Origin of the sequence: Paenibacillus nanchangensis, from assembly GCF_046543445.1 — a bacterium.
In the GTDB taxonomy this organism is placed as follows: domain Bacteria; phylum Bacillota; class Bacilli; order Paenibacillales; family Paenibacillaceae; genus Paenibacillus_AQ; species Paenibacillus_AQ nanchangensis.
In genome coordinates this window covers 1-115,343 of record NZ_JBHOFD010000019.1, presented here as the reverse complement: position 1 = coordinate 115,343, position 115,343 = coordinate 1, and the positions used below count along the sequence as shown (strand labels likewise).

79 protein-coding genes and 2 pseudogenes (1 of these 81 running past the window's edge) are annotated in these 115,343 nt (G+C 50.8%); 62 read left to right on the top strand and 19 right to left on the bottom strand.

All coding sequences use genetic code 11. The features are described 5' to 3' along the window. Window positions 1-880, top strand: partial view of an extracellular solute-binding protein gene (locus ACE6ED_RS16485; protein ID WP_410828289.1) — the 3' portion only. The gene continues 767 nt to the left of window position 1, outside the view; 880 of the gene's 1,647 nt are visible here — the last part of the coding sequence; its start codon lies beyond the left edge, outside the window; it ends in the stop codon at window positions 878-880. Window positions 881-987: 107 nt separating this feature from the next. Here ACE6ED_RS16485 and ACE6ED_RS16480 read toward each other — a convergent pair whose 3' ends face one another. Then, window positions 988-1,818 carry a hypothetical protein gene (locus tag ACE6ED_RS16480; protein WP_410828288.1) on the bottom strand — a complete coding sequence of 277 codons (831 nt, stop codon included), beginning with the start codon at window positions 1,816-1,818 and terminating at the stop codon, window positions 988-990. 182 nt (window positions 1,819-2,000) lie between these two features. On the opposite strand from ACE6ED_RS16480, the gene ACE6ED_RS16475 reads away from it, so the two are divergent. Beyond that, window positions 2,001-2,234 (top strand): hypothetical protein, encoded by a 234-nt coding sequence (locus ACE6ED_RS16475; RefSeq protein ID WP_410828287.1) that lies wholly within the window; start codon window positions 2,001-2,003, stop codon window positions 2,232-2,234. A gap of 204 nt (window positions 2,235-2,438) precedes the next feature. Here the strand turns inward: ACE6ED_RS16475 and ACE6ED_RS16470 are convergent, their stop codons facing one another. Then, complete coding sequence (locus tag ACE6ED_RS16470; protein ID WP_410828286.1) at window positions 2,439-3,659, bottom strand: YqhG family protein; 1,221 nt, start codon at window positions 3,657-3,659, stop codon at window positions 2,439-2,441. Further along, window positions 3,656-5,395, bottom strand: coding sequence for a DEAD/DEAH box helicase (locus ACE6ED_RS16465; RefSeq protein WP_410828285.1), 1,740 nt, complete (start codon window positions 5,393-5,395; stop codon window positions 3,656-3,658). The genes ACE6ED_RS16470 and ACE6ED_RS16465 overlap by 4 nt, the downstream gene beginning before the upstream one ends. Window positions 5,396-6,009: 614 nt before the next feature. On the opposite strand from ACE6ED_RS16465, the gene ACE6ED_RS16460 reads away from it, so the two are divergent. The 3 genes and pseudogenes from ACE6ED_RS16460 to tnpA all read left to right on the top strand — a co-directional run bounded on the left by ACE6ED_RS16460 (window position 6,010) and on the right by tnpA (window position 10,586). Then, window positions 6,010-8,631 (top strand): adenosylcobalamin-dependent ribonucleoside-diphosphate reductase, encoded by a 2,622-nt coding sequence (locus ACE6ED_RS16460; protein WP_410828313.1) that lies wholly within the window; start codon window positions 6,010-6,012, stop codon window positions 8,629-8,631. A gap of 798 nt (window positions 8,632-9,429) precedes the next feature. After that, window positions 9,430-9,846 (top strand): NAD(+)--rifampin ADP-ribosyltransferase, encoded by a 417-nt coding sequence (gene arr, locus ACE6ED_RS16455; RefSeq protein WP_410828284.1) that lies wholly within the window; start codon window positions 9,430-9,432, stop codon window positions 9,844-9,846. A 264-nt stretch (window positions 9,847-10,110) separates the two neighbouring features. Next, window positions 10,111-10,586: pseudogene (gene tnpA / locus ACE6ED_RS16450) on the top strand (IS200/IS605 family transposase). A 213-nt stretch (window positions 10,587-10,799) separates the two neighbouring features. On the opposite strand, the gene ACE6ED_RS16445 reads toward tnpA, so the two are convergent. Genes ACE6ED_RS16445 through ACE6ED_RS16435 form a run of 3 tightly spaced genes read right to left on the bottom strand, consistent with a single transcriptional unit; the run spans window position 10,800 to window position 12,712 of the window. Then, on the bottom strand, window positions 10,800-12,296 hold the full coding sequence (locus ACE6ED_RS16445) for a monooxygenase (RefSeq protein ID WP_410828283.1): 1,497 nt from the start codon (window positions 12,294-12,296) through the stop codon (window positions 10,800-10,802). A gap of 24 nt (window positions 12,297-12,320) precedes the next feature. Beyond that, the gene (locus ACE6ED_RS16440) at window positions 12,321-12,557 is read right to left on the bottom strand and encodes a RidA family protein (protein WP_410828282.1); all 237 of its coding nucleotides are present in this window, start codon (window positions 12,555-12,557) and stop codon (window positions 12,321-12,323) included. Next, a complete protein-coding gene (locus ACE6ED_RS16435) occupies window positions 12,542-12,712 on the bottom strand; it encodes a hypothetical protein (protein ID WP_410828281.1) in 171 nt (56 codons plus the stop codon). Before ACE6ED_RS16435 ends, ACE6ED_RS16440 begins: the two co-directional genes overlap by 16 nt. Window positions 12,713-12,947: 235 nt before the next feature. Here ACE6ED_RS16435 and ACE6ED_RS16430 point away from each other — a divergent pair, with 235 nt between their 5' ends. After that, entirely contained in the window at window positions 12,948-13,424 is a 477-nt protein-coding gene (locus ACE6ED_RS16430; RefSeq protein ID WP_410828280.1) for a MarR family transcriptional regulator, read from the top strand. 174 nt (window positions 13,425-13,598) lie between these two features. On the opposite strand, the gene ACE6ED_RS16425 is transcribed toward ACE6ED_RS16430, so the two are convergent. Next, window positions 13,599-15,863: an FAD-dependent oxidoreductase gene (locus ACE6ED_RS16425; protein WP_410828279.1), complete on the bottom strand. Its 2,265-nt coding sequence runs from the start codon at window positions 15,861-15,863 to the stop codon at window positions 13,599-13,601. Between the two features lie 199 nt (window positions 15,864-16,062). Then, complete coding sequence (locus ACE6ED_RS16420; RefSeq protein WP_410828278.1) at window positions 16,063-16,227, bottom strand: hypothetical protein; 165 nt, start codon at window positions 16,225-16,227, stop codon at window positions 16,063-16,065. A gap of 90 nt (window positions 16,228-16,317) precedes the next feature. Here ACE6ED_RS16420 and ACE6ED_RS16415 point away from each other — a divergent pair, with 90 nt between their 5' ends. Further along, window positions 16,318-17,211 (top strand): AraC family transcriptional regulator, encoded by an 894-nt coding sequence (locus ACE6ED_RS16415; RefSeq protein ID WP_410828277.1) that lies wholly within the window; start codon window positions 16,318-16,320, stop codon window positions 17,209-17,211. Window positions 17,212-17,421: 210 nt separating this feature from the next. Here the strand turns inward: ACE6ED_RS16415 and ACE6ED_RS16410 are convergent, their stop codons facing one another. Beyond that, window positions 17,422-18,318 (bottom strand): sugar phosphate isomerase/epimerase family protein, encoded by an 897-nt coding sequence (locus ACE6ED_RS16410; RefSeq protein ID WP_410828276.1) that lies wholly within the window; start codon window positions 18,316-18,318, stop codon window positions 17,422-17,424. A 318-nt stretch (window positions 18,319-18,636) separates the two neighbouring features. On the opposite strand from ACE6ED_RS16410, the gene ACE6ED_RS16405 reads away from it, so the two are divergent. The 12 genes from ACE6ED_RS16405 to ACE6ED_RS16350 all read left to right on the top strand — a co-directional run bounded on the left by ACE6ED_RS16405 (window position 18,637) and on the right by ACE6ED_RS16350 (window position 42,885). After that, window positions 18,637-20,331 (top strand): CehA/McbA family metallohydrolase, encoded by a 1,695-nt coding sequence (locus tag ACE6ED_RS16405; RefSeq protein ID WP_410828275.1) that lies wholly within the window; start codon window positions 18,637-18,639, stop codon window positions 20,329-20,331. Between the two features lie 118 nt (window positions 20,332-20,449). Continuing rightward, complete coding sequence (locus ACE6ED_RS16400) at window positions 20,450-22,060, top strand: response regulator (RefSeq protein WP_410828274.1); 1,611 nt, start codon at window positions 20,450-20,452, stop codon at window positions 22,058-22,060. A gap of 35 nt (window positions 22,061-22,095) precedes the next feature. After that, entirely contained in the window at window positions 22,096-23,868 is a 1,773-nt protein-coding gene (locus ACE6ED_RS16395; protein WP_410828273.1) for a sensor histidine kinase, read from the top strand. 305 nt (window positions 23,869-24,173) lie between these two features. Beyond that, window positions 24,174-25,103, top strand: a complete 930-nt coding sequence (locus tag ACE6ED_RS16390) for an ABC transporter permease (RefSeq protein WP_410828272.1) — start codon at window positions 24,174-24,176, stop codon at window positions 25,101-25,103. A gap of 33 nt (window positions 25,104-25,136) precedes the next feature. After that, a complete protein-coding gene (locus ACE6ED_RS16385) occupies window positions 25,137-26,024 on the top strand; it encodes a carbohydrate ABC transporter permease (protein WP_410828271.1) in 888 nt (295 codons plus the stop codon). Window positions 26,025-26,055: 31 nt separating this feature from the next. Then, entirely contained in the window at window positions 26,056-27,753 is a 1,698-nt protein-coding gene (locus tag ACE6ED_RS16380; protein ID WP_410828270.1) for a type 2 periplasmic-binding domain-containing protein, read from the top strand. A gap of 112 nt (window positions 27,754-27,865) precedes the next feature. Then, window positions 27,866-28,525, top strand: a complete 660-nt coding sequence (locus ACE6ED_RS16375) for a histidine phosphatase family protein (RefSeq protein WP_410828269.1) — start codon at window positions 27,866-27,868, stop codon at window positions 28,523-28,525. A gap of 29 nt (window positions 28,526-28,554) precedes the next feature. Beyond that, window positions 28,555-29,790 carry an amylo-alpha-1,6-glucosidase gene (locus tag ACE6ED_RS16370; protein ID WP_410828268.1) on the top strand — a complete coding sequence of 412 codons (1,236 nt, stop codon included), beginning with the start codon at window positions 28,555-28,557 and terminating at the stop codon, window positions 29,788-29,790. After that, a complete protein-coding gene (locus ACE6ED_RS16365) occupies window positions 29,787-32,411 on the top strand; it encodes a family 78 glycoside hydrolase catalytic domain (protein WP_410828267.1) in 2,625 nt (874 codons plus the stop codon). Before ACE6ED_RS16370 ends, ACE6ED_RS16365 begins: the two co-directional genes overlap by 4 nt. A 138-nt stretch (window positions 32,412-32,549) precedes the next feature. Then, on the top strand, window positions 32,550-38,537 hold the full coding sequence (locus ACE6ED_RS16360; RefSeq protein ID WP_410828266.1) for an InlB B-repeat-containing protein: 5,988 nt from the start codon (window positions 32,550-32,552) through the stop codon (window positions 38,535-38,537). Between the two features lie 951 nt (window positions 38,538-39,488). Beyond that, window positions 39,489-41,120 carry a response regulator gene (locus ACE6ED_RS16355; RefSeq protein WP_410828265.1) on the top strand — a complete coding sequence of 544 codons (1,632 nt, stop codon included), beginning with the start codon at window positions 39,489-39,491 and terminating at the stop codon, window positions 41,118-41,120. 10 nt (window positions 41,121-41,130) lie between these two features. Then, window positions 41,131-42,885 (top strand): sensor histidine kinase, encoded by a 1,755-nt coding sequence (locus ACE6ED_RS16350; RefSeq protein ID WP_410828264.1) that lies wholly within the window; start codon window positions 41,131-41,133, stop codon window positions 42,883-42,885. Between the two features lie 55 nt (window positions 42,886-42,940). Here the strand turns inward: ACE6ED_RS16350 and ACE6ED_RS16345 are convergent, their stop codons facing one another. The 4 genes from ACE6ED_RS16345 to ACE6ED_RS16330 form a co-directional block, all read right to left on the bottom strand. Further along, window positions 42,941-43,831 carry a carbohydrate ABC transporter permease gene (locus ACE6ED_RS16345; protein WP_410828263.1) on the bottom strand — a complete coding sequence of 297 codons (891 nt, stop codon included), beginning with the start codon at window positions 43,829-43,831 and terminating at the stop codon, window positions 42,941-42,943. A 12-nt stretch (window positions 43,832-43,843) separates the two neighbouring features. Then, the gene (locus tag ACE6ED_RS16340; protein WP_410828262.1) at window positions 43,844-44,734 is read right to left on the bottom strand and encodes an ABC transporter permease; all 891 of its coding nucleotides are present in this window, start codon (window positions 44,732-44,734) and stop codon (window positions 43,844-43,846) included. Window positions 44,735-44,815: 81 nt separating this feature from the next. Further along, the gene (locus tag ACE6ED_RS16335) at window positions 44,816-46,471 is read right to left on the bottom strand and encodes a type 2 periplasmic-binding domain-containing protein (protein WP_410828261.1); all 1,656 of its coding nucleotides are present in this window, start codon (window positions 46,469-46,471) and stop codon (window positions 44,816-44,818) included. Between the two features lie 784 nt (window positions 46,472-47,255). Beyond that, on the bottom strand, window positions 47,256-48,353 hold the full coding sequence (locus ACE6ED_RS16330) for an AI-2E family transporter (RefSeq protein ID WP_410828260.1): 1,098 nt from the start codon (window positions 48,351-48,353) through the stop codon (window positions 47,256-47,258). A gap of 1,220 nt (window positions 48,354-49,573) precedes the next feature. Here ACE6ED_RS16330 and ACE6ED_RS16325 point away from each other — a divergent pair. Continuing rightward, window positions 49,574-51,067 carry an alpha/beta hydrolase gene (locus tag ACE6ED_RS16325; RefSeq protein ID WP_410828259.1) on the top strand — a complete coding sequence of 498 codons (1,494 nt, stop codon included), beginning with the start codon at window positions 49,574-49,576 and terminating at the stop codon, window positions 51,065-51,067. Window positions 51,068-51,097: 30 nt separating this feature from the next. Here ACE6ED_RS16325 and ACE6ED_RS16320 read toward each other — a convergent pair whose 3' ends face one another. Then, window positions 51,098-51,808: a helix-turn-helix domain-containing protein gene (locus ACE6ED_RS16320; RefSeq protein WP_410828258.1), complete on the bottom strand. Its 711-nt coding sequence runs from the start codon at window positions 51,806-51,808 to the stop codon at window positions 51,098-51,100. A 233-nt stretch (window positions 51,809-52,041) separates the two neighbouring features. Here ACE6ED_RS16320 and ACE6ED_RS16315 point away from each other — a divergent pair, with 233 nt between their 5' ends. Beyond that, window positions 52,042-53,406, top strand: a complete 1,365-nt coding sequence (locus tag ACE6ED_RS16315; RefSeq protein ID WP_410828257.1) for a MalY/PatB family protein — start codon at window positions 52,042-52,044, stop codon at window positions 53,404-53,406. A 1,084-nt stretch (window positions 53,407-54,490) separates the two neighbouring features. Here ACE6ED_RS16315 and ACE6ED_RS16310 read toward each other — a convergent pair. Continuing rightward, a complete protein-coding gene (locus ACE6ED_RS16310; RefSeq protein WP_410828256.1) occupies window positions 54,491-54,670 on the bottom strand; it encodes a hypothetical protein in 180 nt (59 codons plus the stop codon). A 433-nt stretch (window positions 54,671-55,103) separates the two neighbouring features. Between ACE6ED_RS16310 and ACE6ED_RS16305 the strand changes: the two genes are divergently transcribed. From ACE6ED_RS16305 to ACE6ED_RS16220, 18 genes and pseudogenes are all read left to right on the top strand, one after another. Then, window positions 55,104-57,536: a glycoside hydrolase family 31 protein gene (locus ACE6ED_RS16305; RefSeq protein WP_410828255.1), complete on the top strand. Its 2,433-nt coding sequence runs from the start codon at window positions 55,104-55,106 to the stop codon at window positions 57,534-57,536. 22 nt (window positions 57,537-57,558) lie between these two features. Beyond that, a complete protein-coding gene (locus ACE6ED_RS16300) occupies window positions 57,559-58,983 on the top strand; it encodes a family 43 glycosylhydrolase (protein ID WP_410828254.1) in 1,425 nt (474 codons plus the stop codon). A gap of 190 nt (window positions 58,984-59,173) precedes the next feature. Continuing rightward, on the top strand, window positions 59,174-60,157 hold the full coding sequence (locus tag ACE6ED_RS16295; protein WP_410828253.1) for an ABC transporter permease: 984 nt from the start codon (window positions 59,174-59,176) through the stop codon (window positions 60,155-60,157). A 17-nt stretch (window positions 60,158-60,174) separates the two neighbouring features. After that, window positions 60,175-61,056 carry a carbohydrate ABC transporter permease gene (locus tag ACE6ED_RS16290; protein WP_410828252.1) on the top strand — a complete coding sequence of 294 codons (882 nt, stop codon included), beginning with the start codon at window positions 60,175-60,177 and terminating at the stop codon, window positions 61,054-61,056. Window positions 61,057-61,195: 139 nt separating this feature from the next. After that, window positions 61,196-62,947, top strand: a complete 1,752-nt coding sequence (locus ACE6ED_RS16285; protein WP_410828251.1) for a sensor histidine kinase — start codon at window positions 61,196-61,198, stop codon at window positions 62,945-62,947. A gap of 217 nt (window positions 62,948-63,164) precedes the next feature. Then, window positions 63,165-64,730 carry an extracellular solute-binding protein gene (locus tag ACE6ED_RS16280; protein WP_410828250.1) on the top strand — a complete coding sequence of 522 codons (1,566 nt, stop codon included), beginning with the start codon at window positions 63,165-63,167 and terminating at the stop codon, window positions 64,728-64,730. Window positions 64,731-64,811: 81 nt separating this feature from the next. Continuing rightward, the gene (locus ACE6ED_RS16275) at window positions 64,812-65,522 is read left to right on the top strand and encodes a response regulator transcription factor (RefSeq protein ID WP_410828249.1); all 711 of its coding nucleotides are present in this window, start codon (window positions 64,812-64,814) and stop codon (window positions 65,520-65,522) included. Between the two features lie 21 nt (window positions 65,523-65,543). Beyond that, window positions 65,544-67,646: a glycoside hydrolase family 36 protein gene (locus tag ACE6ED_RS16270; protein WP_410828248.1), complete on the top strand. Its 2,103-nt coding sequence runs from the start codon at window positions 65,544-65,546 to the stop codon at window positions 67,644-67,646. A gap of 52 nt (window positions 67,647-67,698) precedes the next feature. Beyond that, entirely contained in the window at window positions 67,699-69,945 is a 2,247-nt protein-coding gene (locus ACE6ED_RS16265; RefSeq protein WP_410828247.1) for a glycoside hydrolase family 95 protein, read from the top strand. 226 nt (window positions 69,946-70,171) lie between these two features. Continuing rightward, window positions 70,172-71,833: a type 2 periplasmic-binding domain-containing protein gene (locus tag ACE6ED_RS16260; protein WP_410828246.1), complete on the top strand. Its 1,662-nt coding sequence runs from the start codon at window positions 70,172-70,174 to the stop codon at window positions 71,831-71,833. Between the two features lie 82 nt (window positions 71,834-71,915). Next, on the top strand, window positions 71,916-72,902 hold the full coding sequence (locus tag ACE6ED_RS16255) for an ABC transporter permease (protein ID WP_410828245.1): 987 nt from the start codon (window positions 71,916-71,918) through the stop codon (window positions 72,900-72,902). A 14-nt stretch (window positions 72,903-72,916) separates the two neighbouring features. Further along, entirely contained in the window at window positions 72,917-73,828 is a 912-nt protein-coding gene (locus ACE6ED_RS16250; protein WP_410828244.1) for a carbohydrate ABC transporter permease, read from the top strand. A gap of 111 nt (window positions 73,829-73,939) precedes the next feature. Beyond that, on the top strand, window positions 73,940-75,463 hold the full coding sequence (locus tag ACE6ED_RS16245; RefSeq protein ID WP_410828243.1) for a response regulator: 1,524 nt from the start codon (window positions 73,940-73,942) through the stop codon (window positions 75,461-75,463). Between the two features lie 23 nt (window positions 75,464-75,486). Then, window positions 75,487-77,295, top strand: coding sequence for a sensor histidine kinase (locus tag ACE6ED_RS16240; RefSeq protein ID WP_410828242.1), 1,809 nt, complete (start codon window positions 75,487-75,489; stop codon window positions 77,293-77,295). Next, a complete protein-coding gene (locus tag ACE6ED_RS16235; protein ID WP_410828241.1) occupies window positions 77,288-78,820 on the top strand; it encodes a response regulator transcription factor in 1,533 nt (510 codons plus the stop codon). Before ACE6ED_RS16240 ends, ACE6ED_RS16235 begins: the two co-directional genes overlap by 8 nt. A 98-nt stretch (window positions 78,821-78,918) precedes the next feature. Further along, the gene (locus ACE6ED_RS16230; protein ID WP_410828240.1) at window positions 78,919-79,953 is read left to right on the top strand and encodes an endo-1,4-beta-xylanase; all 1,035 of its coding nucleotides are present in this window, start codon (window positions 78,919-78,921) and stop codon (window positions 79,951-79,953) included. Between the two features lie 160 nt (window positions 79,954-80,113). Beyond that, window positions 80,114-81,553, top strand: a complete 1,440-nt coding sequence (locus tag ACE6ED_RS16225; RefSeq protein ID WP_410828239.1) for a glycoside hydrolase family 43 protein — start codon at window positions 80,114-80,116, stop codon at window positions 81,551-81,553. Continuing rightward, a pseudogene (locus ACE6ED_RS16220) lies at window positions 81,554-81,838 on the top strand (family 43 glycosylhydrolase); the annotation flags it as partial. 180 nt (window positions 81,839-82,018) lie between these two features. Here the strand turns inward: ACE6ED_RS16220 and ACE6ED_RS16215 are convergent. Next, window positions 82,019-82,804, bottom strand: coding sequence for a helix-turn-helix transcriptional regulator (locus ACE6ED_RS16215; RefSeq protein WP_410828238.1), 786 nt, complete (start codon window positions 82,802-82,804; stop codon window positions 82,019-82,021). A gap of 240 nt (window positions 82,805-83,044) precedes the next feature. Here ACE6ED_RS16215 and ACE6ED_RS16210 point away from each other — a divergent pair, with 240 nt between their 5' ends. From ACE6ED_RS16210 to ACE6ED_RS16155, 12 genes are all read left to right on the top strand, one after another. Beyond that, a complete protein-coding gene (locus tag ACE6ED_RS16210; protein WP_410828237.1) occupies window positions 83,045-84,436 on the top strand; it encodes an ABC transporter substrate-binding protein in 1,392 nt (463 codons plus the stop codon). Between the two features lie 161 nt (window positions 84,437-84,597). Next, window positions 84,598-87,429 carry an extracellular solute-binding protein gene (locus ACE6ED_RS16205; RefSeq protein WP_410828312.1) on the top strand — a complete coding sequence of 944 codons (2,832 nt, stop codon included), beginning with the start codon at window positions 84,598-84,600 and terminating at the stop codon, window positions 87,427-87,429. 18 nt (window positions 87,430-87,447) lie between these two features. After that, window positions 87,448-88,410, top strand: a complete 963-nt coding sequence (locus ACE6ED_RS16200; protein WP_410828236.1) for a carbohydrate ABC transporter permease — start codon at window positions 87,448-87,450, stop codon at window positions 88,408-88,410. Then, a complete protein-coding gene (locus ACE6ED_RS16195; protein WP_410828235.1) occupies window positions 88,407-89,288 on the top strand; it encodes a carbohydrate ABC transporter permease in 882 nt (293 codons plus the stop codon). The genes ACE6ED_RS16200 and ACE6ED_RS16195 overlap by 4 nt, the downstream gene beginning before the upstream one ends. A 22-nt stretch (window positions 89,289-89,310) precedes the next feature. After that, window positions 89,311-90,765, top strand: coding sequence for a hypothetical protein (locus ACE6ED_RS16190; protein ID WP_410828234.1), 1,455 nt, complete (start codon window positions 89,311-89,313; stop codon window positions 90,763-90,765). Then, window positions 90,758-91,384: a YIP1 family protein gene (locus tag ACE6ED_RS16185; protein ID WP_410828233.1), complete on the top strand. Its 627-nt coding sequence runs from the start codon at window positions 90,758-90,760 to the stop codon at window positions 91,382-91,384. Before ACE6ED_RS16190 ends, ACE6ED_RS16185 begins: the two co-directional genes overlap by 8 nt. Before the next feature lie 14 nt (window positions 91,385-91,398). Continuing rightward, window positions 91,399-93,954, top strand: coding sequence for a DUF5696 domain-containing protein (locus ACE6ED_RS16180; protein WP_410828232.1), 2,556 nt, complete (start codon window positions 91,399-91,401; stop codon window positions 93,952-93,954). A gap of 5 nt (window positions 93,955-93,959) precedes the next feature. Further along, complete coding sequence (locus tag ACE6ED_RS16175) at window positions 93,960-94,856, top strand: carbohydrate ABC transporter permease (RefSeq protein WP_410828311.1); 897 nt, start codon at window positions 93,960-93,962, stop codon at window positions 94,854-94,856. Window positions 94,857-94,872: 16 nt separating this feature from the next. After that, a complete protein-coding gene (locus tag ACE6ED_RS16170) occupies window positions 94,873-95,820 on the top strand; it encodes a carbohydrate ABC transporter permease (protein WP_410828310.1) in 948 nt (315 codons plus the stop codon). Window positions 95,821-96,011: 191 nt separating this feature from the next. After that, the gene (locus ACE6ED_RS16165; protein WP_410828231.1) at window positions 96,012-97,709 is read left to right on the top strand and encodes an extracellular solute-binding protein; all 1,698 of its coding nucleotides are present in this window, start codon (window positions 96,012-96,014) and stop codon (window positions 97,707-97,709) included. Between the two features lie 39 nt (window positions 97,710-97,748). Next, window positions 97,749-99,509: a sensor histidine kinase gene (locus ACE6ED_RS16160; RefSeq protein ID WP_410828230.1), complete on the top strand. Its 1,761-nt coding sequence runs from the start codon at window positions 97,749-97,751 to the stop codon at window positions 99,507-99,509. Next, window positions 99,487-101,124, top strand: a complete 1,638-nt coding sequence (locus tag ACE6ED_RS16155; RefSeq protein WP_410828229.1) for a response regulator — start codon at window positions 99,487-99,489, stop codon at window positions 101,122-101,124. Before ACE6ED_RS16160 ends, ACE6ED_RS16155 begins: the two co-directional genes overlap by 23 nt. A gap of 45 nt (window positions 101,125-101,169) precedes the next feature. On the opposite strand, the gene ACE6ED_RS16150 is transcribed toward ACE6ED_RS16155, so the two are convergent. From ACE6ED_RS16150 to ACE6ED_RS16140, 3 genes are read right to left on the bottom strand one after another with little or no spacing between them, the layout of a single operon-like run. Then, window positions 101,170-101,967, bottom strand: coding sequence for a helix-turn-helix transcriptional regulator (locus tag ACE6ED_RS16150; protein ID WP_410828228.1), 798 nt, complete (start codon window positions 101,965-101,967; stop codon window positions 101,170-101,172). Window positions 101,968-102,027: 60 nt separating this feature from the next. Then, window positions 102,028-103,170 (bottom strand): glycosyl hydrolase family 8, encoded by a 1,143-nt coding sequence (locus ACE6ED_RS16145; protein WP_410828227.1) that lies wholly within the window; start codon window positions 103,168-103,170, stop codon window positions 102,028-102,030. 26 nt (window positions 103,171-103,196) lie between these two features. Next, complete coding sequence (locus ACE6ED_RS16140) at window positions 103,197-104,381, bottom strand: SGNH/GDSL hydrolase family protein (RefSeq protein WP_410828226.1); 1,185 nt, start codon at window positions 104,379-104,381, stop codon at window positions 103,197-103,199. 199 nt (window positions 104,382-104,580) lie between these two features. Between ACE6ED_RS16140 and ACE6ED_RS16135 the strand changes: the two genes are divergently transcribed. From ACE6ED_RS16135 to ACE6ED_RS16085, 11 genes are all read left to right on the top strand, one after another. After that, window positions 104,581-105,387, top strand: coding sequence for an alpha/beta hydrolase (locus ACE6ED_RS16135; protein WP_410828225.1), 807 nt, complete (start codon window positions 104,581-104,583; stop codon window positions 105,385-105,387). A 208-nt stretch (window positions 105,388-105,595) separates the two neighbouring features. After that, window positions 105,596-107,302 carry an RICIN domain-containing protein gene (locus ACE6ED_RS16130; RefSeq protein ID WP_410828224.1) on the top strand — a complete coding sequence of 569 codons (1,707 nt, stop codon included), beginning with the start codon at window positions 105,596-105,598 and terminating at the stop codon, window positions 107,300-107,302. A 58-nt stretch (window positions 107,303-107,360) separates the two neighbouring features. Beyond that, window positions 107,361-108,623 (top strand): glycoside hydrolase, encoded by a 1,263-nt coding sequence (locus ACE6ED_RS16125; protein WP_410828223.1) that lies wholly within the window; start codon window positions 107,361-107,363, stop codon window positions 108,621-108,623. Window positions 108,624-108,832: 209 nt separating this feature from the next. After that, window positions 108,833-109,258, top strand: a complete 426-nt coding sequence (locus tag ACE6ED_RS16120; protein ID WP_410828222.1) for a DUF3237 family protein — start codon at window positions 108,833-108,835, stop codon at window positions 109,256-109,258. A 222-nt stretch (window positions 109,259-109,480) separates the two neighbouring features. After that, complete coding sequence (locus ACE6ED_RS16115; protein ID WP_410828309.1) at window positions 109,481-110,029, top strand: cupin domain-containing protein; 549 nt, start codon at window positions 109,481-109,483, stop codon at window positions 110,027-110,029. Window positions 110,030-110,215: 186 nt separating this feature from the next. Beyond that, entirely contained in the window at window positions 110,216-110,893 is a 678-nt protein-coding gene (locus ACE6ED_RS16110) for a DUF421 domain-containing protein (RefSeq protein WP_410828221.1), read from the top strand. A gap of 157 nt (window positions 110,894-111,050) precedes the next feature. Then, window positions 111,051-112,247: a cell wall-binding repeat-containing protein gene (locus ACE6ED_RS16105; RefSeq protein ID WP_410828220.1), complete on the top strand. Its 1,197-nt coding sequence runs from the start codon at window positions 111,051-111,053 to the stop codon at window positions 112,245-112,247. Between the two features lie 15 nt (window positions 112,248-112,262). After that, window positions 112,263-112,478 (top strand): DUF2933 domain-containing protein, encoded by a 216-nt coding sequence (locus ACE6ED_RS16100; protein ID WP_410828219.1) that lies wholly within the window; start codon window positions 112,263-112,265, stop codon window positions 112,476-112,478. Window positions 112,479-112,547: 69 nt separating this feature from the next. Then, window positions 112,548-113,264, top strand: coding sequence for a response regulator transcription factor (locus tag ACE6ED_RS16095; RefSeq protein WP_410828218.1), 717 nt, complete (start codon window positions 112,548-112,550; stop codon window positions 113,262-113,264). Continuing rightward, window positions 113,254-114,663 carry a sensor histidine kinase gene (locus ACE6ED_RS16090; protein ID WP_410828217.1) on the top strand — a complete coding sequence of 470 codons (1,410 nt, stop codon included), beginning with the start codon at window positions 113,254-113,256 and terminating at the stop codon, window positions 114,661-114,663. Before ACE6ED_RS16095 ends, ACE6ED_RS16090 begins: the two co-directional genes overlap by 11 nt. Further along, complete coding sequence (locus tag ACE6ED_RS16085; RefSeq protein ID WP_410828216.1) at window positions 114,660-114,857, top strand: hypothetical protein; 198 nt, start codon at window positions 114,660-114,662, stop codon at window positions 114,855-114,857. Before ACE6ED_RS16090 ends, ACE6ED_RS16085 begins: the two co-directional genes overlap by 4 nt. Window positions 114,858-115,343 lie beyond the last annotated feature (486 nt).

Genomic DNA, 115,343 nt, shown 5'->3' with positions numbered 1-115,343 from the left:
ATCGGGCCGGGTGGTTTACGGGTCCATACAACCCGAAAACAAAGCTGCTTTAGCCAGGCTGGCGGACTGGTACAGCCGCGGCTTCATCGACCCGGAATTCGTTCTGAACGAAAACGTGGAAACCGCGATTGCTGAAAACCGGACGGGTTCATTTTTTGGTCCGTGGTGGGCGGCTTATTGGCCGCTTGGCGGCTTCCTGTCCCTTGACGCCGATGCCGACTGGCAGGCGTACGCGGCGCCGCTGCAGTCCGACGGTTCCTTCCGTGTGCATAGGGAAGCCGTTTCGGACCGTTTTTTTGTAGTACGCAAAGGGTATGAACATCCGGAAGCTGCGGTCAAGCTGGTTAATGTGCTGACCCGGCTGGAGCGCAAAGAAGATTCCCATACGGCGGATGTGGACAAGCTGGAGGAGGAGGCCGAACGCGCTAACGTTATGCTGCACAACTATTATCCCATCGATCTGATTCTCGACGACTCGGATGGCGTGACACGGCGGTACAAGGAAATGGAGGCCGTACGGGCCGGTAAAACGAAGCTGGAGGACCTCCCGAGAGAGACGGGGCTGCTGTACAAAAGAATTTATCAGGAGGATAAGATTCTTCGGCAGCAGCCCGCCGCCTGGTCGGATGCGCTCGCATACGGATCAGGCGTCAACACCCTGCTGAATCAGCAGTTGGTCAACACCGCCAGCGCTTTTGTAGGAACAACCCCTGCGATGGAAGACAGCTGGGAGATGCTTACGGAGCTGGAGAACGAGACTTTTTTAAAAATCATTACCGGACAGCTGCCGGTGGACGCCTTTGACGAGTTTGTCAGGGAGTGGAAACGTCTGGGCGGCGAGAAAATTACTAACGAAGTGAATGAGGCCGTCTCTCCCTGAAGGATTGAACATCCTAAAGGAGTAAGTCCCTGAAAAGGTGAAGATGCGCCTGCAGTTCAAGGAAGTGATGTCCCGCTTCTTCTGAAGCGTTTGGTTTTTGGCCGCAACTAGCTTTGAGGAAGCGGAGCCGGTTCGCCGGAAGGCAGCGGATGGAAGCTGCCTTTTTCCTGGAGCAGTGCGCCGAGCGGAACAAAACGTACACCGGCGCCATTTGGCAGCGCAGCGTATTCGGTCTGCCTTTCTTCGTCGGGCTGGTCCGGCAGGGCCGTCCAGCGTTGGACGCCGGAGAGAATAAACGGGGCCGCGAGCAGTCCGCCGCCTGTCCGGCTGCGGAAGACGATTCGGCTCCGGTCAAGCACACCCGACAGGCTGCCAGAAGCGGCGGCCCCGATTGTAACCGGCGGCTCTGCAAGCCAGCTTAAGTCTGCCGCCGGATCATCTTCTTCGGCTCCGGCGGTTACTTCGGCTGAAGCTGGAGTCCAGTCCCGATTGATCCCGCCGATCGGGGCGCTATGCTGGTTTAGCGCCTGTTCGGCTGCGCTCCGGGGCAGAAGCTCCGGTTTCCATGCGTGGAGATAGTAGACGGAGCCGGTGTCATCGCTAAGCTTCCACAGCGGGCGAAGCGGCAGATAGACCGCTTCCAGCTTTACCCGCGGAATCGAAGAAATCGGAATAAGGGCATCCTGCGCCAAAACCCGGCGCAGTTCGGTCAGACTATAGGGCAGGCCTTCAGTGCCTGCTCCGTATTCACTCAGCATGTAGCCGCCGTCCGTTTTGGCTGCGATGATCAGATAACCGATCCGTTCCTCGCCGCGCATCACATTCACCAGCCAGCCGTGGGTGCCTGGGCCAAGCGGGTGAATTTTGAGTTCGGCACCGGACCATCCGGTAAAAGGAGGAGCGGCGGCCAGTTTGGCGACAGCTTCTTTCACGAACAACCGCAGCTCTGCCGGTCCGGAGGTTTCGGGCAGAACCAGCCCGGTTTTCTGAGGTGTTGGCGTGGCGGCTGCTTGGGATGCTGGCGCAGCAGTCGCTTGAGTAGGAGCGGTTGGTTGAGTGGCATTTTGGGCTGTTGGGGGAGCGGTTGCTAGATCGGCTGTCTGAGCTGCTGATGTAGACGTTGCGTGAGCTTCTGGTGAAGCGGCTGTATGAACCCCTGATGGAGCGGCTGCTTGAGCTGCTGATGAAGCGTTTAGTTGCGCTGCCGGAGCAGAGGCCTTTTGGGCGGCTGTTTCCGTACCTGACGGCCCCGCGGCAGCCGCAGACGCCGGTGCAGGTTGAACCGGGAACAGCTGGACGGCTGCGGCGATGCAAAAAGAGATCAACAGTGTACAACGTATCGCGGTACGTTTAGGGCGTAACCAGTTATATAACGGTTTCATTTAACGCTCCTTTCAGTAAAACGGGCGGTCCGGTCAGGGCTTGACCGGACAAGGACAAGTCTATAGTTATCGTACAGGACAACCGCTGAAAAGACTGTTGCTTGCTGTCACGCTGCTAAGCCGCGTGCGGCTGATTTTTTGCCTGATTATAGCGAGCCTGGTCGCACGGAGCGGACTTAGCGCAGATGGTACAAACCGCAGGAAACGACGGTTACCGCGATTTTGGGCTCATACTGCCAGGTCATCTCTTCCTTGCGGCGGAGGTACTGGGCTTCGATCTCCGCCCGCTTTTCTTCGTCAGGCTCCTCCAGCAGCGGCTGATAATAAGCGTCGACAATTCCAAGCTCCAGCGCCAGCCGCTTTCGTGCCTGCTCCGCCCAGCCGTAATCCTGTCCTGCCAGTGACTCGGCAAGCGTGGTCTCCAGCCGGTCAGCCCCCTGCTTGAGCGATAGAGCGTGGGGCAGCACATGCATGTTCTCCGGCAGCCGGGGAATCAGCTCGCGCTGCCCAAGCCGCTGCTTAAAGCGCTCATCGACTTCACCCGTGGCCAGCGATACGCCCAGGAACCGCAGCTCCTCGCGCTTCAGGTCGCAGGTGAATTCGATTTTGCAGCACAGCCCGAGCCAAGGTTCGTAGGCGGCCGACAGCGGAGCGGATCGCTGCTCTCTGCCGGGCTCTTCGAACAGGTACAGGTATCGGCCTTCCTCACGGGCGGCGGACCAAATCTGCCGGAGCCGGCGGCTGCCGTATCCGACGTCTTCGCGGCGGATCAGTCCGGGTCCAAGCCGCGGCAGAGAAGGGACGATCCCGAAATACCGGCCGAGAATCGTGTCCTGCGGTGCCGCGGGCGCGCCTGCGGCTTGGGCTGGAGGGGGCGGGGAGCCAGCCGGACTGCTGGCGCCTTGCGGTAAACCGCCCGGGACAGGAGTCGGCCCGCTGTGCCCTTGAGCCAGAGCCCCAGAGGCAGGAGACGGGCCATCTGATCCTTGAGCCGAAGCGCCCGGGGTAGAAGCTAGCCCGCCGGCTAATCCACCGGGACCTGCAGCACCACCGGCCTGGCCCCCTGCCAGACTGCCGGGGGCCTGAGCTGGTCCGCCCGGCATCCGCGCGGGGTTGCCGACGCCCGGTGCATTGCCGCTTGCACCCCGCGGCGGAGCTTCCTTTTGCCCCGCGTCATAAGCTGCCGGGTCAAACACAAACGTAAAGGACAATGTCTCCGGCGGCGCGCCGGTGCGTTCGACAAACCCCCAGTAATAGGGGCGGTCGGTCAGCATTTTGTCGGCTTGGGGCGACAGCTTGACCGTGACATGGTGCGGGGAGGATTCGAGAATCGTGCATTCGGTCGCCTCCAGATACTCCAGGACCTGTTCCCGGACCTGCCGTGCATCCAGCGTCATTGTGTGCTCTCCTCCTCCACATGCTGCCGCAGCTCGTGCAGGCTCCGGCCGAGATGGTCCATTTTGCGGCGGATATCTTCGTCTCCGTCCGATTCGAGCATGATCTTCAGCAGACTTTTTTCCAGCGACTCGCTGCGCTCGAAGCGCTCAAGAATAACGTCGAGCCCGCCGATGACCATTTCGAACATGTTGATTTTTTCGTGAAGCAGATGGAGGATATGCTCCTCGATCGTTCCCACAGTGGACAAATTGTAGATCATCACGTCGTTCTGCTGTCCCAGCCGGTGTACGCGGCCGATCCGCTGCTCGACCCGCATCGGGTTCCACGGGAGGTCAAAGTTGATCATATGGTGGCAGAACTGCAGGTTGATGCCTTCGCCGCCCGCTTCGGTGGCAATCATGACCTGGGCGCGTCCGCGGAACAAATCCATCATCCAGTCCTTTTTGCCGCGGTTCATGCCGCCGGAATAAGGAACGCTGTGAATTCCGTGCTCGCGAAAATAATGCAGCAGGTACTCCTGGGTTGCCCGGTATTCCGTGAACACGATCGTTTTTTCCTGCATGTCCTTGATGAGCGAAATCGTTTTCTCCGCCTTCGTGTTGGCTTTGACCGTTCGAATGGTGCGCAGAAGATCCATCACCCGCTCAAACAGAGGAGAATCATCCGGCAGCTTTTTTGTCAGATTGGCCAGTGTCAAAAAAACCGCGTCCCGGCTGCTGCACACCTCCCGCTGAAGCGTTACCAGGGAAAGCATGCTGCTCAGGTTGCCGCCGGATGCCTGATACTGGTCTTTGACAAAGGCTGTGACCCCGTCATATAATGACTTTTCTTCGGCGGAAAGCGTCAGCGGGACGTTGCGGACATGGCGTTTGGTAAAAGCGACCGGGCCGTCGCCCCGGCGGTTGCGGATCATGACTTTGGACAGCTCGCCGCGCAGCTGCTCCTCGTTTTTCGGCTGCCGCTTGTCGACCACAAAGTTGGCGGCAAAATCGCTGTGCCCGCCCAGCTGGCCGGGCTTCAGCAGCGTAATCAGATTAAACAGCTCGCTCATATCGTTTTGCACCGGCGTTGCGGTCAGGAGCAGGCAGTATTTTTTGCGGAGCTGCTGGACGAATATATAATTGGAAGTTTTTTTGTTCTTCAGCTTGTGGGCTTCGTCGATAATCAGCATGTCGTATTCGCTCTCCAGGAGCAGCTGTTTGTGCGGATCGCGTTTGGCGGTATCCATGGAAGCGACAACGATGTCGCTGCCCCAGGTGTAGGCTTTTTTCTGGGCGACCGCAGAGATGCCGAACTTTGTGTTCAGTTCCCGGACCCACTGCAGCACCAGCGAAGCGGGGACCAGAATCAGCACGCGCGATACCAGGCCGCGGACCAGATATTCTTTTAAAATCAGACCGGCCTCAATCGTCTTCCCTAATCCTACTTCGTCCGCGAGAATGGCCCGGCCCGACATTTCAAACAGCACCCTGCGCGCCGTATCAATCTGATGGGGCAGCGGGGATAAGCCGGATAAATGCTTGACGCACTGCAGTTCTTCAAAGCTGGTTACCAGTCCGGCCTCTTCGCCGCGTTCAGCCAGCCGGGACAGCCGCCAGTCTCCCCAGGGCCCGCCTTTTTCATATCGTGTCTCCAGTTCGTTCAGCCAGCCCCGGTCGAACACCAGCGGGACAGGCAGCTGCGGCGCGGGCGTACCGGCGGCCGGAGCGGCAGGCTTGGGGGTCAATCGCGTCATATGAGCGCCTCCTCCGGTAATAGTGCCTAGACAGTCGTAGACTTATTATGGGCGGAATTGGCGGATCTCATAACCTGCTAAGGCTTTCCTTGCACGGCAAAAGGGGCGTTTAACGGGGGAGAAGCGGCCGGATTTTTTTCGAGCGAACCTGCAAAAAAACGAGAAAAAAAGAGCAATCGGGACATCTTCCGCTGTTCGTCCGCCTAGTTTCCTCCATTTCAGATTGCGAACTTCGTAACAATATGTGGTATAGTTTAGAAGCTGCGATACACCATATATTGTGACAAATACGTTAAAAAACCGTTTGAAGGCCGATATACAGGGGTTATTGTAATTGACAGGATCCTTTTCTTCCGCTATTTGAGGGAAAGCGCTTGGCCGGAAGGAAGGATGCTGTGAGTTGCTTATACTCATCCTTTGCCTGAACATACAGTAAGACCTTTTTTATCATCAGCCTGCTGCATTGGTTTTTGAATTTCCGCTTATCACAGCGCTTTGTAAAAGCGGCGTGCTTCGGATCAGCATAGCTTATCCCGAGACATACCGCGAGCGGAGTTCCCCGAAAAGATGCAAAGGCTAATTATACTTACCGGGAGGTCGTTAGATTGAGCACCATGGAGAAAAAACAGCGTCTGGAAGGCTTGAGCGAAAAGATTTTTTTGGACCGTTACGCGTGGAAAGATGCCGACACGAATAACGCCAAGGTTGGCGATGTCGTTCTCGTTTTAACCAAAGACGATCCGAAGTTCCCGACCAAGGAAGTCGGCGAAATTGTCGAGCGGAACGGCCGTACGGTAACCGTCAAGACCCGCCGCGGCGAACTGGTTCAGTCCGAAGTGGAAAAGCTTACGCTGAACATCGAAAAAACGCCGGAAGAAATGTGGGACCGGCTGGCTTCGGCCATGGCTTCCGTCGAAAAAACGCCGGAGCTTCAGGAATTGTGGACAAAGCGGTTCCGCAGTATTTTGGATGACTGGAAACTGGTTCCAGGCGGACGGATCGCGGCAGGCGCGGGCGCAAGCGATGAACTGACGTTGTTTAACTGCTACGTGGTGCCGTCTCCCAAAGACAGCCGGGGCGGAATCATGGAGACGTTGTCCGAAATGACCGAAATTATGGCCAGAGGCGGCGGGGTCGGCATTAACCTGTCTTCGCTCCGTCCGAGACGTGCCGTAGTCAAAGGCGTAAACGGGTCTTCCAGCGGTGCAGTTTCCTGGGGCGGATTGTTCAGCTACACGACGGGTCTGATCGAACAGGGCGGAAGCCGCCGCGGCGCGCTGATGCTGATGATCAACGACTGGCACCCGGATGTGCTGGATTTTATCACCGTCAAACAGACGATGGGCCAAGTCACCAACGCGAACCTGTCCGTCTGCGTCAGCAACGACTTCATGAAGGCCGTCAAGGAAGACCTCGATTGGGTGCTTGTGTTCCCGGACACAACCGATCCTGACTACAACGAAGTGTGGGACGGCGATCTCGACAAATGGAAAGCGGCCGGCCGCAAGGTTATCCCTTACCGTACCGTCAAAGCGCGCGAAATCTGGCACACGATCATTGAGTCTGCCTGGAAATCGGCCGAGCCGGGTGTTGTATTCATGGAATATTACAACCAGATGTCGAACAGCTGGTATTTTAACCCGATTATTTGTACGAACCCTTGCGGCGAGCAGGGTCTGCCGGGCTGGGGCGTCTGCAACCTGTCGGCCGTCAACCTCTCCAAGTTCTATGACGAGGAGCGCCATGACGTGGCTTGGGAAGAGCTGGCTACAACGACACGTTACTCCGTCCGTTTCCTGGACAACGTCATCGACAAAACGCCTTACCACTTTGCGGAAAATGAAGCGAACCAGAAAAAGGAACGCCGCGTCGGTCTCGGAACGATGGGTCTGGCCGAGCTGATGATCAAGCTGAACATCCGTTACGGCAGCCCGGAATCGCTGGAGTTCCTTGATAAGCTGTACGGATTTATGGCCCGCGAAGCTTACCTGGCCTCGTCCGACATTGCGGGTGAAAAAGGGTCGTTCCAGGCGTTTGACGCCGAGAAATACCTGATGTCCGGCTTTATGAAAAATATGCTTGAGGTTTACCCGGAAGTGGGCGACGCCATCGAATCGCAGGGCATGCGCAACGTGACTGTCATCACCCAGGCGCCTACCGGCAGTACGGGAACGATGGTCGGCACGTCGACCGGGATCGAACCATACTTTGCCTTTAAATATTTCCGTCAAAGCCGGCTTGGCTTCGATGAGCAGTTTGTCCCGATTGCCCAGGAATGGCTGGAGTCGCATCCGGGCGAAGAGCTGCCGGAGTATTTTGTCACTTCGATGGACCTGTCCGCCAAAGATCATATCCGCGTACAGGCCGCCATCCAGCGCTGGGTAGACAGCTCGATTTCGAAGACGGCGAACTGTCCGTCCGACTTTACGGTGGAAGAAACAAAAGAGCTGTATGAGCTGGCGTTCGATCTGGGCTGCAAAGGCGTAACGATTTACCGTGACGGCAGCCGCGATACCCAGGTCCTGCAGACTGAGAAAAAAGAAGACAAAAAGGATGCGCCGCTGAACGATACCGCCGCCGCTTCCGGTGCCGAGCCGGCTGAAGCTCCGGCTGAAACCGCGGTACAAGCTGCTGCTCCGGCGGTGGTAAATGCTGCGTCGGCTCCAGCTTCCGCTTCCGGCAAACAGCAGTACAAAAAACGCCCGCAGGTGCTGCGAGGCGCAACCTATAAAATCAATACGCCGTTTGGAATGGCGTATATTACGATCAACGACCTGAACGGCATCCCGGCCGAAATTTTCCTGAATGTCGGCAAAGCCGGTTCCGACGTCTTCGCTATGGCGGAAGCGCTGGGCCGTGTGTGCTCGCTGTTCCTGCGTTACGGTGACCACGGGGAGAAAGTGGAGCTGCTGATCAAGCACCTGAAAGGCATCGGCGGATCGGGCGCAATCGGCTTTGGCGCTAACCGTGTGGAATCGATCGCGGACGCCGTCGCCAAGGCGCTGGAAACGCACGTGCAAAGCGGTGTGCATGACGACCATCATGACTCCGCGCCGATCGCGGCCACGTTGGAGCTGGAGGAAACCCCGGCGGCTGACCAGGGACATGGCGGCCATGCCGGCCATAATCATTCCGCCGCTTCCCGCGACCTGTGCCCGTCCTGCGGCACCGCTTCGCTGATCAACATTGAGGGCTGCAAAACCTGCGGCAACTGCGGGTACAGCCGGTGTGGGTAACCCACCAATATTGTGTGAGAAGGTATATAATTTGATATTTACAAAGAAACAAAAAACGGACTCCTGATATAAGGGGTCCGTTTTTTAATATCACCTTATTAATAAATGAACAAGATAATATCAATCACTGTTTGTGTGGTAGCTTCGTCTTGACTCAATCCAGCCTTTTTGTATAAATTTATGCCCTCTTGAAAGAATAGGGTGGTGATTCTTTTTAATATAGGCGTGTATTCCAAATCAAAGAGGGACTGGAACTGGAACCACCACCACCTCTGTAATATCCTTTAACATAAGTACCGTTGCTTCGGTAATATCCATGAACGTATGTACGTGCATCAACTACACTCACAGATAAAATATTAACAAGCGGAAGTAACAATAACAGCGTGACTAATGTAGTGAGAAAAAAAATTCTCTTTTTCAACATGACTCTGCTCCTAAATTTTCAGCGAAGTTACTAGGTATATATTGCCATAAGGAAGGGTCAACATATAGAAATCTTTAGGAACAAAACCTCGGCGTTGACAAACGCATAAGTTAGTCCTTTTCCCGGTTACGCAGCATAAAAACACTAGCTAAATCAAATAGCCATAAAAAAAGCTGCCGATACGTTCTCGACAGCTGGAGACTGCTGAATATTTAGCAGTCTTTTTTTATTTTAAATGATTGGTTTCCGGTAACATCTTATCCTCTACTTCTATTATAACGCTGTCAGAGGATGATTTATAGACTGTTTTTCGGCCATGGCTTGCCGTATACTGTTACACGCAAGTCTAAAAACATAAGGGATGTGGTTATATGGATGACAAAAACAATGTCTTGGATCCTGGACCGTTTTTTCATGGTACAAAAGCAGAATTGAAAATTGGAGACCTGCTTGAACCGTTGTACTTATCCAATTATCAGGATAAAAAGTCTAACCACATCTATTTTACCGGAACATTAAACGCTGCAAAATGGGGTGCTGAATTAGCAAGATCTGATGCAAAAGAAAGAATTTATATTGTAGAACCTTTAGGCGAATTTGAAAATGATCCGAATTTGACCGATAAAAGATTTCCTGGAAACCCAACACGTTCATACAGATCTAAATTCCCCTTAAAAATAGTTGCAGAATTAGGTTCCTGGGAAAGGCATTCTGATGAAGAAATCAATCATATGCTTGAGTCTTTAAAAAAGTTAACTGAAGAAGGAAAAAATGTTATCTACGATTGATTCCTGCTACGATGACAAATTCAGGACAAGCATGATAACCAATCAAATGAAGAAGTAGCTGAACAGTGAAGTTATAGCAATCAATTTTGACGCTCCCCGAAATGAGGAGCGTTTTTTTATTACGGCTTTAGCCAGTTGAGTGCGTGAAACGCGCGAAACAAAAAACCACCCGCTATGCGGGTGGAGGGATCTAGGGTTTGACCAACAAGACCATTCCAATAAAATTGAGATGTTCAGGCTCAATAGTGAAAGGAATGGTCTTAGATGGCAAACAAGAGCTATAGTTTAGCTCACACGAAGTGGATGTGCAAATACCATATCGTGTTCACCCCGAAGTATAGACGGAAAGAGATCTACAATCAAGTAAGGAAAGACTTAATCGAGATATTCAAACGCTTATGTAAATACAAGGGAGTGGAGATTATAGAAGGTCACATGATGCCAGACCATGTACATAGGTTGGTGGCAATACCTCCAAAGATTTCCGTATCATCCTTCATGGGATATCTAAAGGGAAAAAGTTCGCTCATGATATTTGAGAAGCATGCTAGCTTGAAGTATAAATATGGCAATCGAAAATTTGGGGCGGAGGGGTACTACGTCAGCACTGTGGGCCTGAATGAGGCCACCGTCGCTAAGTATATACGTGAGCAGGAAGCACATGACCAAGCAATGGAGATAAATTGAGTGTAAAAGAGTACGAAGATCCATTTAACAGAACCAGTAGCAAAAAGAAGTAAACCAGTTTAACTGGTAAGTGAAAGAGACAAACAACACTGAGCCTGAACAATTTTATGGTCAGGCTAGCGTCTTTAGGCGCAGTTTGGCAACAGGGGGTTATACCCCAAGAGCAAACCACCCGTTGGACGGGTGGTTCTGATTATTTAACCTGTCGTTTGATTAGATCAGACTCATAGGTAAGGGAAGGCGGTTACACACCTCAAACGAATTACCTAATCCGTAATGTTTCCGCACCAGCGAGTGATTCCTTCGTTTATTGTTTGCATTGGATTCGGATCGGATAGAGGAATCGCCCAGGCAATATGTCCATCCGGCCGAATAAGCGCCGTGTGGACGTCGTTCCAATCCGCGTCGGCCTCAGCCAAAGAGGCATGCACAACTTGGAGATTGCTATACGTTTCCCATTGGCCGCTATTTTGTTCATTTGAATGGAAAAGCAGCAGAAGAAAGGTACCTTTGTGCAGGAGCGGGTAGGAGTTAATCCATTGCCCGTCTTTCAGCTTTAAGCCGAGATCCTTGAACCGCTTCCCATTTAAAGGGTGGGAAGGCGCTTCGGCGTCGGGAGCATAATGTACATCAATTGCGGAAATTTGTGCAGCGATTTGATAATTAGCCTCTGGTATTTGAATCAGATTAGCCAGCATGCTTCGCAGTTCTGTGATGGGAGGAGTCGCGTCCAGAAGCAGGGTTTGAACCTCGGTATTCCGGAGCAAGGCCGTATTCCATGGGAAACGTTCGGTATGATAACTGTCCAATAGCCAGTCCGGAGCCCAGCCTTTAATTGCTCCCGCAAGCTTCCAGCCTAAGTTCATCGCTTCTTGTAATCCGACGTTCATTCCCTGCCCGCCAGCGGGAAAATGAATGTGCGCCGAATCTCCCGCCAAAAACAAGCGACCCTTCCGATAGCGTCCCGCTTGCCGCGTAGCATTTCCGAAACGGGACATCCATTTCACATCGTTTAATCCCAGGTCGCTTCCGGTCGTACGGATGATCGATGAACGAAATTCTTCCAATGTAACGGTCTCATCCTTAGAGATGTTACGTCTCTCCATGTCGATAATTAAGATCCGGTACATATGATCATTGACCGGCATGATGCTGACCAAACCTTTTTCTGTAATCCGGGATAGGACACTCATAGGAGCCAACTCAGATAGAACGGCATCCCCCAGGATAGCCGTGAAGGTCGCGTCTGTGCCTTCAAAGGAGATATTGGCATGTTTGCGAACCAAACTTCTGGCTCCGTCCGTACCTACCACATAAGCAGATCTTAACGTTGTTTCCCCATTAGGTCCGGCGATCTTAACGTCTACCCCATCCTCATCCTGATGCACAGATAGAGCCTCAACCTCTCTCCAGACCTCTGCGCCAAGGCTAAGCGTCCGTTCCTCGAGCACCTTCTCCGTTTCACTCTGCGGTAAAAAGAGAGTGTAATTGGAGGAAGAATCCAACACCGAGAAATCTAAAGGTGTCTCTAATCCGGCAAAATGTCCTCTCGAAAGTAAGCGGCCTTTACTGATTAATTGTGATTTCACTCCACGCATATCTAATATTTCAAGGGTTCGTGGATGTACGGTAAGCGCACGTGAATATGGGGTTGTCTCTTTTAATCGCTCAATGACGCAGACCTTTACACCGGCTAATGCCAACTCTCCAGCCAACATCATCCCGACAGGTCCGCCACCGATAAGGATGACTTCATAATTCATATAAATCACCTCTTTTCTTAAACATTATGGAAAGATCACGATAGCGTCTATTTCGATAAGCCATTCAGGATCGGCAAGTGCTTGAACGCCTATATAGGTACTTGCTGTCTTCGGCCAGTTAGATCCAAACACATGAGTTCCGGCGTCAAAAATAATCGAAATCAATTCGGGGTTATGGTTTACCACAAAAATATTCATTTTTGCAATGTACAGGGGTTCCGCTTGTGCGGCTTCTAATGCGTGCTTTAGATTGGTGAACACTGTGCGTAATAGTCCCCTGAACCGACCAATGCGCCTGTTTCATCTACAGCAACCTGACCTGAGATGAAGGCCAGTTTAGAGGCAGTAGTTACCACAACATGAGAAATAACAGATGTAACCCTATCCGTCAAAGTCTTCGGGTTCACGATTTCCATAGGCAGATATGCACCTCCTCATTAATTATTGTTTCGTTGGAATCTTTTTTATTACTTGTAGAAAAAAAGAAGTGACAAAAATTATATTTATATATAGTTTCACATGAAACAATAATAGTGTACTTGGTCGCTCTTTATCCTGTCAACCCCATTCACAATATGAGTATGCACGTTTGTTTCTCAGAAAACAATCTATGATATAATAAAACAAATAAGTCGGGGAGCCACCATAATCATGGATACTGCCAGTAAGAACAAAACCGCCATTCATGAATTTTACGTTCAGTTTCTTGAACAAAAAGAGCAGTATGAAACTCGAATATCCGCCACATACCTGGAGCATATCCAGAAGCATATTGAATCAGAATTCAGCTTGAACATGACGGAACTGCACACCATTGCGTGCATCGGAGAGCAGGAGCCGATCAATGTCACTTCCATTGCGGAAAGGATGAATTTAAGCAAAGGAAATACCTCCAAGATCGCAAATAAATTACTAAAAGCAGGTTGGGTGCGAAAAGCCCAGCTCAACGATAACAAAAAGGAAGTGTATTTTCGGCTGACACCTGTCGGCAAAAAGCTATTTGCTGCTCATCATGAGCTTCATGAGAAGGAAAGGCTAAGAATGTACGAATTTTTAGAAAGATACAGCGAACGCGAGCTTGAATTTATCAAACGGCTGTTTGGAGATATGGTTGACTTCTATCGCTAACACGACTATGTCTGAGAGGATATTATATAGGTTGGCGATATGTACGAAAGCAAAAAGGCATCCAGGACCAATCCGGATGCTTTTTTGCTTTGTTCGGATGTTACAGAGACTAACAGCAAGGAAAACCTGTTCATGGTAGTTAAGCTTTTATCACTTCCGTATCTCCGTTTGCTATTACTCCCGCTCTTCGTCTCCGTACACCCGGATTTCAATTAGCTCAGCGTGGCGGCTGCCGTTCGTTTCCTCTATGACAAGACGCAGTGAGGAGGTGCGGACAGGCTGCTCCAGCACATGGACGGCTTTACGGCGGCGGTTGTCCGTGCCTTCGGCCACGGGGATCCAGTTTTCCCCAACTAGCGCCTCCAGCCGGTAGGATTTCACCAGCTCCGGCATGACCCGGAACGGGGTTCGGTGGTGGTGCAGATTCACCAGATCTTCATTGACATCGTCATTAAAAACAAGCTGCACCTGCGCCACCGTCTGTGCCTCCTCCCAGTCGAGGCGCAGCCATTCCGCCTGACCGGGAAGCATCGGCGCGGACAACCACATGTTTGGACCGCCGTACGGGCGTCGGTAGCCGTTAACAGCTTGGCGGGGCAGATAAGCTTCGCTCGGGTTCCCGAGCCGGAAGCAGAACGGCCGCCGGCTTTCGCCCCGCATCTGCCATTCCATTACCTTCTGGTCCGGCTGGAGATCGCCAAAGTCGCGCGATTGGCCGGCGCCGTTATTACGGAAAAACACCAGCACGCCGCCTGCCGCCTCGTCCGAGCGGTGCAGCGATATCGCCGGATTCGCCTTCACGATGATAAAAGCGTTCTGAGGGCTTTGGGGTGTCCACTGCAGATCGAAGGACACCCACTGGCGTTCGCCGGGCACTACGTTGGCTTCCGTTGTTGCTTGCAGGCGATGCGGCACGTAGTTTTCCGGCCGCCCCGTATCCCAAAGCTCCAGCTGGACGGCTGTGGTGTCCGCGGCGTCAAGCAGCAGCTCGAACCTGTCCAGCGCCGGGTTTACCGGCAGCAGCAGGGCGGCGTCCGCCTCCAGCCGGTACGTCCCGGCGGAGACCTCGCGCGCCGGCTTCGTCCAGGCGCTGGAGGCGCTGACGTCCGCGCGCGGGGCCAGGTCGCGTTCGTCCTCGCTGCGCAGCCCGATGATGGAAGCGTCTGCGCGCAGCAGCGTCTGCTTCAGCAGCCTAAGCCGTTCGCCGTGCAGCTGGCGCGGCGTCAGCCCGGTCGCTGCACACAGCGCCGCACCTGTGCCGGCCGCTTCGCCGAGGCAGGCGCAGGTCGCCATCACGCGTGTTGTGCCGAAGGCGACGTGGGAGGCACTGATGTTCCGGCCGGCCATCAGCATGTTGCGCACATTGGCGGAATACAGCGAGCGGAACGGTACATGATATACGCCGTCGGAATGCCAATGCTTGGAGCCGCTTGCTTCGGCATACATGCCCTGCGGCGGATGCAGGTCGATGGACCAGCCGCCAAAAGCAACGGCATCGGGGAAATCACGCTGCCCGATAATGTCGTTCTGGTTCAGCACGTAATCGCCGGTAAAACGGCGGTATTCGCGTTTGCCGGGCAGAGAGCCCACCCATTCCAGGGTCATGTTGGCGGCGTCGAATTTGCCGGAATTTTTGATATAATCCCAAATGCCGTAAATAACCGACCACAGTTCACTGCGGATCATTTCATTGTCGTGCACCGTGTCGTGTTCGCCGCCCCATTCAATCCACCAGTAATGACAGCCGGAGTCTCCGCTGCGAATGACACGCCGGAGCGGGATCGACGTCTGCGTAATATCCTTGGCGAAGGATGGCGGCACAAAAGCTACCGGCTCCCCTGCGTCTTTCGTATAGAACAGCAGCGTGCTGCCGAGCGTAATGGAATCGGCAATCTCCGGCGCCCATTCCTCGCCGAAACGGGACCGGGCTTCCCGGCCCAGCATAAACTCGGCGCCGGCCAGAAATCCGACCAGCCCGTCGCCCGTGCAGTCAATAAACATGCGGCCTTCAAACGTGATGAGCCGTTCCGAACCCATCATCCAGCCGGTGACGGAGCGGATCATCCGGTCTTCTTTTGGCCCGTCGGCCTGTACCTCGTGTACGTCGGTGTTTAAATACAGCGTAATATTGGGTTCTGCCATGACCGCTTCAAGCAAAACCAGATCCCAAATATACGGATTGCCTTCCGGATTGCGGTACTGGTTCTCCACGAACAACTCGCCCATGATGCCTGTCTCGCGGGCATAACGGTTGGTTCCATGCGCCGTTGCCCCGCAGACCCATACACGTACCTCGCTGCTGGAATTGCCGCCAAGAACCGGGCGGTTCTGCACCAGCGCTACTTTGCTCCCTTGCCGGGCTGCGGCGATTGCCGCACAAATGCCCGCCAGTCCTCCTCCAATAACCGTTACGTCGGAAATCACTTGTTCACGCTTCATGTTATGGACACTCCCCGAATGATTTTGTTGACAGCTGAACGTATATACGCTGCTCAAGCGTTATCCTCAATTTCATCATAGCTGGTGTAAAAACTTTTAAAAATGCATTATTATATCATTATCCATATACTTTATTTCAATTTATGGGTGAGAGGGCCCTTGCAGTTGCCCGCCTATACATAGGCAAGCAGATGTGGTGCTACGCACCATCAATGCGCTGGTAAGCAGATGGTGCGTCAGCCCGTCTATGTGCAAGCAAGCAGATGTGGCGGAACAGGCCCGTCAAATTCCAGGCAAGCCGCACCATCCGGGTGCGGCCGATCCGGTCCACCCAGTAGCCAGTCACCAGCGAAGGAAGATACATTGCACAGACATGCAGGGCGATGACTCATCCGACAGAGGGTCATCGGCACCGGCGGTGAAGATGGCGAATATGGAAACAGGAGGAGAGCGTGTGAAGCTGCTTAACCATATTTACTGGCAGCGTAAAACCCGGTTTGCGCTGGAGGTTGATCTGTACGACAGCTGGGTTGCTTTTGCGGTGGAGGAAGGGGAGTTCCAGTATAAGCTTGGCGGAGAAGAAGCGGAAGAAGGCGGGGAAAGCCAAAGAGGGAGCGGCACCGCGGGCCCCGGCGACATCGTGTTGTGCCCGCCGGGCATCGCGTTCGCCAGGAAAACGGTGACGCCGCTAACCTTCCATTACATGCAGTTTAGCGAATGGAATCCGGATTGCTGGGACGAATCCGGCGAGTCTGCGGCGGGCATTGGGCCGCTTCACATGGCCGATCGGGAAAAAACGCCGGCCCCCTGTACTGCCGCGCTGCCGCCTTCGGACTTTTGCGGCAAATATCGTCTTCTTGACCAGAAACGGCTGTTCGCAGATTTCGCTTATTTGCGCTTTTATGCCGAAGACAGCAGTGAATCGGCCCGGCGCTGGAAAAAGCATCTGCTGCGCGACATGCTGGAGCTGCTGGTACTGGAGAAGAGCGCGCAGCAGGAAGCGCTTAGGCGAGGCGTAATAAAGGACGACGCGCTTATGATGGAAGCGGCGGCGAAAATCGCCTCGGGCTCCGCCGGGTCTTTCAGCCTGCGGGACCTGGCGGACGGACTGGGACTCAGTCCGGTCCAGCTGACGCGCCGTTTCAGGCAGGCGCATGGACAGACGCCGTCCGACTATCTGCAGGCGCTAAGATTGGAGCGGGCGAGGATGATGCTCCGCGACACGGAGATGACACTGGCCGAAATCGCCGAGGCAGTTGGATACGACAATGGCTTCTATTTAAGCCGGGTATTTACGCGGACGTTTGGCATTACCCCCTCCGCCTTTCGGAAGAGTCACCACGTGTAGGGATAACAACGGCCCTAACTTGAATCTAAACCAAAAAACCAGCCGCCGGTTGAGTTCCATGCGGCTGGTTCGAATTCCAGGCAACTGGTTGAATTCCATGCGGCTGGTTCGATTCCAGGCAGCTGGTTGAGTTCTATGCGATTTGTTTGGCAGTCCGAGAGGCAGCGGAGTATTGCTTCATCTCGGGTTGCAGTCATCTCGGGTTGCAGTTCATTTCGGATTAGGAACAAAATCTCCCCCGCGGCACCGCTTCAGATAATGCAAAGCATGGACTTGGCCGGTCATTTCCAGCTCATCCTTATACACCGGGTCATGCCATCCCTCGATATCAATGGTTCCTTGATAACCCGCCTGGCGCAAAATTGTAATCACGTCCGTCCAATTGGTATCGCCAAAGCCCGGCGTACGATGCCACACAAACGGCCCGGGTCCATGGATGCCTTGCTCCCGAATGATGTCCCAAGCAATGGTGGCATCCTTGCCATGGACATGGAATACTTTGTTCACCCACTTGCGGAGCTGCGGGATCGGCTCAATCAGATTCACCATCTGATGGCAGGGCTCCCACTCCAGGCCGATGTTGTCGGCTGGCACGGCATTAAACATCTTTTCCCACGCCAGCGGGTTGTGGGCAATATTCCAGTCTCCAGACTGCCATGTTCCTCCCATATCGCAATTTTCAAAAGCAAGCCGTACACCCCGGTCTGCCGCTCTTTTTGCCAATTCGCCAAAGATTTCCGCAAACCGGGGAATGGATTCATCAATGGACAAGTCTGTAAGTCTGCCGGTGAATCCTGTTACAAGATTGGCGCCGAAGAGATGCGCATGATCAATCAATCTCTCCCAGCTGGCTACGGTATCTGCATTATCGCCGGTCCCTGTGAGCGGGTTGCCAAACACACTCAACGCAGAAATTACGATATCCTGGTCTCCAATGGCCTCTCTTACCCGCTCCGCAGTATCTGCCAAGTCAAGTTCACCCGTCGTTTGCCAAAAACTTAAGTTAAAGGACTCGAAACCATGCTCCTTGATCTGGGGAATGTTCCGTACCGCATCGCGCCCCTCAACAATTGTTCCAACCCGGATTCCTGTATGCTTCCCGTACACGCCTCACACACTCCTATCTTCCGCGTAATTGAACTGACACAATGAGTATAACCGCATCCCATCCAACAAGGATATACACAATCTATAAAACTTATGTAGCTTAGGCGCATTGATTGTGCCTGTATTGCCGGCTGATGAGGCCAGCTGTGGAGGCCGTTTATAACTATCTATCGAAAATGTTTGTTTTTATCATAATGCCAAGGTCTGAAGTGTAAATTATAGCGATAGTTTTCGATGGATATTTGAATTGTTGGTGAAAGTTACGCGGACTTATAATGAAGCAAAAGGCCGGTCAACGGGCGGTTTGGAGGATTTACGATGAAATTGAAAGTGGTCGTATACCGCATCTCTAATGAAAAAAAAGAAACGACGTCCTGCAAACTCCATTTGTATGAGCTTAAGGATCACAGCGGTCTTACGGTAGACAGCCACAAGGTGGTCGTGTACTGCGGCGGGGAATATGAATTTGAGCTGGAGCCGGGTGAATACGGCATTGAATGTTATAAAGGACCTTTATACACGCCAGTGGAAAAAAAAGTGAGACTAGGCGGCGAGGACACCGCGGTAGAAATTGGTTTAGAGCAGCTCATCGACACGAGAAGACTTGGCCTCTATTCCTTTGATGCCCATTCCCACGTCTCCCGGAATCTGCAGTCGGCCAACGGAAACTTAAAAAATGCTTCGATCATCATGAAGGGGGAAGACTTCGATTTCTTTTTTGCCGGTTCCCCGTATGATCTGGAAACCCATCTGCTGGATCAGAACGGGCAGCAGCCACAAACCAAAAGATCTTACCGGGAGCAGTTCTCCGAAATTCTTGAGGAGGTGAACGACGGCAGCTTCATTCTGGATATCGGCAACGAAATCGTAAAATGCCGGTACGGGCATATGTTTATGATGAATTACAATCAGCAGCCCCCGTTCAGCAAGTATTATGACCGGTCATGGGATCCATGGCTGTTTACCAAAGCCGGGGCGGAACCGGCATACGAGATCGCCTACCCTTACGAAGCGCTGGCAAAGGAAAGAGGGGAGAACTCTGTTGCGGTCGCCGCCCATCCTACAAGCTGGTGGTACCATAACGGAGAGTTTATTACCAACATTGCCGCTTCCTTGGGATTTGATATTTTGGCCGGAGCGGTTGACGCGATGGTGATCATGGGTTACGACAGCGACCGTCTCCCTTACCAGCGGCTTTGGTACGATGCGCTGAACAACGGTTATTTTTTGCCGGGGGTTGCGGAAAGCGATCATACCTTCGACTCCACACGCAGGAAACATCTGAAGTTTAAAACCTACACCTATGCCGACGAATTCAGTATTGATGCCTTATGTAAGGCCGTCAAGGCAGGCAGAAACATGGTGACCTCAGGGCCGATTCTTCAGCTAAAAGTAAACGGCCAGCTTCCGGGAACGGTGTTCAGCTACAAAGAAAATGAGAATTTTAGGATACAGGTTGAAACCTTCCGCTGCTATCAAGCGTCTCTTAGTAAAATCCAGCTCATCGTCAACGGTGAGATTTGGAAAGAGGTTCCAGTGAATGCGGACCAGTATGAGCTGGAAGACCAGATCACCGTCAATCAGGACAGCTATATTCTGGTAAAATGTTATGATTTTGCGGGCAATATTGCCATCACAAATCCGGTGTACATAAGAAACACCCCATTTGCGAACCGGGATTTCAAATGCGAGCTTCGCGTAACCGTTACCAAGGACGGTCATCCTGCAACCGGATCGTTTTGGCTGGACGAGACGGGGGACAAGACGGCGTTTTCGGGGGACATTCACTGCCGGATCCATCCAGCCGCCGCAGTGAACGTTGAGGTTGGCGGAACGGTGAAGACGCTGAAATTGTTTGAAATGGACGAACTGCAGCGTATTTTTAAACATTTGTACTTTGGCTATTTTAATCAGGACAACCGGTATGCCACTGGTGATGTGCCGGCTGCCTGCTTTGAGCTTGCGCGCATCAGGGAACTGTTAAGCCACCCTGAGCTCCATCTTTCCTTCTAATCTAGCGAGTTCCCTATTTTATTTTATATCCCGTTTATGTTCTTTTGCTATAGTGGTGCATGACCCGGTATCCGCAGCATTCTACAACAAATGACGAATGTAAGGGATGGTAATGTACATGGTAAAGTTATTGATTGTAGAAGACAACGATTTTGAGCGAAATGCATTGCAGAATTATATAGACTGGGATATTTTGGGCATCCGGCAGGTGGAAACGGCGTTTAACGGGCTCGACGGCATGGAAAAGGCAAGGGTTCTGATGCCCGACATTATCATTAGCGATGTCAAAATGCCGGGCATGAACGGGCTTGAGATGGCCAAAAACATTACCCGTTTCTGCCCGGATGCCAAATTTATTTTTTCCAGCGGACATGAAGAAGTTGGCCTGATTCAGGAAGCGATGGAGGTAAGAGCATACAGCTATTTGATCAAGCCGCTAAAACAGGAGGAGCTGATTGCGGTCATCAAAAAAATCACCTCCATTCTGGTGGACGAGAAGTTGTCCAGTCTGGAGAAAAACAAAATCATCGCGCAATTTCAGCAGCATCTTCCCTTTCTGCAGTCCCGTTTTCTTGAGGAATTGATCCTATCGGGGACAAAAGCGGAGGATGCCAAAACCTTATCCGTCCGGGCCAATGAGCTGAAGCTGAGAATGATCGGCATGTATCAGCTGGCTTTAATCGAGTTTGATTTTGGCGCGGAATCCGATATTTTTCACCGTTCTGAGCTGCTCAATGTGGTTTTGTATCATCTGCAGAGCTCGGGCAGCGGCAGGAATGTGATTTTTATCAAAAGCCCGGGCAATGGGGTGATCGCGCTGCTGCATACGTTAGTGAAGGAGGACAAGGAAGGCACGGAGACCGTTAACGGAATAGAAGCAGAACTTAAGGCCATGTCCGTAGACCATCCATTCCAATACATCATCGGGGTTAGCGAGCTGTTCCAGAATCCCGAAGAGCTGAACAGGGCTTACAAGCAAGCCATTCAGGTGACAAGCCGGAAGATTCAGCTGGGTTTCGGCCATATTGTCCATTACAGCGAATGTAAAGAGGTTTTTGCCGCAGTATCCGAACCGGAGCCTATCGATTTGAAGTCAGCCGTTTCCCGGATCATCAGCCTTGTTTGCGAGGGGGAAAGCTGCGAGCAGGAACTTAATCAACTGGTCAACGGCATGCTGACTGATCCGGGCAGCAGCATGGATGACATACGGAGCTGGTTAATCTTTTTGTTTTCCAGTTTGTCCATGCAGCTGACGGGTGTCGGGGAAAGTGTGGAGAAAATGGCTGAAGAAGAAACCGTCATCTATAAACAGATCATCCATGCCCGGACCATCCCGGAAATGCTCGAGTACGCGGGCAAAATTTTAAATGCCATCTCCGCGTATATGGACAGAAAAAAGCTGAACAAAGATGATTACATCATCAAAGAGATTCTGCATATTTTGAACCATGACTACCAGAAACCGATTACATTAACGTATCTTTCGGACAGGGTCTATTTGAGTCCCAACTATTTAAGGATTTTGTTTAAGGAAAAAATGAATATCAGCATTCAAGAATATCTAACCAACCTGCGTATATGCAAAGCCAAAGAACTGCTTAAGCAGACCAAACACAAGGTGCATGAGATCGGTGAAATGGTGGGATATGAGAACAGCACTTATTTTAATATTGTGTTCAAGAATTACATTCAGATGACACCAAAGGAATACAGAAAGAAGTTCAGGTGAAAGGCCTATGCCAAAATCCTAATGGAGCGTACAAGATGATGAAAGCTATCGGAATTTTTCGCTTGAAGAAAAAGGATTTTAAATTCTTTCACATTATACTGGTCTTCAATATCCTGGTTCCGCTGATTTGTTCGGTAACGATCAGTTCGATTATTTACAGTAAATTAAATCAGACGCTGGATGCCCAGAATAAAGAGTTCATGCATTACGCTGCCTCCCAGGCGCTGAACGGCATCGAAAATATCATGAAAAACTGCGAACTGACGGCCAAAAACATTTATTCCGACAGCACGGTGTCCGCGCTTTTTCAGGGCAAATATCACGGGGATGTGGACTATACGCTGTTCACCCGGTTTATGAGCATCAACAGTATTTTCGAGAATTACAGCACAACCAATAACGATATAAAAAGCATTGTTCTGTACAAAATCGACCCCATGCTGATTACGGACGGCAAAAATGTCAGGGCTATTGAGAGCTTTAAGCGGCAGGATTTGATGAAAAAGGCCATTGAAGCCCGGGGAAAAGATGTCTGGGTTACCTACGACGAGGACGGCGAAGGGACCAAAATTGTGCTGCTGAAGTATATCAACGTGAATCTGCCGGGAGGCGTCTTGGCGATCGAAATGAACCAGGAGAGATTAAGCAGCCTGTATAAAGGCGAAGAAAACGTGAAATACCTGCTGTATGTGCTGAGCGGGGGAGAAGCGGTCTTCAGCTCCAATCCGCAGGTCCGCATTGGAAGAACCGCGCTGAATACAGTGCTGCTGCAGGCTGAGAAGGCTGAACAGGACAGAACCTTGTCCAAGCTGAAGCAGGGAGATGACTTTTATTATTTTAATAATGGAGCCATTAACGACGCCTTATCCATTGTTGTGCTGTATGACGCTTACGAGCTGGAAAAGGAGAAGCGGTCCGTTGCGAAGTATGTATGGGCGTGTACATGCTTTTTTGTGCTGATTGGCGTACTGCTGGCTGTTGTATTCTCTACGAGGTTTGCCCGCAACATCGAACAGCTGGTCAACAAAATGAAACATATCGAAAAAGGAAACCTGCGGATAAAGCCGGACCGCAACCGGGTCCGCGAAATTTCCGCTTTGGATCAAACTTTATGCAGTATGGCGCTCACGATCGAAGATCTTACGGAGAACATCGCCCGGACAGAACGGCAGAAGGCGGAAAGCGAAATCAAATACTTGCAGAAGCAGATGAATCCGCATTTTCTGTACAACCTGCTGTCGGCGGTCAAATGGATCGCATTTCACAAACAGGAGCACAAAATCGCCGGAATCATCGATCTGTTAAGCGACTTTTATAAGATGGTCCTCAGCCAAGGCAAAGAGATCATCCCGCTCCGTTCCGAAATCAAGCTGATTGAAAATTACGCAGCACTGCAAAATTTATGCCACAGTAACGAGATTGCACTTACGGTCCGGTCCGGCACGGAGCATGAACACCTGCCCCTCTGCAAAATGACGATCCAGCCGTTTATTGAAAACAGTATTGTACACGGAAAAGTTCATGGGAAAATCCTGCATATTACGGTGGATGTACGCCAAGAGGGAGACCGGTATGTCATTACGATCACGGACGACGGAATGGGGGTGAATTCAAGCTTCATTGAGTATATCGGCAATCTGAACAAAGGGGAGCTGCCGGCCCGCACGATGGGGTATGGCGTCACCAACACCTTTATGCGCCTCAGGCTGCTGTACGGAGACGCCGGCATCCGAGTGTACCCGGCCAGCCCGGGCACCGTTGTTGAAATTTCTTTTTCCGTTTCGGACAGACCAAGGCTGGAAGCCTGACTGCAGGCAGCTCCTTTTGGCAGGGTTTTTCCAGGGGTTCGACGTATCCCGGAAGTTCCCTGCTTTTTTACTGCTTGCAGGAGCAGCGGTTAAGGCCGGGCGCCCTAGTGAAGTTTTGATTTTTAATTAAAATGTTTGTTTTTATCCTTCTTTTACTGAACGAATTGAAACAGTTAGCTATACCATTCGATAAATCCTTAAATTGAATTGAACGGCACCGGACCGGATAATTGAAGTAAGAAAGGTGGCGGTGAATGCAGAAACGGACAGCAAACAGAGGATTATCATTGGACAGGAGGCGGGGCATGAAACCCGGATTTGACACACACGGCATCTTGAAAAAAGCGAAAAGACAGAAGGTTCATCTGCTGCTGTTATTGCCTTTCCTGGTGTTTATCATCATCTTCAAATATACGCCGATGTATGGCGCTCTGCTTGCTTTCAGAGAATTTTCGTACAGAACGCCTTTTGGCGGAGAATGGGTGGGGCTTCACTATTTCAAGTCATTTTTCACAAGTCCCGACTTTTCCGTAGTGATCCGCAACACGCTTGTAATCAGTTCGCTTAGTCTGGTTTTCTCTACCCTTGCGGCTATCGTCTTCGCCATTCTGATCTGCGAAGTGAAAAACGCTGTTTTTAAAAAAATGGTGCAGACCGTTTCCTACCTGCCGCATTTTATTTCCTGGGTTGTGGTGGCGGGCATGGCGATGACGATTTTCTCCATCGATGAGCTGGCGCCGGTCAATTCCCTGCTGCTGAATCTGGGCCTAGTCGATGAGCCTATTAATTTCCTGGGGGACGCGGGCTCATTCTGGCCCTTGGTGACAGCGCTTAACGTCTGGAAAAACGTGGGCTGGAATTCGATTATTTATATTGCGGCTATTACCTCAATCGACAAACAGCTGTATGAATCCGCGGTAATTGACGGAGCGGGCAAGTTCAAACAAATTATTCATATTACGATACCTACCATTATGCCTACCATCATTTTGTTGTTCACCTTTGGTGTAGGTTACATATTAAATGCGGGTTTGGATCAGCAGCTGTTTCTGCAAAACCCGATGAACATCAGCCGTTCCGAGGTGCTGGACACCTATGTGCTGAAATACGGCCTGCAGCAGGCGGCATTTTCGTACGGAGCAGCCGTTGGATTGTTTAAAAGCGTAGTCGGCATCGTGCTGATTGTTCTCTGCAATTTCGCCTGCAGAAAGTTTTTAAAAATGGGCATTTTTTAATGATTCGTCAGCAGCCGGCAAAGGGGGGATTTGATGAAACCAACCAGGGGAGAACGATTGTTTTACGTCTTTAACAACCTGTTTTTGCTGCTGATCGGATTTCTGGCGGCGTTTCCATTCTGGAACATCTTTGTTGTTTCCTTTAATGATGGCAGAGACGCGATGAGAGGCAGCATCTATTTTTGGCCCAGAAAGTTTTCGCTGGAAGCCTACGGCGCCATATTTAATGAAAGCAATCTGGTGCATGCCACCTACATCAGCATATCGAGAACGCTGCTGGGCACCCTTGTCGGACTTATCTGTACCGCGATTCTCGCTTATCTGTTATCCAACCGGGACCTGATCTTCAGAAGAGCGATTTTGTTTTTCTTTATCTTCACCATGTATTTCTCAGGCGGCCTGATTCCGGAGTTCATGCTTATCAAAAATCTTCATTTGTACAACAACTTTCTTGTGTATATCATCCCAAGCGCCATCAGTGTCTGGAATGTTATGGTCATGCGGCAGTTTTTCGAGGATCTTCCGGCCTCCTTGGCGGAGTCCGCCAGAATTGACGGGGCATCGGAGCTCAGAACGCTGAGAAGCATCATCCTCCCGATGTCGACGCCCGTGCTCGCAACCATTGCGCTGATGATTGGCGTTCAACAGTGGACCACGTGGTTCGATACGTACATGTTTACTTCAGGATCACAGGATTTGGCCACCCTGCAGGGCGTTCTCGTTAAGATTCTGATGGAAACCCAGATCCAGTCAACAGACCCGGCGCAAGCGGCCCGAATGGAGCAGGCCGGTACGATCCTCACGCCCGAAGTAATTAAGATGGCGACCATTACCATCACCACCGTTCCTATCATTTTGATCTATCCATTTTTGCAGCGATATTTTGTTGGCGGACTTACGGTAGGTGCCGTTAAAGGATGAATCTCAATATCCGATGGAAGGGAAGAAACCCATGAAGAGGATCACAAATGTCAAAAGTATTGCCGCCGCCCTGATGATCGTTTCGGTTCTGCTCAGCGCCTGTACAGGTAACAACGGTGCAGCAAACGGCACAAATAATAGCACGAACACAGGCACGAATACAGGTAACGCGGGCCAGCCAGCAACCGGAGCAAACAAGCCGGTGGTATTGTCCATCGTGAACACAGCCGGAGGTACACCGAGTTTCCCTACGGGAGACCCGTTCTGGGAAGAAAATCCGGTAGCCAAAGCGCTGGAGGAGAAGCTTAACATCAAGCTGAAGTGGGACGTCTACTCCGGCAACGGCAAAGACAAGCTGAATGTGGTTCTTGCGAGCGGAGAGTACCCCGATATCATCATGCTGTCCGATCCTTCCAAAGTTATCGCCGATAAAATTGCCATTCCGCTTAACGATTTAATGGATCAATACGGTCCGGATCTGAAGAAAAAATACGGGGCAGCGCTGAACATGCTGAAACAAAGCGACGGCAACATCTACCATCTGACCAACTCTTATTTGCCGGAAGGAGCTACGCCTCCAGGATACGGCTACAGTCTGCAGGTGAGAAAGGACCTCTACGAAGCGCTGGGATCGCCCAAGCTGGAAACGTCAGATGACGTATACAACTATCTGAAGCTGGTGAAGGAGAAATACCCGAAGACTCCCGACGGCCAAACCTTGTATCCGCTGAGCGGGTTTAACCGGAACTGGGGATCGCCTTATTATGGCATGATCGCCATGGCCGGATCGCCGGCCGATTCCAAGCTTTATATCGGAGCGGACGATACGGTTCAATATTGGCCTAAGGCGCCTTGGGCCAAGGAAGTGCTCAAGTTCTATAACAAGCTGTACCGTGAAGGGCTGATTGATCCCGAAGCGTTTTCCCAGGATTACGCCACATGGCAGAAATCCAAGCTGTATCCCGCAAGAGTCGCGGCTCATATCGGCGGGTGGAACCAGACGTATGACGTTTTGAAGACGTATACCGACGCCAAACTGCCGAATGCGGAGAACATGTATTTTCAAAATGTCGTCTTTACATTCCCGAGCGGCGATAAACCGGCATTGTTTTCTGTAAGCAAAAAAGGAATCGGCGCGCTGATTATCACTGACAAATGTAAAAATCCCGAAGCGGCGATGAAGCTCCTTAATTACCTGGCTACCGAGGAGGGGAACTTCCTGGCCATGAACGGACCGGAAGGCATCCAATGGGAGATGGCGGACGGCAAGCCGGCGCTGAAGCAAGCTTATCTCGACAGATGGCTGGCCGGCGAGCAGCAGGTGAACATTGAAAAAGAAACCGGCATGGGCCATTACGCCAGACTTGTTGGCTCGGACCTTGGCAAAACAAGCTGGGGGACTTACTGGATTCTGAAGGATGACCCGGTTGCGATCAACAATACAAGAGCGCAGCAAAGAGACGAGGCGCTTGGCCAATATTGGTATGACTCCACAACGATTGACGATCTGATGGCTGGAGCCGATACGGACACCTTGGCTAAGCAGCAGGCTGTGGACAAAAGGCTGTATGACAATGCATTTTCGGTGATCCTGGCCAAGACGGAAGCGGAATTTGAAGCGGAATTTGAGAAGTTTGTCAAAGACTTGGATGCCGCTGGCGCCGTTCAAGTTGAGGAATACATGACGAAGATGCATAAGCAATACGAGGAGCAGCTGGCGGGCAAGTGATGACGGGAAAATGACGGCCGTGCCGGAACAGGCAATGGGTGGAGGGAGCAGCTTCATTCATTGCCTTTTTTATGGGCAGCAGGATCTATTTTAAAAAGGGGGAGAGGAATGCATGAAATTAACTTTAATCCGGCATGGACACATGGCGGGCGATCCTTATATCTGTCCCGAACAGCCGGTTCAAGGCTGCTTGTCAGAAGACTGCGGGGTAATGCAGGCCGAGGCGACCGCCGAAGCGCTGAAGCAGGTGAAGTTCGACATTGCCCTGTCCTCTCCGTATGGAAGGGCGCTGCAGACCGCGGAAATTGTCATGGCCGGGAGGGGGCTGGATATCCGGATATTGCCCTATCTGTATGAGTGGATGCCGAACCGGGAGCTGGAGAAGGTGCCGAGCACCGTGTTTGAAGAAATGCAGCGTCAGGCTGGGGACGCCTATGCCGAGGAGACCTGGAAGACGGAAATGGGTGAAGGCTATTACGATATGTGCGCAAGAATCATCCCTCCGTTTCTGAAGGATTTGAGCGGGCTTGGCATTCACAGCCGGATGGGCGGTTTTGTGCCGGAAGAACATGCCAGAGAGCTGTCTGTAGCAGTGTTCGGACATGGAGGATCGCTGGGCGTGCTGCTGAATTTTTTGCTGGGCGTCCGGCCGTTTCCGGTGGGCAGCTTTACGTTTGAGCATACAGGCGTTGCGGTCCTTTCTTTTACGGAGCGAAAAGGCATTTATTATCCGCAGCTGACCGTCCCGGCGCTTCATAAAATCGGCCTCTGAACATGAGGACATAAGGAGACAGTGAGACGATGAAGATCAACCTTATTGAAGAAGCTTATAAGCATTCCGTTCAAGTCGTAGAGCGCTGCATGCATATCATCGGGGCCAAGGCGTCCGCGTTGTCCGAAGGGTACAATCAGGTTTACGCCAGAGACAGCATGATTACTTTTTTGGGCGCATCGCTGGTAGACAATGACGTTATCCGGCAGTCGTTCCGGACTACGCTGGCCACTCTTTCCAAGTACCAATCGAGAATCGGCATGATCCCGTTGTACGTGGATGTGGATCAACCCCGGATTGAAGCGAACCAGGGGGCGGTGGACAGTAACCCGTGGTATGTCATCGGACATGGCGTCTATTACAGCCGGTACAAGGATCTGGATTTTTTAAAAAGCCATCTGGAATCCGTCAAACAAGCGATGGTCTGGCTGGAATACCAGGACAGCAACAACTGCGGCCTGCTGGAAGTGCAGGAAGCCGCCGACTGGGGAGACCTGTATGCCAACCGGGGCAACGTGCTTTATGACAATGTCTTGTATTATAAGGCGCTCGTTGAATATTCCAGGATTCTGGAGCTGTGCGGGGAAAACGGGCAGGACAGTTTGGCCAAAGCGGAGGATGTGAAGCTTAAGCTCAATCTTTTGCTCTGGCTGGGCGATGTCGAAGAAAAAACCCGAGTCATTAAAGAAAACGGGTTCTCTCAGGAATGGCTGAGAGTAATCCGGATGAGCAGTGAATTGTATTGGTTTGGCAAGTTTTATTTGCCTTATGTCTCCTTCCGGGATTTCGGATACCACTGCGACGCGCTGGGCAACAGTCTGGCAATTCTGTTCGGTATTGCGGATGATGTCCAGGCGGGAAAAATCATTGACCACTTCACCCAAACAGGGATGAACAAACCTTATCCCATTATGGCCAATTATCCGCCGATCCGGCCCGGAGACAAGGACTGGCGCGAGTATTACAGAAACGGGCATTTAAACCTGGAGTACCAGTATCATAACGGAGGCATCTGGCCGTTTATCGGCGGGTTCTACGTTGCGGCGCTGATGAAAGCGGGAAAAACGGAGTTTGCCATGGAAGAACTGGGGAATCTGGCCGAGGCCAACCGGATCGGCAAAAGGTTCGATTGGGAGTTTAACGAATGGCTGAACGGAAGAAGCGGTATGCCTTCCGGCATGGCTTATCAGGCCTGGTCTGCCGGCATGTTCATTTATGCTTACCAAAGCGTGATGGACCATGCGGCGGTGAACGCTTCGATATGAGCGTTCAATCCGGGAAATCGGCTGTGACAGAAGACAATTACAAGCCTATGAGGCTCCGGTGTGAATATGCGGATTCGCCACTGGGAGTGGATGCGCCACAGCCGAAGCTGAGCTGGGAAACGGAATGTGACAGGCCGGGATTTATCCAATCGGCTTACCGGATCCTTGTAGCTTCCAGCCCCGCCAATATCGATCACGATATTGGTGATCTGTGGGACAGCCAAAGAACCGTTTCCAACGCGCAGACCGCGGTGCGTTATAAAGGTGCTCCCCTGGCTTCGAAAAACCGTTACTGGTGGAAAATCAAGGTATGGGATCGTGCAGGCAAGGAATCTTCATGGAGCAACAACGCTGTCTTTGAAACCGGAATGTTCCATGCCGGGGACTGGAATTGCCGGTGGTTCAACTGTGAATATCCCAACAGCCCTACAGCCGTCTATTATGAGCGCAGGGAGTTTGTCACCCGGACCTCTGCGCCGGTCTTGGCCGCGAGGGTGTACATCGGCGCCACGGGAAGTAAAGCCAATGCTTATGAGCTTAGGATCAACGGGACCAAAGCAGGCGAGGATCTCATCAGCCCGGGCCAAACCCATTTCAAACGGGGGATGTACCGTACGTATGATGTGACGGATTTGCTCCGCTCCGGACCTAACGCGATCGGGATCATGCATACCCGAAAGGTGATTTTTCACCTCGATATCCGGTATACCGACGGCACATCCGAAATTATAGTCAGCGATGCAGCGTGGAAAAGACTGCACAAAGGCCCCTATGTCAGCTTGCGTTATGCTGGCGGCAGCATCTCCGAGGGGAAAGGCGAAACCTTTGATGCACGGCTTGCGCCTGACGGATGGGATTTGCCCGGCTATGACGATTCCTTATGGGGACGGCCGATACCGGATACCGGCCCGCTGGTGCTCACTTCGCAGCTGCAGTCCATCAAGGCGGCCGGGGAACTGCTGCCCATATCCATTGTGAAAAGGGGGAAGTCTGGCAGGGCGGATAGCCCTCAGGAGTCAGCCTACATCGTGGATTTCGGCCAAAACCTGTTTGGTACCGTATGCCTCACTGTAAAAGGTGAAGCTGGCACCAAAGTAACCCTGCGGTATGCGGAATGCTTAAGTGAAGACGGGAGCCTCGATCCCGGCAGTATTGAAGCGGGCTGGCTGGCCCATCCGCAGGCTCAATACGACGAGTACATTCTCAAAGGGTCGGGGGAAGAAAGCTATCAGCCGAGATTTTCATGCCACGGTTTCAGGTATGTGGAGGTATCCGGTTATCCCGGAGTTTTGGACACCGGCCGGATCACAGCGAAGGTCATTCATAACGACATCCTGAACGGATCACAGTTTCATTGCTCAAACGGGCTGCTGAACCAGCTGCAGCACAATGCGGTATGGTCCTTCCGGTCGAATCTGGTATCCGTCCCCCTTGATTGCCCTTCAAGAGAAAGACAGGGCTGGCTTGGGGACGCCCACTGCCATTCGGAAGCGGACTGCTTCAATTTTGATATGGCTGCCTTCTACGAAAAATGGTTTGACGACATCGCCGACAGCCAGCTGGAGAATGGAATCGTCCCGCTTATCTGCCCGAGTGAAGGCCATGAATATGCGCTCGACATGCCTTGGGCCTCGGCCGTTATTATGATTCCCTGGGATTACTACATGGCGTATGGCGACAAAGCGTTTTTGCTAAAGCATTACGATTTGATGAAGCGCTGTCTTGGCGCCTTCAGAAATCATCTGGACAGCCATTATCTTTTGCAAAACAGCCTGATTTTCGGAGATTGGTTTGGCAGCGTCTCAGACATTTCCGGAGTCTATCTGGCTACAGCTTACTATTACAGGTGTCTGACGTTGTTGTCCCGAATTTCGGAGGAGCTCGGGTTGCTGGACGACATGGCGTTATATTCGGGACTGGCGCTTCGGGTGCGGGATGGCATCAATACGGCTTTTTTGAAGGAAGGCCGGTATTATGACACCAATTCGCAAACGGCCAATGCGCTTGCTCTTTACCTGGAAGTGGTTCCGGAAGCCTCCAAGGAAGCCGTAGCGGACAGCTTGGCGGAGGATATAGCGTCCCGCGGAACCATGACGGCCGGATGCCTTGGTGCGGAGGCGATAATGGAGGCCTTGGCGGGTAACGGACGGAATGACGCTGCATACGGCCTAGCCGTCAATACAACTAAAGGCTGCTGGGGCTACTGGATTAAGGAATTCGGTGCAACGACGGCGTTTGAAAGCTTTGCGGATAACCGGTCATCCAATAACCATGCTTTTCTGGTCGGCGGGTTGAGTGCCTGGTTCTACAAGCATCTTGCCGGCATTTCGCCCATCCGGCCGGGATACGCCAGCATCAGGATCAAGCCCTATTTCCCTGAAGATTTGGACAGCGCAAGCGCGCAGGTCGGTACAGTCCGGGGATGGGTCAAATCAAGCTGGCACCGAGAGGCCGCAGGAATTGTATTGAAAGTAACCATTCCTCCCAACGCGGAGGCGGAGGTCTACGTGCCGTCCGTGGATCAGGAGGGGCGGGTTCTTCCTGCAGGGAGTTATACGGTATATTCGGTAGGCTCCGGCAGTTATACGTTTAGGACGGAAGCCGGGAAGGAGCCGCTTTAAAAACGTCAAGTATACTTTGCCGGGAGGTGGTTCATTTCATCTCTACCTGATTCCAGACCTCAAAGGCGCATAGACGGGAGTTCTTTCGTTATCACAGAGAATAGTCATGTAACCATTTTATGAGGAGGAAAAAGAATCATGGTGAACCGTATCTCACGAAGGACTATCACCGTTCTGCTAACAACGTTAATTGCACTGTTTGGTTTTTCCGTTGTATCCGGCAGTCCGGCGTTTGCTTTGAAAGAGCGTGCCCCGGTAGCCCCTATAGAAAAGCAATCCTATGCAGCTGTAGTCACATCCGAATGGCTGGAGATTTGCCTGATAGACAATCCTTACTCCGATGAGCAAGTAACCAATCCGGAATATTACACCATCCAAAGCAATGAAGATCCCGTATTCAAGGAAGGCATTCAGCCGATTCTCGTCCATTACCGGTATTTCCCCGAGGAAGCTCCCTACTACCCGACTTTAGCGGGGGATCAAGGCAAAATTCAGGTGTCGTACCGGGCTTATTTAAAGCTGCCTTCCTCCGTTAAGTTCAAGGAAGGGCTGAACTACACCGTAACCATCGATCCTGCAGTTGCGAAAGTGAACGAGCAGAACACTTTTGCGTTCAAATTTGATCTGGAGCAGCCCAATCTGGTTATCCACTCCAATCAGGTCGGATACCCGTCGGAAGGACCCAAGATTGCTTATTTGTCCCACTGGACCGGGCAGGGGAGCGTAGAATTCAAGGCCTACAAGAACTTCTACGTGATGGATAAAAACAACCAAAAAGTGTTTACAGGCACGATAACCCCGCCTAATCCCTACGATTTAGACAAATGGACCTACAGCTATATCTATACACTGGATTTCACCGATTTCAAGGCGGAAGGCGAATATTATCTTTATATTCCGGGAGTGGGTGTGTCTTATCCATTCAAAATCGATACATCGATTTACAAAAATAACATCGGGTACACCATTACGCGCGCATTATTTATGCAGCGGGACGGAAACCATGGGCTGGACGGTGACTTGACCCATTGGAAACGTCCGGCCGCCCACTTGGACGACGCCATCGATCAGGCGATTTTCCGTGACCTCGGCTCGACTGAAGCAGCGGCAAAGGCCGCCAAAGTAGACCTGGCCGGGGGGCATATGGATGCAGGGGACCGCGGAAAGTACCCGTACAATTCCGCGTATGTCGGCATTGATATGCTTATGGGCGCGAAATACTTTCCGGAACAGGTGGAGGCGCTGGGCGAGTCGCTGGAAATCCCCGAGTCGTCTAACGGCAAACCCGATTATCTGGATGAGCTGGTTTACGAGCTGGACTGGCTGACGAAAGCGGTAATGAACACCTCCATGCAAGGCACGCTTGCCGGATATCTCAGGCCCCAGTCTTCAGATCCAGACAAAGGCACGTATGAAACGGGAATGGATTTGTTTGGGGCTTCTAACCGGATGTTCTACAACCGGACGCAGGGGCCGTACGCTTCAGAAACGCTGTTCGCCGCCGGCGTGCTGGCGCAGGCCTACAATACGCCGCTGATGCAGAAGTATTATTCAGAGCCGGAGCCGGGCAGCACCAAAAGCAAAATGGATCAATATCTGGAGGCCGCCGTCAAGGCTTACAAAGGCTTTAAGGGGTATGAAGAAAAGGCGAACCAAAGCCCGGCCCCAAGTCCAACCGCTACACCGAGCCCGGCCGCGAGTCCGGACTCAAGCCCTGACCCTAGTGCGAGCGCAAGCCCAAGTCCGACCCCGCATCCGTTCCTGGGTAAAAGCTACTATGATCAGAGCGGAGCAGGAGATAAGCCTGGTGTAAAGCATTTATGGTCGAACGAAATGCTCTTGACCGCCAGCGCTCTACTCGCGGCGATGGGAGATCAGGACACCTTGGACGGAATTACGAAAAAGGAACTGCAGGACCGCATCAAAGAAGAAATGCCGTTAGACCCGGACAATTACAACTCTTTTAAACGATGGTCCTGGCTTTTGGACCGGGCCTGGCTGGGGGTCTTCGTATCGATGGTGGATAATCCCAACCTGGATGCAGGTTTCAAAAAGTGGGCGATGGGAGGGATCCAAAATTATGCCTCATCGGAAATGAATTTCTCCGCGCCGTTTGGCGCATCGGCACAGGATAGAGGGTACAAGAACCAGATTGGCTGGAGATTTACGAGCTCGACGCTGATGCCGCTCGTTGTCGGGTATGGCGTGACCAAAAACCAGGAGTACCTGGACCGGATCCAGAAGACGTGGGATTACACACTTGGAAGCAACGCGGTCAGCAGATCGTTTATTACGGGACTTGGCGATCCGCAGCGGGCTCCAAGATGGTTTGTCCATGAGATTAACCAGTATCAGTGGACAAAATACAAGGAGGGCAAAGGCGAAGGCTGGATGGAGCCACCGCCGGGGCTGCCGAATTCGGACCTACAGAGCGCACCGTATCCTTCCTGGTTCGACGACAAGCATAATGCGGCCGCCAAAACGAAAATTTTTCCGGAGTACAAAGAAGATTATGCGGTCATGTACCGGTATACGGATTCCTGGAATACGACAAATGAATTCTCGATCAACATTTTGTCGGCGAACGCGGCGTCCATGCTGCCGTTAATTCCCGTCAATACCGTCACCTTGAATGTTTATTCGCCTAACGGAGATGTCGTTCCTGGCGGCGGTACTTACACCAGGGGAACGAAGCTTACTCTTAAAGCCAAAGGCCATCTTGGACACAAGTTTACGGAATGGCAGGATGAACAGGGAAATAAGATCGGCGACCAGAACGAGCTGCCCATCACTTTGAATTCCGATACAACTAAGATCACCGCTGTTTACAAGCCGGTCAAGTCCTACACTGTTGCAACCCAGGCGGTTTACGGCACCGTAACCCAGGAGAACCCGATCGGACAGTACAATGAAGGGGAAACCATTACCCTGAATGCGGTACCGAAGTACGGATATGAGTTTGCGGGCTGGGAAGATCTGCAGGGCGGCGGAACGCCGGAGCGGAACGTCGTTGTGACTGGTGATCTCAGCTTTACAGCCCAATTCAAGGAGCTCTCAAAACACAGTCTGAAGGTGGAAGCAAGTGAAGGCGGGAGAGTAAGGTACAACCCGGTTAAGGCATCCTATTACAAAGGCGATGAAGTGATATTAACCGCGTTTGATAATTTCGGATACAAATTCAGCAAATGGGACGGGGATTTTGAGTCTGCGCTTAATCCGGCTTCCGTCATCCTGGACGATGATACGGAAGTTACGGGTGTATTCGAGGCGGTTCCGGTTTATACGCTGAAGACGCCGGCTACGGAGGGCGGTACGGTTGCACAAAAGGCCAAGCTGCCTGTCAATGCAGATGGCAACCGCTACGAGGAAGGCTCAGAGGTTACACTGACTGCAACGGCCAAACCTGGATATGTGTTTACAGGCTGGAGCGGTGACGTTCCCAACGAAAAAATTCATGAAGTTCCGCTGACTGTTACGTTGAATGCAGACACAACGATTACCGCCAACTTCAAGCCGGCCAACACGCTGATGAGCGTTGACCTGACACCTGGCACGGTGCCCGGCAAGACAGTAGTAACCGGTGATGTGTATACGCTGACCAGCAGCGGAAACGCATTTAGCTTAGCGCCCGACAGCTTCCGGTATCTGCTGCGTCCGGCACTGAAGGAAAATACCGTGTTCACCGCCACATTGGACTCTCTTACCGGCAGCAACACGGAAGCCGCTGTTGCAGGGATTCAGATCCGCAGGGATTTGACTCATAGTTCCCAATACGTCTCTATAGTGGTTAAAAACGGGAAGATCCTCCTGCAGTATAGAAAAGGCGGTAACAGCAGGGACATAAAAGAGTTAGGCAGCGTGGTCAAAGACGATTCGGGACGGCCTAAAGCGGTACAGCTTAGAATCGAAAGAACCGGCTTCCGGGACATTACCGTAGCCTGGTCCACAGATGGAGAAGAGTGGACAAAGGCGCCGGCTCAAATTCTCTATGACTGGGTGAGCCCGGAGATGGAGCTGACTATTGGATTGTTTGTGTCCGCTGGCTCCGATAACAGCACGGCTTCCGCACAATTCAGCAATGTCAGCTGGCCGGATATGTATTATTTGACGGTAGAGTCCGACGGGCTGGGAACTGCTGGAGTCGAATCGGGCCTTTATGTCGCTAATTCAACGGTGAAGCTGAACGCTGAGGCATTTGATCAAAACAAACATACCTTCACACACTGGTCTCTTGACCTCTCAGGCAAAAAAAATCCCGCCTATTTGTTCATGGACGGCAACAAGACGATCAAAGCCAACTTCGGGCCGATGCCGGACGCGTGTGAATTAAAGGTGACACCGGTCACAGGCGGCCGGATTGAACTGGATCCTCCGCTTCCTCCGGGAGGCAAATACAAGCCGAATACCAGAGTCGAGGTTAAGGCTGTACCGGAACTGGGCTACCGTTTTGTCCATTGGGAAGGGGACCTGGCTGGAACAGACGCCGACACGGTGCTCTTCATGAACGGGCACAAGGACATATCGGCCAAATTCGTGTCCTACAAAAGCGCGGATATCGCTACCGAATATGCAGGAAAAACAACGGATGACGAAACCGGCTTGTCGATAACGGCTTCGGGACAAAACATCTGGGCCGGGAGCGACAGCTTCAGGTATACCTATCAGGATCATCTGACCGGAGATGCGGATATCGTGGCGGAGATTAAAGATTTTAACGGGACGGCCGATAATGCGCGGGCCGGGATTATGATCAGGCAGAGCACGGCCGCCGGCAGCGGATATCAAGGTATTTTTATAACCAAGGACCGGAAAATCATCAGCCAATACCGTATCGGTCCGCAAACGGTGCGGCCGTATACTTCTGAACCTGTCACCGGCCCGGTCTGGCTGAAGGTGGAGAAACGCGGGACGACGCTCAAAACCTACTCCTCCGCCGACGAAGGCCGTACCTGGACATTGAGGGACACGCAGGTATTGGCCGTATTTGATGGTCCATTTACTGCGGGGTTGGCCGTCACCGCAGGGCAGGATAGCAAATTTGTGACAGCCAAGTTCGGCGCCGTTAAGTGGCCTGCTGTGAAATCTTATCGTCTGCACACGGAAGCTGTAAACGGAAGCATTACGGTCAGCCCGCTGGCGCCGGTTTATCCGGCCGGCACCGTAGTGACGGCGACCTATGCGGCCAATCCGGGTTATGTATTTACAGGCTGGAGCGGCGATATCAGCGGTAACGCGAGTACGGCGACCGTTACGATGGATACGTACAAAACCGTAATCGCGAATTTCAGACCGGAAACCGACCGGTATACACTGACGACCCGTGCGGAAAATGGGGTTGTAGAGGTGGAGTCTCCGCAGGAGGAATATCGTCCAGGCGCGCAGGTAACCTTGACCGCCAAACCGGCCAAAGGGTATGCCTTCACCAGCTGGAGCGGGGGATACAGCGGCACAGCCAATCCGGCAACGGTGATCATGGACGAAAATAAAACCGTTACGGCGAACTTTATCCGGGTGCTGACCCCGGAGGAGGATTATACCAGTAAAGATATCGGTGGAATTCAAACGGGAACCACTACGGCTGAAGAAGCGTCCATTAAGATTAGAGGGTATGGAACGAATGTATGGGGCCGGAGTGACAAGTTCCGTTACGTTTATCAGGAAGGGCTGGATGGAGATCAATCCATCATTGCCAAAATTGACGGCATGACCTCTTCAGGTTCTGCCCCGAATAGGGACATCAAGGTAGGTGTCATGATCCGGCAGAGCCTGGACGCGGACAGCGCCCATCAAGGGATTTTTGTCAACGGGCTGCGGGAGCTTACCGGCATTTACCGCGACCATGCAGATGGATGGTCGCAGGTGAACGATACTGCTCTACCTACAGTATCGTATCCGATCTGGCTTAAAGTAGAGAAAACCGGAAACGTCGTGAAGACGTACTGGTCGAAGGAGGGGACAGAGTGGATTGAAAAAAGCTCGCTAGCCCTGAATTTGACCGGCAAATTTACGATGGGTCTGGCGGTATCCGCGGGTGCGGACGGCAAGTATGTCGACGCGGTTTTCAGCAATGTCTTATGGCCGCGGCAGCCGGCGGTGAAAGAGTCCGTGGGAACGGATGAAAATTAGGCTGCAGCAAACGTAAAATATGAATCACCCCTTAAAGCGAACCTGGAGTCCCATGCTGGAATCGCTTAAGGGGTGTTTTTTATTCGCTTCCTTCTAAGGTATATAGACTGTCTGCCGGTCACGAAATTGATTCGGCGTCATACCGATGCTTGGCTTCTTCAATCTGCTTCTGCTGAATATATGGGTCAGTCTGATTCCCATTTCTTTCCGGAACTGCCGGGACAGATGCGTAGGGCGGACTGCCGTCTTTATAGGCACTGTAATTCGCAAAGAAACTATGGTGGCTGCATCGGACAAAGGTGGTGTTTTCGAGCAAAGGTGGTGCCTCCGGACAAAGGTGGTGCCTCCGGACAAAGGTGGTTGCTCCGGACAAAGTCTAGTGACAGAATATGCAAAGGCTAGCATAATCGTTGGTCTGTATGTACAGATCTGCAGGATTTAGGCAGGTCGCCCACGGTGGACTGAAATTCCGCTATTCGCTTAATTTTACGATTATTCGTAAGTTCACGGACTCTAGTTCCGCTAATAGCCCTGAACAGCACTTTAATAAGGTGCTGCTGCTCAAATAGCGGAATCTGAGTCCTGCTGCCTCATGTTACGGCGATAATATAGAGAATAGCGGAATCTGAGTCCGCTCTTGGGCTAGTTGCATGAGCTCGTACTATTCAGTCAATGATCGCAGCTTGTAGGTTCGGGCCCGCTCTTGGTCGCTGGCGATGTACAGTATTTGCAGATCAACCAAATTATGCAGGATGCGTCTGGGTTGCCAGTCTGAAGCGGCAGGCAGCGCCAAACAGGTCAGATAGAAGTTTAACTGGAAGCAGTAAGGCAGTTTATTTTAAACAGTTATCAATCATTTTACATCGACACTTGGTATGGAACGCTTATAATAAAGGAATGATGCTGCTTGTCGGATTAAATAACCAACCATGGATTTCCCGGAGGATGATCATGCACAAAGTATTAATTGTAGATGATGAACTACTGATGCGGGTCGGAATTCGCAGTATGATCGATTGGGAACAGTACGGCTATCAAGTCATAGGGGAGGCCGGAAATGGAAAGGAAGGCATGGACCTCGCTTTGGCCGCCTCGCCTGATCTAATTGTAACCGATATCAAAATGCCTGTGATGGACGGCTTGCAGTTTATCCGGGAAGCCAAGGGCAAGCTTAAAACCTGCAAGTATATCATTTTGAGCAACTTTGATGAGATCCATTATGTAAAGGAAGCACTTCGATTAGGCGCGGCTGATTATTTAATCAAAAGCGACATTACCCCGGCTTCGCTAACCGAACTGCTTGTCTCTCTTAGCGGGAAATGGCAGGCGGAGCAAGAGGGCCAAGGGTTGGTACCTAAAATGCCTCATGACTATTCACTCAGTCTAAGCCATCTGAAAGAGAACTTTTTCAAAGATCTGATCAGCGGTTTTATCAATGAACAGGATGCCGCGGTTAAGGCGGAGGAACTTCATATCCGTGTCCAGTCTTCCGGCTTGCTGGTCCTGATTATGAAGGTCAATCAGTTTGAAAGCTTGAAGAAAAAATATGTGGAAAAGGATGAGAAGCTCCTCCGGTTTTCCATTCTCAATATTATGGAAGAGGTTATTCCCTCCAAGTGGAATAAAGAAATGGTGATTGGCAGCTCTTCCGAATATATGGTTATTGTGAATGCCCCGCCTGAAGACAGGGAGGCACGGAGCGAAATCGAGAAATTGTGCAGTAAGATCCTGGCTTCTTTACGGGACTTTATGAATCTTAGCCTTACGGTCGGCGTCAGCACGACGGTTCCAGGTTTCAAGTTCCTGAGATTGGCTTACAAGCAGGCTGAAGAAGCGTTAAAACACCGTTTTTTTGCAGATACAAATCATGTGCTGTTTTATGAAGATCTTGTTAATGAGCCTGCGAGAAAAACTGAAGCCCCCCTGATCACCCCCAAAGAGGAACAAGAAATCGTCAAAATGTGGGCAAGCAAAGAAAAAAAACAAGCGGAACGGTTCCTGGATGCGGTAGGTGCCGAGCTTAAAGCTCTGCAACTGGATGAAGGCAGCATTCGGATGAAATACATCTTGATTATGGAACAGGTCAATGCGTTTTTATTGCCCGCAGGGAAAAGGCCCGGTTTTCCTTCCTATGGACATTGTATTTATGAAACCGTTTTAAAAGGAGAGAACTGGGTGGAGGTGCACCAGCGTTTGCTGGAATATATTACACATTGCCTGGACAGCAGCTCCAGCCCCGTACGGGAACGCACCTACACCGACCTCGCAGTTGGGCTCATTCATAGATATTATGCGGAGGATATTTCTTTGCAGAGCGTTGCAAACCAAATCAATGTCAATCCGTCTTATCTAAGCCGGATTTTCAAGCAAGAAAAAGGCGAAAATTTCATCTCCTATTTAACCCGAATCCGGATTGAAAAGGCAAAGGTGTACCTGGAGGAGGGGGATTTGAAAGTATATGAGGTGGCGGACATTGTAGGCTATCATAACTACACCTATTTCAGCAAAATTTTCAAGAAAACCGTAGGGCTTACGCCTGAGGAATACCGGGAGCAAAGCCACACTCCGGATAAAAGCCAATAAGAAGAGGTGCATGATGCGGAGAAGAGGACCTGTCCGGATTAAAACCAAAATCATGTTTATCTGTCTCATCGTCATCATTCTTCCCGTCATTGTAATGAGCATTAACTCCTATCATTCTTCGGAACGATTGCTGGAGCATAATTACAGAAACTTAATGGAGGACCTGGCGAAACAAACCAACATCCGGATTGATGAGTTCCTGAAAGATATTGAAAAGATCTCGCTGCTCGCCAGCACGGGTCTAAGCAGCAGCTTGTCGGCGACACACGAGGGGAGTTATCCAATCCAGGATTTCCTCAGGGATGGAGGAGAGCAGCAGGAGAATGTAGCCTACAACCACTTAATGAACTATATTATGATGAAGGACCGGGTATTTTCTATATACCTGTATAACCTGAACAACGGACGTAATCTGTTTGTGAGTCCCAACCATCCGATAAATGAGGACTTCAAAGTGGACAACGAGTTGTGGTTCAAAAAATTCATGCATACAAAAGACCGAACCATTACCTTGTCTACCCGAATTGATGAGCAGTTGGAGAAAAAGACGCTGACGGTTTCGCATGCCAGAAAAATATATGACGCGGCGACAGGGCGGCTACTAGGCGTTATTGTGGTAAGTATCGATATAAAATTTATTGAAATTGTAAACCGTAATTTACAGGAAGCGCTCCGATCCAGGTTTATGATTGTCGATAATGACGAAAAAATTGTTTATAACGTGAATGACCGCTTGATTGGCACATTGTTCCGGGACAATGTACGTCCCGACGAATCCGAAAATATTGTAGTAACCAGCCCGCTGAGTCAAAAGGATTGGACCACTTATTTGTATATGCCGATGGACGAGTTGACCGATGAAGGTGTGATTTTGGGCCGCAACCTGGTTACTCTCGCGATTGTGATGTCCCTGTTTGCGGTGGTTATCTCTATTTTTCTGTCGAATGTCATTACCCGTCCGATTAAGAAACTGATGAACAATATGGTTTTGGTGGAGCAGGGCCAATTCGAGAGGGTGCAGCCTATCGGCTCCCGGGACGAATTCGGGCACTTATCCAACCGCTTCAATAAGATGTCGTATGAATTAAAAAGACTAGTCGAACGTGTCCAGATGGAAGAAGCGGAGAAGGCCGAAGCCGAAATTCGGGCGCTTCATTCCCAGATTAATCCGCATTTTCTGTACAACACGCTTGGTTCCGTCAAATGGATTGCTTCCATGCAAAAGGCCGACAAAATCGTTGAAATGACGGAGGCTCTAATCTCCATGCTCCGTTATGCTGCCCGATACGATGGCGCTTTGGTGACGATCCGCGAGGAGCTGAACAATATCTCCAACTACATTACGATTCAAAATGTAAGATATTATGATTGCATTCATATCAGTTTTGAAGTTGAAGACGCGCTGTTGGATTACCAGGTTCCCAAAATGATCCTGCAGCCGATCATTGAAAATGCGATTTTTCATGGATTTGCCGAACTGGAGGATGAGGGACATATCATCATTAGGATTTATCCGAAAGTTGTGGACCTTGTCATAGAAGTTCAGGACAACGGCGGTGGTATGGACGAAGAAACAGTCAGGGAATTGGAAGCAGGTTGGGAAAAGGAGGCGGAGGGCGGCGAAAAGGGAATTGGCCTGTTTAATGTGCAGCGCCGGATCAAGCTTCACTTTGGCGAATCCTACGGTTTGGAAGTGAAAAGCAGGCTGAATGAAGGCACGAAGTTCACCTTTCTGTTGCCCGGCATACAGCGCAGACTTAAGTAAAAGCAGCGGTTCCTGGAGTGGGAACCGCTGCTTTGGTAACAAGGAAATACCAGTGCTAACCTTTGACACTTCCAAGCACCAAACCTTTGGTAAAGTATTTCTGCAGAAACGGGTAGACCAACAAAATCGGAATGGCGCCCAAAAACATCTGCGCAGCACGGCCTGTTCTGGCATTCATCATGGAAAGTAACTGGGTATAATCCGTGCCTGATTTCAGCATGATCTGTTCGAAACTCTGCAGCAGTGTCTGCAAATAGCTCTGCAGGGGATAGTTCGCAGGATTATTCATATAGATAATTCCGTCGAACCACGAATTCCAATGACCGACAATACTAAATAGACCTACGGTAGCCAGCGCGGGTTTGAGAAGAGGAAGCAGGATACGGGTTAAGATTTGGAGGGGACCTGCTCCATCTATAATGGCCGACTCCTCAATTTCCTCCGGCAAACCGCGGATGAAGTTCATGAGAATGACCATGCTGAAGACCGGTAAAGCTCCCGGAAGAATCAGGGACCAAATGGAATCGATTAACCCCGTTTTGACCACGACAAGGTAAGTCGGGATCAACCCTCCATTAAATAATATCGTCACGATAAAGAAACCCATATACACGTTGCGTCCTGTAAGCTTCAGCTTGGATTTGGAAAGCGGGTAAGCGGTAAGCACCATCAAGACAAGATTAATTAGCGTCCCCAGCACTACCCGCTGTACGGATATCCATAAGGAGGTGAAGAATTTCCCGCCGGTCAATGCGAACTCGTAAGCTTTTGTTGTGAAATCAACCGGCCAGAACGCTACATTTCCCGCAGACACGGCCGCGCTGCTGCTGAAGGATACCGCCAAAAGGTTGATAAAAGGTAAAATGCAGATGAGAGAGGTTAAAATGAGTATGATGTAGTTTAGAACATGGAATAGGCGTCTGCCAATGCTGTTATCCTGGATCATGCCAAAGCCCCCTTAGAAGATTCTGTAGTTGGCCACTTTGTAGGCCAGAATATAGGACACTCCAACGAGGAGGCAGGAGATTACGGATTTGAACAGCCCGACAGCGGCGCTGATCGAATATTGGGCCTGCTGAATCCCGAGCCGGTAGACATAGGTGTCGATGATATCCCCCGTCTGGTATACAACTGGCGAATAAAGATTAAAGATTTGGTCAAAACCAGCGTTAAGTACACTGCCCAGAGCTAAGACGGACATCAATACAATCGTCGGCATCAAGAGCGGTAAAGTAATATACAGCGTCTGCTTCCACCTTTTGGCTCCGTCGATTACAGCGGCCTCGTACAGCCCAGGGTCGATACTGGTTAAAGCCGCCAAGTATACTACTGTGCCGAAGCCAAAGCCTTTCCAGATATCGCTGACGATCATAGTCCAAGGAAAGATCGACGGGCTGCTGAGGAACGGAATCGAGCCGATACCAAACACCTGCAGGAAGCTGTTGACAATACCGTCTGCGCTAAGAATATCTAGGAGAATGCCAGCCATTATGACCCAGGACAAAAAGTTGGGGATATACACCAGGGTTTGAAAGGTACGTTTAATGGCGCTGCGGGCGACCTCGTTTAGCAGCAAAGCAAATACAACCGGCACAAGGATTCCTCCGACAATTTTGAATGCGGACATATACAGCGTGTTCCAAATGGTCCGGACGAAGTTAGGCTGATTAAACACGTGCTGGAAATTGTCCCATCCCACCCAAGGCGAATTAAAGCCCAGACCGGGATTGTATTTTTGAAAGGCGATGACCAGCCCGTAAAAGGGGATGTAACTGAAAATGAACACCAGGATGATGCCCGGAAGCAGCATGAGATGGTAAGGCGTCTGTTGTTTTATTTTTTTTCGCATCGATAATCCTCCGTTCAAAAAGTGGGACGCCGTAACAACCAAGGGGAGCGAAATTCCGCATCCCCTTCAATCTTCACAAGATTATTTACCGTAGGCTGTGTTTACGGCTTCCGTCGCTGCATCTCCACCCGCAGCTTTCCAGTTCTGAACGACCGTGTCAAAGTAATCGATGCTTTCAGAGCCCATAATAATTTTGGTGAATCCTTCGGTCAGGATATCGTCAAGTGTCGTTCCGTAACCAGCCAGTACCTCCGGAGCAGCCCCCCATAATGCAGTTTTTACATAGTTGCCGCTATCGAGCACTTCCTTGGACAGACTATAAGCGGCTTTCGGTGCTCCCTGCTGCAGATAATCCCCTACTGCGCTTGGAGTAGCATTTTTGATGAACTCGACACTGTTGTTATACTTTTGCCACATACCCGTTGAGGTGAGACCGCTGGTATCATTAGACTTCAGGGCTGCCGAAACGGCTTCGAATTGTTCATAGTCGGAGTTGGGATTCAGGACACGGAAGGCACCGACTACATGCGCCAGATCGTTGTCCAGCAAGCTGGATAACAGGTCCTCGGATTCTTTGCCTACGCCTTCATCTACAATGTAAGCGTAGTCATTCATAAGCTTGATAACCGCTTCCGGATGTTTGAAGGACTTGTTGACAACGGTGTAATAGCCGTTTGCGAAAAAGACGGATTGTTTGGCTTTCCCGCCAGTGATGCTAGGAAGCTGATATGGATAAAAAATGGCGTCTTTGCCTAAATTGGAGATGGTATCAACGCCAGGGTTATAACCCCACCACTGGTAATACGGCTGCATGCCAACCTTCCCGGCTACTACGTCGGCATTCATCGCGCTGAAATCTTTGATGGCAAACTCCGGATCAATGATCCCCAGCTTGTACCATTCCGCCCACTCTTTAAGAGCATTCTTCATTTCAGGCTGAATGGAACCGTAAACAAGTTTCCCGCTGCTGTCTTCAAGCCACATGTCCGGATGGGCATTCCACGAAACTGCCAGCACGTTCAGATAATCCAGCGTCTGATCGACCGCGATTCCGTAACCGCCATGCTTCTCCATGAACTTGAGTGCGATGTTCTTCAAATCTTCAACCGTTTCTGGATCTTTAGTTCCCAATTCCTCTTTCCAGTCGTTCCGGATCCACATGAAATCCGGCTGATCAATTAACCCCCAGTGCAGCTGCGGTATACCGTACAGCTGTCCGTCTTTTTTTCCGGATTCATAACTGTCCGCATCCGCTTCCATGTATCCTTTCAGGCGATCGGACGCATATTTATCGAATACCTCGGTTAAATCGGCTACCATATCGGCTTCGATCAGCTGCTGCAATTGAGCGGAGTTCACCCGGAACACATCAGGCAGATCACTTGAGGAGATAGCCAAATTCAGTTTCGTATCGTATTCATCGCTGACCCAATCGGTAACAACATGAATATTAAACTTTTCTTTATAACGGTCAATCCATACGTTGTTGGTGATATCGTCGCCTTCAGGATATTTCGCCGAGGCATATTCTGAAGTAACCGTGTGGATGGTTAGCGGTTCTTTGTAAGCGCTGAATGCCGGATCGGACGGGTCGACTTCATCGCTGCCGGTTGCGGCATTGCCGGTGGTTGCCGTTTCATTCGCTCCCTTCGATGTGTCGCTGTTGCCGCTGCACGCTGTCAATAAGATGATGGTCATGATCAAAGACAATAAAGAAAAGATAGACTTTTTGCTCATTTCTTTCCCCCCATTAATCTTCAAAGTTGTAAATCTGTCGACACCTCTAATTCTAAGCGAGGGTACCGCAGCGGTGAATAAAGATTATTGACGGCATGCCTCTACTTTTTTGACTTCGTTTAGAGGATGTGAGGGAAAAGTAGAAAAAGGAACATAAAACGGTAAAGGAAGTGCAAGAAGGTCCTATTGTTTTCCCGGATTACAGGTTGTAAGGTAGACGGGGAACCTACGCGCCGCGTGCGCAAAATTACGGGAGGATAAAAAATGCCTGTAACATTCGGCGAGCGGAACTGGAGCCTCCACTTATTTACTGCAAAAACGAGCTACATTCTTCAATATCCCGGATTCGGCAGAAGCGACCTGCGTACATCGGCTTACCAACTCGAATAAGAGAGCGGTTCCACAACCAGCGACCTTCGTTAAACCGAGGAAGGTTCTCAGCAAGGAGGCCCCCTATCCCCACTGCTTGCGAACATTTATCTGAACGAATTCAACCAGGAAATGAGCAGCCGGGGAGTCGGAGTGGCAGGCCTACCAATGGGAGAACTCCCGCCTGGGCTACTGGCGAGTGGCCTGAAGCCCGGTGCTGTCTCGTTCCATAACAAACGAAAAGCTCGCACAGGCCGGGTATTATGATTTCCCAGCACAGTACGAGCAATTACGTAAATTGCACTTATGCGGTTGAACCGTCGTATACCGAACGGTACGTACGGTGGTGTGAGAGGTCGGCTGCTCAGTTAATGAGCAGCCTCCTACTCCATTGCTGTCTGTAGTTAATTCATGCTCATAACCGCATCCATTTTTCTTTGAAAAACAGAGAGAAGATACGGACCGCAATAATTTTCAGCATCATATATAATGGAATGATTGTAATCATTCCAATGATTCCCCCGATATTGCCGACCGCCAGGACAAGGATAACGGTTGTAAGAGGGTGAATATCCAGCTGTTTTCCGAATACATAAGGAGCGATCAAGTTATCTTGAACTTGCTGAGCCACAAGTATAATGACCAGCGACCATATCGCCGTCGCCGGCGACTGTGTGAGACCTACGATGACAATCGGGATCGCAGACAGGATGGCCCCAACAAAGGGAATAAAGCTTGCAATAACTGAGATGACTGTAAGTAAGAAGGCATAGGGTAAGTCAATAATCAGGAAGCCGATATACATTAAGATGCCGAGCGATACATTGACGATTACTCTTCCGACGATAAATCCGCTTAACATCCGGTCGATTCCTGTGACAATCTCACGGGAATCGTTTTGATAACGAGTTGGTGTTGCGCGCACAAGTATATTTCCAAACTTCTCACCTTCTTTTAGCATAAAAAACAGGAGAATGGGGAAGGTGAACAGGATAATCGTAAAATTAGATACAAAAGAAAACAAACCACCTAAATAATTCGACATGAAAGAAAAACCTTGGTTTAAGTATTCGGTAATCGAAGAGAGTCCATTGTTGACATTGGCCGGAAATAAGGAAGAGAGGAATTCATTTTTCTCCAGCTCATTGATTTGTTCTCCCACTGCATTCAAGAAATTCGGGACATTATCAAGGAAGCTGACAAACTGTCCGTACAATAATGGCCATTTGCTGGAAATGAACCAAACGATGGCAAGGGCGAAAAGGACATAAATAATCAAAATGGACAAGGTCCGGTTCACTTTATATTTTTCCATTAGCTTAACCAGCGGCCGAAGCAAATAGTAAAAAAATACGGAGAGAAGCAGCGGGATGGATACTACCTGAATTAATGCAATGACCGGACGAAATACAAAACTTATCTTGGAGCCTAAAAAAATGATCAAAAACAGTATTACGATAAGCGTGCCAAAGCGCAATGCTTTGTTTGTTGTGAACAAATGATTTCCCTCCATTTTTCAAAAACTCCCAGCCATAATGTCCGGATCGGCATTCTACGTTCGGTTTGTTTTTTTAGAGTTATATGTATTAAAGTTACTTACTCAACTTTCGCAGCTAGAAAAATGGCTTAGACCCTTGAGAGAGCAAGAAAAATTCAATAGATTTACTTGTATTGGCAAAAAACACCTCACTTGTTAGGGATCATGGTAGTGCGGCCAACCATGCCAACAAGAAAGGTGCGTAACGCTATGTTACAGCAACATTCCCTGCCTGAACACAGCCTCGATTTTCCAAACTTTGGAGGCCTTTTGAAGCAGCTCAACCTTGTCCTCCCCTATGACTTTCTTACGGACTCAGGGGACCCTATTTGCTGCTTATTCAGCGTTTTGGCCAAGAGACGGACTCAGATTCCCTTATTTACGAGGAAAATTCATCGTTTGGATGTTTTCAGTACGAATAACGGATCTGGAGTCCGCAAGGCAACCGAAAAGCCCAGGAATTTCAGAAATAACGTCCTCTGGGTCCGGAAAGACCTCGGTATCGCGTTCGGTGGTAATCCGCTGCGGGTCTGTCGCTGGAGAGGATTCGTTCCAGTTCGTTCAACGATAACAGCGGCAGTCCAAGACATTGGTTATCAAGTCTTGGTTCACGCTGCTTTTATTAACTCAACTTTCGCAGACTGAGATCAGCAGCGCAGACTGAGATCAGCAGCGCAGACTGAGATCGGCAGCGCAGACTGAAGTCAGCAACGCAACCTGAGATCGGGCAATACGCCTTGAGATCACTGGGCAAACCGGAGATCCAGTGCGGAGTTGACTTTGAATTAGGGGGAGCATTTCTTCCCAACCTGAGTCGTAATTTCGTTCAGCCGTTCTATGAGTTGTGCTAAGGCAACTGCCCGGTCTAACGTGCTAACTTCATCGCACCGTAAATAACATAGCACCGCCGAGCGTGCGTTCGCCGCGGGCGAATCGGTGTTTTTCTATTTTTTCAAGACGATTACTTATTGCGGTTAAATCCGCGCCAGGACTGGAGCTAAGCTGATTTTCGCTCTGCGAAAGTTGAGTTACTTACTTTTTACGTATTTATAAGAATGACGTTTCATAATTATTCAGGGGCCGAATCAGCACATGGCCCGCCAGCAATTAGCTGGCGGCCTCAGTAGTCTAACGGAGTCTGATAACATTTCATCTTAAGGAGTGCTGCGATTTTGGTTGAAGTTTAGTTGAGGCTTATGCGTTATGATGTAACCAAGAAAAGGAAAGGGAGGGGATTACATATCCGTACGAAACCTAAATCACCAAGAAGTCTAAAAATGAAGGTGACAGCCTTTTTCAGCCGCAGAACTATATTTTCACTAAGCGTATTGATTTGGCTCACCAGTATAGCAAGCCTGTATTTAGTGAGTGTTTTTACTGTGACAGTGATCCTTCTGGCAGCGGAAATGGCTGCATATGCAGTTCTGGCCTATAGAGATGACAATACGTCCTTGTGGTTAAAGCGAATCCGTATTTTTGCAGCATGTACCGGAGTTGTATTGAGCATAGTGTGGCTTACCGTTCATCCGTATGCCCTTTTGATTGTGTTCCAGGCATTGGGGCTGGCGATAGGCGGGTTTGATTTTGTTCTGCGGTTCATTCGCGGGCTTCCGCGCTGGAAAGACGGGAAATTAATGAAACGGACCCTCGCCGCGGTTCAGATCGCAGTAATTCTTGCAGGAACATTTGCAGGCTTGTGGTTGGTAAAAATAGCGGCCAATCCCGAAGATTATGTCCTAAGCCTGCGCAGAGACGGGTCCGGAAATTCATTTGAGGCACCGGCAACCCAATCCGTGGTCTGGGAAAACGATTATTATTACACCAATGATGTCAGCTATGAAAGCAAATATCCGAACGGTTTTTTTGACATTTACAGCTCGGAAGAGGATTTCTCCGTACAGCGTCCGGTGTTTATTTATGCGCATGGCGGCGGGTATATCTTTGGAGACAAATTCACCGGTGATCCGAATGTCGCGGAATTCACTGGCTTCAAGAAGATGGCAAAGACCATGCTGGAAGCCGGATACACTGTCATTTCTTATAATTATGCCTTGGCTCCCGAATATAAGTATCCGACACCAATAGTTCAAATGAGCGAGCTGATCCGGTTTTTGCAAAAACACAGCAAGGAGTATGGCGTGGACATGCAGCGGGTTGTTTTGGGAGGAGGCAGTGCCGGTGCCCTAATGAGCGGCCAGTTTTCCATCATTCAGACTAACCCTGAATATGCCAAGGAAATGGGAATGGAGCCGGTAATCAGCGGAGATGACATTAAGGCCGTGTACTTCGGCTCTGCTCTGTTCGATCCCACCCGTGCGGGCCATTCTGGTTTTTTTCCTGTTGACTATATCTACTATCAGATGTTGAGAGCGTACTTTGGAGCCGGCAGCCTTGAGGACAACGCGGGAGCCAAACAAGCCAATATTACAGCCCATGTTACGAAGGATTTTCCGGCTTCGTATATTACCGACGGATTCATAGCATCATTCCCTTATCAGGCGCATGAGTTAGACCGCAGGCTTGATGATCTTGGAGTGAGCCACCGTTCCTTAATCTATGATTGGGGGTCTACGGACAGCATGCTTATGCATGGGTATGATATGCTGGACAGCATAGAAGCTGAAATGAATCTGAGAAATTTTATAGATTTTTTGAGCGAACGTGTTGAATCTAAGGAGCAAAGCCGTTAACAAACCACACGTCCAGCCCCCCTGCTAAGCTCACATCACAGCAAACATATTATACATTTTCATTTTGCGGATATCGTCTTTTGAGATTTTCAGCTCATTTAGCAGCTCCTGATTTTCGGGCAGCGGGGTTCTGGAGAACAGCATTTTCAGGGCGATGGGCATAAACGGGCGGAAGGAAACCCCCGACATCAATCCCCATTTTTGCTCGGATTCCAGGAAGGAAGCGAGAATGTTGATCGTCAGCTTTTCCAGCGGCGTAGCCTGGTTGGTCAATATCAGTGTTGTTAGCGTGTCGTAATGCTCCGTGTGGCCGATATACGAATTTTCGCACTGCCAGTAGTGGTCGAAGTCGCGGATGTTCATATACAGCATGGTTTTGTAGCCGGCTTCATCGGCCTCAGGCAGCATATCCACCACGCACCGGACGATTTTGTTAATCCGGCCATCGTAGAAATAAGTGTAGAACCGGCTGGAATTTTTAAAAAAGGTGGCAGGCAGGTTCTCAATTAAAGGCACGGGACTGCGGGGTTCGGTGTATAGCAGCTGCTCCACCTGTACATTTAACGCCTGTGCGATTGCGTACAGTGTGTTAATATCCAAGGCGATGTCGCCGGTTTCGTATTTCGACACGGTTGCTTTGCTTTTGAAAATGGCGCTGGCCAGCTCCTCCGCCGACATGCCTTTGTATTTCCGGATGCTTCTGATTTTTTTGCCGATTTCATGACTAACCTGCTGGCTCATCTTTTTGCTCCTTAGAGTTTCTTATAAATAGATCCTGCTGTGAAAATCACTTCGTTCTCATGTATTGCCTCTAATTATAGCACGAAAGTCCCCAAATGATTATTGAAACGAAACTAATGGAGGATTTTGTCTCGTATCACGAGAGTTGTGTTCTTCGATGCCTTAAGGAACTCTATGTAATAATGATCTCACAACACATCCTGAGGCGTGCAGGTTTGGAGGAGAGACGGAGCATGAAATACAACTTTGATGAAATCATTGACCGGCGAAACACCAATTCAACCAATGTGGAAGGGTTTCGCGACTATATGTTTTGCGGCAGGGAGGATCTGCAGTTTGCGTATAAAGATGAAGAACTTGTGCGGATGTGGATTGCCGATATGGAGTTTGCCACCCCTCCCGAGATCATTGATGCGATCCGTGAGCGGCTGAATCAGCGGATTTTTGGGTACAGCCAGGTGTTTGACCCTGCTTATTATGCGGCTGTTGCGGCATGGACGCAGAAATTTTATCAGTGGACGTTTCCGGAAGAACATCTGGTAACCTCGCCGGGAATCATCCCCGCTCTATATGAGCTGTGCGAATACATCTGCAAGCCGGACGAAAAAGTGCTGATTGTTACGCCCTCCTATGGATATTTCCAGTCGGCTGTCCGTCATAACCATCTGGGGCTGGTCTGCTCGAAGTTAATCAATAACGGCGGGCAGTATTCGATGGATTATGACGACCTGGAGCAAAAAGCAAAAGATCCTAAAGTGGTGTTGTGCATCTTCTGTAACCCCCATAACCCGACGGGCCGGTTGTGGACGGAGGAGGAACTGCGGAAGGCGGGGACGATTTGTTTGAATAACAACGTCCGGGTGATCTCCGACGAAATTCACTGCGACCTGCTGAGAAGCGGTCTGCGGCATATTCCGCTGGCCAAGCTTTTTCCTGAATCGGACCAGATTATTACCTGCATGGCGCCAAGCAAAACCTTTAATATGGCCGGCCTGATGTTCTCGAACGTCATTATTCCCGATCCGGTCTTGCGAAAAAAGTGGCTAGAGCGGCATTATGCCTTCAAAAATCCGCTGAGTATCACGGCCACGCAGGCTGCCTATGAACATGGCGAAGCTTGGCTTCAGGAACTGAAGTGTTATCTCGATTTGAATTTTGCATACACCGCTGAGTTTTTAAACACCCATCTGCCGAAAGCTGTATTCCGTATTCCCGAATCTACTTACCTCGCCTGGATTGACATCAGCCGCTATGTGGAGGCAGGGGAGGACCTGTCGTATCTTTTCGCCAGACACGCCGGTGTCCTGCTGGAGGACGGAAGCATGTTTGTCGATCATGCCGAAGGGTTTATCCGCCTGAATCTTGCTTGTCCCCGGGCGATATTGGAAAAGGGCCTGGAAAGAATCGCTGCCTATTTGAACAACAGCAACAGCAGCAGCGGAGCCAGCGACAGCAGCAGAACTAACAACAACAGCAAAACCAACAGCAAAACCAACAGCAACAGCGGAGCCAGCGACAGCAGCAGAACCGACAGCAGCAGAACTAACAGTGAAACCATTGACGGCGGCTTGAAGACCGGAAGCGCAAAAGTCAGTTAAAGCATCCGTTCGCCAGGGAGAATTATATAAAGATCTCAACTTTCGCAGCTGGAAAAACAGCATAGACCCTTGAGTGAGTGAGGAAAATTCAATAAATTTACTTATATTGATAAAAAACACCACACTTGTTTGGTGTCATGGTAGTGCGACCAACCATGTCAACAAGAAAGGTGCAAAAATTTAGGTTACAGCAACATTTCCCTGTCTGAACACAGTCTTGATTTTCTGAATTTTGGATGCCTTTTTGTAGCAGCTCAACATTGTCCTCTCCTATGACTTTCTTACGGACTGAGAGGGCCTTATTTGCTGATTATTCCGTGATTTGGCAAAGAGACGGACTCAGATTCCCTTATTTACGAGGAAAATTCACCGTTTGCATGTTTTCGGTACGAATAACGGATCTGGAGTCCGCCAGGCAACCCAAAAGCCCACGAATATCAGAAATAACGTCCTCTGGGTCCGGAAAGACCTCGGTATCGCGTTCGGTGGTAATCCGCTGCGGGTCTGTTACAGGAGAGGATTCGTTCCAGTTCGTTCAACGACAACAGCGGCAGTCCAAGATATGGTTTATCAAGTCTTGGTTCACGCTGCTTTTATTAACTCAATTTTCGCAGCCTGAGATCGGCAGCACAGCCTGAGATCGGCAACACAGCTTGAAACCGGCAGCGCAGCCTGAGTTCGGCAGCGCAACTTGAGATCGGCAGATACGCCTTGAGATCACTGGGCAAACCGGAGATCCCGTGCTGGAGTTGACTTTGAATTAGGGTGGAGCATTTCTTCCCAACCTGAGTCGTAATTTCGTTCAGCCGTTCTATGAGTTACGTCAAGGCAACTGCCTAGTCTAGCGTGCTAACTTCATCGCACCGTAAATCCCGCCGAGCGGGCGTTCGCCGCAACGAAGCCGGACTTATTCTATTTTTCAAAACGATTACTTTATTGCGGTTAAATTCACGCCAGGACTGGAGCTAAGCTAATTTTCGCTCTGCGAAAGTTGAGTAAAGATGTATAGACGGCTTCGGAGCAGCTTTCCGAAGTCTTTTGCCTGTTCCTGAATAAGATTACAGACACTGCAGTGATTCAGTGTTTACTCTTTTTCTTTTAAGAGCAAATCCAGTTTTTTATGTAACGACTTTAGCTGCCGGTCATAATGTTTGTAGGTAATGAATCCAATGATAGCTTTGACTCCAAAAAATAAAACCGCTGCAATTGCAATTAAAATATAGTTGTGAGCCAGCTTGCCAAGCCAATCATTTACTCCTGTCATCAATGCCCCTGCTTTCGTTTATAAGGTAGAGAAGTGGAGCGCCATTTGCATTCACATATCCACTTCTACTGGTGTCCCTGCTGCTGCAGGGCTTTTTTAGTCTCGTGTCAGGTTTAGTTTTGAAGTAAATTGAAGGAATTATACGAAGGGGAAGTTCCTGCGATTTGGGTACTACGTCTTTTTTCTAACTATCGAGTAAACTCCTCAACTTCGCGGTTCTCCTAAGTATGGAATATTTTCGTTGAGTAACCTCAATATCTGCACAATCAAAGTAAACATCAAAAAAAGCTATGAAAGCGCAAAAAACGGTTATTTTATTTATTTATTATGATGCTAATATGAAGGAGAAACCGTCTAACCCCCGGAGTTGAAACATGCGTAACGCTCATCAGCAAGAAAAGCCAACTGAATCTACAGGAAGGGTAGCGATAATGTGAAGCTGGCACATGTTCAGACTGACGAAAATGGCGTTACACTGATTACCGATAGAGGCCGAATACACATCGAATCGCGCACTCCCGGCATTGCCCGAATTCGATATACGCTGGATACGGAGTTTAGTCCTAAAGACAGCCTCATGATTGTGAAGCGGCCGGAGAACAGCGGTTTGCCGTGGACAGTTACGGATCAGGACGGTTATCTGGAATTATCGGCCGGGCTCATCGTAATCCGCGTAGACAAAGCGACCTGCGCTTTCAGTTATTGGGATACGGAAGGCCGGCTGCTGGCAAAAGAACCGGATACAGGGGGCAAGACACTTGAGCGGGTGAATGTCCGCTTGGCGGTTTATGATGCATCCGGCGGAAACATCGAAACGGATCAAGGCGCGGATGGATTGCGTGTCAGGGTGGAAGGACCGCGGAGGTTCGTGGACAAGCCGGCCTGCCACACCAAACTGGAATTCGTATGGCAGCCGGACGAGGCGCTGTACGGTCTGGGCTCGCATGAAGAAGGGATGCTGAATCTGCGGGGGAAACAGCAATTTTTATATCAGCAAAATATGAAAGCGGTTGTACCGGCCTTTTTGTCGACAAAAGGATATGGGATTCTGCTCGACTCCTACTCCTGCATGACCTTCCGGGACGATTCGTTTGGTTCTTACATCTGGACCGATGCAGACGATGAAATGGAATACTACTTTATATACGGTCCGGAGTTTGACCAGATTGTTGGCGGAATCCGTTACTTGACCGGCGAAGCGCCGATGCTTACCAAATGGTCCTATGGCTATGTGCAATCGAAGGAGCGTTACGTTTCCGCGGAGGAGTTGATAGCAACCGTACAAGCGTACCGGGACCGGAATCTGCCGATTGATTGTATCGTATTGGATTGGCAGTCATGGACAGGGGAGCTGTGGGGGCAAAAATCGCTTGATCCGGAACGTTTTCCGGACCCCGCCGGAATGATGCGCAAGCTGCACGCCCTGAACGTCAAATTGATGGTGTCGATCTGGCCGATTATGAGAGAAGGCGGCGAAAATCACCGGGAAATGCGGGAAAAGGGATTCCTGCTTGGCAATCAGGCAACCTACAATGCTTTTGCGGAGGAAGCGCGGCAGCTGTATTGGGAGCAGGCCAATGCCGGACTGTTTGCGCACGGGGTTGATGCGTGGTGGTGCGATTGTACCGAACCGTTTGAGGCCGATTGGAAAGGAGCCGTCAAGCCCGAGCCGGAGCAGCGTATGCTGCTTAACACGGAAGAAGCCAAGCTGTACCTTGATCCCGAGCTTCTCAATGCTTATTCCCTGCTGCACTCCAAAGGAATTTATGAGGGGCAGCGTTCCGTTACCGCCAGCAAACGGGTGGTCAATTTGACCCGGTCCGCTTACGCGGGACAACACCGTTACGGCACGATTACCTGGTCCGGCGATATATCGGCGAACTGGGATACGCTCAGAAAACAAATCGCGGCAGGGCTGTCATTCTGTGCGACTGGTTCTCCATACTGGACAGTCGATATCGGAGCTTTTTTTGTTCACGGCAACCCCGATCTCTGGTTCTGGAATGGGGACTACAACGGCGGTGTAGCGGATTTGGGGTACCGGGAGCTGTATGTCCGCTGGTTTCAATGGGGTGTCTTCCTCCCGATGTTCCGTTCGCATGGAACCGATACGCCAAGGGAGATTTGGCACTTCGGCGAACCGGGGGAGGCGATGTATGATACGCTCGTGAACTATTTGAAGCTTCGATACAGGTTGATGCCCTATATTTATTCACTGGCAGGAGCTGTGGCGCACCACGGCTATACGATGCTCCGCATGCTGGCATTTGATTACCGCGAGGAGGCAAGCCTGCATCCTATTGACGACCAATATATGTTCGGCCCGGCTTTCCTTGTAGCGCCGGTCACCCATGCGATGTATTACGGTCCGGATTCCCGTGAACTCCATAATATCAAGAAGTCCCGTTGCGTTTATCTGCCGGACGGGGAGTGGTATGATTTTTGGACCGATGTCCGGTTGGCGGGCGGCAGGACGATTGACGCAAAAGCGGACCTGGAGACCCTTCCGCTGTTCGTTCGTGCAGGGTCCATCATTCCTTTCGGACCTGAGATCCAGTACGCCGACGAATATTCCGTTTCCGGAGCGGAGGTCCGGTTGAAGGTATATCCCGGCAGGGATGCCCTGTTCACTTTATATGAAGATGAAGGGGATGGTTACCGCTACGAGAAGGGTTTCTTCTCTGAAATTGAACTGAAGTGGTCCGAGACGGACCGGACGTTGACCTTGGGACAGCGGACCGGCAGTTATGACGGGATGCCGGAGATCCGTCAATTTATTGTTGAAATTGCCGGCCGGTCCGGAAATTGCTTGGTTTGGTATAAAGGAGATTCTGTAGTTATCAGAGAAAATGATTTACATGACTAATCAACATGAGGAGTGTATTCAAATGAAACAACAAGGATTAAATCCTTACCTGCCTTCTTGGGAGTACATCCCGGACGGCGAGCCTTATGTGTTTGACGGAAGAGTATATGTATACGGTTCGCATGACCGCTTTAATGGACATGTCTTCTGCTTAAATGATTATGTGTGCTGGTCGGCGCCCGTGGAAGATCTGGGAAACTGGCGGTATGAAGGCGTAATTTACCGCAAAACGGATGATCCGCTGAATCCCGACGGCAGGATGTGTCTCTACGCCCCTGACGTTACGGCAGGCCCGGACGGGCGTTATTATCTCTATTATGTTCTGGATAAAGTATCCGTTGTGTCCGTGGCGGTCTGCGATACTCCGGCGGGCAAATTCGAATTTTACGGGTACGTCAAATATGCCGATGGGACCCGTCTCGGTGAAAGAGAAGGGGATGAACCCCAATTTGACCCCGGCGTATTGACGGAAGGTCAATATACATATCTGTATACCGGCTTTTGCGCGCGCGGGGACCGGTCCAGACACGGCGCCATGGCGGCGGTGCTTGGTCCGGATATGCTGACGATTGTGGAGGAACCGGTATTTGTTGCACCGAGCGAACCATACAGCAAAGGCAGCGGTTTTGAGGGGCATGAATTTTTTGAGGCGCCTTCCATCCGCAAACAGGGGGATACCTATTATTTTGTTTATTCCTCCATTGTGATGCATGAATTATGTTATGCTACGAGCAAATTTCCAACCAAAGGTTTCGAATATCAAGGGGTCATTATAAGCAATAGCGATCTTCATATTGATTCTTACAAGCCGGCAGACAAGCCGATGTATTACGGGGGCAACAATCATGGCAGCATCGTTGAAATCAACGGATCATGGTACATCTTCTATCACCGGCATACCAACGGTACCGCGTTCTGCCGGCAGGGCTGCATCGAGCCGATCGCTTTCCGGGAGGATGGGACAATTCCCCAGGCTGAAATGACGTCCTGCGGACCAAACGGAGGACCGCTTGCGGGACACGGAGAATATCCGGCCTATCTCGCATGTAATCTGTATTGTAACGAAGACCGACTGTATACGGGCGGATTTGATGAGATGGGCGCCTGGATGGACAGCCGGTTTCCGAAGATTACCCAGGACGGGAAGGACGGAGATGAAGAAACCGGGTATATCGCAAATATGACGGATTCGGCCACGGCCGGATTCAAGTATTTCGACTGCAGCGGCGTCAGCAGGGTCAGCATCAAAGTTCGCGGGTATTGCAGAGGAGCTTTTGAAATCAAAACGGCCTGGGACGGTCCAGCCCTGGGGCAAATCCCGGTACATTCCTCCAATGTATGGACAAAACACAGCGCAGACATCGCCATTCCGGACGGGATACAGGCGTTGTATTTGACATACAAAGGCACGGGAGGCGCAAGTCTCGCCTCATTTGAACTGGAATAACCAGCTTTCCCGCGGGCGGGATAAGGGAATAGAGGCAGCTTCGGAGGCGTCCGGGGCTGCTTTTTTTATGGTGTGGCACGACCAGGAAACAGCGTAGCGGATGTTAAAAAATGATAACGCTTTCTTAAAAATGTCGGCTTACCCCGTCAGCACCCGGCAGGATAGACTAGGGATAAAAGGAGGAACGCCGATGGAACTGAATACGCACCTTCCAAACCCTGCGGTCAAGACGGGAAGACGCGAGCTGTTGTGGAAGCGGTTCAAAAAACAAAGGGTCCTGCATGTGTTTGTTGGACTAGGCATGATCTTTTTGCTCATCTTTTCTTATACGCCTATGTTCGGCATTCTTATGGCATTTAAGGATTACAGTATTTCGAGCGGCATCAAAGGGATTTTTACAAGCGAATGGGTTGGCCTGAAATATTTTGACGAGTTTATCCATGATTATCAGTTTGGCAAAATTGTACGCAATACGCTCGCTTTAAGCCTTTTAAAGGTGATTTTTGCTTTTCCTGCCCCCATCCTGCTTGCCATCATGCTGAATGAAGTCAAAAATATGGCCTTTAAACGGTTTGTCCAGACGATCAGCTATCTGCCTCATTTTATTTCCTGGGTGGTTGTAGTTGGCGTCTCCTACGCCTTCCTGTCCACGGATGTCGGCATGATAAACCGGGCGCTTGTGGATTTGGGCCTTATCGATCAGCCGCTCCAAATTCTGACCAGCCCCAACTATTTTTGGGGACTTGCGGTTGGCAGTGCGGTCTGGAAGGAAATGGGCTGGTGGACCATTATTTTTCTGGCGGCCATTACGGGAATTAATCCTGCGCTGTATGAAGCCGCCGAGATTGATGGAGCAGGGAGATTGGCGAAAATTCGCCATATTACCCTTCCCGGGATCAAAGGAACGGTTGTCGTGGTGCTGGTTCTCACGATCGGCAGCATCCTTGGAGGCGGTCTGGTCGGATCCAACTTCGAACAGGCGTATCTGTTCGGCAACAGCATCAACAATCCAACCTCGGAAATTGTACAGACCTACGCGTTTAAGGTTGGGCTTAGCGACGGCCGGTTTTCCTATGCGGCAGCCATTGATTTGATCCAATCGGTTATCTCCGTTGTGCTGATCTTTTCAAGCAATTACATCGCTAAACGAGTTTCGGGATCGAGCTTGTTCTAAAGGAGGGAGGGAGATTCGTGCTGAAGACGCAGAAACAAAAAGATTTGCTGTTCGACAGTTTTATTTACGCCGCTTTGTTTGTCATCATGCTCTCCATGCTGTACCCGTTTTATTATGTGCTGATCGCTTCGTTTAATAAAGGCACCGACACCCTTATCGGCGGCGTTTACCTCTGGCCCCGGAATTTCACCTTGGAGAATTATGAAATTTTTCTGTCTGACCCCAAATGGTTAAGCGCTTTTCTGGTGACCGTTGCCCGGACGGCGGCGGGTACGCTGCTGGGCCTCCTATTAACCAGTTTGGTCGCTTATGCGCTGTCACATAAGGATCTGATGTTCAGCAAGACCTATTTTACAATTATCATCTTTGCCATGTACTTCTCAGGCGGCTTGATTCCCTATTATGTCGTGCTGCGTTCGATTGGTCTGCTGAATTCGTTTGCGGTCTATATTGTGCCGTCCATGCTCAATACGTTTTTCCTGCTGATCGCCATTTCATTTTTCCGGGAAATTCCCGGCGAGCTGAAGGAATCGGCCCATATCGACGGCGCTGGTGAACTCGTCATTTTCTTCAAAATCATCCTTCCGGTTTCGACGCCGGTGCTCGCTACAATGGCGTTGTTCATGGGTGTAGGACAATGGAATTCGTGGCTGGATTCCGCTTATTTCGTTCAGTCGGAGAGTTTGCGGACGCTCACCTTCCGGATGATGGAAGTGATCAACCAGAGCAATGCGCCGATGGATGCCTTAGCGGTAGCCAACCGGCCGACTTCAGGGGTGACAAGCTTTTCGCTGCAGGTTACCTCGATGGTGGTGTCCATTGTACCGATTATCTGCGTTTATCCGTTTCTGCAAAAATATTTCGTACACGGGATTATGCTGGGTTCAGTTAAAGGCTGAAGCAGCCGGACGTGGAGGAATGGACGGATACCCATACTTAATGTAAGCGGAACCAACCGGTAGGGCCTCCGGCTCCTACCGGATTTTGTGTGCTTATGTTACTTTAAAAGGTATAAATTGGCGGCAGGGGGTCTCGACCATGAGCATAGTACGCAAAATTATATTAGGGTATGTGATCCTGATTTTTATCCCGGTTGTTACATTCGGGTACTACTACTACATTCAAATCTACGGAAATCTGACCCAGCAGTTCGTGGAAAGCCGGCAAAACATCCTGGAACAGGCTTATGCAAATATGAAGGCGGATCTGGTACGAATCAGTTCCATTCAACGGCTGCTGCAGTACAACCCCTATCTGACCGATTATCTGGAAGGCAGGTATTCCTCAGACTCGGAGAGCATTTATACCTACAACCGCTATATCAGCCCGCTTATCAACAATTCGCTGTTCACCAATCCGGAGATTGAGAGCTTTCGGATTTACAAAATAAAGCAGCAGGCGCTCCCGATTACGGACCGGTTCCTCGATATTTCAGCTCTTCCGCGAGAGGGGGCGGAGATCGCCCGGGATTTAAAACCAGGTCATGGAAGGTGGATGATCGCCGATCATGAAGCCGAGCCGCCTCCGCTCATCTTTTATCAAAACCTGTATAATCCCGATTACACCGAAAGGATTGGATTGCTTGAACTGCAGATCAACAGCGGCCTGATCCAGCGCTTTTACAAGGCGACCGGAAGCGAGGGGAACTGGACCGCTATGCTGCTGCCTAAACGAGGCATGCCGCCGGCCTTGGCGGATCCGGGGCAACGAAAGGAAGAACAAGCTTTGGCGCAGCTTGCCGCAGACGATAAGCGGCCTTATTTTGCCAACCGGAATAGGATTGTAAATCAACTGGATATCGAAGAGCTTGACGCCCGGATTGCGGTGATCGGGAAAGCGGACGAGGTGTTCCATACGGTAAAACGCAAGGGAATGATTATGATCTCCATGATTGTGATCCTTTTGGCCGCCATGTCCTTCGCTTATTATGCGCTTGCTTCTACCCTCGCCAAACGCATTTTGCGTCTTGCCAGACATATGCGCAACCTGAACGACAACAACATGAAGCAGTATATCAGCAAGCATGACAAACCGAACCGCCAGGATGAAATCGGCTTTTTGACGGCGACCTACAACTCGATGATTCAACGTATGGACGAGCTGATCAACAATGTGCACCGTGCGGAGCTGCGAAACAAAGAAGCGGCCTACAAAGTGCTCCAGGCACAGATCAAACCGCATTTCCTTTACAACACGCTGGAGACGATTCGAATGCTTGCCGAGTCCAACAATGACAAAGAGGTAGCGGATATTTCTTATTGGTTCGGAAAACTGATGCGTTACAGCTTATCTTCAAAGGAAGATGAAACGGTGCTTGCCCGTGAAATCGAAACGGTTGTGTTTTACCTGAACATTCATAAAATGAGGCTGCAAAACCGGCTGACTTATGAAATCGACATTGCCGCCGATGCGGAGCGGATCCCGTGTCCGCGGTTTATTTTGCAGCCGTTGGTCGAAAACAGTATCATTCACGGGGCTTCCTCTACGCTCCGGCCTGTCCATATCAAACTTCAAGCAGCCGAAGCCGAAGACGCGGATGAAATACGCATTACAATAACGGACACCGGAATGGGGATTCCGGAAGAAAAACTGCAGCTCCTACGTACCAGGCTGGCCAAGGGACCCGCAGCTGCCCCTTCCGCTGAAGAAAGCGAGGGAGGCGTCGGTCTGTTCAATGTCAGCGAAAGAATCAGATCCTATTTTGGCGGCGGGGCGAAATTAGTGTTGGATAGCACCCAAGGCCGCGGAACCTGTCTTACTCTCATTGTGCCAAAGGATATTAAGAAATGACAACGCTTTCTTAAGGATGTTAGCTTACGCGGGACCTGCGCGGAGGATTAAGCTATATACAGAAGGACGTAAGCGCATACACAACAACGGTTGCAGTGCAAACGGTATAGGTCATGACTTAAGCCGGTTGGCCAGACTTCAGACTTGTTCACATCATCCGTTTACCGATATTAAAGCTCCTGCTTTAATATAAACCAATTACTAATGGAGGGGTTCTATGTATAGAAACAGAGGCAAAAAAGCACGGCTGCTGCTGCTGGCGGTTGTGATGCTGATGGCGCTGTTATCGGCCTGCGGGAGTCAAAACACGAATCAAAGCGAAGGAGCTGGAGCGGATAATCAGACCTCGGCGGACGACGGGAAAATAAAGGAGCTCTCCTTGTTTATTGACGCCTCGTGGTATCCGGTTAAGGAATGGAAGGGACCTGTCGCCGAAAAAATTACCGAAAAGACGGGGGTAAAGCTTAAGGTAACGGTCGCCACGGACGACAAGCAGCTCCCGTTAATGATCTCTTCCGGAGATCTCCCGGATCTGGTATTCACCTACTCGAATATTGACCGGATGTCGGATTCAAAGCTGTCTTATCCTTGGAATGAGCTAATCGAAAAATATGCGCCGGATTTTAAAATCGATGATACAAGAATTGCGATTCATACCATGGATGACGGGAATTTTTATACCATCCGAAATTCGTTTGCAACCCAAGAGGAAATGAGCCAGAACAAATATGCGATTGGAAGCGACGGCAACCCCGGTATCGCGGTAAGAGAAGATCTCCTGAAAGAGCTCGGCAATCCCCCCCTGCAATCGCTGGACGATTTCGTAAAGATTTTGGGTATGGTTAAAGAAAAGTATCCTGAGATGGTACCGCTCATTATGGACAAAGACTGGATTGAACAATATTTTCTGCAGCAGCTTGGGGTGGAAGCCCTCCTGGACGGATGGTATGAGCGGGACGGGAAAATTGATTACGCGATCAGACAGCCGGAGATGCTGGAGTTCTTCAAATTTATGAACAGCCTGTACCGCAACGGATATATTTTGGGAGAGAACTTCGCGTACACCAATGATCAGATCGACGATCAATACGCATTAAGCGGCAAAGCGTTTGCACACAGCCATACTGTCAGTGTAGGAGATATGGATAATATTAAATCCAAAAACAATGGGGACAGCTACACCTTTAAAATGCTGCCAAGCGCATTATCGGAAAAGACCAAAATTGTCAGCACGGGACTCGGTTTTGCCGGCACCTTTATCACCAAGAAAAACAAAGACCCTGAAGCATCCATTAAGCTCCTGCAGTACCTGGCAAGCGATGAAGGGAAAAAGCTGACGATGTTCGGCGTCGAAGGCGAGCACTGGACATGGAATGAAGAGGGATACCCGGAACTGAAATACGACCCTTCGGATGCCGACTTTATTAACAGCAACGGAATCAAATGGTGGTATTTATACAACGACGGAGTGATGGAAGGCCTGCAGGGATATGTTCCGGGCACGCAGAAAACGCAAGCTTTGATGGAACGAAAGGAAGTTACGGTCTATAAGCCGGAAATCGGCCTGATTCAAACCCAGCCGGATTCCAGTGAAAAGACGATCAAAACCAAAATTGATGAAATGGTGAAAAATGAAAAAGTAAAAATCTATTTGGCCGAGTCGGAAGAAGAGGCGGTGGCCAATTATGAAACGATGATTAAAAACGCAGAAAATCTCGGGCTTCAGCAGCTTGTGGATTGGGCCAATGAAATCTATCAGAAAAAGAAGGACTTATTCAAGTAAAACGAGAAGTTCGATAGGGGCCGCTGTGCCTCTATCGAACTTTATCTGTATACGTTCGCTCATAAAAGGATGGGGTGTAAGGTGAAGGTATTAACTGTTGACGATGAGCCGTTAATCCTGAACGGGCTGGTCAAAATTATCAGGGAAGTGGCGCCGCTGGGAACCGAGGTCCGCGAAGCCTCCAATGCCTATGAAGCGCTTGACCTAATGAAGGATTATCTGCCAGATGTGACGATAACGGACCTGAATATGCCGGAGAAAAATGGATTTGAGCTGATCGAGGAAACCAGACAAGGCGGGTGGTGCGAGCGTTTTATCATCCTGACTGGTTACGATGAGTTCGAATATGTGCGCAGAGCTCTTCGTACCGGGGTGGTGGACTATCTGCTGAAACCGATCGATAAGGGTGAAATCGCTTCCCTGCTCGGTCGCGTACGGGAAGAACTGCCGGATGAATCCGATTCGGAGTATTCCCATCATGCCAGACGTATCCTCACCTACATGCAAATCCATTTTAGAAAAGACCTGTCGCTGGACCAGCTGTCGGACCAAATGAATCTTCACCCGAACTACATCAGCAGCTTGTTTAAAAAAGAAACCGGCCATACCTTTATCAATTATCTGAATATGCTGCGGATTCAGGCGGCACAAGAGCTGTTAATGTCGGGTAGCGAGCTTCCCGTAAGCACTATCGGGCGGCAGGTCGGTTATGACAATAAGCATTATTTTACAAAGGTATTTAAGAAATATACGGGGACCACGCCGGGGGCTTACCGGAAAAGCGAACAATAGCCTGAGAGAAGGAGCGTGGAGATGGGGATCTGGAAAGATTATCACTTCGGCGATATGGTCGCACGTTATGTCAAAGACAGCCAGACCGGGCAGCTTGGCTTGGTCTTGTTTCCTTTGTCCAAAATCGCTGAGGTATGCGATAAAAACTACAAGGCCGATCCTTTGGTGCAGCTAAAATGGGTTGGCGATGCGTACCCCGGCGGCTTTGCGCACGGCCACTCCATGCGGGGCAGCGCAACTACGGACACTTTGCGGTTTGAAGAGCAGTTGAGGATAGACAATAAAACCTGTACTGAGATTGTATCGGTCTGGCGCAGCCGGGAAGCAAGCAGAATAGAACATCATTTGGTCTGGTATCGGGGTTTTGGGGCCTTGGAATCGTTTACAGTGGTCAGGAATTGCGGCGCATCGGCTCTTACTGCCGAAATGATCTCTTCTTTCTCATTAACGGGTTTGACCCCGTTTGCGGAGGACGAAGGGCCGGAGTCGTTAGTTCTCCATCGGATTCTCAGCTCCTGGTCCGCCGAAGGGCGGTTAACCTCCAGCACGATTGAAGAGCTGAACCTTGAACCAGCCTGGGCGCCTCATGCGGCTAGAGGCATAAGGTTTGGACAAGTCGGATCGATGCCGGCAAGAGGATTTTTTCCAATGGCTTTTTTGGAGGATGTCCGCGCCGGGGTTACCTGGGGGGTACAGATTGCCCACCCCGCGTCCTGGCAGATCGAAGTCGGTAGAAGGGACAACGCTCTGTTTCTATCCGGCGGACTGGCCGACAGGGAGTTTGGCCATTGGACCAAAAATATCGGGCCTGGAGAGTCGTTCCAAACTCCGCGCGCTTATCTCACGGCCGCGGTTGGGGGAGTGGACGCTGCGGCGGACCGGCTGACGGAAATACAGAAGCGCTCCCTTATAGGCGGTCCCGAACCGGAAGAGGATCTGCCGGTTGTTTTTAACGAGTTTTGTACCTCTTGGGGGTCGCCGTCGGCTGCGAGTCTCTATGCAATTGCGGAACGGCTCAAAGACAAAGGCATTCGTTATCTGGTCATTGACTGCGGCTGGTATAGGAGCAAAGGGGCAAATTGGTTTACAAGCATGGGGGATTGGGAGGTCAGCGCACAGGATTTTCCCGATGGCCTGGGCCCTGTGCTGGAGCACATCCGGCAGTGCGGCATGATCCCCGGCATCTGGTTCGAGCTGGAAGTGTGCGGCGCGGCGTCTACGGCGTTTCACCGGACGGATCATCTGTTGAAGCGGGACGGTCTGCCAATCACAAGCGGAGACCGGCGCTTCTGGGATTTCCGTGATCCGCATGTCATTCGTTATCTAAAAGACAAGGTGATCGACTTGTTAACCACCCATCGTATTGGCTATTTAAAAGTGGATTATAACGATAGTTTGGGAATCGGCTGCGACGGGGCGGAATCGCTTGGGGAAGGATTGCGGCAGCAAATGCAGGCGGTGCAGGATTTTTTCAGATTGCTCCGGCGGGAGGTGCCTGGAATCGTGATTGAAAACTGCGCCTCCGGCGGACACCGGCTGGAACCGTCCATGGTTGGGCTTACAAGCATGTCATCGTTCTCCGACGCGCATGAATGCGTAGAAATCCCGATCATCGCCGCTAATCTTCACCGTGTGATTCTGCCCCGGCATAGCCAGATTTGGGCCGTGCTCAGGAAAACGGACACTCCGCAGCGCATGGTGTATTCGCTGGCCGGGACGATGTTGGGGAGAATGTGCTTGTCCGGCGATATTCATGAGTTAAGCGCGGAGCAGTGGGGAGTGATAGACAAGGCGATCGCCTTCTATAACAAAGCTGCCCCAATCATTAAAGAAGGCACAACCAGCAGATACGGGACTTCCGTGCGCAGTTACCGGCACCCCAAAGGGTGGCAGGGGATCATGCGCACATCCAAAGACCAATCCTTCATTCTGGCGGTGGTTCACACCTTTGGCGGCGCTAAAGAAAGCATAACATTGCCCCTTCCCCTTGACTGTGGAACCTATAAGATTGTTGAAATCTTTTCAGATACAGATATCGGGATCAACCTGGAACAAGACCAATTTTGTATCGGATTGCATAGACCGTTTTCGGCTGTCTGTGTTTTACTTGAGAACATGGGCTGAGAAGCTGGCAGGCCGAGAATTAAATTTCTTCGTCAATGGAATGGAGGAAATTATGAATCACACTACACATCCCCGCCGGTTATGGTACGCAGAGCCTGCGGCTGAATGGAACGAAGCGCTGCCGATCGGAAACGGCAGGCTGGGAGCGATGATTTATGGCAGAACCGCCGAGGAGAAGCTGTCGCTTAACGAAGATTCCGTATGGTACGGCGGTCCGCGCGACCGCAATAATGAAGATGCGCTGCCGAACCTGCCCCGGATCCGCAAGCTGATCCTGGAGGGAAAGCTCCGGGAGGCGGAAGAGCTGGCGGCGATGGCCATGTCGGGGCTCCCGGAATCGCAGCGCCACTACCTGCCTCTAGGCGACCTGCTGTTGTCGTTCGCCGGTCACGATCTGCCGGCCGAAGATTATGTCCGGGAGCTGGACCTGGAGCACGGCGTCTCCCGGGTTAGTTACCGGATCGGAGAGGTGCGGTACACGAGGGAGCTGTTTGCAAGCTATCCGGACCAGGCGCTTGTCATCCGGATCACCGCCGATAAGAAGCGGGCTATTTCGTTTAAAGCCCGGTTTAACAGGCACAATTGGCGCTATCTGGAAAACACGCGGAAATGGGGCCGCAATGGGCTGGTGATGCGGGGCGACTGCGGCGGAGAAGGCGGCAGTACCTTTTGTGCCGCGGTAAAAGCAGACGCGGAAGCAGGCGAAGTCCGTACATTGGGTGAATATTTGCTGGTGAACGAAGCCGATGCGGTTACGCTTACGCTTGCCGCCGGAACAACCTTCCGGCATCCCGATCCGGGGCTTGAGGTCAAACGGCGGTTGGACGCTTTAAGCCAGATGTCTTATTCGGAGCTGCTGGAACGGCATATTGCGAACTACCGGTCGTTATATGCACGGGTCGAGTTGAAGCTTCCGGAATCAGCGGAATTAAGTAAACTGCCGACAGGCGAGCGGCTGGCGCTTGTGCGCAAGGGCGGAGAGGATGCCGGATTGATCGCTGATTATTATCAGTTCGGCCGTTATCTGCTGATTTCCTCCAGCCGTCCCGGCTCCCTGCCCGCAAATCTTCAGGGAATCTGGAACGACAGCTTTACCCCGGCATGGGATAGCAAATATACCATCAATATCAATGCGCAAATGAATTACTGGCCGGCTGAAAACGCCAACTTGGCCGAATGCCACGAGCCGCTGTTTGAGTTGATCGAACGGATGCGGGAGCCCGGCCGGGTTACGGCCAAGGTCATGTATGGCTGCCGGGGGTTCACTGCGCATCATAATACGGATATTTGGGCGGATACGGCGCCTCAGGATACCTATCTTCCAGCTTCCTTTTGGCCCATGGGCGCCGCCTGGTTATGTCTGCACTTGTGGGAGCATTACCAATATACGCAGGACCGTTATTTTTTGGCGCGAGCCTTTGAGACGATGAAAGAGGCGGCGGTATTCCTGCTGGATTACTTGATCGAAGACGGGGAAGGCCGCCTCGTCACCTGCCCGTCCGTGTCGCCCGAGAACAGCTACCGGCTTCCAAACGGGGAAACGGGGGTATTTTGTGCGGGAGCGTCCATGGACTTCCAGATCATTGATGCCTTGTTTCAGGCTTGTATCCACAGCTCGGAAATCCTCGAAATAGAAGAGGAGTTTCGAGGTGAACTTGCCGCGGCACTGAAACGGCTGCCTAAACCGCAAATCGGCCGCTACGGACAAATTCAGGAATGGATGGAAGATTACGAGGAGCTTGAGCCGGGCCACCGGCACATCTCTCATCTGTTTGCCCTTTACCCGGGCGAAAGCATCAGTCTGGAGCATACGCCGGAGCTGGCGGAAGCGGCCCGGACGACTTTGGAACGCAGGCTGGCTAATGGCGGCGGCCATACCGGCTGGAGCCGCGCCTGGATCATCAACTTTTGGTCCAGGCTTCAGGATGGAGCCAAAGCATACGAGAATGTAAAAGCGCTGCTCGCGCATTCGACGCTGCCCAATCTTTTTGACAACCATCCTCCGTTTCAAATCGACGGCAACTTTGGAGGAACGGCCGGCATCACGGAGATGCTGCTGCAAAGCCACGGCGGAATCCTCCGGCTGCTGCCGGCTGTCTCCGATGACTGGAGTGAAGGCAGTGTCAAAGGGCTGAAGGCGCGCGGCGGTTTTACCGTGGCGTTTGACTGGGAATCCAAACAGGTACAGCGGGTCACCGTGACCTGCGCCGTTTCCGGTCCCTGCCGCTTAGAAGCGCCAGGACTCGGGCCTGTAGGGTTTGAAGGAGAGGCCGGGCAATCCTACACATTTTTCAAGTAAAGGAATGAGCCACACCCTAAGCTGAATTATGCCGGGCCGTCCGATGCTGGAATCGGGCGGCTTTTTTTGATGATGATGACAAAAACGTCCGCTTCACCAACTCAAATTTATGGGGGAAAGACCTTTGTTTTATGAATTGTAAGCGCATTCTCAGACGGTATACTTTAACTATCACCAAGGTTGAACACCTGACGAGCAGCCAGTAAAAAAAGGGAGGCACAGCATCATGCAGAAAACAGCAAGACGTTTGGCGAAAGGGGCCGCGGCCGGTATTATTGCTTTGTCCATGGTATTGTCCGGCTGTAGTTCAAACAGTAACAACTCCGCGGGCAGCGGAGGAAAAGAAGGGGCAGCTGCAAATGACCCTAACGCACCGGTTACGTTTTCCGTCTTTATGAACGGGCCCGGACAACAGCCAACCGCCGACAACAAAATCCTGAAAAAAATTAAGGATGAGACCGGTGTCAGCTTCAATATGGAATTCCTGGTCGGCGACCTGCAGCAAAAGCTTGGAGTGATGATCGCCGGCGGAGACTATCCGGATATTATGTCCGGGGATGACAAGCTCATTAACGCCAAGGCTTTTATTCCGCTTGAAGACTTGATTGAAGAACATGCGCCGAACCTGAAAAAGCATTACGCCGCTGTCTGGAACCAAATCAAAGATGAAAGTGACGGACATCTCTACGTCCTGCCCAGTTACGGGGTATATCAAGGACGGATTACCGAACCGACCTATCAAGGCCCTGGCTTTTGGCTGCAAAAAGCCGTGTTGAAAGAAATGGGTTATCCTACGCCGAAAACGCTGGACGAATATTTCGATATTATTGCGAAATACAAGGAAAAACATCCGGACATGATTGGTTTTGAAACACTGAACTTTGACTGGAGAGTATTCCCGCTGCAAAACGCGCCTGAGCATTTATCCGGTCATCCCAACGACGGCGCGGTTGTTGTCGACAATAACAAAGCGCAAATTTTTGCCGACAAAGAGATTTCTAAAACCTATTACAAAAAGCTAAATGAAATCAACGCCCAAGGCTTATTGGATAAAGAAGCGTTTGTACAGAACTACGACCAGTATCTGGCCAAAATCTCCAGCGGCAAGGTCATCGGGATGTTTGACCAGCACTGGAACTTCGGGGACGCCGAAAATTCGCTGATATCTCAAGGCAAAATTGAAAATACGTATATCGGGTTTCCGCTGCTCTATCCGGGAGCCGAAGAATGGTACCGCGACCGGGGCGCAGTAGGAACCAACCGCGGGTTCGGCATCTCGGTCAACGCCAAAGATCCGGTCCGGATCATCAAGTTCTGGGACAAAATGATCACGGAGGATTGGCAGAAAGTCATCCAGTGGGGCATTAAAGGCGAGGATTACGAAGTGGACGACAAAGGAATGTTTTACCGGACGCCAGAACAACGCAAAAATGCGGACAACACGAGCTGGCAGCTGGCCAACAAGATCAAAACCATGCACGGCTACATGCCGAAGATCCAAGGGACCTACAGCGACGGTAATGCGGCCGATCCCGGAACACAGCCGCAAGAATTTTACGACAGTCTGAAGCCTTACGATCAGGAGATTTTGAAAGCGTATAACAAGAAGACATGGTCTGAATTCTTCAAAGAACCTAAAGAGAATCCGGTCTACTTCCCGGCCTATTCCATCGTATTGAAAGACGGATCGGCGGCGCAGATGGCCCAGTCCAAGCTGAATGATCTCCAGGTGAAATATTTGCCTAAAGTAATTATGGCGAACCCGGGAGAATTTGAGCAAACCTGGACGGAATATGTAAACGAGATTCACAAGCTGGACATCAAAGCGTATGAAGACCGGATGAACGAACAAATTCAGTGGCGGATTGAGAACTGGAGCGTCAAGTAAGCGGGAGACGGCAGGAGGAGCGGGACGCGGTCCCGCTCCTCACCCATAAAGCCCAGCCGGAAGGTGTACAGGAGGGAAAACCATGTCTGATACTGTATTGGCTCAGAAGGTCAAAGAAAAAAAACCGAAAAAACGCAGAATCGACCCCGAAATTGGCGTCAGTTTAAGCTGGAAGACGATTAAAGCGCAAAAACAGCTAATTTTTATGTCCGTACCGATCGCCATTTATTTGATTATCTTTAACTATGTTCCCGTTTGGGGTTGGCTGATGGCGTTCCAAAACTACCGTCCGGCCGTTTCGTTTGCCAAACAGGAGTGGGTAGGGCTTCAGCAGTTCCGCTTTCTGTTTCAGGATGATACCTTCATGCTTGTTTTGCGCAATACGATTGCGATGAGCTTTATCAATCTGGTTCTGGGTTTCGTTACAGCAATCGTGTTGGCTCTGCTGATTAATGAAATTAAGGTCAAGGTGTTCAAACGCACTGTCCAGACCATCTCATATCTGCCTCACTTTTTGTCCTGGGTCATTGCCGCGGGAATCGTGGCCACTTCACTGTCCGTCGATGACGGGATTGTGAATGTTATCCTCATGAAGCTCCATCTAATTGATGAACCGATCATGTGGTTAAGTGAAGGGAAATATTTTTGGGGGATTGTAGGAGCCGCCAATGTGTGGAAAGAGGTAGGGTGGAATACCATTATCTATTTGGCAGCCATCACCTCGATTGACCCTTCTCTATACGAAGCCGCTTCGATCGACGGAGCGTCGCGCTTGAAGAAAATGCGTTATGTAACGCTCCCTGGGATTAAAGCCACTTTTGTGATTCTGCTGATCATGAATATCGGGCACATCCTGGATGCGGGTTTTGAAGTGCAGTATCTGCTTGGCAACGGTCTTGTGATCGACTGGTCGCAAACGATCGACATCTTTGTGCTCAAGTATGGCATTTCGATGGGGAATTACTCCCTGGCAACGGCGGCCGGGATTTTCAAAACCGTCGTCAGCGTAATCCTTGTTTTAGTCGCTAACAACATCGCGAAACGCCTCGGCGAAGAGCGGTTGGTATAGAGGAGGAAACTGCAATGAAAGCTGTGAACAAGCCTGCAACCCGTTTGGAGCCCGCAATCTTTCATACGCTGAATACGGTATTTATGCTCTTTGTGGTTGTAGTTACCCTTTATCCGTTCCTCCACACCCTGGCAATCTCGTTTAATGACGGAAATGATGCGCTGGTAGGGGGGATATTTGTTTGGCCCCGGGTCTGGACCCTGGAGAACTATAAAGCCGTATTTGTGTCAGGCACCATTTATCACGCCGCTTTTATCTCGGTTTCCCGTACGATCCTGTCTACCGTGCTGGGCGTGTTTTTAACCACCATGCTTGCTTATACGCTCGCCCAACCGCAGTATATCTTCCGGAAAACCATCAGTATGCTGTTTATATTGACCATGTATTTTAACGCGGGGCTGATCCCCAACTACTTCCTCATCAAGGAATTGGGGCTGCGCAACAACTTTCTGGTGTATATTTTGCCGGCTCTGGTCAGTGCGTTTAACCTGATTGTAATCCGGACTTATATCCGCTCCCTTCCAGGAAGTTTAGTTGAATCGGCCAAAATTGACGGCGCGGGAGATTTCAGAATCTTCTGGAAAATTATTTTTCCGCTCTGCACCCCCGTCTTGGCCACCGTTGCCTTGTTTATCGCCGTCGGGTCCTGGAACGCCTGGTTTGATACGTTTTTGTATGCTTCTTCGGATATACGGCTTAGCTCTTTGCAGTATGAAATGATGAAGCTGCTCGGTTCCACGATGAGCACCAATAACGATCCGTCCATGCTGGCGGGCAATCAGGCTGATCAGGTGCAGGCGATGGTAACGCCCGCTTCCATCCGCGCGGCGATTACCATTGTCACAGCCATGCCGATCCTGTTTGTCTATCCTTTCCTGCAAAAGTATTTTGTGGTAGGGTTAAATCTTGGAAGTGTAAAAGAATAAACCGGGTGTACCTATAACAAGTAATACCGAGGACCGTTTTGGCTGGAGCCGAAGCGGTTTCTCCCGTTATACCGTCAGCTGCAACATTCCGTGGAATGGGGAGGACAAGACATGCTGAAAGTGTTATTTGCCGATGATGAGCCTCTGATGCTTGAAGGACTCCGCTATCTGGTAGACTGGAATACCTTGGGGTTTGAAATTTGCGGCGAAGCGCTGGACGGGGAGGATGCGGAACGGCTGATACAGGCCAGCCGGCCTGATCTCGTCATCACGGATGTCCGAATGCCGGTCATCGACGGATTAGATCTGATCGAACGATTTTCTGAAAGCGATTCCCGCCCCAAATTTATTATTTTTAGCGGGTATGCCGACTTCGATTATGCCAGAAGAGCTTTAAAATACGGAGTCTCCAATTATTTGACCAAGCCGCTGGACGAAACAGAACTCGTTCGGGCTGTCCAGGCTGTTGTTTCCGACATCAGCGCAGCCAGAGAGCGCTTCAAACGCCAATCTGCGTTATCCGCCATGGTATTAAATGAACGGGTAACCCGCATTCTGATGCGAATGGATGCCCAGGCAGAAATGGATGAAGCGCTGAGCTCGCTGGGGATCAACCCGGATTCGCGTTTCTGCTGCGTGCTGATTCATGGAATTACAGCGGATGTGCCGGATCCGCTTGAGCTCTTTCTGCTGAACATAGAAGACCACGCCGCCGGTTGCTCTGTGAAGGCCTTTCCGTTTGACGCCGGCCTGGGCAAACAAGGATTCCTGCTGGTCTCACCGGCAAAAGCGCGGATCCCTCACCGGATGGCGGAACGCTGGATAAATGAGGTGCGGGGACGGTATCCCCGGTCGGTTACCTATTCGGTAAGCAGCGAGCAAACCGGAACAGGCCGGCTGCATACAGCCTATCAAGAGGCGCTTAAGGCGGAGCTGTGCCGCCCTCACACGGATCAACGGACCATCCGCCAATACGTGGAGCAAAGTGAAAACCAGCTGGCCGAGCTGCCGGCAGAATTAAAAAGGTCGATATACCAGGCCGTCACAGAAGGCGACGTTAAACATCTTCAGGGGCAGCTAAAAAGTGTTTTCCATTTTTTTGCGGACATCACCTCGAAGGCTTGGGTCGAAGCCTATTTAACGAATATAAAAACGAATCTGCTCCGGGAAATCGCGGCCAAAGGGGGAGATGCGGCCAAATGGGAAGACAAGTGGTTTGCACACAAGGCCGACACCTGCCTGCTGCCGCAGCTTGAACAGCAGACGCTGGCGGAGTTAAGTGAAGCTGCGGAATGGTTCGCGGAAGCCGCCCCTGAACTTGATGACCCGGTTGTTGCCGCCGCGGTTGGCTATATCGAGACGCATTATAGCGAGAAGCTTAAACTGCAGGATATCGCCCGTCAGCTCCATGTCAATTCCGCGTATTTAGGCCAGCGGATCAAGAAGCTCACCGGAAAATCCTTTAACGAGCTGCTTCATTCGACCCGGATCGAGCAGGCCAAAAAGCTGCTTCGCAGAACCGAACTGCCGATTTACGATGTCGCCCAGCTCGTCGGTTATTCGGATGCTGATTTGTTTACTTCCAAATTCAAATCGCTAAACGGCATCTCGCCGTCTGTGTACAAAAAAGGCTGAGGCTTTAGGAGCGGAGTGAAAGGATGAAGGCAAAAAACAAAAAACCGTCGGCTATCGTAAACGATATCCCCCTGAAGTACAAATTTCTATTTATCTATTTGTTATGCATACTTATCCCGATCCTGACGTTTAACGTCCTGTTCTACGTCCAAAATACCCGAAACGCGGAAACACGCGAAGAGCAGAACCTGGAGATCTCGATGGACCGGGCGGTGTACGACTTGATGCAGATCATTAATGAGTGTGTGGCAATCAGCAATACGGTCGCGGCCGATCAGTCACTGTCCGAAATGATCAATGCGGTATACCCGGACTATGAAAGCTACTACGATGCTTACAATAACGTTTTAAGGGATAAGCTGCGGCAGTACAGCAACCTGCATTCCTATATTCATTGGCTGGGGATTTACACCAGCAACCCGACGATTCAGAGCGGGAACAGTTATTTTTCGCTTACGGACAGCGATAAACGCAGCGAGTGGTACCGCAGAATCACGGAATCCGGTGATAAAGTACTGCTGACCTCTTATGTGGGGAAAAATTCGCTGTACCCGAATCAAAATGAAATTTATGTAAGCCTCGTGCGCAGGCTGGACCGGCCGGGGCAAGCATTCAATAACTACCTGAGAATCGATTTGCAGTTAGGCAGCGTGCAGGAGCTGCTCGATAAAGAACGGGACTATTTACAGATTCAGCTGGTCGATAAGCAAAACCGTGTTGTTCTCGCTTCGGAACAGACTTTTTCCTCAAGCGACAAAAACGTCCTGCTGCAGCCTTACCGGGACAATAAAGAGGCAGGCAAGGAGATTGTCCGTTCTCTAGGCCAAGCGAGTTTTATTCAAGGCTGGAAAATGGTTGCGGCGCCGGAACAAAGGGCCAGCGATCATCAGCTGAAGCGCGTAGTCCGTTTTGCGCTTATCCTGGCACTGGTGACCACTATCATTCCGACGGTTCTGACCGTCATTATTTTACGGTCCTATAATCTAAGAGTAAGGCTTCTGTATAAACATATGAAGCTGGTGAAATTTGAACAATTCGAGAAAATCCATATGTATGAAGGCAGAGACGAAATTGGCGGACTGATCCGCAGCTTCAATTTAATGGCGGAAAAAATGCGCAATCTGATAAACGACGTCTATAAGCTTGAAATTCAAAAAAAGGACCTGGAGCTCGAACGGGTCCGGGCGGAGCTAAATGATCTGCAGAGCCAAGTGGATCCGCATTTCCTGTTTAATACCCTTAACGCCATCCTGGTGATCTGCAAAAGAAACGGATACGACCAGGTAACCGATGTAATCAAAAATATGGCGCTTATCCTGCGGAGACTCCTTGGGCGGAAGGGAGATCTGGTTACCGTTGAAGATGAAATTTCGTTTATCGAAATGTATTTGCAAATTGAAAAGTTCCGGTTTCAGGAACGTTTTACTTACCGGATCGATGTGGATCCGGCCGCGCTTGCCTGCCTGATTCCCAAAATGAGCATCCAGGCGCTGGTCGAAAATGCCTGCAAACATGGACTGCAAACGGTCAAAGGAGCGAGAGTCATCCATGTGTCGGTTTCCGTAAACCCGAAATGGCTGACGATTATGGTGACGGACAACGGAACGGGGATGGATCAGGCAAAACTGGAGTGGATCGAACGCCATTTGCATTCGGAGGAAGGAAGCGGCAAAAACATCGGACTGCGCAATGTGTATAAGCGGCTGAAGCTCTGTTATGAGGCCAAGGCCAAATTCACCATAGAAAGTATAGAAAACGAGCACACAAGAATTACTATTCACATTCCGACTGAACTGGCGCAGGCTCCAAGGATGGGGGAATTTTATGTATAAAGTGGTGTTGGCAGACGACGAATCGGTTGCTATGGACGGATTACTTCACCTGACAGACTGGGACGAACTGGGGTTCACGGTGTGTGCGGCTTGCGATAACGGGGAGGATGCGCTGCAGGCGGTCACGGCCTATTCGCCTGATGTAGTGGTCACCGATATCCGCATGCCGGTTATTGACGGATTGGAGCTCATCAAGCTTGTCCGGAAGATGGACATCCATCAGCCGGTGTTTATAGTGCTCAGCGGTTACGGCGAATTTGAATATGCGCGCACCGCGCTGCGGTATGGGGTCAGACATTATCTGCTGAAACCCGTGATGGATGAGGAATGGGATTCGGCCCTCAGAACGGTAGCCGGTGAACTGGAAGCCCGGACAAAAACGAACATTCAGCAGCAGATGCTCGGGAGCCGTCTTCTCCCCATAACGATTGCCCGAATGCTGGAGGGGAAGCTGACGGAACCCGAAGGCGATATTGCTGCACTGATGGATCAGCTTGATGAGACAGCCTCCGGCTGGACCTATATTCATATTGATAATCTCGCATTTTCTGTGCGCAAAAATATTTCGGAGCTATGCCAAAAATGGGGAGACCGGTCAAGCACGCTTTATATCGATTTGCCTGGCGGCCAGGCGGGAATTGTGATGGAGAGCTCCCCGGCCATCCCGGAGCTTGCAGGCCGTTTATTTACGGAAACGCTCCAGAACGGGAAAAAAGGAACTGTTAGTATCGGGCCTGGTGTGCAGTCTTTACGTGAACTGCCCGTGTCTTACCTGATAGCGGCGGAAGCAGCCGAAAGACAGCAGTTTTATTCCGAGCCTGGCGGGCCGATTGACAGTACCCGGGAGATCCGCCGGGAGCCGGGCTGCAGGCAGCTTCCTTCGGAGAATTGGACGGAGGAACTGCTGGGTTCGGTGGAACGGCTGCAGGAGGAGAAGATGGCGGAACGGTTAACGGAGCTGTTTGAATGGTTCAAACAAAACCGGACCGAACCCGAAATCGTACGTACGACGGGTATCGATATCATGCTGAAAGCCATGGAGCTGCTGGGGGAATACGGCGGTTCAGCCAAGCTCTGGGGAGAGGTTCAGCAGTGGTTCAAGGCCGGGCCCAAGTCGCTGACCGCGCTGGAAGAGTCCCTTCGCAGGCTGTTAAGCCAGTGCATCGAGCAGATCAGACAGCATAAGGAACGCGGTTCGGAGCATCCGTTAGTCCGGATCGAATATTTTTTAAAGGAACACTACAAGCAGACCTTAACCGTCAAAGAAATCGCGGAGCAGCTTTATATCCATCCGGTATACCTGGGCCAAGCTTTCATAAAAAAGCACGGCATCAGTATTCTGGAGTATCTTCACAACTTGCGGATTGAAGAGGCGAAACAGCGGCTGGCCGATAGCGATGAAACCGTCCGCAGCATTGCTGAATCCGTCGGGTACGCGCATTATCACCATTTTTTAAGAGAATTTGAGAAACGTGTCCATCTAAAGCCGGTTGACTACCGCAGGGAGGCAAAAGTAAAAAGTTGAGGGGTAGATTCGTTGAATTTGGTTATGGAAAACGCATACAAAAGCTTTATCATGGAGTTTGACGTATAAAAATAAAGTCCAGCATGGGAGGGAATAGGATGGTTTTGCGGGAACAAGGCGTTCCTTCGCTGAAGGAAGTCTTTCAAGACGCGTTCCGGGTCGGAGCGGCCGTCAGCACAGGCCTCTTGGCTAGTCAAGGGGAGTTTGTGGCGGAACACTACAGCAGCATTACGGCGGAAAATGAGATGAAACCCGAGGAGATTCAACCGCGTGAGGGTGTGTATACCTTTGAGGCGGCGGACCGGATGTTTGAGTTTGCGAAAACCAACCGTATTGGAGTCAGGGGACACACGCTGCTGTGGCATAATCAGACCGGCGATTGGATGTTCCGGGATGCTACCGGGGGCGTGTGTTCGAGGGAACAGCTGTTGGACCGTATGCGGCAGCATATTGAAGCAGTGGTCGGAAGATACCGGGGGCAGGCTTATGCTTGGGATGTGGTAAACGAAGCGATTGAAGATAAAGCCGATCTGTTTTTCCGCGAGTCCAAATGGCTGCAAATTGCCGGGGAGGATTTTATTGACCATGCCTTTCATGCGGCCCATCGGGCAGATCCTGAAGCGCTGCTGTTCTACAACGATTACAACGAAACCCAGCCTGGCAAAAGGGAAAAAATCTACAGTCTCGTACACGGGCTGCTGGACCGGAATGTCCCGATACACGGAATCGGCATGCAGGGCCACTGGAGCCTTTATGGTCCCCCGGCGGAAGAAATCCGGGATGCAATTGAACGTTACGCTTCATTAGGCGTCCGAATCCATGTGACCGAGCTGGATGTATCTATGTTCCAGTTTGACGACCGGCGTACGGACCTGAAATCCCCCACGGATGAGATGCTGAAGCTGCAGGAGCAGCGGTATGCCGAAATATTCGCCCTGCTGCTGGAGTACCAAAACGTCATCGATTCGGTCACCTTCTGGGGAGTGGCCGATAATTATACCTGGCTGGATGATTTTCCGGTCCGCGGACGTAAAAACTGGCCTTTTTTGTTTGACGAACAGATGAAACCCAAAGCTTCGTTTCACCGTGTCGTTAAACTGGCGGAGGAGAGTCGGGCGAACCAAGGTTGGTAGATACAATGTTATAGGCGCGTTAAGGATGCACAGCCGTGTGCAGCCGTATTCTTGCGCAACAGGTAAGCGGTTACAGTAACTGGCATTAAACTGCTTAATGAGCGTGAGGGGCACATACGCGCCTTTTTTTGCCGCAAAAGAATGGAGAGGAGAACAGAAAATGACGTTTCAGATCAGCAGCGCAGTCGGAAAGGTTCCACCCGGCGGAAATCCGCTGGTTTCCCACAAATACGGGGCGGACCCATACGCTTTGGTTTTTGAGGGACGGGTTTACCTGTACATGACCGCTGACAAACCGGAATATGACGAAGAGGGAAACATCAAAGAAAACACCTACAGCAAAATCAATAAAATTACGGTCATTTCCTCCGAAGATTTGGTGAACTGGACCGATCACGGCGAAATTGCGGCCGCAGGTCCGGAAGGCGCGGCGGTGTGGGCCACTCAATCCTGGGCGCCGGCGGCCGTACATAAAGTGATGGATGGGCAGGATAAGTTCTTTTTGTATTTTGCCAATAATGCCAGCGGTATCGGTGTGTTGACGAGCGACAGTCCGGTGGGGCCGTGGGTTGACCCGATTGGCCAAGCGCTGATTTTGCGTTCTACGCCAGGCGTGGAAGATGTGACTTGGCTGTTCGACCCGGCAGTACTGGTTGATGATGACGGAAAAGGCTACATTTATTTTGGCGGCGGGGTTCCCGAGGATCGTTATGCGGAACCTGGAACGGCACGGGTGATGCAGCTTGGGGATGATATGGTCAGCGTAATCGGCACAGCGGAGGCCATTCCGGCTCCTTTTATGTTTGAGGATTCGGGGATTCATAAACTGGGCGGGACCTATTACTATACTTACTGTTCCAACTTCTATTCCGGAGAACGGCCTGAAGGAAGCCCTCCGGCCGGTGAAATCGCTTATATGACCAGCAGCGGTCCGATGGGTCCGTGGACATATCAAGGAACGATTCTTAAAAACCCCGGTCATTTCTTTGGCGTATCCGGAAATAATCATCATGCGATTTTTCAGTTTCAGGAGGAGTGGTACATCGCCTATCACGCCCAGACCCTGTCCAAGGCGGAAGGAATTGCGAACGGCTACCGGTCAACGCATCTGAACAAGGTGACTATGCGGGAAGACGGCTTAATTGAACCGATCCATGCAGATTATGAAGGGGTCCGTCCCATTAAAGCGCTGGACCCGTACCGTGCAGTTCTTCCTGCAACGATGAGCTGGAGCGCCGGAGTGAAAACGGAGGCGGGCGACAAGGCGGGCGAAAGCGTCATTGTGGAGATCGGCAACGGTGACTGGATTGCATGCTCAAACGTCGATTTTGGCAGCGAGGGCCCCGGCTTCTTCTCCGCTGCAGTTGCAGGCCTGAAGGAAGGCGGCTCGATCGAACTGCGGTTGGATGATCCTGCGGGAACATGGATCGGCGAATTGGCGGTTTCCGGTTCGGGCGAAGCAGAGACTTGGGAAGAACGGACAACCGAAGTTGCTTCGGCAGCAGGGGTTCATCACCTGTATTTGGTGTTTAGGGGGAACGCTGACGGTCCACTGTTCAAGCTGGGTTCCTGGAAGTTCGGCAGACGAAACGAGGCCTAAATGAAAAAGGAGAGTGAGTCTGTGACCACAGCCCTCATTCGAAATCCCATCCTGTGGGCCGATGTTCCTGACCCGGATATCATCCGGGTCGGGAGTGTTTTTTACATGGTCAGCACCAGTATGCATTCGATGCCCGGGTGTCCGATCATGAAACCGGTGAATCTGTGTGATTGGGATATCGTCAATTATGTATATGAGACGCTGGAAGACAATGCAGCTCACCGGCTGCAGGACGGAAAGGGGATTTACGGAAAAGGATCATGGGCCGCATCGCTGCGTTTCCATGTGTGTCAACGGAGGCGGCGGGCGGGAGGAGACGGTTGAAAGCAGCGCGATTGAGGGTACGCGTGTCTCTCTGCGGATTGGGATGATTTTCGGGTTACCAAAGAGCTTCTGTAATAAAAACTAACGAAAACAGCTGTGCGTTTAGGCACGGCTGTTTTTTGCTGTGTGGGACGGATTTAGCTACGCCGTAACCAAACATTGTTTGCGGTACTCGTTGGCGCTAGCTCCCGTGTAAGCTCTGAATTTTTTGTAAAACCAGTCGATTTCCGTATAGCCGACCGCTGCGGCAATTTCATAGATTTTCATGTCTGTCGTTTCGAGCAGCTGCTTGGCCCGCTCCATCCGCTGCCGCAGCAAATATTCATTAAATGACATGTTTTCGTGCTGCTTAAACTTTTGCCCCAAATAAGCACAGTTAAAATTCAAATGGTCCGCAATCTGCTTCAAAGTCAGGTTCCGGTCCATCTGCTCTTGGACGTATTGCTTCATTGCGCGGATGATGGGGCAGGAACACCGTTCCTGTTCCATCCGTATTTCTTTGACCGCAGTAGCTGCAGCGGTCGGCCTGGATTTCATAGAGTCCAGCTTCCGTTTTACTGCCTTCAGACTGTGATTCAGCTCCATCGGTGTGACCGGATCAGGCAGGTAATCGCTTACATTTAAACTTAGCGCCTTCCTCGCCAGCTTAAAATCCCCGCTGCCGCCTACCAAAATGATCGGCACCTGACTCACCGAACGGACCCGCTCGCATAAGCGGATCCCCGGCTCGTGCGCGCCTCGAATCAGAACCAGCAGCAAAGAGATGGCTTCTTTATGAAGGAGCCCCGGGATGTCGCAGGAATAATCGACCCGGGCGTGGACGCGGAAACCCGGCATGGCTTCATTGGACAAATACGAAGTTTCATTCGAATGTAGATTGGGCTCAACACTCAGGACGTTGTACAAGAGAAGGACCTCGCTTTCCAAAATATCACCTCAATTACATCGACTTGATATTATTATGTGCAACATAGCGAGCGGCGGCAATGTGCATTTATTGAGGGGGGAACCAAGTATTTACCAGATCAAAAATTAGCGCTCCGCAAGCCTGCGCCGCTGCTGGCGACCCATAATCGGGCGGGTAAACAGCTAAAATCCGGCAGGTTGTTGCACCGAAATGTAAGCGCTAAACTTTCGAGGTAAGTCATTCATTGAAGGGGGCACATTATGCGAGTCAAAAAGGTCATGTCATTATTCATCAGCCTGCTGTTGGTTGCCGTAACGTCTGCATGCAGCGGCGGTTCCGGCGGAGGAAACGCAGCCGGAACCGGGGCAACAGCCAAACCGGCGGCTCCGTCAAGCGCGCCGGCGGGGGAAGCCAGCCCTTCCGCTTCGGCAGGCGCGGAAGTAAGCAACGCAACGCCTGAAATGGATTTTGATATGGGCGGGAAAACAATCAAGATTGTGTCATGGTGGGATATGACGATTCCGGAAGACAATCCGGATAATATCCAACGGAAAAAGAATCTGGACGAGCTGATGAAAAAGCACAATTTTAAAGTCGAATACGTTGCTCTGGACTACGGGGAATATCAGAAAAAGGTGGTTGCTTCCCTGGTCGCTGGCGAACCGCTTGGCGATATTGTCCGGATGGGCAAAGCTTATATGATCCCGGCCTTGACCAAGCAGGATTTGTTCTGGCCGGTTGATGAGTACACCAAAAACGAAAACGCTTTCGACCCAAAAATCACCAAAGAATTTTCCCAGTATAACGGCAAAGGCTACGGGTTTTCGGAAAATGCCGGCTATTTGATCACAGGAGTCTTTTATAACCGGACGCTGATGAAGCAGCTCGGGATGAAGCCGCTGCAGGAGTACGTCGATGAAAATAACTGGACTTGGGACACCTTCATCCAGGTTGCCAAAGAAGCCAACAAGGATACGAACAATGACGGGAAACTCGACACTTGGGGCCTCGCTTCCTCCAGCGTGTTAAACCACGCGCTCGCCTCGAACGAAACGGATCTCACTTTGGAGGACAAACAAAATCTGGACGATCCCAAAACGGTTGAAGTATTCAAATTCATTTCGCGTATGGGGGCCGAGAAGGTAGCGAGACCAACGGAAGGCGGCGATTGGACGGAACCTTCCCAATTTTTCCGGCAGGGCAATACGCTGATGTTCGTTGGAGCAGGTTACGAAGCAAGCGGAATCAAGGAGGATATGAAGGATTACGATATCGGCTTTGTTCCTTTCCCTAAAGGTCCCAATGCTACCGAATACCACGGTGTGGAGTCCGGCATGCAGTATTTGACGATCCCGAAAAAAGTCGAGCATCCCGAAAGGCTGCTGTACATCTGGGAGAAAATCAACGATATCGAGTCCATCTATGATTACCCGACCCAAGCTTCACTGGAAAGCACGTACGACAACGAAGAGGACATCAATAATGCACGAATTGCGGAGCAGGGGATGCGATTGACCGAATATAACACCTTCAGCACGCTGCCGTATTATGAAATGCTCGACGAGCTGAATCAAGGCGTATCGGCTTCCACTGTCATCCAAAAGTACAAAGCAAAGGTGCAGGCATCGGTGGATGCGATTTACAAAAAATAACCGATTGCCTTTCCGTTAACAGTCCCCGGTTAGCTGCTTTGTACTAACCGGCGGACTGTTCTTCTGAATAAGACCGGCTGCTTAAGGAGAGGAGAACGTTGAAGATTCGAAACAGGATTTTACTGCTTGCACTGTGCATCACGCTGGTGATGATGTCCTTCATGTTAGGGACGCCCCCGGGTTCTCCCGTTTATTCCGATTCGGCCCGTGATAGCAAGTTTGTGGAGGCAGACGGCGGATGGACGGAAGGCGGCTACGGCGAGTATTTGAACAACTATGCGAATGCGGACCGGCCGAATATGGAGCTGCGGATCGAAGGAGAAGATTATTCCCGGAGTGAAGGGGGACCTTTTGAAGTCAAAGCACGGCTGGAAGGACTGGAAGGCGCAGCCGTCATCACCCCTGAAACGGGAAGTATCGGCTGGGATGTGCCGGTCAAAGAAGCGGGTCTGTACAACATCCGGATTCACTACTATCCCATCGAGGGCAAAAGCTCTTCCATCGAGCGGGCGTTTTTCATTAACGGGGAGACGCCGTTTAAGGGCGCGGATTCCTTGCTGTTTGACAGGGTATGGGGAAACCGCGACGCCGAAATCAAGCGGGATGACCGGGGAAACGATCTGCGTCCCAGACAGGTGGAGAAGCCGGTTTGGCAAACCGCGGTTTTCAAAGACAGCGAAGGTTATTACGAGGAACCTTATTCTTTTTACCTGGAAGCAGGAGTCCAGCATCTGTCCTTAACGGCTTTGCGTGAACCGATGGCGATTGATTACCTGGAGCTGTTCCAGGATGAAACCGTCCAGCCATATACGGAAGTGAAGCGGGATTATGAAGCCCTAGGGTTTCAGCCAGCAGGTGACGCTTATATTGAGGTGCAGGCGGAAGAGGCGTCGGCCAAATCATCCCCAACGCTGTATCCCTTGTCCGACCGGTCCAGTCCAACCGTGGTTCCGTACGATGTTTCGAAGATCCGGATCAATACGATTGGCGGTGTAAACTGGAAGCTGCCTGGGCAATGGATCGAATGGAAGCTTGAGGTGCCCAAGGAAGGTCTGTACCGGATTGCTTTAAAAGAGAAGCAAAATCAGCTCCGCGGCGTGTATGCCAACCGCAGTTTGACCATTGACGGCAAAACCCCGTTTGCGGAAATGAAGCAGCTACGCTTCAATTACAGCCCGGACTGGAAGATGGCGGTGCTTGGCGGGGAGGAGCCGTACCTGTTTCATTTAACGGAAGGAACCCATACGCTGCGGCTAACCGTGACGCTTGGCGATATCGCGCCGCTGCTGCGGACCGTCCAATCCAGCGTGCTGTCCCTAAACGAAATGTACCGCAATATTTTGGCGATCACTTCAAGCAATCCCGACCCGCTCCGCGATTACCAGCTCGATAAGCGGATTCCAGAGATGACCAAAGTGTTCAAGGAGCAAGCCGGCATTCTGCAAAGCGTTGGCGATTATCTGCTGGATGCGACCGGAGAAAAAAGCGATAAGGTGTCCATTTTGTACTCTATGGTGAACCAGCTGGAGGATATGGCGGAAAATCCGGATACGGTTGCCAAACGGCTGACCTCTTTCAAAACAAACGTCGGCGGTCTTGGAACATGGATTTTATCTGTCCAGGAGCAGCCGCTGACGCTGGATTCGATTATCGTATCCGGACCGGACCGGGAGCTGCCCCGTGCGGAAGCAACATTTATGCAGAAGACCAAACATGAGCTTGGCGCTTATCTAGCTTCCTATACCGAGGATTATGACAGTATCGGCAACGTTGAACAACAGCAAAAATCGATCACCGTCTGGATTTCAACCGGCCGGGACCAGGCGCAGGTACTGAAAAGCATGATCGACGATACGTTTACGCCGGACACCTATATTTCGGTTTCGCTGCGGCTGGTTCCCGCCGGGATTCTGCTTCCGGCGACATTAGCGGGGGAAGGACCGGACGTCGCTATGCAGATCGGGGAGGATCTTCCCGTAAACTACGCCATGCGTAAGGCTTCGGCGGATTTGTCGGCGTTCCCGGATTTTAACGAAGTTGCCGCCCGTTTTCGCGGCAGTGCGCTTACACCCTACCGGTACAATGGAGGCGTATACGGGCTGCCTGAGCAGCAGACCTTTCCGATGCTATTTTACCGCAAGGACGTGCTGGCGGAGTTGAACCTGCAGCCGCCCAAGACGTGGCAGGATGTTTATAACATGATTTCCGATCTGCAAAAGCATAATCTGCAGTTCTATCTGCCCCTTGAAGACACGTTAAACAACGCCACACTGGTGCCCAACGCTGCTTTTACCATGCTGCTGTACCAAAACGGGGGGCAGCTGTACACGGACGACCAGAAAAAAAGCGCGCTGGATTCCGAGGTTGCCATGGAGGAGTTCAAGAAATGGACGCAGTTCTATACAAACTATAAATTTCCTGTGAAAGCCGATTTCCCTAACCGGTTCCGGACAGGCGAAATGCCGATCGGGATTGCGGACTATACAACCTACAACAGTTTGACCGTAATGGCTCCGGAAATTCGTAACTTGTGGGAGTTTACGATTGTACCCGGCACACCCCAAGCGGACGGAAGCGTGGACCACAGCGTAGCCAGCGCGACCACCGCGGTGATGATGCTTGAGAATGCCAAAGACAAGGAGGCAGCTTGGGAATTCATGAAGTGGTGGACGGACAAAACCACCCAGGTGCAGTACGGCCGCGAAATGGAAGGGCTGATGGGAGCCGCCGCCCGCTATCCGACCGCTAACATCGAGGCGCTGGAGGAGCTGCCCTGGCCGGTCAAAGACTACAAAAACCTGGAAAACCAGTGGCAGTGGGTGAAAGGGAATCCGCAGGTGCCGGGCGGTTATTTTACCGGACGACATTTGGATAACGCGTTCCGTAAAGTGGTGAACGGCAATGAAAATCCGCGGGAAGCCTTGTCCGATTACCTGATCTACATTAACGACGAGATTCAGATCAAGCGGAAAGAATTTAAACTTCCGTATTAGTTTGGAGGCTGTAAGCCGATGGTGCAAGTTCAACATCCCGCCAAGCCGGCCCTGCAGGGGCAGGTTCATTCCGCCAAACCCTCACGGTTGGCCCTGCTGTGGAAAGAGATCAAAAACAACAAACATCATTATTTTATGATGAGCCCTTATATGATCATTTTCTTTTTGTTCACTGTTATTCCTGTGGTCATATCCTTTGGGTTGAGTTTCTTTTACTTCAATATGCTGGAGGCTCCGCGTTTTCTCGGATGGGGAAATTACTCCAGGCTGTTTTTGAATGACGACGTGTTTATGATTGCGTTAAAAAACACCCTGCTGTTCGCCGTGATCACGGGCCCGCTCAGTTACATCGCCTGTTTCCTGTTCGCCTGGTTAATCAATGAGCTGTCGCCATTTGTCCGGGCGCTGATGACGCTGGTGTTTTACGCCCCGTCGATCTCGGGGAATGTGTTTTTTATTTGGCTGATCGTGTTTTCGGGGGACAGCTACGGATATTTAAACGGATTTTTGATGCGGGTCGGCATCCTGCTGGAACCGGTTCAGTGGCTCCAGAATGAGAAGTATATCCTGCCCATCATTATTGTGGTTCAGTTATGGCTGAGTTTGGGCACAAGCTTTCTTGCTTTTATTGCCGGATTACAGACAGTGGATAAATCCCTGTTTGAGGCTGCGGCGATGGATGGCGTCAAAAACCGCTGGCAGGAGCTCTGGTTCGTCACGCTTCCGTCCATGCGTCCCCAGCTGATGTTTGGCGCCGTGATGCAGATTACCGCTTCGTTTGCGGTCGCCGAGGTATCCATCGCGCTTGCAGGTTTTCCAAGCGTCAATTACGCGGGCCATACGGTGGTCACGCATTTGATGGATTACGGCACCCTGCGGTTTGAAATGGGCTATGCCTCCGCAATTGCAACCGTGCTGTTTGCCATGATGCTGGGAACCAACATGTTGACGCAAAAACTGCTGAGAAAGGTGGGGGAATGATCCTGCATACCCGAGTTATCGCGGTCTTTCGCCCGCAAAAAAGGCTGAACCGTTCGTTTGCCGTCAGCTTTATGCTGTTTGTACTTCTGTTCCTGTTTGGTTCCTTTATGGTCCTGCCGCTGATCTACACTGTGAACAATGCGTTTAAACCGCTGGATGAGCTGTTTATTTTTCCGCCGCGGTTTCTGGTGAAAAATCCCACGCTGGAGAACTTCACGGATTTGCTGGCCATTATGGGCAACTCTTGGGTACCGTTTTCCCGCTATATTGCCAACACGCTACTGATCACCTTAGTTGGGACGGCCGGCCATATTTTGCTGGCTTCCGCCGCGGCTTATCCGCTGGCGAAGTTCAGATTTCCCGGCTCCAATCTGCTGTTCAAAATCGTTGTGCTGTCTTTGATGTTTTCACCGCATGTCACGGCAATACCCAATTATCTGGTCATGTCGCAGCTTGGCTGGATTAATACGCAAGCCGCCATCATCATTCCATCGCTGGCTTTCCCGCTTGGGCTGTTTCTAATGAAGCAGTTTATGGAGCAGATCCCCGATGCGCTAATTGAAGCCGCAAAAATTGACGGGGCAAATGAATACCGGGTTTTTTGGCAAATTGTTATGCCAAATGTGAAGCCTGCCTGGCTGACGCTGATGATTCTGCAGTTTCCCGCTTTGTGGGGAACGGATGGAGGCAACTTTATCTACAGCGAAAATCTGAAAACGCTGCATTATGCGCTGAGCCAAATTATTCTTGGCGGGATTGCGCGGGCTGGAGTCGGCGCGGCCGTGGCGCTGCTGCTGATGACCGTCCCGATTATCCTGTTCATCATCTCGCAGAGCAGCGTGATTCAGACGATGGCTACCTCAGGGATGAAAGAGTAGAGAAGGGGCGTGAACAGAAACCGTGAACAAAAAAAGCATCGGACGAATCATCATCGCCCTGGCCTGTCTGTCAGGTTTGGGCGCGGGGGGCGGGACCGCCCAAGCTGAAACCGCCGCTCCTTCCTACAATTATTCCTATTGGGGTGAAAATGTTGCCGCTCCTTCCGCCTATGAGGCCACCTCGCTGGTGACGGGAAAAAGCTCGGGAGCAGGGGAGTTCAAGACTCCCCAGGATCTGCATGTGACCGCTGACAAGGAGACCTATATTCTCGACACCGGGAACAACCGGATCGTCGTACTGGATGCCGATTACCGCTCCGTCCAAACCGTTGATTCCTTTACCGCGCAGGGGAAAAAGCAAACCTTTAACAATCCCCAAGGCCTGTTCGTTACCGATCAAAAACATGTTTACATTGCCGATACGGGCAATAAAAGAGTAGTCCATCTGGATGCCGGCTTTAACCTGGTCGATATCCTGGAAACGCCGAAATCCGAGCTGCTGCAGGCTAACTTTGAATTTCAGCCGGTTCGGGTGGTGGTGGACCGGGCGAACCGGATTTATGTCATGTCCGCCGGCGTGTTCGACGGATTTATGGAATTCAGCGCGGACGGAGCGTTTGAAGCATTTATAGGGGCAAACCGCGTTCAGGTTGACCCGATCGATTATTTTTGGAAGTCGATTTCGACCAAAGCCCAACGCGAGCAGATGGTAATGTATACCCCGACAGAGTTCACCAATCTGGACATCAACGAGGAAGGTTTTTTGTACGCGACTAATGGCGACGAATACGGCGATCCCATTAAGAAGCTGAACGCCCAGGGAGCGGACATTTTAAGAAGGGAAGGGTACTTCAAGCCAATCGGCGATATGATGTACACCAATGTGACCGGCGCTTCCCGGTTGATTGACATCGACGTTACCGACAGTGAAATCTATTCCGTGCTTGATGCCAAACGCGGAAGAATTTTTACGTATAACGGCGACGGCTTTCTGATGTATATATTTGGCGGGCTTGGCAACAGGCTGGGTGAGTTTAGCAACCCGGTCGCCATCGAGCATAGCGGCGACGATCTGCTGGTATTGGATCAGGCCCTTGGCGAACTTACCGTATTCCAGACAACGGATTATGGACGCACGCTGAACGCCGCGGTCAGAAGTTATTACAAAGGAGATGAAGAGCAGGCCGCCCAGCTGTTTGCCAAAGTTGCCAACATGAATGCCAATCTGGAGTATGCTTACGACGGCATCGGCAAGGCTTATCTCCGGCAGGGCAACTACAAAGAGGCGGTTCAATATTTTAAACGAAGTATGGATCATGCCCATTATTCCAAAGCGTTTCTGCTATACCGCAAGGAAGTGCTCAGGGGCCACTTCTCCACCATTATGACTGCGGTAATCGTAGTGGTTATCGGCTGGCTGGCGCTCAAAACGGTTCGCAAAATGAGGGCAAGAAAGAAGGTTGTTTCCATTGAATAGAGAGGCGCTGCAAGCCCCGTTCCATGTTATGGTTCATCCGTTTAACGGCTACTGGGACCTGAAATACGAGCGAAGCCAAAAAACCAATCTGATTTTGTCCTTCATCATCCTATTTCTGATGATCTTCACCAACGTATTAAGCAGCCAGTACAGCGGCTTTTTGGTGAACTACAACAATCCGGCACATTTGAACAGCCTGCTGGAAGTGGTGTATGTCACTGTTCCCGTTTTTTATTGGTGTGTAGCCAATTGGTCGCTGACAACGCTGATGGACGGCGAAGGCAAATTTTCGGAGATTTTTATTACCACCTGCTTTGCTTTGGTCCCAATCGTGCTGATTAACTTGCCATGGATTTGGCTCAGCAACTTTGTTTCCTTGCAGGAAAGCACCTTTTATTACTTTTTTAAAAATTTGGCCGTCCTCTGGGCGGGGCTGCTGCTGTTCGTGGGGACCATGACGGTTCATCAGTTTACGCCGTTAAAAACGGTCGGCACCCTGCTGCTCACGGTTGTTGCCGTAGGGTTTATGGCCTTTTTGACCCTGCTGTTTTTTAGTTTGATCCAGCAAATTGTTATGTTTTTTTCTACGATCTATCAAGAAATGGTCTTGCGAAGATAAGGAGGAGGCAAGGAATGAGGAAGCTGCTGACGATATTGCTCTTGCTTGTCCTCAGTTTCAGCGTATTCACAGGCTGTATGTCCTCCGGGCAAAACAGTCAGGCGGGCGCGTATGAGCCGGATTTGACCCTTTCTTTTGGGGAAGGTGGCGGCGTCAAAGCCGCTTTTGCCGATTCCCGTGTGTCCGGGATGAAAGGGGTCCTGGAAAATGACCGGCTGCGGCTGTTCATTGACGACAAGACGGGCGGAATCGCTGTGCTTAATCAGCAAAATGGGGAGATTTGGTACAGCAACCCGGCTGAACGCGATAAGGATACCTTGGCCAGCGGGATCAACAAAGATCTGCTGTCGTCCCAGATTAAACTGGACTTTTACAACCATTTGGGGCAGATCAGCTCGGTGAACTCCTATACCGACAGTGTACAGAACAAGCAGATGAAGATCGAAACCACGGCAGGTGGCGTGAAAGTAGGATATCAGTTCGGAACGGATGCCAAAACAGTGGACGATCTGCCTATGAAGATGAAGAAAGAGCGGTTTGAAGACAAGATCTTAAGCAAGATGAACAAAACGGGACAGCGTACCATGAAAATCGCTTACACCTTTAATGAAGAAACGGGGGTCTATACCCGGAATGACGAGGCTTTAAAGGGACTGCAGCTGGAGCGCGCTTTAAAAGGTTTTGAGGAAGCCGGCTATACAGAACAAGATTTGGAACAGGATATAGCCGACAACCAGCTAAACCAAACCAAACCGGTGCCGCGGATTTTCCAGCTGTCGGTGGAATATGCGCTGGACGGCGATCAGCTGGTTGTCAAGATTCCTGCGGCCGGCATCCGCTTTCCCAAAGATTATCCGGTCAATACACTGTCCGTACTGAGTTTCTTTGGAGCGGGCGGTTTGGAGGACGAAGGCTCTTTGTTTGTGCCGGACGGCTCCGGAGCGCTCATTCATTTTAACAATGGCAAAACAAAATATCCCGCCTACAAACAGACGGTGTACGGGATGGACGGGGCCATGGAAACAACGGATGCGTATACCCAGCAGCAGGAGATCAAGCTGCCGTTGTTTGGCGTAATCCGGACAGAAGGCGCGATGCTTGGCATCATCGACCAGGGAGCCCCGCTGGCTACGATTAATGCCGATGTCAGCGGCCGGGTGAACGGATATAACTACGTATACCCCAGCTTCACTTTTATTGCCAAAGGAGATTTGACCTTAACGGCAACCGACCAGAACCGCACGCTGCCCCGGTTCCAGCAGCAGCCGCCTCAGACCGATTATGTCATCCGCTATGCGTTCCTGAGCGGAGAGGAGGCTACCTACCAAGGCATGGCGCAATATTACCAGCGGTATTTGGCCGGCCGGGGCGGGCTGCCCGGGCCGCAGGATGCCAAGCCGGCCGGTAATGCTCCGTTTTATCTTGAGCTTGTCGGCGGCATTACGAAGAAAAAGCATGTTCTTGGCATTCCTTATCAAGCCTTAGAGCCGCTAACCACTTTCCAGCAGACCCAAAACCTAATCGGGCAAATGAAAGAACGCGGGATTGACAACATCAGGCTGAAATATGCCGGCTGGTTTAATGAGGGACTGGGCCATAAAGTTCCCAGCCGGATTTCTGTGGATCAAGCGTTAGGCGGGGAGAAGGAGTTCAAAAATCTGCTGAGGTTTGCCAAAGAGCAGCAGGTAACGTTATTTCCCGACGTGGCGCTTTTGTCGGCCAGCCGGACCTCCGGGTTCAAGGTGAACCAAAAAGCTTCCCGGAGACTGAACGAAGTGCCGGCCGCCGTGTATCCGTACAATATGGCGCTGAACCGCCGCGACCGGGACCGCTCGCCATCCTATATTATTTCGCCGCGGTTTGCCGCAAATTACGCGGACGGGGTGGCGAAAGGATTTCAGGATCTTGGGGCGGACGCCATTTCGTTAAGAGACCTGGCGGACCAGCTCCACAGTGATTACCGCAGAAATCATGAAATCGACCGCCTGCAGTCGGAGGAAATGTCGGTTCAATCACTGCGCGCTTTATCCGGGCTGCCGCTGCAAATGCTGGCAAACGGGGGGAACGCCTATGCGCTGCCTTTTTTGACCGACATCACCCATGCTCCGATGTCGAGCAGCCAATTTAAGCTGGAAGATGAAGAAATCCCTTTTTATCAAATGGTAGTCAGAGGGTACGTGAACTATACGGGAGCTCCGTATAATTTATCTACATTTACCGACCCGAAAGAATATGTGCTTAAAAGTCTGGAGTTTGGTTCCGGTGTCTATTTCAAATGGATTTATGCGCCCAATCATCAAGTGAAAGATACGGAATTTGATAATTTGTACGCCGTTAACTACGAACAGTGGATGAATACAGCCGCAGAAATGTACCGGGAAGTGAATGATGTCTTGAAGAAGGTTCAGAATCAGCGGATGACGGGACACGGGAAGCTGGCGGAAGGCGTCTACAAAACAGAGTACGCAAACGGCCTGTATGTGATTGTGAATTACAACCGCGCACCTGTGCAGGTCAATGGCCAAAAGATTGAGGCAACCAGTTACCTTACGGGCGGTGATCCCTCTTGAAATCCATGTTCAGACTTAAAGCGAAATCGTATAACGAGCAAAAGGCCTTTTGGGGATTTATGTATGTTCTGCCCTGGCTGTTAGGTTTCCTGTTTTTCTTTCTGATCCCGCTTGTCAATTCCTTGCGCTATAGTCTCAGCTCGGTGGAAGCCAACTCGGACGGCTTGATCATTCAATTTACCGGGCTCAGCAACTACGTGGAAGCGCTCACGGTGAACACCGAATTTAACCGTTCGCTGGCAGAGTCCATTTTGAACATGGTTATTAATGTCCCGCTGATTGTGATCTTCAGCCTGTTTCTGGCGGTACTGCTGAATCAGAAGTTTTTTGGCCGGTCTTTGGCCAGATCGATTTTTTTCCTGCCGGTTATTCTGGCTTCCGGGGTGATCCTAAATCTGGAAAGCACCAGCCTGATCCAGGCAGTAAACGACCAGAATGCGGGAGCTGGAGCTATCCATGGTCTGGGCACCTTTGAACTGGAACGGTTGATGCTGAATGCGGGCCTGAGTGAGTGGGTGGTTAATTATCTCACCGGAGCCGTCAGCCGGATTTATGAGATTGTCAGCCAGTCCGGCGTGCAAATTTTGATCTTTTTGGCGGGGATTCAGACCATTTCGCCGCAGCTGTACGAAGCGTCGAAGATGGAAGGGGCAACTGGTTATGAAGCCTTCTGGAAGATCACCTTTCCGATGGTCAGCCCGCTTATTCTTGTGAATGTCATTTATACGATCATTGATTCCTTTTCGACCAATGCAATGACGGACTTGATCCGTGAAACAGGGTTCACCCAATTCAATTTTGGCCTCAGCTCGGCAATGGCTTGGCTTTATTTTGTAGCGGTGACGCTTATTCTGTTGATCAGCAGCTATCTGATCTCCAAGAAGGTCTTCTACTATGATTAAAAAGGAGATGAATCCGATGGCTGTGAACCGGCTGCTGTCCTTGGAACAGTGGAAGAAATGGATATGGTCGTTCGTCCGTTTTGCGCTGATTGCCGGGTTATCCTTTGTGATTATCTATCCGATATTACAAAAAATATCGACCGCCATCAAAGACAAAGGCGACTTGTATTCGCCGATCGTGATCTGGATTCCCGAGCAGTTTACCCTTGATAATTTTAAGAATGCGATTCAAATTATGGATTATTGGCAGGCGCTGCTGAACACGTTTACCCTTTCGACCGTAACCACGCTGCTGACGGCAGTCTCCTGCGCTTTAGCCGGCTACGGATTCGCGCGGCTGAAATTCAAGGGCAGCAATCTGCTGTTTGCCGGTGTCATATTGACCATTCTGGTCCCGCCAATTACGATTTTGATTCCGGTGTATTTAAATCTGAAGGACTTTAGTCTGCTTGGCCTGATTCCGCTAATAACCGGCAAACCGATTAATCTGCTCAACACCTATTGGCCGTTTATTTTAACGTCGGCTACGGCAAACTCGCTGAAAGCAGGGCTGTACATTTTTATTTTCAGGCAATTTTTCAGAGGGATTCCCAAAGAGGTGGAAGAAGCCGCTTATATAGACGGAGCCGGGGTGGGAAAAACGTTTTACCGCATCATGCTGCCTAACGCCATTCCGTCTATTGTTACAGTGCTGCTGTTCTCGTTTGTCTGGCAGTGGAACGACAGTTTCTTTACCACGACTTACCTTACCTCCAGTAAGGTGATGTCTACCCAGCTGGCTTCGCTGCCTTATAACCTGTCGATTATGCTGCAGGATGGCGCCAATTCCAAGCCGGATCCGTTCTACTTAAGTATGGTGCAGGACACGGGGATTCTGCTCGCCATTTTGCCGCTTATTCTCATTTATCTGTTTGTGCAGCGCTATTTTGTGGAAAGCATTGAGCGTACAGGCATAGTCGGATAGTTTTATCCGGATAAGTAAATTTCGGGATAGCGGATCAAGATCTGCACCTTGCATTTTTTTTGATTTTGCCTGGATAATAAAATATTCTGGTATGCTTCAGCCTGCGGCCGCGGTAGGGTTACAATCAAAGACGCCGCAGGCTGAACGCTGTGTAACCGAAGGTTGATTATCCGGTAAAGCGAGGGTACAAGGTGAAGGTTTTTTTCTCTTATACAACAAAGCTGGCCGCGGCATTTTGTCTGGTTGTGCTGGTGTCTACCGCTTGCGAGCAGGCGGGCGGCGATCCTTTAAGTCCGCCGAAACCGGGCGGCACGCCGGAGCAGGTACTCTTATACCGAGAACCGGGTTTAAGCCGGTATGATCCGCCGGTTACCCTGTCCTTCGTCAGGGAGAACTCCGATTCGCTTGAGAAATTATTAAGCGAATTGCCTGGGGAAACGCTGGCCGACAACCGGTGGACCCGGCTGTATGAGGAGGTATTGGGAATCCGGATTCAATACGAATGGATCGCCAGGGGAAATTTATTTCACCGTAAGTTTGGTGTCTCCCTAGCATCCGGTGAAATACCCGATGTCGTAAGAGTGAACGCATCCCAGCTAAGGATGCTGAGCAGTGAAGGGCTAATTCAGGATTTAACAGAAGTATATGAAGCTTACGCCACACCGCTAACCAAACAAGTATTAAGCGAAGAAGGCAGCGGCCCTTTCGATACCGCAACGATTGGAGGCCGGCTGATGGCCATACCGGAGACGGGTTCCTCCATTGAAGGCGCCATGTTTATCTGGATCCGCACAGATTGGCTGGAACAGCTTGGCCTGCAGCCGCCCAAGACAATGGATGATGTCCTGACAATATCGAAAGCGTTTACAGAAAAGGATCCCGACAGGGACGGGCTGCAGAATACCTATGGTCTTGCCTTGACCAAATATTTGTGGGACCCGGTTATGGGGTTGTCCGGTTTTATGGCCGGATATGATGCTTATCCTAATCTATGGATACAAGACGAAAGGGGCCAGCTTGTGTACGGAGGCATCCAGCCGGAAGTGAAAGCTGCTTTGGCGGCACTTCAGGACATGTACCGTACCGGACAATTGGATAAGGAATTTGCCATCAAGGACGGGGAAAAAGCAGGCCGGCTGATTGCCGAAGAAAAAGTAGGCATGCTTTACGGAGAGCAATGGGGTTCGTTTCTTGTCCAAACCAGCCGCAAACAAAATCCTGATGCAAAGTGGAAGGCGTTTCCCATTGTTTCGTTATCCGGGGAGCCGCCAAAAGTCCCGCTTCCGTTTGCAACCCAGCAATTTTTAGCGGTCAGACAAGGGTATCCGCATCCCGAAGCGCTGGTGAAGCTGTTTAATCTGCACCTGGAGAAAAATTGGGGCGTCACCGGTGAATACGAAACCTATTATAACTCTCCCCTTGCGGTGTGGAAGCTGTCCCCGGTCAATCCTTTTCCGGTGATGAAGAACCTGGATGCCTATCTGCAGCTGGAGGAATTCCGGCGTACAGGCGATGCTTCCGTCTTAAAAGATGAGGCAAAAACTATCCAGAAACGAATTGCGGCTTATGAAGCCGGCGGCAGCGAGGAAGCAACCGGCTGGGGCTGGAACCTGACCTACGGACCGTCGGGCGCCATGTCCATACTAAAGCAGTATAAAGCCAATAACCAGCTGCTGCATGAAGCTTTTACGGGAGTTCCCACGGAAACGATGATCGAAAAGCAAACGATTTTGTACAATATGCGAAACGATGTGTTTCTGGATATCATCCAGGGACGGCCCTTGAGTGAATTTGATCAATTTGTAGATCAATGGAAGGAGCTTGGCGGTGAACGAATTACGCAGGAAGTGAATGCGTGGTACCGGGAGAAAGGCGGAGTTAAACCATGATGCGGGATGTGGAGCGGATGTGGATTGGGGGCGTCTCGTTTGCTCAAATTTCCGGCTGAGTCGATGCGCCACACGATTTTTATCCGGCTGATTGTGACCTATCTGGCCATCATTCTTCCGATCCTGCTGCTTGGCCTTTATCTGTATAACTGGAGTTATAAAAACGCCAGCCAGGACTTGTCCAGAGCTGCTGTGTCGCAATTAAGCTACTATCTGGAGGATTTAAACCGTGAAATTGAATGGATGGAAATTCAGCAATATGATCTGGTCCAGGACACGGAATTGAACAAACTGGCGGTTACCTGGGCGTATATGGACGATATTGAGCGAAGGGAAGCTCTAAACTACGTTACGGAGCGGCTTACCTCCCTGAAAAGCAGCAGTGCCTACATCAGCGATATTTACGTCCATATCCGGACCATCAACAGAACGATTTCCGCGGTCCATGCTGTGGATGCGTTTGACCGGGAGAAATTTGACGTTTTTTGGCCGGTACGGTCCAAACAAAACGGCAGGCTGATCCATTGGAACCATGCGCTGCAGCTCAGCGTCTCCCAGCCCAGCAGCAGAAAAGGCGAACCGCCTTTGTTTATTGTCCAGATTGAGCTGGACAACGAGAAGCTGAAGGAGTCGTTAACACAGCTTAACAGTTATGACGGCAGCGGATCATTGCTGCTGTCCGAAACCTCGGGTTATGCGCTTGGCAGCGGAAGAACAGCACAGCAGTTGATTCCGGGCTATTTTGAAGCCTTGCGCGAAGGAAGGTTTGAGAAGACCTGGGTGATTGACGGAGACCGGTATCATGTCGACCGGATCAAATCCGATGCGCTTGGACTGGCTGTGGCGGCTTATTTGCCCGAGGCGGCCGTCAAACGGCCGCTCAGCAAATTTGTGATTTGGGCATGGCTGTTCGCCGCCGCATCGTTTTTAGCCATCTTGATATACGCTTATTCTACTTATAAATTCGTACAAAAACCTTTGCTGATCCTGGTGCGCAGCTTCAAAAAAATGGAGAGCGGGTCGCTGGATACCCGGATTGCAACGGAACGCAAAGACGAATTCGGATTTTTGTATCTGCGTTTCAATCAAATGCTGACCCGGCTGAAAACACTGATTGATCAGGACTACAAACAAAAGCTGATGATGCAGCGGGCGGAATTAAAGCAGCTGCAGTCGCAAATTAATCCGCATTTTTTGTATAACAGCTTTTTTATCCTTAACTCGCTGGCCAAGACGGGCGATGTTGAGCGGATTGAGCTGTTCTCCAACATGCTGGGCGAATATTTCCGGTTCATTACCCGGAATGGAGATGACGATGTCCGCTTGGCGGAGGAGACACGGCATTCCAGGATGTACACGGAAATTCAGAAAATGCGGTTCTCCAGGCGGATTCAGGTCCAATTTGACGAGCTTCCAAACGAGCTGGAGGACATTCGGGTTCCCCGGCTTATCCTCCAGCCGATTATCGAAAACGCGTATGAACATTGTCTTGAAAAACAGACGGAAGAAGGGCAACTCCGCGTTTCGTTTGACAGGAGGGATACGGAGATTAGGATTACCGTGGAAGACAACGGAGGCGTCCTGTCCGAAGAAGCCATTCAGCAGCTCGGAAGCCGGCTGGAGCAGCATACAGAACCCTCCGAAATTACAGGAATGATGAATATCCACCGGCGGATTCGTTTGATATACGGGGAAGGCAGCGGCCTGTTCTTGTCCCGGAGCGAGCTGAACGGCCTCAAAGTTGAAATTCGCATTAAGCTGACAGGGGGAGAGGCCGTTGTACCGGCTTTTAATTGTTGATGACGAAGAAATTATCACGGACGGATTATATGAAGTCTTTAACCGGCTGATTCCCGATAAGCTGGATGTCTGCAAGGCCTATTCGGCCAAAGAGGCGCTGGAGTGGCTGACGCGGACCCGAATCGATCTGGTGCTCACCGATATCAGCATGCCGGGAAAAAGCGGGCTTGAACTGTCCGAGGAGATCAGGCGTTTTTGGCCGAGATGCAAAATCATTTTCCTGACCGGGTACAGTGAATTCGATTACGCCTATAAGGCGCTGCAACTTCCCAATGCCCGTTATCTGCTGAAGACGGAGGGCTACGAGCGGATCATCGAAACGGTCAAGGATGCGATTGAAGAAATCGAACAGGGCAACCTTATGAACGGGTTGCTGGAACAATCGCTTCAGCAGCGGCAGGCGATCGAGACGGCCGCGCAGGGCGATTATCTCCGGCACCTGCTGCAGGACAGCGTGTCGCTGTGTCAGGACCCAGGCGCTTTATCCAGGGATTTTCACAAATTAAAGCTCAGCTTTGACCCGGAGCTTCCGGTTATTTTGATTTTAGGGCAGCCGGCTTTTCCGGACACGGCCTCCTTTTTGGACCGGAATGAGCTGCTGGCTTCAGCGCATCTTGTAGCCGGCAGTTTTTTGTCGGAGCTGGCCGGATGTGCCGTAATTGCAGACCGGTACGGCGACTGGTTGTGGTTTGTGCAAACAGAGCGGATAACGGATGACAACAACCGGGAGTCTTTATTAAGGTACCTGGAAGGGACCCTGGAGCTGATTCAAGAAGCTTGCGACCGGACGCTTGGCGTGCCGTTGTCCTTTACGGTCAGCGGCAGTCCGTCGGCCTGGACCGCGATTACGGATCAGCATGAGCGCCTGCGCCAGCTGCAGCAGATCCGAACAGGCGACGGTATTCCTATAGTGCTGGTTGACCGGCTAAACCCGGAGGAATCCGTTGAGGAGAAGGAGGGCAAGCGGCTTAACCAGCGGGTAGACAATCTGACGGCGCATCTGGAGACGGGAAGACAGGAACGTTTTATGGACACTTTTTATGAGATCGTCCGCAGTATTCATCCCAACCAATCCATAGAAGTGGCGGCGGAGATGTATTACACGGTAGCGATTGTCCTGCTGTCTTATGTGAACCGCTGGCGCCTCCACAATCAAATCGAGGATTACGCCAAGCTCATGCGCTTAGACGCCCACGCTTCGATGAAAGAGGGCATCCGGCATCTGGAGAAGGTTGCCGCACGCATCTTTGAAGTGAAGCGGTTTGACGAAAAGGAGCATTCATCGAACGTCATTGCGCATATCTGCGAATATATTCAAAACCATCTGGGGGAGGATTTGTCTTTGGTCCGTCTGGCAGAGCTTCATTACTTTAATCCTTCGTATCTGTCGCGGTTGTTCAAGCAGGCGCAGGGGATCAATTTGTCCGAGTATATCGATAACTGCCGGGCGGGCAAAGCAAAAGAACTGCTGCGGGAAAGCAACTTGAAGATTAGGGAAGTGGCATTGATCGTAGGGTATGAAGCCGCCCATTCGTTTACGCGTTTTTTCAAAAAAACGACAGGCATGACCCCGCAGGAATACCGCGATTCACTGTACAAAAAAAGCGGCGTTTAACACGCCGTCACGCCGTCAGTTTAACACGTTCAAAAAGGAGCAGCCTCACCCTTCGGATAACCGGGGAGTGAGGCTGGAATTGGTCCTGGCATTGCGGTATGCCCGCGGGGTATAACCGGTAACCTGGCGAAACTGCCTGCAGAAATGCTCGATATTCGCATACCCGCAGAGCGCCGCAATATCGGCAACCTTTGCCGGCCCATACACAAGCTTTTCCTTCGCGAGACGGATGCGGCACTGAATCACGTCTTCCATACAGGAGATGCCAAAAGTAGACTTATACAAAGTCTGCAAATAGCCAGGGCTTAGATGCACATAGTCAGCCATTGCTTTAACAGTCCAAGGGTGTCCCGGGTTGTGATAAAGCTCTTTTCGCAGCTGCAGCAAACGATGATATTGCGGAGCATGTTCTTCAAACTTGGCCGCTTCATACAGCTTGTTAAACAACACCCGGAACAGGTGATCGACCGAAATTTCATAATAATCGCTTTGCCATAAATGTTCCGATACAAGCAGCTGAAACAGCTGGTGGCAGTAGCCCGGATCAGGCACAGGAAAGGGCACCCCAAGCGGAAGGGGACATTCCAGAATATAAGCATCGGTTGCGTCAAACCGGACCCAGTCATTGACATAAGTCCCTTCGCAGGCCCGGTAATATATTTTATGAAAAGGAGGATACAAAACGGCGCAGTTGGCCGGATATTCACGGATTTCTCCGCGGACTTCAAACAACGCCGGCGTCTGGGTGATCACAAGGAGCCAGCAATCCAGCCCTTCCGGCACATTGTACACAAAATAAGAGGGATGGGCAGCGTCGTATTGAACATAGTGAATGGAAGTCATCGTTTCACCTGACTTTTAGATCATTGGGCTTGCTGATGTAACGAAATGTGAGCGTGCCTGCTAATAGATTTTGTAATTTCCGCTCAGGGCCAGCAGGCTAAAGAAATACAAGCAGTTGTCATAATAACGGCGTGCTCCCGTCCGCAGCGGAGTATCCCAAAACAGACGGACAAAATATTCGGCGTTAGGCCCTTCCGCAGCAAGCGAAGCCATGGCGTTTGTTGCCAGCAGACCCACCGGATGCAGCGCCGGTTCATCAAAAGGTGTTCCATCCAAGGCATAACGTTTGTAATCGGAGAGGTCGATCTTCCGGAAAAACGTCTGGATCCGGTCCGATTGTCCGACCTGCCATGCATCCTTGCGGAACCATTCCCAATCAAGGCCAATATTTGCGGCGACCCGATAGGAATCGCTGTAAAAATGGCGGAAATCGCCGTGAGGCTGAATGTCCGCGGGCGTCCCGTCGTAATTGGCGTATTCAGCAGCCAAGCCTGTTACCGGATGGCATGCCGTCCGGAGATAGGCGCGGCTGGCATCCGCCGCATCCCGCCAGAATTCCTGGTCAGCCTCGTCCGCCCGCAAAGCAAACAGCTCATAAAAATGCGGGAGATGATATGACGGATCGCTGAACGCAGATTCCGGCACAAATTTGATTAATTTCTTTGCCGGATCCCACATAGGGTCCCCTTCGCCGTCTTCGCCTTGATGGATGCAGGCGCGCAAAATGATCCGGGCTTGCCCGGAATAATTGTAAGGCTCCGGCCCGTCGCCCCATCGGCCTGAAGCAAATAACAAAGCCATGGCGTAGAACTCTTCTCCATCCGGCGCAGGCCCCTGTGAAATCCGCATTCCGTCAGGCTTGCAGTGCCAGGCAAAATAGTCTTTATACCGTCCGTCTTTGTGCTGCATAAAGGTTTTGGAGAAATTCCACAGCCGGTCGAATTCCTCTTTTTTGTTCATTTGAACGGCCATCATCATGCCGTAGGACATGCCTTCGGTTCTTACATCCAGGTTCCCCGTGTCAAGTATGTACGCTTTATCGCTGCCCATTGGATAATAAATCCGCACCTCGTCATCTCCGTAGAACAAGTCGTTCCAGGTCTGCTCCAGGCGGGCTTCAATTTCATCTTCGGTGTAACCGTGTTCCGCAAATAAATTCCGGTAATTCCCGGTGTAAAAGGCTCCCTGCTGCATTATCGTCATTCAAAACCCCTCCATATAAAAATCGTTTACTCTACAAATCCGAACCCCAATATTGTAAAACACTTATGTTCATGTCCGGCTGCCATACGGATCTCCACGGTATGATCTCCCGGCTCCGGCTCCTCATATAAAATAACCGCATGGCAGCGGGTCCACTGGACAGCATGTGACTCTGCCGTTCTTACAAGCCGGCCGTCCACCCGGATTTCGGCATTCCCGAAATCATCGCTGCCGGAATTTTTATAGATCAGCAGAAGACACCGGCTTTGGATCGTTAAGGTAAATTCTTTGCTGCCTGACGCGGGGGTGTGCATCCAATTATGCGGAAATAAAACGGTCCCGGTTTCATGGTCGTCCATTTCCGCAGACTGCAGATCACTGTCGGCGGCATCAAAGCCGCCCGCCGAAATGGCGGCTGAATCCGGAAGAGAGGCCCTGTCTAATAAGCGGACGGATTGAAAGCTGCTGCCTATAACAGGGGGCTGGTTCAGATTGATGTCGTCCGCATCGGGTTCGCTTCGATCCGTTTGTTCAAACAGCCAGCCCAGACAGTCTGCCATGATCCGGTGCCCGTCATTAGCCGGATGATAGATGTCGCTGAAAAATTCCTGCTTTGAAAGGATATTCCCGGTGGCTTTAGTGAGCTTGAATTGTTCCGTCACCGCATCTTTGATGCTGACCATCGGCAGCCCGTAATGCCATCCGACGGGAGCCAAACGTTCCTGCAGATTCCAGTCATTTTCAAAGACACTGAATAACAGGATGACGGCGGGCGAGCCCGCTGATGTCAACGCTTTCAACACCAGGCTTTCGTAGCAGACGCCTTCCGTTTCGTCATCCGCGTCGTTGACTGCAAACTCGATCACAACGACGTCCGGCTGAACGGTTCCGTCGCGCAGGACATCCCGGTCATAACGAATCATGCCGAGTTCCGACGGCGTTCCGCCCACTCCCGCTTTAATCAGACGGACGGGTTCTCCGCCTTCTTGTCCAAACATGTCCTGAAACCGTTTATAGGAACGATAAGCGTAACATTCGGTCGCAATGGGGGCGGCGCCCGCTCCTTGGGTAATGGACCCGCCTATAAAGGCTAGCGTCACGGCTTCGCCGCGTTTCGCTTTTGCAATGGCGTGTTTTAAGCGCCGGTTGTTCCCGTGATAAAGCAGTGACCTCCCGATCATCCGGCGGTACGCCTCTGACTCTGTATTCAATACCAGACCTCCTTTAGCGGTTGCCTATTTATCAATCATATAACGGATGGCAGGTACGGGGAAACCCGTCAAATCATTGGATTTATCTGAGGATCGATCAATTTTACATCAGGAAAGATCATTGTTTGGCCGGCAGGTGTACCTTATACTTTCCTCAGTTCAAATCCAACCTATTCCATTTATGCTGAGGTGACTATTTATGGCCATTTTTCAAGTTCATTTTTATTCAAAAACACTGCGCAGAGAGGTGCCGTTTACTGCGCTGCTGCCCATGGACCGTCCGGAAATACCGGGCAATCCTTTATCAGAACGCGGGGAAATGAAGACGCTTTACCTGCTGAACGGGTATTCTGGCGGCAGCATGGAGTGGCTGGTCCACACACGGATCAAAGAGCTTGCCGACCGTTTGAACGTCGCTGTAATTATGCCCTCGGGCGAAAACAGCTTTTATGTGGATGACGAGGAGAAAGGGGAGTTGTTTGGCGAATATGTCGGCCGGGAGCTGGTGGAGTTCACAAGGGAATGTTTTCCGCTAAGCCGTGACCGGAGCGCGACATCTATCGGGGGATTGTCAATGGGAGGATACGGGGCGATCCGCAACGGTTTAAAATATGCCGGCCAGTTTGGTTCGGTTATCGCGTTGTCTTCGGCGCTTCTGCCCTACCGCATTGCCAATGCCGCTCCGGGTTATAACGACGGGGTGGCGGATTACCGCTATTTCAAACGGGTTTTCGGCGATTTGGATGCGCTGCGCGGGAGCGACAAAGATCCCGAAGCGCTGGTGAAGCATTTGAAGGAAACGGGCGAGGTTATGCCGGCGATTTATATGGCCTGCGGAACGGAGGATTTTTTACTGGATGTGAACAGGAGGTTCAGCGCATTCCTGACGGAGGAAAACGTGCAGCATGTCTATAAGGAGAGTGCGGGCGCGCATTCGTGGGATTTTTGGAACGAATATATAGAAAAAGCTTTGAACTGGGCGGTCGGCCAGAACACAAATCCATAATCCGGCGGTCTAACACCCATAATCGGACGGGTTGTTCCGTTTTTTCGTGTAAAGGTAGAATAAAATTGTATTCGCTTCCAAATTTTATCGAATATCGAAAGGGGGAAGACGTATTTAACAACAGAACAGACGGTTAACACGAGGGCTGCACCCACTCCACCATCAGCCTCTACTGTTGTCGAGTCCAATTCGGAAAGGGGACGAGTAGATGGAATTTCGAATTGCCCGCCGGGCGGTGCAGCTGCTGCTTGCGGTATGTATGCTGATTCCGTCCATGCTGACGGGCGGCAGCAGGGTTCATGCCTGGGACGGAATGCCGCTGCCCAAACTCCATGTAAGCGGCAACCAGCTAGTCAACGGCAACGGCCAGCCTGTGCTGCTCAGCGGCTGGCATCAGCCTACTGGTGCTTACTGGACTTATCAGTCAAGCAAATATTATCTTGACCGGAACGGAGGCAACCGGCACGCGGCGGTTCTGAACTACTTAAAGGATATAACCGACACCTTTACCAACACCTCCCCCCAATACGGGAGCGGCCACGGCTGGTATATGAATCAGGTGCGCTTGTTTATTGACCGGGAAGACATGGGCGATGTGGCGGCGGGGACGTATAACTTTGCGGGATTACAGTCCGCAACCCGGGAAGTCATTATCCCGTACGTCGAGTACGCCAAAACGAAAGGGCTTTATGTCACGCTTGGTCTTGATTTTACCCTCCTCGACAACAAAGCAACCACGCAAGCCAATCTCGATAAATTTAATCAGATTTGGGGTTACCTCGCCTCCCAGCCGGAATTAAAAAGCGCGGACAATGTCATGTTCGAGCTGGTTAACGAACCGGTCCTTGCCTATGCGGACGGAGAATGGGGAGGCAATCCGGCACAGCCTAACTTTGCGGCATTTTGGGATGCTTTAAGAGATTTCCAGAACTCCATGATCTCCACGATCCGCAGTAAAGGAGCGGATAATGTAATCTGGGCGGCGGGACTCGGCTGGGACCAGCATTATCAGCTGTGCGCCTCCCGGCCGCTTACGGACCCCTTAAACAACCTCGGTTATGCGGTGCATTGGTATCCGGGATACGGGGCGCATGACAATTTCTCGACGCTTCAGCAGCAGTGGAACACCAGCATTAAACCTTGTGCGGACAGCTACCCGATCAATATTACCGAGACCACATGGTTTAAGACCAAAGCCGGAGATTCTCCTTATTGGGAACTGTTTAACGGCTCGAATGAAGGGTTCGGCAAAAATACGAAAGCGATTTTTACCGCAGCCGGAAATGTGAGTGTGGCTGTGCATATGAACGGATTTTTGCTCGAACCGGGCCCCAAAAGCTCGTTTGCGGACCCGTCCGCAGGCCTGCTGTATGACGGCGATCCTTCCAGAGACGGCATGGCACGCTTTATTTTTGACTGGTATTATGAGCGGGCGCAGTTCATACCCTGGAACGGATTATGGAACGGAATCAGCAGCGGCTCAACCTACAAACTGGTCAACAGGGCGTCAGGCAAACTCATTGACGTTCCCGGAGGCGCAGACACTGACGGGCTTCAGCTCAACCAGTGGCCGGAGAATCAGGCTGCCGCACAGCACTGGGGCGTTGAGGATGTCGGCACAGTGAATAATATTTACCGCCTGCGCAGTGTAAGTTCCCCGGACAACAAAGTCATGGATGTACGGAATGGATCAAAAAACAACGGAGCAGCGGTTCAACTGATGAGCGATCTGAACAATACCGCCCAAAAGTTCAGATTAATTAATCTGGGCAACGGCTATTGGTGCATCCTGAACGTGAACAGCAATAAAGCGGTTGAGGTTGCAGGGAGCTCAAACGCCGACGGGGCCCTGCTGCAGCAAAATTTCTACCGCGGAGATTGGAATCAGCAGTGGAAGCTGGTCAAAGTGAATTGACGGTAGTGACGTTCAAACCGTGTTTCAACTAAATCTCATTAAGAGGAGTTGAAGCTTCATGATTGCCCGGTTTAAAAAAGCATTGTGCGCGGGACTGGCAATGGTTACCCTTTTGCCGCTGCTGTTATCTCCCGCCGAAGTGTCCGCCGCAAGCGATGCCGTTGTGAATCTGTCCGCCGAAAAACAAGTGATTCGCGGGTTCGGCGGAATCAATCACCCTGCCTGGATCGGAGATTTAACCCCCGCTCAAAGGGAGACGGCCTTTGGAAATGGTAACGGTCAATTAGGCTTCTCCATTCTGAGAATCTATGTGCATGAGGACCGTAATCAATGGTACCGCGAGGTGGATACGGCCAAAAGAGCCGTTGCTTTAGGAGCTGCCGTATTTGCTTCGCCGTGGAATCCTCCGGCCGACATGGTGGAGACGTTTAACCATAACGGTGATCCGTCGGCCAAACGGCTGCGGTACGATAAATACGCCGCTTATGCCCAGCATCTGAACGATTTTGTAACGTTTATGAAGAACAACGGTGTGAATCTGTATGCGATTTCGGTACAAAACGAACCGGATTATGCGCATGAGTGGACCTGGTGGACGCCGCAAGAAATGCTTCGTTTCATGAAGGAAAATGCCGGCTCCATTCAGACCCGGGTGATTGCCCCCGAATCCTTTCAGTACCTGAAGAATATGTCGGACCCTATTTTGAACGACCCGCAGGCGCTGACGAATATGGATATTTTGGGAGCGCATTTATACGGCACCCAGGTGAGCAATTTTGCGTATCCGTTATTCAAACAAAAGGGTGCGGGAAAAGAACTCTGGATGACGGAAGTGTATTACCCGAACAGCGACAACAACTCGGCGGACCGCTGGCCCGAGGCCCTGGAGGTGTCCCACCACATTCATAATGCGATGGTGGAAGGGGATTTCCAGGCTTATGTATGGTGGTATATCCGCAGATCTTATGGTCCGATGAAAGAGGACGGCACAATCAGCAAACGCGGATCCAGCATGGCCCAATTCTCCAAGTTTATCCGTCCCGGCTATGTCCGGGTCGAGGCAACCAAAAATCCTGAAAACGGCGTGTACGTGTCTGCCTATAAAGGCGGCAACAAGGTAGTTATTGTTGCTATTAACAAAGGGAACACAGGGGTTAATCAGAACTTCGTTCTGCAGAATGGATCGGCAGCTCAGCTGTCCAGATGGGTGACAAGCAGCGCCGGCAATCTTCAGCCCGGAACGCCGCTGCAGATGACCGGGAATAACTTTTGGGCGCATCTTCCCGCGCAAAGCGTTACGACTTTTGTAGGCGGACTCTAACCGTAATCCAGCCGGCCGCAGTGCCGCACGTGCAGTGCTGCAGGCTGCAGGCTGCAGGGCTGCAGGGCCGTACCCGCCAGCAAGGGATCGGCAGCAGCAAAGGATCAGGGTTATCAAACTTCAGCCGTCCGGCAGGTGTGCCCGGGCGGTTGTTTGTGTGTTTTTTTTGCGGGTAATTTGAACATGAGTTTTAAGAATGGGGGAAAGAAATGATGCAGCTGGAGGAAGTATTAAGGGTGCATGTGACCATAGGAAAAATAGCAGAGCTTCAAAATGAGGCCGGGGACTCGGTGGTAATGATCTCATTTACGGGAAAGGTGTCAGGGGAGTATTTTCAAGGTGAAGTGCTGGACGGCGGGGTCGATACCCAGATTATCGGGAGGCACGGGGACCGGCACCATTTATCCGCAAGATATATGCTGCAAGGGAAAGATTATACGGGGCAGCCCTGCCAAATCTACATCGAAAATAACGGAGAAGTCCATAACCATCCGAAGCATCACGCTTTGTTTCGCACGGCTCCTAAAATCATTACGAATAGCAAAGCCCTGTCTTTTTTAAATGAAGAGCTGTTGGTAGGAGAAGGCTATCCCACGGATCATGGAGTGGATATTAAAATTTACAGGTGGGTTTAGTTCGGAAATCTGAGATGAAGTCAAACACCGCAAGGGATCCATCCATGGGTTAAAAGCACGCTTCCTATGACTGGGCATATGATGAAGTACTTTCGTGTGAAGGGAAGGAACAAAAATATGGCCTCTGAGCATCATGCTCCCGTGAATCCTGTGACCACCGTGCAGACCGTGTATCCCGCGCAGCCCGGGTCCGCCATGCATCCTGTGCATCCCATGCAACCCATGCATCCCATGCAACCCATGCATCCGATTCATTATGAACATCCAGCCTGTCCTCATCCATATCCCGCTTCGCCTTATTTTATAAAAAGCTACCCTCCAGTTTTTCAGCCCTATGGTTCTCAGGTGCGTATGGATTTGGAATGGAGAAGCACACTCAAGGATCACGGGAAAGAACCTTTTGTAGTGAACATTGAATCTGCAGCCAAACAGAACAAAACCTTCCGTACAGCATTATGGACAGGGCAGCACTTCCAGGTTACCGTCATGAGTATTCCAGCGGGAGAAGATATTGGGCTGGAAGTCCATCCTGCTACAGACCAGTTCATTTGCATTGAAGAGGGCCGGGCACTTGTTCAAATGGGAGATTCCAAAAACAATCTTGATTTCCAGGCAGTGGCCGGCGAGGATTACGCCATTATGATCCCTGCGGGCAAATGGCATAATCTAACCAATCTTGATGATGAACCTTTATACCTTTACGTGATCTACGCTCCTCCTGAACACCCGTACGGCACCGTTCATGTTACTAAAGAAGCGGCGGAGTCGTAACGATTTTTCCTTTGTACACGATAATGAACGTCCGGAACCGGCCAAATGCTGCTTGTGCAGGTTCTTTTTTTTAGCGGGTGGAATGCGGTACGTGTATATCGTTTAGAAATCGTCCGGCAGGCAATAAATAGAGGTGACTGGCTGCGGCCTGTTTAGCAATAAAATAAATGCCGGGAGAGAGAATACATGAGCATTTACTATCACCTGTCTATAAAGTTGTTTGTGGGCTTTGTTGTCCTGTTTATTGCTGCCCGTTTTATTGGCGGGCGTGAACTGAAGAAGCTGAATGTATTTGATTTTATCACTGCCATCGTCTTGTCCGAGCTTGTTGGCAATGTTCTGTATCAGAAAGAAGTGGATGCCCTCCACATGAGTTATGCTTTGGTATTTTGGACATTGTTGATTTACATTATTGATAAAATTAAGATGAAGCTTGCAAAAACACGCAAATTATTTGAAGGTGTCCCGGACATGGTGATAGAGGAAGGGGAGATCAAGAAAGAAGTACTCCGGAAGAATAGGGTGGATTTGAACGAGCTGTTGGCTCTATTAAGAGAGAAAGGTTATTTTTCGATTGGTGACGTAAAATACGCTTTTCTTGAGACCAATGGAAATATTAGCGTAATCGATAAAAAAACCAACGCATTTCCTCACCCTTTAGTTTTGGACGGGAAATATTCAAAATTAGCTTTTGATACCCTGGGTAAAGATCAGGAGTGGCTGCTGGCCAAAATCCAGGAGCAGGGATACACGGATATCGCCCAAATTTTTTACGCGGAGTACCAGGAGGGGGATAACTTGTATATCCAGCCTCAGCCGGAACATACAAAACGTAAGAGTTCAAGCGAAACCGGCGCGCGGTAGAAACTTGCGATACTACCGACAAATGCGGGACTTCAGGGACTTGGTTCCGCAGCAGGCGTGGAATATAAAAATTTAAACGATACCACACAATTTCCACACAGTTTTAAAGTACAGTAGGAACCAGCCAAAAAAATCCGGATACTGGAGGAGAAGAGGCATGAGAAAAAGGATGATTCTGGCCGGTTTTGCTGTAGCATTAACTGCGGCCCTTGCGGGCTGTCAAACCGGAAACCAAGAGACTGGACAGGCTGCAGAAACCACGCCGGCACCCGCATCCGCGGTGTCTACACCATGGGTAGGAACAAAAAATACCACGCGAATTAACACGTCCGATCCGATCCAAGCAGCCGTTGTGGTGTCGCGCACACTGTGGACAGCCGTAAGTGACAGCAACCGGCCGGCCAGCGTTGTACTTACTGACGTGAAAAATTGGCAGATTGCGGCGGCAAGCACCGATCTGATTCACCATCCAAGCAATGGACCGGTGCTTTTTATGGAGAATGACGCGGTTCCTCAAGCGACGCTGGAGGAATTGAAGCGGCTGCGGCCGTTGGGCGCAGAAGGAAATCATGGTGTCCAGATCGTCATCGTGGGACCTGTTTCCGACGCGGCCATGAAGCAGCTGGATGCACTTAATATGAAGATCGACAAAATCGAAGGGGACGAGCCGGCTGCGGTCGCCCAAGCAATTGACTCGTATTATGCCAAGGCGGCCGGCGAGCTGCCGCAGGCGGTAGTGATCGGATCGATGGATAATCCGGAATATACGCTTCCTGCCGTCAATTGGATTGCGCACATGCCGGAACCGCTCCTGTATGTGACGAAAGATGAGATTCCTGAACCAACCGTTCAGGCCCTAAACGAACGCGGCGGAAACGCGGTGATCTACCTTCTTGGACCGGAGTCCGCTGTTTCGTCCGGAGTTGAGGAGAAGCTGAAGTCATACGGATCGGTGACCCGGATTTCGGGTGAAAATCCGGCCGAAAACGCCATTGCTTTTGCCAAATTTAAAGATGATGCCACCGGGTTTGGATGGGGGATTATAACCCCCGGGCATAATCTGTCGTTTCTTCCGGCAGATTCGACCTTGCTTGCGGTTGCCGCTGCTCCGTTCTCGCATCTCGGGAAGCATGCTCCGCTGATTTTTACCAATAAAGATGGCATACCGGACGCCGTTATGGACTACACTGCCCAAATCCAGCCGAAATTTCAGGAGTCTCCGGCAGAAGGCCCTTATAATCACGCATGGATTACCGGGGACGCGCAGGCGATCACCGCTGCGGCGCAAAGCGAAATTGACGATATGCTTGAAATCTCGCCTGCATCGGGCGGCAATCCGCATTCGGGTCATTAAAGAGGAGGATGTCAAATGGAATGGTCTACACTTCTTGTGCTGGTTTGTCCTATAATGATGGTGGTGATGATGTTTGCAATGAAAGGGGGACATTCCCATGGATCCCCAAGCCAACCTCGTGTGACTGGTCACCAGCAAAATCAACCGGCTGAGCGTGAACATGAACAGATGACTGAACTCCGGGCAGAAAACGAGCGCCTCCGCAGCGAACTGCGAAGTCTAAACCAATAGAGCTGAGAACATGCCGTAAGCGGTTGCCGCTTACGGCTTTCAAATGAAGGCGGAAGAAGGTGATAAGCCGTGGGGAATCTTCAGGTACTGATTGCAGATGATGAATGGAACATGCGGAACCTGCTTCGGATCTACTTGATGAAAGAAGGCTTCCGGGTGAAAGAGGCTTCCACCGGACAAGAAGCGTTAGCATTGGTCCATGCCGAGCGGTTTGATGTTATCATTCTCGATGTGATGATGCCGGATATGGACGGATGGCAGATCTGTAAGCGGATCAGAGACGTAGCCAGCACGCCGATTTTGTTTCTGTCGGCACGTACGGAGACGAAGGACAAAATCAAGGGTTTGGACATTGGAGCGGATGATTATTTGACCAAGCCGTTTGACCCGGAAGAATTAGTTGCAAGAATTTTTTCGCTGATCCGCCGGTCTGCGATGAACCAAACCCTGCTGTCCGAGCTTCCGCGAGGCCTCATCTATTCTGATATGGTAATCACACCGGAAGCCAGAGAGGTCTGGATATGCGGGGAACAAGTTGAGTTTACGCAAAAAGAATTCGATCTTCTGGCTACCCTCGCGCAGAACCTGCAGCGGGCTTTCACCAGGGAGGAACTCGTGGAACGGTTGTGGGGCTATGACTTTGAAGGAGAGACCCGGGTCATCGACACGCATATCAAAAACATAAGAGAAAAACTGCATACAGCCGGTTTAAAATATAATCCCATCCAAACTGTATGGGGCGTTGGTTATAAATTCCACATTCCTGGAGCGGCCAATGAAAAATAACCGCATTGGGCTGAAATTGGGCTCCGTTATTATTACGGTATTTCTGATCGTTTTGGTCTTTTTGGGTTTTACCGTCGACCGCTTGTTCACCCGTTTTTATTACGACCGGATGCGGACGCAGACGGAAGAGCTGGGTTCCCATTTTGCGGTGATGGCCCGCACGGATCCGGCATCGGGAGAGATGATGAAGACATTTGCCGAATTTTCTAATGTCAGCATTTTTAATGTAAGGCGAAACGGGGAACTGCTTCTGCATTCGGGAACACACGATCCGGCGGACCGGCAAATGATCCGGCTTCCGGATGTGGAGAAGATTTTTGGCGGGCATAAAATCAACTTCGTTTACACCGATATTTCGGGAGTCCGTTATCTCGTATCCGGCCAGCCCATTTATAAGGACAATACGCCCGCTTCCGCTCTTTACGTCATGTCTTCTATGGAGAACATGGAGCAGTCGCTGCGGGACGTCCGGAATCTGTTGTTATTGTCCGGCGCAGGCGCCTTTTTTATGGCATTGGGGATTACCTGGATCATCGCGCAATTTTTATCGCGTCCGCTGCTTAAAATGCAGCAGGCTACACGGAAAATCGCCGCGGGCGATCTGGAAACAAGGCTGGAGATGAGCAGCCGCGATGAATTGGGCAGCTTAGCCCATGCCATCAACGATCTTGCCGTGGATCTTCAGCGGTACCGGGATACAAGGCAGGAGTTTTTTGCTAATATTTCGCATGAATTGCGTACGCCGATTACCTACCTGGAAGGTTACTCTCAGGTGCTGAGGCAGGAGCTTTACACAACGGAAGAAGAAAAGCAAAAATACCTGGAGATCATCCACGACGAGGCATTAAGGCTGCAGCATTTGGTGGAGGACCTTTTCGATTTAGCGAAAATGGAAGAGGGGAAAGTTAGTCTTGAACCCGGCTGGGTGAACTTATCTGAACTGACGCGGCAGGCGATAACGAAAGTGGAGCTTAAGGCAGGAGAAAAACAGCTTCGCCTGGTTTTTAATGAAACGGGCAGAAGGCAGGAGATTTACGCAGACAAAAAGCGGATGGAGCAAATTATCTTCAATCTGCTGGAAAATGCAGTGCGTTACACCGAGCACGGAGGGATAGAGGTCTCTTTGTCATACAGCCCGAATCATACCGTTCTTTTAGCCGTCGAAGATACAGGGATGGGGATCCCGGACGATGAGCTGTCTTTCATCTTTGAACGCTTTTACCGGGTGGAGAAATCCAGATCACGCCAATATGGAGGAACAGGTTTAGGCCTATCCATCGTAAAAAAACTGGTGGAAATCCAGGGAGGACAAATTACCGTCACCAGTGAGGCGGGCAAAGGCACACGCTTCGAAATCCGTTTTGTCCAGCAGCCTGGACGGGAGGAGGCAAGCCGATGAAAAAAACGGAATGGCTGATTGCTGTTGTATTTATCGGAATGGGCTTAACATGCCTGACCATCTCCGCATTTTCTTTTCCAGCTCAGCTGGAAGTGCATGCAGGCGGGTTTGCCAAAATGGCCGGTTGTCTTGCCGTCCTCGGGTTGTTAACGGTTTTATTTGTACGGTTCAGAAAAGCCCGAAAAAAACGTTAAGGCAGCCAAAGGGCTGGCTTGGCCTGGGAAGGCTGTTTTTAGCGAACAATCTGCTCAGCGAAAAAGAACAGACAACAAAAGATGCATACTATAAAGACCGCATGCCGAAATTATTACGGGGCCGTCTTGCGCCTGCTGGAATATGCGGTGCAGCGTTTCAGAGGGCGATCCGTCGGCAAAATGATTCAGCTCAGCCGCCCAGTCTACTTCTGTCAGCAAGCTACCAAATGCGAATACGGTTGCTGCTTGTTTGCATTATCCCTGTTGTTTTACTTCCTTCTGATACAGGTTGGCAAAACTTACAGGTTGAAACAACGCGGCTTTGCGAGTTATATTATTACTCCGGCCAAGAAATACGAAAGGCCGGGGCAGCCTGGAAAAATGTACAGGTTGCATGAGCAGCAAACTACGTGATATATTATTACTCCGGCCCGGTCGATGAATATAAAGTTGACTAGCTGGAAAAACTTACAACTTGCACTGAGA

What these genes read in the sequence shown, in the direction of transcription:
- ACE6ED_RS16265 (WP_410828247.1), top strand. Translation starts at nt 67,699, where the DNA reads ATGAATCACACTACACATCCCCGCCGGTTATGGTACGCAGAGCCTGCG.
- ACE6ED_RS16350 (WP_410828264.1), top strand. Translation starts at nt 41,131, where the DNA reads ATGATGCGGAGAAGAGGACCTGTCCGGATTAAAACCAAAATCATGTTT.
- ACE6ED_RS16325 (WP_410828259.1), top strand. Translation starts at nt 49,574, where the DNA reads ATGCGTTATGATGTAACCAAGAAAAGGAAAGGGAGGGGATTACATATC.
- arr (WP_410828284.1), top strand. Translation starts at nt 9,430, where the DNA reads ATGGATGACAAAAACAATGTCTTGGATCCTGGACCGTTTTTTCATGGT.
- ACE6ED_RS16235 (WP_410828241.1), top strand. Translation starts at nt 77,288, where the DNA reads ATGTATAAAGTGGTGTTGGCAGACGACGAATCGGTTGCTATGGACGGA.
- ACE6ED_RS16465 (WP_410828285.1), bottom strand. Translation starts at nt 5,395, where the DNA reads ATGACGCGATTGACCCCCAAGCCTGCCGCTCCGGCCGCCGGTACGCCC.
- ACE6ED_RS16400 (WP_410828274.1), top strand. Translation starts at nt 20,450, where the DNA reads ATGGTAAAGTTATTGATTGTAGAAGACAACGATTTTGAGCGAAATGCA.
- ACE6ED_RS16470 (WP_410828286.1), bottom strand. Translation starts at nt 3,659, where the DNA reads ATGACGCTGGATGCACGGCAGGTCCGGGAACAGGTCCTGGAGTATCTG.
- ACE6ED_RS16240 (WP_410828242.1), top strand. Translation starts at nt 75,487, where the DNA reads ATGAAGGCAAAAAACAAAAAACCGTCGGCTATCGTAAACGATATCCCC.
- ACE6ED_RS16205 (WP_410828312.1), top strand. Translation starts at nt 84,598, where the DNA reads ATGTTAGGGACGCCCCCGGGTTCTCCCGTTTATTCCGATTCGGCCCGT.
- ACE6ED_RS16460 (WP_410828313.1), top strand. Translation starts at nt 6,010, where the DNA reads ATGGAGAAAAAACAGCGTCTGGAAGGCTTGAGCGAAAAGATTTTTTTG.
- ACE6ED_RS16100 (WP_410828219.1), top strand. Translation starts at nt 112,263, where the DNA reads ATGGAATGGTCTACACTTCTTGTGCTGGTTTGTCCTATAATGATGGTG.
- ACE6ED_RS16250 (WP_410828244.1), top strand. Translation starts at nt 72,917, where the DNA reads ATGAAAGCTGTGAACAAGCCTGCAACCCGTTTGGAGCCCGCAATCTTT.
- ACE6ED_RS16175 (WP_410828311.1), top strand. Translation starts at nt 93,960, where the DNA reads ATGTTCAGACTTAAAGCGAAATCGTATAACGAGCAAAAGGCCTTTTGG.
- ACE6ED_RS16110 (WP_410828221.1), top strand. Translation starts at nt 110,216, where the DNA reads ATGAGCATTTACTATCACCTGTCTATAAAGTTGTTTGTGGGCTTTGTT.
- ACE6ED_RS16435 (WP_410828281.1), bottom strand. Translation starts at nt 12,712, where the DNA reads ATGGAAATCGTGAACCCGAAGACTTTGACGGATAGGGTTACATCTGTT.
- ACE6ED_RS16315 (WP_410828257.1), top strand. Translation starts at nt 52,042, where the DNA reads ATGAAATACAACTTTGATGAAATCATTGACCGGCGAAACACCAATTCA.
- ACE6ED_RS16395 (WP_410828273.1), top strand. Translation starts at nt 22,096, where the DNA reads ATGATGAAAGCTATCGGAATTTTTCGCTTGAAGAAAAAGGATTTTAAA.
- ACE6ED_RS16120 (WP_410828222.1), top strand. Translation starts at nt 108,833, where the DNA reads ATGATGCAGCTGGAGGAAGTATTAAGGGTGCATGTGACCATAGGAAAA.
- ACE6ED_RS16295 (WP_410828253.1), top strand. Translation starts at nt 59,174, where the DNA reads ATGGAACTGAATACGCACCTTCCAAACCCTGCGGTCAAGACGGGAAGA.
- ACE6ED_RS16390 (WP_410828272.1), top strand. Translation starts at nt 24,174, where the DNA reads ATGAAACCCGGATTTGACACACACGGCATCTTGAAAAAAGCGAAAAGA.
- ACE6ED_RS16260 (WP_410828246.1), top strand. Translation starts at nt 70,172, where the DNA reads ATGCAGAAAACAGCAAGACGTTTGGCGAAAGGGGCCGCGGCCGGTATT.
- ACE6ED_RS16340 (WP_410828262.1), bottom strand. Translation starts at nt 44,734, where the DNA reads ATGCGAAAAAAAATAAAACAACAGACGCCTTACCATCTCATGCTGCTT.
- ACE6ED_RS16385 (WP_410828271.1), top strand. Translation starts at nt 25,137, where the DNA reads ATGAAACCAACCAGGGGAGAACGATTGTTTTACGTCTTTAACAACCTG.
- ACE6ED_RS16355 (WP_410828265.1), top strand. Translation starts at nt 39,489, where the DNA reads ATGCACAAAGTATTAATTGTAGATGATGAACTACTGATGCGGGTCGGA.
- ACE6ED_RS16170 (WP_410828310.1), top strand. Translation starts at nt 94,873, where the DNA reads ATGGCTGTGAACCGGCTGCTGTCCTTGGAACAGTGGAAGAAATGGATA.
- ACE6ED_RS16085 (WP_410828216.1), top strand. Translation starts at nt 114,660, where the DNA reads ATGAAAAAAACGGAATGGCTGATTGCTGTTGTATTTATCGGAATGGGC.
- ACE6ED_RS16365 (WP_410828267.1), top strand. Translation starts at nt 29,787, where the DNA reads ATGAGCGTTCAATCCGGGAAATCGGCTGTGACAGAAGACAATTACAAG.
- ACE6ED_RS16210 (WP_410828237.1), top strand. Translation starts at nt 83,045, where the DNA reads ATGCGAGTCAAAAAGGTCATGTCATTATTCATCAGCCTGCTGTTGGTT.
- ACE6ED_RS16145 (WP_410828227.1), bottom strand. Translation starts at nt 103,170, where the DNA reads ATGACGATAATGCAGCAGGGAGCCTTTTACACCGGGAATTACCGGAAT.
- ACE6ED_RS16420 (WP_410828278.1), bottom strand. Translation starts at nt 16,227, where the DNA reads ATGTATCTTCCTTCGCTGGTGACTGGCTACTGGGTGGACCGGATCGGC.
- ACE6ED_RS16345 (WP_410828263.1), bottom strand. Translation starts at nt 43,831, where the DNA reads ATGATCCAGGATAACAGCATTGGCAGACGCCTATTCCATGTTCTAAAC.
- ACE6ED_RS16285 (WP_410828251.1), top strand. Translation starts at nt 61,196, where the DNA reads ATGAGCATAGTACGCAAAATTATATTAGGGTATGTGATCCTGATTTTT.
- ACE6ED_RS16230 (WP_410828240.1), top strand. Translation starts at nt 78,919, where the DNA reads ATGGTTTTGCGGGAACAAGGCGTTCCTTCGCTGAAGGAAGTCTTTCAA.
- ACE6ED_RS16115 (WP_410828309.1), top strand. Translation starts at nt 109,481, where the DNA reads ATGCATCCCATGCAACCCATGCATCCGATTCATTATGAACATCCAGCC.
- ACE6ED_RS16195 (WP_410828235.1), top strand. Translation starts at nt 88,407, where the DNA reads ATGATCCTGCATACCCGAGTTATCGCGGTCTTTCGCCCGCAAAAAAGG.
- ACE6ED_RS16125 (WP_410828223.1), top strand. Translation starts at nt 107,361, where the DNA reads ATGATTGCCCGGTTTAAAAAAGCATTGTGCGCGGGACTGGCAATGGTT.
- ACE6ED_RS16135 (WP_410828225.1), top strand. Translation starts at nt 104,581, where the DNA reads ATGGCCATTTTTCAAGTTCATTTTTATTCAAAAACACTGCGCAGAGAG.
- ACE6ED_RS16370 (WP_410828268.1), top strand. Translation starts at nt 28,555, where the DNA reads ATGAAGATCAACCTTATTGAAGAAGCTTATAAGCATTCCGTTCAAGTC.
- ACE6ED_RS16150 (WP_410828228.1), bottom strand. Translation starts at nt 101,967, where the DNA reads ATGACTTCCATTCACTATGTTCAATACGACGCTGCCCATCCCTCTTAT.
- ACE6ED_RS16335 (WP_410828261.1), bottom strand. Translation starts at nt 46,471, where the DNA reads ATGAGCAAAAAGTCTATCTTTTCTTTATTGTCTTTGATCATGACCATC.
- ACE6ED_RS16430 (WP_410828280.1), top strand. Translation starts at nt 12,948, where the DNA reads ATGGATACTGCCAGTAAGAACAAAACCGCCATTCATGAATTTTACGTT.
- ACE6ED_RS16255 (WP_410828245.1), top strand. Translation starts at nt 71,916, where the DNA reads ATGTCTGATACTGTATTGGCTCAGAAGGTCAAAGAAAAAAAACCGAAA.
- ACE6ED_RS16180 (WP_410828232.1), top strand. Translation starts at nt 91,399, where the DNA reads ATGAGGAAGCTGCTGACGATATTGCTCTTGCTTGTCCTCAGTTTCAGC.
- ACE6ED_RS16300 (WP_410828254.1), top strand. Translation starts at nt 57,559, where the DNA reads ATGAAACAACAAGGATTAAATCCTTACCTGCCTTCTTGGGAGTACATC.
- ACE6ED_RS16425 (WP_410828279.1), bottom strand. Translation starts at nt 15,863, where the DNA reads ATGAAGCGTGAACAAGTGATTTCCGACGTAACGGTTATTGGAGGAGGA.
- ACE6ED_RS16200 (WP_410828236.1), top strand. Translation starts at nt 87,448, where the DNA reads ATGGTGCAAGTTCAACATCCCGCCAAGCCGGCCCTGCAGGGGCAGGTT.
- ACE6ED_RS16225 (WP_410828239.1), top strand. Translation starts at nt 80,114, where the DNA reads ATGACGTTTCAGATCAGCAGCGCAGTCGGAAAGGTTCCACCCGGCGGA.
- ACE6ED_RS16105 (WP_410828220.1), top strand. Translation starts at nt 111,051, where the DNA reads ATGAGAAAAAGGATGATTCTGGCCGGTTTTGCTGTAGCATTAACTGCG.
- ACE6ED_RS16330 (WP_410828260.1), bottom strand. Translation starts at nt 48,353, where the DNA reads ATGGAGGGAAATCATTTGTTCACAACAAACAAAGCATTGCGCTTTGGC.
- ACE6ED_RS16090 (WP_410828217.1), top strand. Translation starts at nt 113,254, where the DNA reads ATGAAAAATAACCGCATTGGGCTGAAATTGGGCTCCGTTATTATTACG.
- ACE6ED_RS16130 (WP_410828224.1), top strand. Translation starts at nt 105,596, where the DNA reads ATGGAATTTCGAATTGCCCGCCGGGCGGTGCAGCTGCTGCTTGCGGTA.
- ACE6ED_RS16320 (WP_410828258.1), bottom strand. Translation starts at nt 51,808, where the DNA reads ATGAGCCAGCAGGTTAGTCATGAAATCGGCAAAAAAATCAGAAGCATC.
- ACE6ED_RS16375 (WP_410828269.1), top strand. Translation starts at nt 27,866, where the DNA reads ATGAAATTAACTTTAATCCGGCATGGACACATGGCGGGCGATCCTTAT.
- ACE6ED_RS16360 (WP_410828266.1), top strand. Translation starts at nt 32,550, where the DNA reads ATGGTGAACCGTATCTCACGAAGGACTATCACCGTTCTGCTAACAACG.
- ACE6ED_RS16310 (WP_410828256.1), bottom strand. Translation starts at nt 54,670, where the DNA reads ATGACAGGAGTAAATGATTGGCTTGGCAAGCTGGCTCACAACTATATT.
- ACE6ED_RS16280 (WP_410828250.1), top strand. Translation starts at nt 63,165, where the DNA reads ATGTATAGAAACAGAGGCAAAAAAGCACGGCTGCTGCTGCTGGCGGTT.
- ACE6ED_RS16380 (WP_410828270.1), top strand. Translation starts at nt 26,056, where the DNA reads ATGAAGAGGATCACAAATGTCAAAAGTATTGCCGCCGCCCTGATGATC.
- ACE6ED_RS16405 (WP_410828275.1), top strand. Translation starts at nt 18,637, where the DNA reads ATGAAATTGAAAGTGGTCGTATACCGCATCTCTAATGAAAAAAAAGAA.
- ACE6ED_RS16270 (WP_410828248.1), top strand. Translation starts at nt 65,544, where the DNA reads ATGGGGATCTGGAAAGATTATCACTTCGGCGATATGGTCGCACGTTAT.
- ACE6ED_RS16445 (WP_410828283.1), bottom strand. Translation starts at nt 12,296, where the DNA reads ATGAATTATGAAGTCATCCTTATCGGTGGCGGACCTGTCGGGATGATG.
- ACE6ED_RS16245 (WP_410828243.1), top strand. Translation starts at nt 73,940, where the DNA reads ATGCTGAAAGTGTTATTTGCCGATGATGAGCCTCTGATGCTTGAAGGA.